Source organism: Rhizobium sp. YTU87027, assembly GCF_050644135.1.
GTDB lineage: Bacteria > Pseudomonadota > Alphaproteobacteria > Rhizobiales > Rhizobiaceae > Rhizobium.
Genome location: NZ_CP098443.1, coordinates 57,672 through 173,014 on the forward strand (window position 1 = coordinate 57,672; position 115,343 = coordinate 173,014).

Here is a 115,343-nt window from a genome sequence, read left to right on the forward strand (position 1 = left end):
GCTGAAGGTTCTTGTTTGACCTCCAGAAGGCGAAGGTCTCACGTTCGCGCGCCTGCAGGGCGACGCGAACATTCTCGTACGCGCTGAGATGCGGGAACACGGACGAAATCTGGAATGATCGGACGAGACCAAGCCGGGCGATGTCTGCGGGCGCCATCTGCGTTACGTCGCGATCCTTGAAGATGATGCTTCCGCCGCTCGGGGTCAGAAACTTGGTCAAGAGATTGAACAGCGTGCTTTTGCCTGCCCCGTTGGGGCCGATCAACGCATGAATGGTCCCGGAACGAACCTTAAGGTTGACGTTCTTGACAGCGACAAAGCCGCCGAACACGCGCGTCAATTCGCGCGCCTCGATGATGGGTGCGGTGTCCGGCACGAGTCCTCCCTACCGGCTTAATTTTGTTCCTCCCACGGACGCCCAAGAGGCGAGCCGCGTCCTTCGTCTCTTTCGCGAAGGTAAAATCATAAAAACACACTAAGTCTAATAATGCAAGCTTGCATATCGGTAAAGTTTCTGCTTACGATAAACACCCTACGCTGATGCAGCGCATATCATAGCAGTGATGCACTGCATCTAGGTATGATAACGCAAGTGAAAGTATGGCGCCCGGGAGGAGCCTGGGCGCCGGCAATCGGGAGGATTGATGATGAAATCGATAAGGATGTTACTGTCTTGCGTTGCCGCGTTCGCCGCTGTCGCGGCATCAGCTGCAGCCGAGGATGCTGGGCCTGTTCGAGTAGGGGTGCTCACGGACATCAGCGGCCAGTTCTCACATGAGGCGGGAGAGGGGGCGATCGCGGCCGTGAAGATGGCTGTCGAGGACTTCGGCGGCAAGGTTCTTGACCGCCCGGTCGAAGTCATTGTTGCGGATCACCAGAACAAGCCGGAAGTTGCCGTTTCGACAGCCCGAGAATGGTATGAATCGCAGGGCGTCACGATGATCAACAACCTGATCAATTCCGGCATCGCACTCGCTGTAACGCAGGTCGCAAAAGACGAGAACAAGATTGCGATTGTCAACGGCTCGGGAACGTCGCGCCTCACGAACGATAGTTGCACACCGAACAGCATTCATTACGCGTACGACACCTATGCGCTGGCAAACGGCACTGCCAACGAACTGATACGGCAAGGGTTGAAGAACTGGTTCTTCCTGACGGCGGACTATGCCTTCGGTCACGCACTGGAGGCCGACGCGACGCAGATCGTCAAGGCCAATGGGGGAGAGGTTTCCGGCGCCGTGCGCTATCCCATCGAAACCTCTGACCACAGTGCTTTCATGCTTCAGGCGCAAGCGTCGCCGGCACAAGTAGTGGCGATGGCGGGATCGGGTACAACTTTCATCAACGCGGTCAAGTCAGCTGCGGAATTCGGTCTCACTTCGTCTGGCAAGACGGTTGCCGGCCTTTTGGTCTGGGACACCGATGTGCACTCGCTCGGTCTTGAAACCGCACAGGGCATGATCCTCACCAACGCCTTCTATTGGGATCGTGACGATGAGACGCGAGCATTTGCAAAGAGGTTCGAGGCACGCGTCGGCCGTCCGCCGCATATGGGCGACGCCGGCGATTATTCCTCCACCATGCACTATCTGAAGGCCGTCCAGGCGGCAGGAACGACGGACACCACACAGGTCATGGCGAAGATGAGGGAAACGCCGATCAACGACTTCTTCGCCAAGAACGGCAAGATCCGCGAAGACGGCCGCATGGTCCACGACATGTACGTCTATCAGGTCAAGGCACCGGGCGAATCCAAGGGTGAATGGGACCTGTTGAAGCTGGTCACCACCATCCCCGGCGACAAGGCTTTCCGGCCGTTGTCCGAAAGCAAGTGCCCGCTCGTCAAGAACTAAGACCTCGGGGCGCCCGCCGGGCGCCCATCCGCGAAAGACCGGAAAGCTCGCAACCGCAGGTTTTTGGAGCGCAAGTGTGAGTAGGCCATGAGTGAAATTCTCGTTCAGAACGTCGATGGCGTCGCGACCGTTACGTTGAACCGCCCACAGCAACGCAATGCCGTCACCTATGACATGTGGCGGCGATTGGCGGACATCTTCACGGAGTTTGATCGCGATCCCCAGGTCCGTTCCATCATCCTGACAGGGGCGGGCGACGATTTCTCCGCCGGTGCGGATATCAGTGAATTCGACAAGGTCCGCGAAGGGGCAGGTGAGAGCAAACGATACGAAGTTGCAGTCGATGGGGCAGGCGACGCGATCTATGCAGTCTCCAAGCCAACGATTGCCGCCTTGCAGGGCTACTGCCTCGGAGGCGCGGCGCATCTTGCCATGTCCTGTGATTTCCGGATCGCCGCGCGCAGCGCTGTATTCGGCATTCCCGCGGCGCGCCTTTCGATCGTTTACGGAGTCTCCGCGACACGCAAACTCTTTTCGCTGGTCGGCGTGACCGCTGCCAAGCGGATCCTCTACACCGGCAGGCGTTTCAAAGCCGACGAAGCAATTGATATCGGCTTCATAGATGGCGTTGCGGATGAATCCTTGGCCGCCGCTTACGATCTTGCGGCCGAGATGGCGGAAAACGCGCCGCTCACGATCAAGGGGGCAAAGTTTATCTTGAACGGATGCGCTCGCGGCCAGCTCGACCCGGAGGCTGCCGAGCAGCTGATCGATGAGGCCAGCGCGAGCCTCGACTACATCGAGGGCCGGAAAGCTTTCAAGGAGAAGCGCCCGCCACGTTTCCTCGGAAAATAACGATGGCGATCTGGCGTGCCGGAACGCGTCCAAATTCGCTGCCACGGCAGCCTGTCAATATATCAAGGAGAATTGCAATGAAGACTAATTTGAACGGAAAGATCGCGCTGGTGACCGGCGGTGGCCGCGATGTGGGCGGTGACATCGCTCGCACTCTTGCAGCCGAGGGCGCCATTGTTGCGGTCAACTATAGCCGTTCGGAGGGCGAGGCCGAAGCCGTCGTCGCGTCGATCAAGGCCGCTGGCGGAAAGGCGAAGGCTTATCAGGCCGATATCAGCGACAATGGCCAGGTGAAGGCGATGGTCGCGGCCGTCAAGAGCGATTTCGGGACGATCGACATTCTCGTGAACAATGCCGGCTACGTCAAATATCAGCGGTTTATTGAATCGACTCCTGAGGACTGGAAAAAGCAGATTGACGTTTGCCTCTACGGGGCGATCAATTGCTGCCATGCAGTGGCGCCATTGATGATCGGGCAAAACGCGGGTCGCATCATCAACCTCGTCGGCGACAGCTCTCGCATCGGCGAAGCCAACCTCGCCCTCGCAGCGGCTGCGCGCGGTGGTACGATCGCGCTCGGCAAATCGCTTGCTCGCGAGTTCGGCCGTAACAACATTACGGTCAATACGGTTTCGCTCGGTCTGATCGAGACGTCCCATTCGGATCCCGTGTTTCTCGAGAAGAACCGCGAGAAGATCGTAAAGGCATATCCGTTGCGTCGCATCGGCAAGCCGGATGACGTCGCACCCATGGTGACTTTCCTCGCCTCGGACGCTTCTTCGTGGGTTACCGGCCAAGTGATCAGCGTCAACGGCGGCTTCTGCATGGTCTAACGGAAAGGCGGGAGGACAAGTCATGATACGTTTCGAGCTTATTGCACCCGTCGGAGAGATTCTCCGACGGAACGCTCGCCTGCACCCGGACAAACTGGCGTTCGAGGACAAAAGGCGTGCAGTTTCTTATCGGGATCTCGATGTTGAGACGCAGGGCCTGGCAACTAGACTCGCCACGTTGGGCCTCAAGACGGGGCAGGCGGTGGTGATCTTCCTGCCCAATTCGGTCAACTGGGTCGTAGCCTGCCTCGCGGTCGTAAGGGCGGGAGGCATCGCTGTCGCGGTCAGCATCGAGTCGACCGAGGCCGAACTCAGCTACCGTCTCACCGACGCGGAATGCGCGGTGCTGATAACGACGCCGGAAAAACGGCCGATGGCGGAAGCTTTGCTGCAGCGCCTCGAACAACCGACCGTACTGATCACCACCGATGACGAGACTGGTCTCGGGCGCCCGCAACAGACAGCGGGATTCACATTCGAGGACGACCAGGACATCGATCGGCCAGCATACATCGTCTACACCTCAGGAACCACAGGCCAGCCAAAGGGCGTACTCCTCTCGACGCGCTCCATGCTGTGGGTCACGGCCGCATGCTGGGCGCCGATCGCCGGACTGAACGAAGATGACGTCGTTCTCAACACCCTGCCTCTTTATCATTCCTACGCCCTGAACATCGCGGTTCTTTCCATCATCGCCACCGGCGCCAGCGAATATATCATGGAGAAGTTTTCGACTTCCCAGGCGACTGAACTGCTTCGGACCAAGCGCTTCACGTTCATGCCGGGGGTGCCTACCGTCTTTCACTATTTCCTGTCGGCCTGCCAGACGAGCGGCGAGAAGCTGCTTTCATCGGTTCGGCTCTGCGTCTCCGCCGGGGCCATTATGCCCGGTACGCTGAACAGCGACTTCGAAGCATTCTTCGCCGTTCCCTTGCTGGATGGTTACGGGATCACCGAAACATCGACGATGGTCACCATGAACTGGCCCGGCAAGTGGCGCGTTCCTGGCTCATGCGGATTACCGGTTCCCGGTTTGACCGTCCGGCTGGTCGATCCGAAAACCGGGCTGGATGTACCGATGGGTATCGAGGGAGAATTGATTTGCAGGGGGCCGAACCTGATGCAGGGCTATCACAACAAACCTCACGAGACCCAAAAAGCCATCGTTGACGGATGGTATCACACCGGAGATCTCGCAAGATCCGACCAGAACGGGTTCCTCACCATCACAGGTCGCCTCAAGGAGTTGATCATCCGTGGCGGGCAGAACATCGCACCGGCGGAAGTGGAAGAAACGATCCTATTGCTCCATGAAACGGTCATGGATTGTGCAGTGATCGGCATGCCGCACACCATGCTGGGGGAAGTCCCTGTTGCTTGCGTCGTGCTCAGGGACGCTCAGGGCTTTGATGAGGAGGTTTTGATCGGTCACTGCCGGGATCGCCTGTCTGCCTACAAGGTCCCGGACCGTGTCTATGTCGTAGAGGAAATCCCACGCACCGGATCCGGGAAAATCCTCCGTGTCAAACTTCGCGAGAGCCTTCCCGCCGCCTGACGCAGAAATATTCATTGGAGACCTTCATGTATCCTTTTGTCTTTAGCACGACCAGCCAGATCGTTTTCAGACCAGGCGCTTCTGCGGAGATTGGCGGCCTCGTAAAAAGGACGCTTGGAGACCGCGTTCTTTTTGTCAGCGATCCCGGTTTGCGTAAGCTCGGCCTTTGCGGGCCCGCTCTGAAGTCCCTGGCGGACGCGGGAATTCGCACCACCATCTTTGACGGAGTCGAGGCCGACCCGTCGCTGGCGACTGTCCTGGCAGCAACCGAGGCGGCAAAGGCCGACGGCGTGACCGGAGTAGTCGGATTTGGTGGCGGATCCTCGCTGGACGTCGCGAAAGTGGTGGCGCTCTTGTGTGGTTCCGGTGAGGACATCGACGGGGCATGGGGCGTCGGGAATGCAAAAGGACCGCGTCTCCCGTTAGTTCTTGTGCCGACGACGGCTGGAACCGGCTCCGAAGTGACGCCCGTGTCCATCATCACGGTCGGCGGAGATGAAAAACGGGGGGTTTCGTCGCCAATCATCCTGCCCGACATCGCCATCCTCGATGCGGATCTGACACTCGGCCTGCCCGCGGCGATCACGGCTGCCACCGGCGTCGATGCGATGGTCCATGCCATCGAGGCCTATGCATCCAGGAACGCCAACAACAATCCCCTGTCCAAAATGCTTGCGCGGCAGGCGCTTCAGCTATTGGGGGCAAATATCGAAAAGGCGGTCTTCGACGGAAAGGATCGTGCTGCACGCGGCGCGATGCTTCTCGGTTCGATGCTGGCCGGGCAGGCCTTCGCCAATTCACCGGTCGCAGCCGTGCATGCACTCGCCTATCCGATCGGGGGCACGTTTCATGTCCCCCATGGGCTTTCGAACGCCCTCGTACTGCCGCACGTCTTGCGCTTCAACGCGCCAGACGCGGCCTCCATCTATGCTGAAATCGCCGCCGATGCCTTCCCGGATCTGTCCTCCGAACAGGGGGATCACGGGCGTTGTGCCGCCTTCATCGAGCGACTTGCCAAACTTTCGGCGAAGCTTGGACTGCAGCCCCGGCTGCGGGATGTCGGGATCGGTGAGGAATACCTGGCCGACATGGCGCGCGACGCCATGAAGCAGACCAGGCTGCTCGTGAACAATCCGCGCAACGTGAGCGAGGCGGATGCGCTCGCGATCTACAAGGCGGCCTGGTGATGATAGAGCGCACAGGGCCGGGCACGAGATCCGATTATAGGGTGTTCCGGACTGTTGGAACACGTTGGTCGGACAACGATATTTACGGACATATGAACAACGTCGTCCACTACAGCCTGTTCGATACGGCGGTAAACGGCTTCCTGATCGAAAACGCCGTGCTGGACATGAAGGGCGGAGCAGAGATCTTCGTCGTCGTGGAGACGGGTTGCCGTTACCACGCGGAGATGGCCTTTCCCGACGTCGTGACCGCCGGGATCCGTGTCGCGAAACTCGGCAATTCATCCGTTCGCTACGAAATCGGGCTCTTTCGCAATGGGGAGGAGACCGCATCGGCGGAAGGCTTTTTCGTGCATGTGAATGTCGACCGACTGGCCCGGCGTCCCGTTCCCTTTGGCAATTCTGCGAGACGCGTGCTTGAGCCGCTGCTCGCTCTGGCATGATTTTTTTCGATTGAAGGATATCTCAATGGCAGCTCTCAAACTCAACGATCCATTGCTCTTGCGCACGCAATGCTTCATTGGCGGCGAATGGGATGACGCGGAAAGCGGCAATCAGATCGCTGTGACCAATCCGGCTGATGGCTCCGTTGTTGCTTCGGTGCCGAAGATGGGCCGGACTGAGACAAAGCGCGCCATCGAGGCAGCTGAATTCGCACTCGCAGGCTGGAGAGCTCTTTCCAGCAAGCAGCGCGCTGCGATCTTGCGGAAATGGTTTGAGTTGCTGATGCAGAACCAGGATGACCTCGCCGCGATCATGACGGCCGAACAAGGCAAGCCCCTGGCAGAGGCGAAGGGGGAAATTGCCTACGCCGCATCCTACATCGAATGGTTCGGAGAAGAGGCGAAGCGGGTTTATGGCGACACCATCCCCGCCCCGACGGCAGATAAGCGCATCGTCGTCATAAAACAACCGATCGGCGTTTGTGCCGCGATCACTCCATGGAACTTTCCCGCCGCCATGATTACCAGAAAGGCAGGGCCGGCACTTGCGGCAGGCTGCACGATGGTGATCAAACCGGCCAGTCAGACGCCGCTTTCAGCACTGGCGTTGTGCGTTCTGGCCGAGCGCGCCGGCATGCCGAAAGGCGTCCTCTCGTGCGTCACCGGGTCGGCTAGCGAAATCGGCGAGGAACTGACCTCAAATCCGATCGTGCGCAAATTGAGCTTCACCGGTTCGACCGAAATCGGCAAGGTCCTGATGGCGCAGTGTGCCCGCACGGTAAAGCGGACTTCGATGGAGCTTGGCGGCAATGCGCCGTTCATCGTGTTCGACGATGCCGACGTCGAAGCTGCGGTCAAGGGTGCAATCGCATCCAAATATCGCAATGCAGGCCAGACCTGTGTCTGTGCCAATCGCTTCCTTGTCCAGTCCGGCATTCATGACGCGTTTGTGAAACGGTTGTCCGAGGTCGTATCGGAATTGAGCGTGGGCAACGGCTTCGGCGACGGTGTCCAGATCGGGCCGCTGATCGATGACAAGGCCGTCATAAAGGTGGAGGAACTCGTTTCCGACGCGGTCAATCGGGGTGGGCGCGTTGTGACCGGCGGAGCCCGGCATCCGCTTGGATACAGTTTTTATCAACCAACGGTTATCGCCGATGCATCACCGAAGTCGCAGATCTTCACCGAGGAGATTTTCGGACCTGTCGCACCGGTCTTCCGCTTTACGACGGAGGAAGACGCCATCCGCCTAGCAAACGACACCCAGTTTGGTCTCGCGGCCTACTTCTATGGGCGCGATATCTCACGAGTTTGGCGTGTCGCCGAGGCTCTGGACTATGGGATTGTCGGGATCAATGAAGGTCTCATCTCAACCGAAGTCGCGCCCTTCGGCGGCATGAAGGAGAGTGGCAACGGCCGTGAGGGTTCCAAGTACGGCATGGATGACTATCTCGAGATCAAATACATGTGCATGGGGATCTGATCATGGTGAACCTCGTTCTGTTTGGGGCCTCCAGGCGCGGGGAAGGGAGCCCAGGCTGATCTCACGTACCCACAACAATACGGCGGAGCGCGCCATCCCAAATGGTCCTGCGTTCTACTCTGCACATCTCTGGATTTTCGGGGTCTACGAGAACGCCAATTTCGTTCCCGCTGCGAAAGGCCCCTTGTGAACAACTATAGGTATTCACATTCGACCTTTTCCATTTTCTCCCACGCACCTCGTAAACAACGTCGATGAATACGACGCAGATATCGCAGATCATAGTCGACCTTGCGGCGACAATGGTCGCAGAGATTGCCGTCCATCCGGCCAATTTTCTCAGTTCGAGAGCTCTCGAAAGGATTGAAATTGCAACAAGAAGCAAGGCAATGGTAAAGGCCATCATTAGGTATGACATGCATGCATTCTCCTGCTTCGATAGCGATTATCCCAATGGTGGCGCTGGTGGTGATGCGCTACCTATAGTTGCATGTGAGATAATCTATATTATGGAACTGATGAGCCTGTCCTGACTCCCGGTCCGTCTCGAGCACCACTGATCCGTTTTGTTTTCCATCTGGGCGAACACTTTAGAGCCTGGCGTCTTCTACATGGCACCAGATGGCTAGCAGTGGTTCGGACGTGCATCGCATCGCGAACTGCCGTCCCGCCTCGTTGAAAAAGATGGTTCCGGCGTTGGCCCGGAACCAATTACTGAGATCGAAGCAGATCTCGCCGTCGGAGAGCAACAGAAAGACCCGCGAGTGAAACTGAACATGGTCAGGAAAGCGGCTGTATGGGGCCATTAACGTGACACCGACACGCACATCGCTTCGCTCCTCTAGACCTCCCGGTCCAGCCAGAATTGCATGCGCATGCGACTGCTCGAATTTCAGACTGGCGAATGGACCGCTTCGGCTCGAGCGCCAGAGCAGAGTTTCCTTTAGCTCGGCTAGGCTTTCTGCGGCATCGGAGAGATGCGGTAAGGAGGTGCGGATGTTATCTATTGCGCGGGTGAAGTGATCACCCACGTCGAAGCCAGCTTGAAACCCGTCGTTTATTGGTCCGGGCTGCTGGAGCCGCTGGTAGACCTTGCCAGCAACAAAGCTCGCCATGACCGGCGCGTGGGCTGACAGGAGCATGTCGCCAACTGCGTTTAGAACGATCTCCAACGGGCGGGGGCGCGCGCTTCGGTTAAGAGCGGATACCCGCCGTTTTGCAGGTTCGCTTTCGTCATTGAGAAGGAGGTCTTCATATCGTTGGACGGTTGTCGGCACCCGTGGCATAGCTGGCCTTCCTGATTTGTTCATTAGGTGGCGCAGACATGCCCGCGGCCATCCTGCGCAATTGGAGTACGCAACGACACAAGATCTCTTGGCTGCTAGAGCACCTTCTGCAATTCCGGCAGGACGTCGAAGAGATCGGCGACGAGACCGTAGTCGGCGACCTGGAAGATCGGCGCCTCCTCGTCCTTGTTGATGGCGACGATGACCTTCGAGTCCTTCATGCCGGCGAGATGCTGGATCGCACCGGAGATGCCGCAGGCGATGTAGAGCTCAGGCGCGACGACCTTGCCGGTCTGGCCGACCTGCCAGTCGTTCGGGGCGTAACCGGCATCGACGGCGGCGCGGCTTGCGCCGACGGCGGCCCCGAGCTTGTCGGCCACCGGCAGGATGACTTGCCTGAACTTCTCCGCCGAACCAAGCGCGCGGCCGCCGGAGATGATGATCTTCGCCGAGGTCAGTTCCGGACGGTCCGAAGTGGAAAGGGCGTCGGATACGTAGCGCGACAGCCCGGAAGAAAGAGCTGCCGTTGAGATCTCCTCAACGGCAGCAGACGGGCCTTGGGAGGCCGGGGGAAAGGAAGCGGTGCGCACGGTGATGACGCGTCTGGCGTCGGTCGTCTGCACCGTCTGGATGGCGTTGCCGGCATAGATCGGCCGCTTGAAAGTGTCGGCCGAGACCACCTCTGTTATTTCCGAGACCTGGGCAACGTCGAGGAGGGCAGCGACGCGCGGCATGACGTTCTTGCCGGTCGAGGTGGCGGCGGCGATGATCGTGTCGTAGCTGCCTGCCAGCGAAACGATCAGCGCGGCCAGCGGCTCGGCGAGATTGTGGGCGAGGCTTGCATCCTCGGCAAGGAGCACCCTGGACACGCCCGACAGCCTGGCGGCCTGATCGGCCGCAGCCCTGGCACCGGCGCCGGTGACGAGGATGGTGACGTCGCCGCCGATCTTGGCGGCCGCCGTCAGCGTCTTGGCGGTCTGGTCGGAAAGGTGGCTGCCGTCGTGGTCAGCCAGAAGAAGAATGGCCATGGATATATCTCCCTGTCTCGCCTTAGAGGACGCCGGCTTCGACTTTAAGCTTCTCAACCAGCTCGGCGACCGACTTGACCTTGACGCCGGCCTTGCGGCCCGATGGTTCCTCGGTCTTCAAGACCTTCAGGCGCGGCGCGGTGGAGACGGAAAAATCGGCAGGAGCTTGTCTGTCGAGCGGCTTCTTCTTCGCCTTCATGATGTTCGGCAGCGAGGCATAGCGCGGCTCGTTCAGGCGCAGGTCCGAGGTGACGACGGCGGGCAGCTTGATCTCGATCGTCTGCAGGCCGCCATCGACTTCGCGCGTCACCTGCGCCTTGCCCCCAGGACCAGGGACTTCGATCTCGATCTTCGAGGCGAAGGTCGCCTGGGCGTAACCCAAGAGGGCGGCCAGCATCTGGCCGGTCTGGTTCGAGTCGTCGTCGATCGCCTGCTTGCCGACGATGATCAAGCCCGGCTGTTCGGCGTCGACGACGCCCTTCAGGATCTTGGCCACAGTGAGCGGCTCGACTTGATCGTCGGTCTCCACCAGGATCGCCCGGTCGGCGCCCATGGCGAGCGCGGTGCGCAGCGTCTCCTCGGCCTTGGCCGGACCGATCGACACGACGATCACCTCCTCGGCCTTGCCGGCTTCCTTCAGCCTGAGCGCCTCCTCGACGGAAATCTCGTCGAACGGGTTCATCGACATCTTCACATTCGCAAGCTCGACGCCCGTGCCATCCGGCTTCACCCGGATCTTCACGTTGTAGTCAACCACCCGCTTCACGGGGACGAGAATTTTCATGGGTGCTTTCCTGCTTATCGTGTCGGAATTGGCGTCCCGCATCGACAGTCATTCGGGTTTTCGTTTAGCGGGTGAGCCCGCTGATCGATCATTGGGATCAGAACGCGGTTCACGTTTAGGGCCGGAACTCTCCAGCCATTGTTCCCATATTCAAAAGCGGCGTCCATTTTGTTGGCGGGCTCGACGCTGGAGCACTTCTGATCGCACTGGCGAAGGCCGGCGGCCCAGCCCAGCGCAAACACGTAACGGTGCCGATTCCGCTCTTGCGCATCCCGAAGATGCATGTGGCCATCGACAGCGCGTGAACTACGCCGGGTTTCATTGTGCTCTCCATCCGCTCCCAAGTGACTTCATTCAACACATGATCCAATATAATGTCAATTGGATCATGTGATCCAAGTTATGGTTTTGTTTGTTTCGCCTGCCCCAGGCGCACTGCCTGATATCGCAATGTCCGAGCTCTATTCCACCTCGTTGAGAGTGACAGCGCGCGCGTCTCGGGGGTGACACTGACCCAGCCAACTATCGCGTCCTATTGAGAGTTTTGCTGGAAATCCTGACCTGATGCTGGCTGCCATTGTGGCAGGTCGCGACGGTCCAGGCGTAGTTGGCAGCTTTACATCTCACCCGACAACTAACCTTTCGGGGCGAGGCTGGTTCGAACGACGTGCAAAGCAATATCTTGCAATGCGTCGAGTTAGGCTGCGGATGTTCGCAATGATGATACAGGCTTCTGGGGAGGCGATCGCTTCTCGCACTCCCTGGCTAATCTTCGACACCTGCCAAGCCAATGTGAAGGCACATTCACTACCTGGCGAATCAGTACCGTGTGGCCTGCCCAACGTCTTGGCCCACGCAAGCAAGGCGAGATCAAAGCCCCACGCGGTCGCGCAGTCATCCCTTAGGTTGCAAACAATCCCCGAAATATGGCAATCAATCATTGCTTCGCCCGGACATTTGCCGGAAAGTGATCCGCCTTGAAAACGCGACCGCCGGTCGATGTTCCAGAGAGACCCATGACCGAACCAGATGTGATCGAGCGAGTTAAAAAGATCTGCGTTGAGCTTTCCGGACAGACGGTGGATGCGGCTCATTACCTCATCAACAATCCGGACGAAATTCCGTTCTATACGATGCGCGAAGTTGCGAGACGCGCCAACATCCAGCCCGTCAGTCTTGTCAGGCTGGCACAAAAGTTGGGACATGCCGGTTATGGTGAGCTGCGTCAGCAGTTCATCGATATGGCTCAGGAGCGCCAGCAAAGAGATCGACAATCCCTAAATCGCAATGAGCTGAGCGCTGGAAGACTGATCGCCGAACTGAGCAAAAATTCCGGGCTACAGCCTTTCATCGATTCGTTCTTCTCGACAGAGCTAGCCGTCGTTGAGCAGGCAAAGGCGCATCTGTCGGAAGACAAACTCGATAGGGCTGTGCAACTGCTGGTCCAGGCGCCAAAAATCTACGTCATAGGTCGGCGAACGGCATTCACGCCTGCTTTCACCCTCGCCTATACACTGCGGAAAGCTCGGCCAAACATAATTCTGCTGGATAATCCCGGAGGCGCACCGGAAGGAGCGCTGGACGATATCCAGCCGGGTGACGTTTTCGTTGCGGTGACCTTTGCGCCGTTCAACCGACTGGTTCAGACGTTGACCGAGAAGGCATCGCTTTCGGGGGCGCACGTCATCGCGATTACTGACAGCTTTGCCGCGCCCATCAGCAAGTTTGCGGGACCATTGCATTTCGTGGCGCAGTCGTCTGGCCGGGCATTCCCCGAATCCGCGCTGGGAGCAATAACGATTGCGAACCTGCTTGCGGCCTTGACTATCAGCAGGCTCGGCGAGGTGGCACAGCGTCGAATTCGCGAGAATGAGCGCTTTCTCGTGAACTCTGGCGAGTATCTCCTGTCCGGCGCTCCCAAGAAACGTCGACGCCCCTCAAAAAAATAGTTGAACACTGTCGCGAGAAGCAAAAGCAAGGCAAAGTTCGCTCGCCACTACCGACGGCCGAAGTCGCGCACACGCTAGTCCATGATCGAGATGGCAACGCGCTATCACGTGCTCACACTGATCCCAGCCTCATGGATCAATAAGAGTCGAATGCTGACTTGCCGAATTTACCCGCAAGCAACTACGGCCTGGCGTGCATAGTTCGACCCGACACCAGAAGCGAAGCGAGTTCGTCTTTAGTCAAACCCCCGCCAGCCTTCCGCAGCCAGCGCGCGAGGTGCCGATGCTGACCAGGCAATGTTTCCAACCTCATAATGTCGGCTTTCCGCGCATCGCTGCGTTGGGAGGCGTCCATCGACTCGCATCCATTCCCTATTCTGTTCTGTAGTTGACAGTCAGTTCCCTCGATTCTAATAATTCGTCAACCTACCGAACAATTGGTGCCGCGGGCGACGAATTGTCAACTTCCCAACCCTTTCTGCATGGAGCGCCTTACCGCGCGACGAGCCAGCCCGTGATTAGCGTTGACCCGGGCAGAACAAAGATTCTTGCCGATACCGCAAACGTCGAAGGCCGGGCGGCACCGCCAGTCGACATTCTCGCACAGCGGATTCCCTGCCCTGTTGCGGTGAAAACTGACGGCATCGCGCTGCTGAACAACGTCGAAATTCCAAACCGGCGCCACACCGTGTTCGGAGCCAGCTTAAGCCAGGGCCATGTTTTCACCAGCAGCGTGTTTACCGGCCAATCAGTCACTCCCGGTATTGCGGTCGGCGAGCTACCTTTCGCTGCTTGGGACCGAAGAAGACGCATCAGGCCGCAGGCACTTGTCCTCTGTGCCGTCGCGCTCGCGTTTACGACCTTGCCTCTCGAAAAATCGAATCATGAGACAGTCCAATGAAAGAACGATCCATGGCATCCCCCATCCTTGTACCTCTGGCAGACGGTCAGGTATCCTCGCAAACGCCAGTTTATTTGCCGTTCATGGCGCCACGGCTCCAGGGTGATCTTTTTCCCGATGGAAAGCTGGAGCTCTCACTCTGGGGCGCCGGAAAGCTGGCGAACTTGTTCTTCACCGGCTGGTCTGGGCCATTCACCTACGCGCCAAATCGTCTGTTGGTGCCCGGCGGTGGGCTCTTTGTTGCGCAATCTGCTCCTGTGCTTTTCCTCCAGGGAGCCAAGCTTCGGTCGCTTGTAGCGTCCAGGCGTTGTGCATGGTGGGGGGCGCTCAGCGAACGAACTCCGATCGAAAGGCAGAAGGACCGCCGGATCGCTCGCACTGGCTGGGGTGTTGCCATCGCGGAAGCAAGGCCAGATGGGATTCTCGTCTCCGTCGGCGCTACGCTAGATGAGGCAAATGAAGGGCTTAAGCTCGGCAAAGAGATGATTATCTCAGAGGCCAATGCCTACGTCCGGAAGTGTGATGCAATGCAAGATGCACCACCGCTTCTACGCACCATGGTCTCACAGGGGCTGCATGCGGCGCTTTCGAGCATTCGCAAGGATCAGCATGGCGCTTTTGCGGGTTTGGCTGCCGGACAGGGCTACAGTGCTCCAGCGCGCACCTACTACCGTGACGGCTACTGGACACAGCAGGCACTGCTTCATCGAGAACCCGGCGCAGTGCGAGCGCAAATCGAGCTTCTTGCGCGAGGCGTGCAGCCGAATGGGGAAGCACCAAGCGGGGTCATCCTGACAGGCCCGGGCCAGGCTGAAGAGTGGGAGCGGGCGCGTCAGTCCCATCCTCGTATCAAGATAGAACATCTGCGGCCCGGCGATTGGTGGAGCGACCACTTTGATAGTCCACTGTTCTTTGTTCTGACGATTGGCGATTATATCCGGGTCACTGGCGACACGTCGCCCCTTGTTGATCACTGGGGCAAGATCGTCGCGATTTTCAATCGCTATCGCCAATTCGACAAATATGGAAATGGCCTGCCCGTCAAACCCAGGCATGACCGTGATTGGGCCGACAACGTCTACCGTTACGGCTATGTGGCCTACGATCTCGGACTGTGGATTGGAGCACTTGACGTCCTCGCCCAATATGGCGGCATTGCCAACAGGGAAATCGCCACTGAGGCAACGGCGCTTGCTGCCAAGGCACGCGCATCGCTCGATGGGGTCCTGCTGCAATCGAGCGGGGCCTACGCTGACTACGGGATCAAGGGAGAATTCGTCGAGGATCACCTCACCCTCGACAGTTTGACCCTGCTCAGGTTCAAAGCGGTAAGCCCCGAAAGGGCACGGCACGTGCTTGAGCAGGTTCAAAAGTCGCTGGAGAGCCGAAACAATAGGGAACAGCCCTATGGTGATTGGGGCGTCATGTGTGCGTTTCCGCGATTCAAGCGGCCAAAAGATACGCGCGAAAAGTCCGCCTTTGCCTATCGCTATCATAACGGATCCGACTGGCCCTATCTCACTGGACTCTATGCTGAACAGCGTCTGGCCTACGGGCTCGATGATGCCGAATACCCCTTGCTGCGTTGGTGGCAAACGTGCCTGGAAAATGGGTGGATGGGACCCGTCGAGTATTTTTCGCCACCGTGGGGGCGTGGATCGCCGCTTCAGGGCTGGAGCAGTATGCCGGCCGCGGCAGCGCTTGCCCATCGCGAAAAGCTCCAAGGGAGCCCTGCTAACGATAGCAGTACGTGCTGGCGTAAGTAAGCTCCCGCCAGCACGGTCCCGCCTCGTCAGATCAACCTTCGCCAGCTAATCGTCCAAGGCCCGTCTATTCATCCGCGCCAAAACTCGGTGAAGAAACGAACTCTTGTCGCGGACGTCCGAAGACACTTTAACGCAGATCCAGTGATGCAGATCGTGGTTTTTTGTTACATGTTCGGATAGACCGGCCCCTCGCCGCCCTGCGGGGGGACCCAGTTGATGTTCTGGTTCGGGTCCTTGATATCGCAGGTCTTGCAGTGGACGCAGTTCTGGGCGTTGATGACGAAGGTCTCCTGACCGTCCTTCTCTACCCATTCATAGACGCCTGCCGGACAGTAGCGCGTCGACGGACCGGCATAGATATCGTGCTCCGACCGCTTCTGCAGGCCCATGTCCTTGACCTTGAGATGTACCGGCTGGTCTTCCTCATGGTTGGTGTTCGACAGGAACACCGAGGACAGCCGGTCGAAGGTCAAGACGCCGTCCGGTTTCGGATAGGCAATCGGCTTGTGCTTGGCGGCCGGTTCCAGCGAGGCGGCATCGGTCTTGCCGTGCTTCAGCGTGCCGAAGATCGACAGACCGAACAGCTGGTTCGTCCACATGTCGAGACCGCCGAGTGCAACGCCAACAGCCGTGCCGAACTTCGACCACAACGGCTTGACGTTGCGCACCCTCTTCAGGTCCTTGCCGATGTCGCTTGAACGCCAGTCGGTCTCGATCTCAACCACCTCGTCATTGGCGCGACCGGCGGCAATCGCAGCGGCGATGCGGTTCGCCGCCATCATCCCCGACAGCACAGCATTGTGGCTGCCCTTGATGCGCGGCACATTGACGAAGCCGGCCGAACAGCCGATCAGCGCGCCGCCCGGGAAGGAGAGCTTCGGCACCGACTGCCAGCCGCCCTCGGTGATCGCGCGTGCGCCATAGGAAAGCCGCTTAGCCCCCTCGAAGGTTCCGCGGATCGAAGGATGCGTCTTGAAGCGCTGGAATTCCTCGAAGGGATGGAGGTAGGGATTCTTGTAGTTCAGGTGGACGACGAAGCCGACGGCAACGAGATTGTCTTCGAGGTGGTAAAGGAAGGAACCGCCACCGGTCTTCATGCCGAGTGGCCAGCCGAAGGAATGCTGCACCAGACCTTGGCGGTGATGCTCGGGCTTGACCTGCCAGAGTTCCTTGATGCCGATGCCGAATTTCTGCGGCTCGCGATCCCTGGACAGATCGAACTTGGCGATCAGCTGCTTGGCGAGCGAGCCGCGCACACCTTCGCCGATCAGCACATATTTGCCTGTTAGCGCCATGCCGCGCGTGTAGTTCGGGCCGGGCTCGCCGTTCTTCTCGATGCCCATGTCGCCGGTGGCGACACCAATGACCGCCCCTTCGTCGTTGTAGAGCACTTCGGTCGCGGCAAAGCCCGGATAGATCTCGACGCCGAGTTCCTCCGCCTTGGTGGCGAGCCAGCGACAGACGTTACCAAGCGAGACGATATAGTTGCCGTGGTTGCTCATCAGCGGCGGCATCAGCATGTTCGGCAGACGCACCGAGCCGGCCGGGCCGAGCACCAGGAAATGGTCGTCGGTCACCTCGGTCTTGAACGGATGATCGGCCTCTTCGCGCCAGCCGGGCAGTAGGCGATCGATACCGATCGGATCGACAACGGCTCCCGACAGGATATGCGCGCCGACTTCGGCACCCTTCTCCAGCACGACGACCGACAGCTCCGGATTGACCTGCTTCAGACGGATCGCAGCCGACAGCCCCGCAGGCCCGCCGCCGACGATTACAACGTCGAATTCCATGCTTTCGCGTTCGGGCAGTTCAGTCGTATCGGTCATGCATCCATCTCCGCTCGGCCGACATTGCGGCCATATTCCCCGTGATCGGGTTATCTCTTGTCAAAACAGAGGGCTATTGGATCATATGCTCCAACAGCAAGTTTGCGATTTTTATCAAGCCTCTTTCGAAGGTGGTGGCCTTAGCAGTTGTCATGCGCGCGAACGTGCATCCCATAAATCCAGGTCCGACCGGCGCCTCATTGCCTGGTCCACGCGTGAGCCGCGATCCACTGCCAGAAGCTCAGCTACCCTTTACGCGGCGGAGATTTCTTCGTGCTACCCGAGAGGAGATATTCGCCGGAATTCACCAGGAAGTGCTCATTGTCACGAATTCTGCGTTGTGCTGCCTCGCCAAGCCTGCTGATGGTCAAGGCCGCGAGTATGTTGGCGATCGCTATTGCCCCGAGAGTGGATTCGGGGAATGCCCTTCCTGACGATTGCGCCACGAAATGCAGCGGTCCCGCAAACTTGCTGATCGGCGCGGCGAAGCTGTCTGTAATCGCGATGATGTTCGCCCCCGACTGGGACGCTTTTTCGGTCAATCGATGCACCAGGCGGTTGAACGGCGCGAAGGTGACCGCGACGAAGGCATCGCCTGGCCGGATATCATCCAGAGCGCCTTCAGGGGCTCCGCCAGGCGTATCCAGCAGGACTATGTTCGGACGCGCCTTCTGCAGGGTATAGCCGAGGGTATAGGCCGGTGTGAACGCCGTTCGCCGACCGATGACATAGACTTTCGCGGCGCGGGTCAGCAGTTCCACAGCGCTTTCAAGTCTTTCCTCCGACAAATGCGCTCTTGCCTGCGCGACGACTGCCTGCTCTGTCGCAAAGAAGGAATCGACGAAAGCCTTTAATCCCGAGCTTTTGCCCATTTCGGCAATGAGCGTGCGCGCGCTCGACTCATTGCGGTGTAGGGACTGGCGATCCCGTTGATGACGTTCCGGAGTTGTATCGATGAAATGCTGCCGCAGATCGCCATACCCGGTCAGCCCCAACTTTTGAGCCAGCCTGACAAGGCTTACGGGCTGAACGTTCGCGCGCCGCGCGATCTCCCGCATCGAGTAAAATGGAACCTCGTCCGCATTGTTGATGATATAGTGCGCCGCATCCACCGTCTGTCCCGACAGCTCGACGCATATCACCTTAATTTGCTCGATCAGATCTAGCTTGTTCATTGCTGTCTTTGGAACGTCGACGTCTGGTTGCGGACTTGAGTGCTGTCAAGCCGCCGGGAATAGCCCGGCGACCTGGCGAACGATTGCCGTATTTCGCGCGAAATCGCGAGAAAGGCCTGACCAGGCTGTATCCTATGACCGCGACGGTTTGAGATGGTTTGGCGCCATGGAGCCACAGGCAAATGTTCGTCATCGAACGACGTTGCGCAGGATGCCCACATTCTCCAGCTCCACCTCTACGATATCACCCGGCTTCAACCATATCGGCGGCTGCCGCTTGGCACCAATGCCCTGGGGAGTTCCTGTTGTAATGATGTCGCCCGGTGAAAGAGCCAGGAAAGAGGAAATATAGCTTACCAAATGGCGAACCGGGAAAATCATGAGATGCGTATTGGATGATTGGACCTGGGTGCCGTTGATACGCGTCTGGATATCGAGGTCCTGAATGTCCCCGACTTCGTCCAGCGTAACAAGGGTCGGACCAACTGGCGTCGAACCATCGACAGCCTTGCCTGCCAGCCACTGCGTTCCGCGATACTGAAGATCACGCGCCGTGATGTCGTTCAAAACGGTGACGCCAGCCACGAAATTAAGCGCGTCGTCAGCAGAGACGGAGCGGCATTCCTTGCCGATGACGATTGCGAGTTCGCCTTCGAAATCCAGGTTTGGCGTAATGTTGGAGCAGCATATCTCATCGAAAGGACCGATGAGCGTGCTTGCGAATTTCGCGAAAATGTCGGGATGTGTCGGGAGCGCGCGCCCGGTCTCGGCAACATGGTCGTTGTAGTTGAGACCGATGCAGAGGATTTTCGAAGGATCAGTAACCGGCGGACCAAGGCGAACCTTGCCAAACGGCCCTACCTCGGCTTTCGGGTTCTTCCGGGCTGCAGCAGTGAGCCGCCCTGAGAGCTCTGACAGTGCTCCTCCGTGCTCCCGTAGCAATTCACGTACCGACGAGACAGATTTCGCGTTCTCGCCGCCTTCGCTTTTGAGCAGCGTATCCACGTCGAAAATCGAGGAATCCACCACCACACCTGCTCGCCAAGAGCCAGCCGAGTCATACGTCACCAGTTTCATAGGTCCTCCCGCACCATCCAGGTGCTTTCGCAAGAGTGAGAAAAAAACAGTCAACCATCGGACCGCAGACAGGAGCCTCTCCGTTCGCGCCTGAAAACCGTCGTCGTTAGAATCGATTGCCTTTCATAAAGTCGGCAGCGCGTTCACCGATCATGATCGCCGGAGCATTCAGGTTGCTCGACGACACGAACGGCATGACGGAGGTATCGGCCACCCGAAGCCCGTCGATGCCATGCACTCGCAACTGCGGATCGACCACGGCCATCTCGTCCGTTCCGATTTTGCAGGCACCGCTCAGATGATATGCTCCTTGCGTATATTTCCTGACGAAGGCCTCGAACTCTGCGCGGGTTTTCAACGGCTTGGCGGGCAAATGCGATTCGCTGACGAACTTCTTCATCGATGGCTGTTCCATGATCTCCTGTCCAAGCCGGATTCCATCGACAAGCCGATCAACGTCATACTGATGACTGAGATAGTTAGGGTCCACTATTGGCGGAACACGCGGGTCCGCTGAGCGAAGAGCAATTCGGCCGCGCGATTTTGGCCGGCAGGCATACACGTTCAAAGTGCATCCATTGCCACTCGCCGTCGTTTCCACACCCTCCTCGATACCGGCGCCGGCCAGGAAGTGATATTGGAGATCCGGGGTAGGATCCGATTTATCGCCCCACCAGAAAGCTCCACCCTCGCAGATATTCGATGTAATCGGCCCTGAACCGAAAAGCGCGTATTGAGCCGCCGCGGCTAGCTGCCACCGCAGCTTCTTGTATTTGTCGTAGCTCGTGTTCGACTTCAGGTTATAGATCAGGAAGCAATCGGTATGGTCCTGCAGGTTTTGCCCGACGCCTGGCAGGTCATGAACCACCTGAACGCCTGAGCGCTGAAGCTCGGCGGCGGGCCCGATGCCTGAAAGCAAGAGAAGACGAGGAGACCCAACCGCTCCCGAGGATATGACAACTTCGCGTTCCGCCCGCATCGTTTCAACGCGGCCATTCTCGACGTACTGGACGCCAACGGCCCGGCCACCTTCAACCAGGATCTTCGTGACCTGCTTGTCGGTGACTATGCTGAGATTCCGGCGCTTTCGGGCCGGACGAAGATAAGCGTCGGCCGAACTGCAACGACGGCCATTCTTCGTAGTCAGCTGGTAGAGCCCTGCTCCCTGCAACTCGCCGGAATTGAAGTCCGGATTATAAGGTATTCCGGCCTCCTGGCAGGCCTTTACCCAGGCTTTGGTCAGCGGCAAGGTATACTGCTGGTTCGAAACGCTCAATGGTCCGTCCTGACCATGGACGTCGTTCGAATAGACCTCGTTGTTTTCTGCCTTGCGGAAGTACGGGAGCACATCCTTGTAGCCCCACCCTTCTGCTCCATGCTCGACCCAACGCTCGTAATCCGATGGCGCACCCCGCATATAAACCATGGCGTTCAGCGAACTGCCACCGCCCAAAACGCGCGCTTGTCCGACTTGTGGCTCGGTATCATTTTGATGCTTGAGCTTCTCGACCTTATACCAGTGAAGCAAAGAGCTTTTGAACGATTTGTAAAAAGTTACTGGAAAGCGGATCCAGAGATTGCTGTCCCTAGGGCCGGCCTCGAACAGCGTCACCGATACATCCGGATCCTCGCTCAGCCGACCCGCAATAGCGCATCCTGCAGATCCTCCACCTACCACGATAAAATCGGGCATCACACAATCCTAATCTAAGTAAAGTATCGCAAACGGCCCGCGCACGAATGCGCGCAGGCGCTGTTTCAGCGTTTTCGGCGGCTATCGGATATCCGAGAAGAAGGCATCAACTTCCGCCTGGCGCATGTCGCAGAACCAGCATTCCACGATCTCCTCGTTTTCGAAACGATATGCTGCGAGGCGATCGGTCCGGACCTGCTTGTCGCCACGAGTCCAGATCTCATGAACCATGATCAGAATCGCGTCATCCGATTCAGCGATAAGCTCATCATGCCCGGCCTCGCCGCCGACGATCCACTTGTCGGTATAGGCAGCGACCTTGTTCACCCAGCCCTCGAGGAAGCCTTTGGACCCGTGGAAATCGCCAGAAAGAACGGGATGCGAGCCCCCCATATGCACGACAAGATTGTCTGCATAGTAGCTGCACCCCTTTTCAACGTCGCCGCTCGACCATGCTTCGTGGTATTCACGAAGAATATCCTTCGCGCGTTTCTTACTCATGTTGACTCCCCTTGATCGTTATGTGGGCGTTTCATCGTATTGAACCGATAGAGAGAAACTACGCGGTCTTTCGCCTTGCCTCGGTCGACAGAATGGACTTTCCATCGGCTGAGATCGCGACACCATAGGTATCGAGTGCTGCCTGTCGGGACACGACGCCGTCGCGGACATCGCGCAGGACGGAGGCGGGGTCGCGCTGATGTGGATGTCCCCAGCCGCCGCCAGCCGTAGCCTCGATCACCAGATGGAACGGCTTGACCTCTTCAACGCCATAGGGCGGGCAGTATAGTTCTTCACCTGTCGCCAGATCGAAAGCCCTGATCGATCCCTTCTCGCCCCAGTGCCCGCCGTTGACGCCGGCGGCTGTCTTCTTGCGCGCGCCTTCGCCTCGGAGCAGATGTTCCCCACCCGCCAGGACATCAACCACGTAGTCGACGCCGGTTCCACCGCGATATTGGCCTGCGCCGCCCGTGTCGCAACGCATCTCGTAGCGATGCACGCGGATCGGATAAGACTGCTCATAGGTTTCGACATTTGGGATGAACATCCCGCCGAGCGTCATCTGATGGCTGGAGGTTGGAAAACCGTCCCGCCCCTTGACCGCACCGCCACCGGAACTGCCGTGCCAGTGGTAGAGAACAAAGACGTTTCCGTCAGGCTTGGTGCCCGACGAGATGCCGAACACCGATTTACCCCATCCCGCGCAGGCGCGCTCGGGATCGGCCTGTGCCAATGCTCCCCAGCACGCGTTCATGATGTCGATCGCCGGGAATACCGTGTTCATGGTCATTGGCGCCGGCGGCAGGGCGTTCACCACGCTTCCTTCGGGCGCGATGATCTTGACGCATCGGTAGGTACCCTCGTTGTGTGGAATTGCGGGGTCCAGAAAGGCGGAAAGTGCGCAATAGACGGCCGAATGCGTGTTGGCGATCCCGCTATTCTTGAAACCCTTGATTTGCGGCGACGTGCCCGTGAAATCAAAGGTGATCGTGTCCTCTTCGATGGTCATCTTGATACGCGTTTCGATATCGACAAGCTCGAAGCAGTCGGTATCGCTGAAGTCCGATGCATGCCATACGCCATTCGGAAGCTCGGAGATGGCCTGGCGCATCCGTCGTTCGCCATAGTCAAGAAGAGCATCGAGATAGGCGCGGCCCTTTTTGACACCAAGTTGGGAGATGACGTCAGCCAGCCGCTGTCCGCCAATCCGTGTCGAGCCAATCATCGCGCCAAGATCGCCTTCCAGCAGGTCCGGGCAGCGCGAGTTCAGAAGCAGCATGCGCCACAGGTCGTCGCGCAACTGGCCCTTTTCGATCAACTTGAGGACGGGCAGGCGAATTCCTTCGTGGAAAATCTCTGTCGCCTTGGCATTGTAGGTACCGGCCGCGCCGCCGCCAATATCGGACTGGTGGGCACGATTGCTGCAGAAGCCGACCAGTTCGCCTTCCACGAAAACAGGGCGAATAAGGGTCCAGTCTGGCAGGTGATTGCCGCCAGCCGCATAGGGATCGCTGAGAATAAAGACGTCTTCCGGCTCGATACGCCCGGAAAAATCCCGCAGAACCGCGCGCACGGCAAATCCACCACTGCCGGAATGGATCGGCAAACCATCGGCTTGCGCGATCGTCTCGCCATCCGCATTGCTCAGGAAGCACGAAAAGTCATGGCTTTGGCTGAAGATCGGACTGCGCGCGGTCCGAGTCATGATGGTGCCCATTTGCAGGCTGATATGGTCCAGCTGTCGCTGCAGAATTGCAATGAGAACCGGATCGTATTCTGGAGACAAAACAGTACTCATAATTTGACCTCATCAATTCTTGCAATAAGCCATCCGCGTTGCTGGGCATTTGACTGCAGTCGCACCAGAGAGGCGGCAGTTTTCAAAAAACGCCCGAGAATGCTTCGCTTGTTCATGCTGCCTCGCTCTGCAGAATGTCGACGTGATAGTTGCCTGCCTCGGTCATCGTCAGCTTGTCGCCGGCCCCGAGAATGAGCGTGGTCGTTGCTTCTTCGATAATGGCAGGTCCAGTCAGTTGCTGGCGCGGGGTCAGAGCAGTACCATCGTAAACAGGTGTTTCAACGAAGCCCAACTCCTTGTTGACCCATACCGGGCGGCGCGAAATGGCCACCGGATCGGATACCGCGGCGGGAGCAGAAGCAACTTCCAACGCATCAAGCCTGCCGATCGCTGCCAATCGCAGATTGACGATCTCAATTGCGCCTGCAGGCTGCACATAACCGAAAAGTCGCTGATAAACCTGCTCAAACGCTGCCCGTATAGTCCCCGCATCCGTCGAGGCGCATTCGACGGGTATAGTCCACTGCTGGCCAAAATAACGAAGGTCGTAGGCACGCTTCAGAAGCGCCTTGTCTCCTGTGAAGCCTTCGCGCGCAAGAACATCACTCGCTTCCGCTTGCATGTCGACAAAAGCAGCTTCCAGCAGATCCGAGCCTGAACTTTCCCGATTGTCCAGCTCCTTGAGCCAGCTTCGCACGTAGTCATGGCGAAGGTCGGAATTACACATCCCAAATGCGCAAAACACACCAGCAAGGCGCGGGATATAAAGACTTGAGCATCCGAGCAGCCTTGCAGTCGATGGACCGTGAAGGGGACCTGCTCCACCGCAGGCCACGAGCGTAAATGCCCGTGGATTGTAACCCTTTTCGAGCGAGGCCTGCTCCACCGCGTGGAGGATATTTTGCTCGACGAGCTGTATGATACCGGCCGCCGCGTCGTTGACGCTGAGGCCAAGAGGCTTTGCGACATGCGTCTCGATCGCCTCGATCGCCTTTTCGAGGTTCAAGGTGATCACTCCGCCAGCATATGGACCCGGCTTCAGTCGGCCGAGCACCAACTGCGCATCGGTCACGGTCGGCCGTGTGCCGCCGCGACCATAGCATGCCGGTCCGGGGGTGGAGCCCGCGCCTTCCGGTCCGGCCTTCAGGAGGCCGGCGCCATCCACGGACGCAATCGTACCCCCGCCTGCGCCCACCGTGTGGATATCGACGGACGGAATGTTCAAATGGTAACCGTCGACCACGATCTGGTCGGTCATTGAGACCATACCGTGTTCCATCAGCGTAACGTCGCAACTCGTTCCACCGATCTCGATCGACATCAAGTGCTCGGACCCGGTGTCCTGACCGAAAAACTTCAACGACCCGACACCGGCGGCGGGGCCCGACAGAACCAGACTGGCAGGCGCCTGACCGATCTCATCGATGGAAATCGCTCCGCCGTTCGACTGGATCATCAACAGCTTGCGCTTCAGCCCAAGCGATGAGAGCCGCTGCGAAAGGCTTTCAAGATAAGGAACAACACGGCGCGCAACATAAGCGTTGACGACGGTCGTCGACGTGCGTTCATACTCGCCGATCGTCGGAGCGATTTCGGACGAAGCGGTGACCCAGACGTTAGGAAGAAGCTTCTTCAGCTCTGCCTTGGCGGCTCTTTCGTGGACCGGATTTGCGTAGGAATGCAGGAAGCAGATGGCAACAGTTTCGACACCCTCCTCCTCGAAGACGCGCGCAGCGGCCGCAACGGAATCCGGATCGAACGGTATCCTGACCGTACCATCCTGCTCTAGTCGTTCGACGACCGGGAGGCGCAGATAGCGGGGAACCAGTACTTCCGGGAACGGCTTCCGATGGTCCCAAACATACTCACGCATGGATCTTCGGATCTCCAGTGAGTCGCGGAAGCCGTCCGTGACCAGAAGCCCGACCTTCGCGCCCTTCTTTTCAAGCAGCGTGTTCGTCGCAATGGTCGAGCCATGAACAAACAATTCAGTGTTGGAAAGGAAGGTTTCGACGTCGATTGCCAAGGCGCTGGCCGCCAGTCGAATCGCCGACAGTACGCCTTCCGTCGGGTCGGATGGAACCGATGGAGCCTTGAATGCACGCACGGCTCCTCTGGAGTCGACCATGACAAGGTCGGTAAAGGTGCCGCCGATATCTACTCCGACGCGGTAGGGTGCAATTAACATCGGCTGTCCACTCATCGTTGCTTCACCATATCTTTCCATGTTGTGTCAGAGACTCGACTGAACGCTCTGGCCTCAAACTGCCGAGCCCTGATGGGCGCCAAGCTCCCTTTCGACCACGCGCACCAGTTTGTCGGCCATCGAAAAAACCTCGACCTCCGTCATTGGGCTGGAAAGCGAGCCGGAGCAGTTGGGCGTGAGTAGGACGTTTTCGTCCACCATGGCCAATTGAATCCGACGGATGAGTTTCGCGGCCTCGGCGTTCGGAAATGCACTCCGATAGCCGGTGACCCTGCCAGATCCAATGTGGAGCCGAAACAGCGATCCCATCCCGGTGACCGTTGCGGCCACACCAGCCTCGGCAAGCCCCTTGCTGATTTTCTCGCGCAGGACGTCGCCCAGTTTGTTCAGTCGCTCCACCACCGGCCGCGAATAGTGCTCCAGAGAAGCCAGGCCCGCGGCCATGCTGAGGGGGTTGGCACTGAATGTGCCCCCCATCGACACTTTCGGCTTGCCGGCAGAATGATCGAAGACCGACATGCAATCAGCCCTTCCCGATACGGCACCGATCGGCAAACCCCCGCCAATGATCTTGGCCGTCGTGATCAGATCCGGCTCGAGACCGAAAAGAGGGGAAGCCCCTTCATAGGACAGACGGAAGCTGATCACTTCGTCGGCAATCAGAATGATACCATCGCGACGGCAAGCCTCTTGTATGACAGCAGCCGTTTCCTTGGACATCGGCACGGTGCCAGCCCGCGAGGCATGCGGATCAACGATGACTGCCGCAAGTGTAGCCCCTTCACGGCGAAGGATGTCGGCGCACCGCTGGGGATCGTCGTAAGGGAGCACCACCACCTCTTGCAAAACCGAGTCCGGCGTGCCCGCATTGCAACGGACAGATGCGGGGTTGCCGTTCTCGTCGTCCCAATTGGAAGGCGAGGGATCAAGGCTCACCTCCACCCAATCGTACGCTCCGTGATAGCAGCCTTCGAACTTGGCAATCCTGTGCCGGCCGGTCAGGCCCCGCGCGCCCTTGATTGCCGCGAGCACCGCCTCGGTTCCCGAGTTGCAAAAACGGGTCTGCTCCATCCGCGGGTTTCTGGCAGCCAGCGCCTCAGCCAGAAGGATTTCGCTCTCGGTCGGCATTCCGAACGCTGTCCCCCTGGTCATCGCGTCGCGCACGGCGTCCAGAACCGGGCCAAATGCATGGCCATGAATAAGAGAGAAGAAATTGTTCGCGCAATCAAGAAGCCGCCGCTCATCGATGTCGATCACCCAGCAACCTTCGCCACGTGCTGCATAGGGCGGATGCGGCTGGAACCACGATGCAGCGCGCATCGAGCCTCCCGGAACCACTTTCCGCTCTCGCAGGAATGCGGCTTCGGAGCGCTTACCGATGGCGGAGGCTGCTTCTCCGCTGTTATGTCCTAAGCTGAGTTTCATTTTGTGCTCCATCCACTCTTGAGTGAGCGCAATAAACACCATGATCCAACAACGTGTCAACAGGATCATGTGATCCAAACCTATTGCCATGCTTAGCGCGAGAGCTATTCATCCCAGTTGCTGGAATGACCGAAGCGGTGCAGGCCTCCCGCGCATCCGGTTGCGCATATCCGAGGCGAATTATGCAAGAGGACGCAAAGCCACCCTCGATCGACTAGACTTGGCGCGATTGACGCTTGGCGCGTTGCTCTTACGCCCCCTGCCCGATCTGACGTTAGGCTGCTTATCCGCCGCTGCCTGCGGCGGCTCCCCGTGAACCAATCACGCTCTAAGGTCTGTCGCGGAAAGATGGGAAATTTCAAATTGGATCACTTGATCCGCTTGACATCAATCTGGATCATGATGTTGACTGCGACTGACCAAGTTCGAACAGTGGATATGATGCGGGCAACTTACAGTCCACCGCAAAACAATTGCCCATTGAGTGCGCAAGAGGAGGACCGACTATGAGACTGCGATACAAGGAGGCTTCTTCGCTGCCGACGGGCAATACCGCTCCGAGGTACGAGGAGGCGGAAAAGTTGCCGTGATCGTGGGTTTCAGTTCTCCGCTAAACAACAGGATTTGCAGCGCATCTGCTGCCAGGGCGTAAAAAGGTCGCGAAAGGCAATTCCGTCGACTTGTTGACGCCGCCGCGCTGCGACCTGCCGATTTGCATCACGTTCAAATCGGCGTCTCGACGGCAAGTGCGAAGAGATGACACGCGGCGCCGCCCCAGAGACATTGCGTGAAATTTGAGGAGCGAGTTAGATGACCAATGAAAGCCGAACAACTGTTTATGACGTTGTGATTGTCGGCGCGGGACCGTCCGGGGCGGTGGCCGCAAAACGCCTGGCAGAGGAAGGAATGTCCGTCATCTGTCTTGAGCAAGGCGGGTACCCTGACTACACGAAGCTTCGACACTCCGGCCTCGAGTTCGAACTGACGAAGCAACAGCATTTTGCTACGAACCCAAACCGTCGCAAGGCGCCAGCAGACTATCCGATTGATGTCAGTGATACGGATATCGAGCCATTGATGTGGAACGGCGTCGGTGGGAGTTCGGTGCTGTATGCGGCTGCCTGGCATCGGCTCAAGCCAAGCGATTTCCGCGTGCGGACGGTTGACGGGATCGCCGACGACTGGCCTCTTAGCTACGCGGAACTCGAACCCTTCTATGCCCGGGTCGAGAATGATTTCGCGGTTTCCGGTGTCGGCGGAGATCCAGCCTATCCGCCAGGCTTCGACATCCCGCTGCCACCGTTTCCCATGGGCGCGATGGAACGGAAATTCTCCGCGGCACATGATCGTCTCGGTTGGCACTGGTGGCCAGGCAGTAATTCGATTGCGACCGTAAAGCACAACGGGTTGCTGCCTTGCGTGCGGCGTGGTGCATGTACGTGGGGTTGCTTCGATGGCGCCAAGGCCTCCGTCGACCGCACCCATTGGCCAACCTGCATCAAGCTTGGTGTAAAACTTGTCCAGAACGCCCGCGTATTGCGCGTGGAAACCGGGTCCGACGGTCTCGCCACCGGCGTTACCTATGTGAATCGGGAAACCGGGACCACGCATTTTCAGCCGGGTCGCACGGTCATCGTTTCGGCCAACGGCATAGGCACGCCCAGGCTACTCCTGAATTCCGCTTCAAACGACCATCCGAACGGATTGGCAAATTCCTCTGGCCTTGTGGGCAAGCGCTTGATGATGCACCCCTATGGGACCGTAAGCGGCCTGTTCGACGATTTCTTCGAAAATTGGCAAGGACCCTATGGCCAGCGCGCCTATTCTCTGGAATTCGCGGAGACTCGCAAGGATACGAATTTCTATCGAGGAGCAAAATGGCAACTCATGGGAATGGGTGGCCCGCTTGCATCGGTGGGCACCTGGCCGTGGGGCAGCAACGGTGACGTCTGGGGCGAAAACTTCCACGCAACAGTGCAAAAGCGATTTGGCCGTTCAGCCTATTGGGGGATAATGGCCGAGGATCTGCCGAGTGAGGAGAACATGGTTGCCCTCGACCCTGATGCGACCGATGCCCAGGGTATGCCCGCTGTGAAGGTGACATACAAGGCATCACAAAACACCATGGATCTCTTGGAATTCAATCTGTCGCGCGCTGCAGAGTCCATGAAGGAAGCAGGCGCATATGAAATCTCGGGTACGCCGCTGATGCGTGAAACCGGTTGGCACATACTTGGAACAGTCCGTATGGGCAATGACCCCCGCACTTCGGTTGTCGACTCTTATGGCAGATCGCACGACGTGCCCAACCTCTTCGTCATGGACGGAAGCGTCATGCCGACTTCGGGTGCGGTCAATCCTACTGGCACCGTCACCGCGCTGGCGCTGCGAAATTCCGAATCCATCATTGAAAACAGGCGCTCTCAGCCAGTCAGCCGATCTGCTGAAGCGCGAAAGGCTGGACTCTAAGTCATGACCCACACCATCGATGACTTTCAAACCAGGATCGCATGGGTCGCCGATGCCCTGATCCCGTCAGACGCAAGATTTGAGATGCCCTCTGCCATGGACGCCGGCATGCTGGAACGTCTGTTGCCCCGTGCATTGAAGGAACGCGACGATATGGCGCCGTCGTTCTTCAAGGCGTTGTCCCGGCTCCCTGAGGCCCGTCCAGATGATCCTTTGGACGCAATCCGTGCTCTTGGTGCCGACGACTTCTATGTAATTTCCTTCCTGATAGCCGGCGCCTATTTTCTGGACGAGGCGGTCACCAAAAGATTGCGCTATCCGGGGCAGGAAGCTCTCTACGAGACACCGGATTATGATGAGATCATGGAGGCAATCGAGCGGGTGCAGTCGAGAGGACAGGTCTACCTGGACGTTCCAGATGGGTTGGAGTCGCTCTAGGTTTAGGCGACAGAAAACGTGAGCCCCCGCTAGCCACGGCGGGGCAAACCTTCTGAAATACGTCTGCGCGCTTTCAGTGTTTGTCATTTCAGGGAGCTTCGCGTTTACGAGGAAGCGACACCCTGAGGGGCAAGCTCGGTCGCGGATCGCAGCTCGTCGGCTAAGACGTTCGACAAACCCTGCGCCAGTGATATCGCTACCGTTCTTTTAGGGGCGAATGGAGACAATGGGAGTCAATCGCTCATGTCGCGCGTCAAGTTCCTCCCCGCTCATGACTTTTAGCAAGGAATTACCTTGCCGGGGTTGAGCAATCCTTCCGGGTCAATTGCTGCCTTTATCCGGTTCATTAGGTCGACTTTCCCTTCGGCGCCATAGCGACGAAGCAAGTCAAGCTTGACGCGCCCTATCCCATATTCAGCGCTGAACGTCCCTCCCATTTCGAAGGCCAGCTGGTAGATTTCGGGAGAAATGTCCTTTTCCACACGACGTTTGAAAGTTGCCGTGTCGGTCCCGTCAGGGGCGACAATGTTGAAGTGGACGTTGCCATCGCCGACATGACCGTAGACCGAAAGAATGGCATCACTCCGATGCCTACGAACAAGCTGGCACGCCGCTGCGATAAAGCTGGAAAGGCGGGAAGTTCGCACCGCAACATCATGCTTGATCGATCCGCCATGGTGCACCTCGGCCTCCGGAATGCTTTCGCGCAAATGCCACAGGTCCGCCCGTTGCTGCTCGCTTGCGGCTATTGTGCCATCGCTGATCAATTCGGACTCGTAGAGTTCGGCAAGAAGCGCGCTCATACATTCCTGGAGGTTCAAAACCGGAGAGGCAGTTGCGGCCTCCATAATAACATAGTGTTCGCTTTCCTGCTCCAGCGGATGCCGAAGGTGGCCCTTTGCACTGAGGAGCAGATCCAAGGACGCGCGCGAAATATATTCGAATGATGTAATCGCCTCGCCACTTTGTATCTGGGCGACATCCAGGATCGTGGCAAGCGAAATTATGTCGCGTACGGCTAGAAAGGCTGTAATCGTCTGGCGCGGTTGTCTTGCCAACTTGAGGGATACTCCGGTGATAACCCCCAGTGTTCCTTCCGCCCCAATGAAAAGCTGTTTCACGTCATAGCCGGAATTGTTTTTCCGCAGCGGGTTCAATTCGCTAAATAGCGAGCCATCCGGCAATACGGCTTCAAGCCCCAGCACCAAATCGCGCGTCATGCCGTAGCGGACGACATTGATGCCGCCGGCATTGGTCGAGAGGTTTCCGCCAATGCGACAGGAATGTTGTGAGCCGAGAGCAAGCGGCAACATCAGACCCGCATCGGCGGCAACCGTTTGCAAATCGCTGAGTATCATGCCCGCGTCTGCGGTGAGGGAGAGATTTTCAGCGTCAAGGTCGCGGAGCCTGTTCATTCTCTCCAGGCTGATGAGCAATTCCTGCCCGTCGGCGCTTGGCGTGGCCGCCGCGCAATAACTCGTATTGCCGCCCTGGGGAACGAGACCAACATTGTATTTTGCGCACGCACGGACAATCGTCTGAACTTCAGCCGTATTGCGTGGACGCAACAGGGCGGTCGTCGCTCCGACGTACTGACGACGAAAATCTGTGACGTAGGAAGATATGATATCCTGATCTCTCGTCACCACCTCCGCCGGCAGATCCAAAAGCACGCTGTCGATCGATTGCATCGCCCAATGTTCCGTATGTCGAAGGCAGGCCTTTCGCCTTGTTTACCAGCCGCATGCCTGAGAAGAGCGAAAGCCGTGACATGCGCAATATGGCCGCCACCTGTGGCGGCCGTAGCTTTTGTCTACTGCCCCGATCCTTGGCGCTTGATCCAAGATCCCTTCTCAGGATTGGCGAGCACTTTACCGGGTCACGAGATCCGGAAGGGGTTCTCCCTGCAGCGCGCGCCGCGCCCTTTCGACGGCTTGTTCCTGCAATGCATCCAATGAAGTGTTGGAGCGCCAGGCAACGTGAGGCGTGAACACCGTATTTGGCGCGTCGCGCAGGGGGTGCCCAGCGGGCAACGGCTCCTGGGCAAACGTGTCGAGCCCTGCCCCTGCAATGCTTCCCGCGCGAAGGGCAGCAGCGAGCGCTTCCTCATCGATCAGCCCACCACGCGAGACGTTAATGATCACCGCGTTGCGGCGCATTCGCTCCAGTACCTCTGCCGAAATGAGGTGACGGGTTTCCTCAGTGAGAGGCAAGTGAAGAGAGACGACATCCGACGTCTCCAACACCTGCTTCAGGGTTGCTGCGGGGACCTCTGAAAAAGTTGACATCGGGTCAAAGGCATGGACTCTCGCGCCGATAGCGGCCCACCATTTCGCGACCAGCCGTCCGATGCGGCCCATTCCGACCACGCCCACCTGCAGGTTGGACAGTTTAGGCGTATCGAGACCAACCACGCCCGCCCACTCGCCCGCGCGGATGGCTGCCTGCCCCTGGGGAATGCGCCGTGCCAGATTCAACCCCATCGCCAAGGCATGCGAGGCCACTTCTTCGGATGCCGTATCGGGAACAATGGTCACCGGTACGCCCACTTCGTTGGCAGCCGCGACATCAATGTTGTCGTAACCGACGCCATAGCGCACGACCGCCTTGCAGCGGCGCAACATCCCAAATTCTTCCGCCGTCATCTTGGCGTAGGGCGTCACCATCACGACCTCCGCTTCAGCCATGCGGCTGCGGAATGACGCCTGATCTTCGGCCACCACGATCTCTCTGCCGAAGCGTTCGGCCAACGCACGTTCCCTGTTCACGTTCGGGAAGCGGTGGGGAGCGACCAGGATAATCCCCGTCTCGGTTGCCATAGTCATCTTTTCGGTTCTCCGCATTTGACATAAATTCGATGGCTGCGATCGGCTACGTTTCGCGATCGATGTCGGGCGCTCGCATCACGATCGCCGGGAACTCGCAGTTCTTGCACGAACCTCAGCTCATTGTGTCGAAGTCAATCAGTTCGATCTTGTAGCCGTCGGGATCCTCGACAAAGGCAATCACGGTCGTACCGTGCTTCATCGGCCCTGCGGGTCGTGGAATCCGAGCTCCGTTCGCCGCCAGCTCATCGCAGATGTCGTAGATATTCCTGACGCCGAGTGCGATGTGTCCATAGCCGGTGCCAAGATCATAGGCGGCTTCTTGATCCCAGTTGTGGGTCAGCTCGATGACAGCGTGGGATTCTTCCGGACCATAGCCCACGAAAGCGAGCGTGAACTTGCCTTCGGGGTAGTCCAACTTGCGCAGCAAATTCATTCCGAGGAGACGCGTATAAAAATCGATCGACCTGTCGAGGTCCTTCACGCGCACCATTGTGTGCATTACCCGAAACTTGGGCTCACTCATCCGTCTTTCCCTCTCGATTGTCTGTCTCGTAGCCGAGCGCCGGATGGGCTACTTCGGCTTGCCGGCAAAAAGGCCCGCGTCCAACGCCCGCCTGGGTGGCACGTTGCACCGCAGCGTGGGCGCGCTGGTCGTTTCTATCTAAATGGCACCTGGCCCGATGACATCAGTGATCCACCATTCTTCGCATGTGGCAGGTCTGCCCGGAACAAGGTGGCCGAGCATCGAGCGAGTTGCCTAGCGCCTTCGACACTGCACCTGCTCCGAAACCCAACTTCCGTGCATGCAAACCAATCCTTGGTCTCAATGAACACTATGATCCAAATGCATGTCAATAGGATCATGTGATCCAGATTCGTTTTTCTTTCGTTGCCCACTCGATGCACGTGGAATGAGGCGCGCCTCGTTGCAAAGTCCCGCGCCTTGTAGGGCAGCGTCATGAAAGGCGAAACATCCGGACATTATTGCCGTCGGAAATGGTGATGGGCATCCGATTCTTTGGCGGCTTGCTCCTAATGGCGTCCACGTAACGCATGATGGGGGTACACCCAGAGGAGCCATTCCACAGGGCGATCAACGCGCATAGCAGCAGCGGGAACGTAGGCGCTTTTCTCCCAGCTGTGGAACGGCTTCGTCGCCCCGAGGAGGCGGCCACACGCACATGGATACAAAAAAATAAGCAAATTGGATCACATGATCCACTTGACATAAATCTGGATCATAGTGTTCACTACCCTCAATAATAAAGGGGATCGAGGGCGAGAGCAGCTGGGTCTTGCGCCTTGAAGCGATTTTGCTGGGTCCATATCCGCAAGCGCTCTGGAGGCAAATTTGCCTGTTGGCTCAATCGGTTTCATCAGCAAGACGACCCTCTGAAGGAGAGCTTATGACTTCCGTCACTTTCGCAAATGTCTGGAAGCAATTTGGTACCCACACGGCTATCGAAGACCTCAATCTTGAAATCAAAGATGGTGAGTTCATGGTGTTCGTCGGCCCTTCCGGATGCGGGAAGACGACCACTCTTCGGATGCTTGCGGGCCTGGAAACCCCGACATATGGAAAAATTCTGCTTGGGGACGAAGATGTCACGCTGACGCAGCCGGGGCGCCGGAACATCTCGATGGTTTTCCAAAGCTATGCGCTCTACCCGCACATGACGGTCCGTCAGAATCTGGCATTTGGGCCGGAAATCCGACACGAAGATAAATCCGACATTGCCGCCGGTATCAACCGGGTCGCCAACCTTGTAGGGCTTCAGGAGCTGTTGAACCGCTTTCCAAGCGAGCTTTCGGGTGGGCAGCGCCAGCGAGTGGCTCTCGCGCGTTCGATGATCCGTCGCCCGCGCATTTTCCTTCTCGATGAGCCTTTATCTAACCTGGACGCGAGCCTGCGAACCCATATGCGCACCGAGATCGCCGAATTGCAGCGCCAACTGGGTGTCACCGCCGTCTACGTCACACATGACCAAGTCGAAGCAATGACGATGGGGCACAGGATTGCGGTGTTTGATCACGGCCGCATTCTGCAGGTTGCAACGCCTGCGGAACTTTATCGAGCGCCGGCCAACAAGACTGTCGGCATGTTCATCGGCTCCCCCCGAATGAATATCCTACCTGCGAAGGTCAGCCTTGACGCCGATGCAGTGACAGTTCGCTGCTTTGGCACGACCTTCTCTGTGGAGGGACGTCACTTCGCCAGAGATCGTCTTTCGGACAAGATCGAACTGGGCATCAGGCCAGATGAGATTCAATGGGTGAAGGATGCTCCTTCAAGATGCACCGAAAAAATCACGGGCACGGTGACGTCACTTGAGACGACGGGATCTGACACCTTCGTCTTGGTTGATGTCGAGGGAACGGACGTGAATTGCAAATTTCCGAGCTTTGCTCCTGTGAAGCGCGGAGACACGGTCGATTTGGTCTTTGATCCTGCAGATCTGCATTTCTTTGATGCAGAGACTGGAGCGAGCCTGAAGGCCACGTTGGCTAACTATAACTGACTGGAACGCATGCAAAACTGGGAGAAAAGCCAATGTCGACATATGGAATGGGATACGCATACTCTAAGAAGCAGGATCGAGAATTTGATGTCCGTCTGACGGGAAATAGCGACCGCAGTTCACCACGAGTGCGTCAGGATGACGTGACACTCGTTAGAACCGCTAATCGGGCTTTCCGCAATTATGCCTTGGCAGGATTGCTGGCAGCAACCGCTCTTTCAATCGCATCTGTGAACTCCGCCCAAGCCGCAAATGTGAAGGTTGCCTTCAGTCTCAACTGGACGTTTGCCGATCCCAAACTTGCGCAAAAATGGTTCGCCGGCGTCAAAACTCAGTTCGAGGCCAAGCATCCTGGGGATACTATGGAATTGATACCGATCCCCGGTACGTATGATGACTTCATCACCAAACTCAGCCTCCTTTACAATTCGCCCGATACCAAGCCGGATATCGTCCAGTATTTCGACATCAACGTCGGTCAATTTGCAGGCAGCGATCACCTCGCGCCGCTCGACGAGAAGGTCGCCGACGCATCATGGTGGAAGGATACTCCGGATGCTGTGAAGGACTCGGGAAAATACGAGGGCCAAGTTTACTCGGTTGCGCAGGGGATCAATACCTACGGTATTCTTTTTGACCGTACCCTTACCGAAAAGGCTGGACTGCCGAAGGATTGGAACCCGAAAAACTGGAACGAAATTCTCGACGCGGCGCGGGCGATCAAGAAAACCTCACCCGATGCTTCGCCGCTTTATGTCATAACAGGCACGGCGCAAGGCACCTTCGGCGTGGTGGCAGGGCCTGGCCTCTTGCTGTCTGCATCCAGCACGCCGACCATTTATGACACAGCAACGAAGAAATGGGTGGTCGATAGCAAGGGTATCAGGGAGGTTCTCAACTTCTACAAGACCGCAGCGGCCGAAGATCTCCTCGCGCCCACTTCGCAGATCATGGACCCCAACGGCGCGACCCATCCTGCCGAGGCTCTGCATAGTCATAAATTCGGCATCACGTTCACGGGAAATTGGATCCCGGTCTTCTGGGGCAAGGACATCTGCGCTCCCTGTTGGGATGATAAGGAGGAAACGATCGGCTTTGCGCAAGTGCCGACTTCTCAAGGCCAGGCTCCCGGAACGGGGGCGAGCTTTAACGGGGTTGTGCTATCGATGTCGAAGGACCCGTCCAATGCCGATCTGGCTTGGTCGGCAATTGATATCATGCAGGGACGGCAAAATCTGCTGGACATTGCTGCGTGGGTAGCGGTCGCCCCGCCCACTGCTTCATTGAAGACAGACCCAAGCTATATTTCTCTTAGCCGAGCGCCTTTCCAAGAGGTCTTCGCCAACCTGGGGGCAACGTCGAGAAGCATGCCGTCACAGGCCGAGTTTCCGATCTGGGGCAACGCATTCCAGCAAGCTACTCAAGCCATGGTGCTGAAGCCCGACACGACGATCGATGATGGTGTCAAGATTCTGCAATCCTACATGGCGACGCAGGTCGGCGAAGAGAATCTGGAGACCTTGCCGTGAATTCCAAGCGCTTGATGATGGCCACCCAGGGGGCGGTTGCTACCGCCCCCCAGGACCGAGGCGATCGGAGCGTCCAGGCGCACACACGTGTGCGCCTGGACCGGCCTCGCGTGCACCCGATCAGCTTTGTTTTGCTCGCGCCCGCTGCGCTACTGCTTTGTACTCTTTTCTTGGGGCCGGTGGTGTACGCAATCTACCTTGGGTTCACCAACCTGCAACTCATAGGCATCCACGCAGTCAACTACCGTTTTACCGGGCTTAGCAATGTCGCGTTTCTTCTGAGCGATGCGGTCTTTTATAGATCTCTGTGGCTCACGGTCATCTTCGTTGTCGGCTCCGGCGCAATCGCAACGACCTTACTTGGGCTTATCTTGGCTCTGGCGCTGCAGAACTGCATGGCACCGATCAGATGGATCACGAGCGCCGCGGCCATCCTCGCCTGGACGCTGCCTCCGACAACAATTGCCTTTCTCTGGATGGCGACCAGCACGCAGTCGGGCCTCATTGCGATGCTGGCCGGCAATATGCGCCTGGACCTGCTATACAAGTACTCGATGTTGGTGGTTTCCACTGCCAACGCCTGGTCATTGGCCGGCCTCGCGATGACCATGTTTTCTGCTGCACTTCGCAACATACCCGGCGACCTGATGGAAGCCGCCCAACTGGAGGGTGCCTCGCCAGTCCAGTCTTTGATGCGGATAACTTTGCCGATGCTGAAGCCGACCATCGTTACCTGTGCTCTGCTGATGATGTTGATGACGTTTGGCAATTTCACCTTGATATATCTGATGACAGGCGGAGGACCGGGCAACGACACCAACATACTACCCGTGTATACCTACCTGCAGGGTTTCAAATTCCACAATCTCGGCTACGCCGCTCTCCTGGGCAATGTCATGGTACTCCTGTCGGCGTTCCTCGGCGGTCTGTTCGTTTGGGCAACCAAGACTCGTCGCCAGGTACTCCAATAAATGCCTGTCGATTCTCCAGGGAAAAAGGGAACTGTAATGCAGACAACCTTAGTCGAGCGCACTTCAAACCCACCACCAGGGCAGAAGGCTAACAGACCGAACAAGATTACGGCAGATCGCGTTGTCAGCAATTCCACCGCACTGGTGCTGGCGGTGTTCTTCGTGTTGCCCATGCTGTGGATGGTGCTCGCTTCAGTCGATCATGGTGCGACGAACCAGCTAAGGGCCCCGGACTTGACGGCGGAGCACTACTGGGTTGCTATCCAAGCCGACAATCTTGCTGCGCTCGGAAATAGCCTACTCATATCGACAGTCGCCACCGTGGTTGGTACGGCAGCCGCGTTCATCGCCGCTTATGTATTTTCGAAGCACACCATTCCGTTCAAAAATCCACTCCTGCTGACCGTACTGTTCCTCTCCGGCGTACCGATCTCGATTTTGATCGTGCCCGTCTACAAAATGTTCTCAACGTTAGGATGGCTGTCCATTATCCCAACGGGGATCTTGCTCGGAGTAACCGCTATTCCGTTCCAAATTTACCAGTTGAAGAACTTTGTGGACGCGGTGCCGCCAGAGCTTGAGGAGGCAGCCGCGCTTGAGCAAGCCAGCACACTTCAGATACTGTTTCGTGTAATACTGCCCCTGACCAAACCAGGTCTCGCTTCTTCTGCGATTTTCGGTTTCGTTAACGCATGGGGAAACTTTCTGATGCCAGTGGTTCTCATCAACAAACTGGCTGATCAACCAGCACCAGTGCACCTCTTCGGATTCATGGGCTCAAACTCGATCGACTATGGTGCCATAGCCGCCTATTCCATTGTCTACTCTTTCCCGATCATCATCCTGTTTCTGGCAATGTCTCGCCAATTCAAAGCAGGCTTCTCTCTAGGAGGCGCAGTAAAATAGCCGCGCTTCACGACTCTCAACTCACGAGACAGAAATTGCCCGAGCCTATGTCGTTGCGGCTGGAGTCCACAGGACCCCGGCGGGCCAAGTTCAGCACGAACGAATTCCGTGCAGATCAGGGCTGATCTTGATGAAACTCGGCATTTACCTGCACGGCGATTTCGCGGGCGAAATCCGCATGGTTGCTTGCCACACAGCTGTGCCAGTCCGCTTCCCGACGGATGAGAGTTGACGACAGAGCTGCGCGCACTGAGTTTCAGGAGAAAACTGGATCGAGCGCACCGGACGCATAGCGCTTTGCCATCTCCGAAACAGGAAGGGGCGTAATGCGCTCAGCCATGCCGGCGGTGCCGAACTGCTCGAACCGCTCCCTGCAAAGCTTGGTGAGCGCCGCCATTGCCGGCTTCAGATATTTACGCGGATCAAATTCGCTCGGATCTTCCTGCAAGATCCGGCGAATTTGCCCCGTCATCGCCATCCGGCCATCAGTGTCGATGTTGACCTTGCGCACGCCATTCTTGATGCCGCGCTGGATCTCTTCGACCGGCACACCCCAGGTGGGCTTCATCCGGCCGCCATATTTATTGATGATCTCCTGCAGTTCGAACGGAACCGACGACGACCCGTGCATCACGAGATGCGTATTCGGCAGCTTGCTGTGAATCTCCTCGATCACGTTCATCGCCAGCACCGAACCATCGGGCTTGCGCGTGAACTTATAGGCGCCGTGCGAAGTTCCCATGGCAATCGCCAGTGCATCGACGCGTGTTTCGCGCACGAATTTCACAGCCTCGTCCGGATTGGTCAACAACTGGTCGTGCGACAGCTTGCCTTGCGCGCCATGTCCGTCCTCAGCCTCTCCCATGCCAGTCTCGAGAGAACCAAGTACACCAAGTTCGCCTTCGACGGAAATGCCGCCGAGATGCGCCATCTCAGTCACTCTCCGGGTCACGCCGACATTGTAGTCCCAATCGGCCGGTGTCTTCGCATCCGCTTTGAGCGAGCCGTCCATCATGACCGAAGTGAAGCCCGCCTGGATCGCCGTCATGCAGCTCGCCGGGTCGTTGCCGTGGTCGAGATGCACGCAAACCGGGATGTGAGGATAGATTTCGACGACCGCATCCATCATGTGCTTGAGCATGATGTCATTGGCATAAGCACGCGCGCCGCGTGATGCCTGGATGATGACAGGAGCATCAGCCGCATCCGCGGCCTCCATGATGGCCAGTGCCTGCTCCATGTTGTTGATGTTGAAGGCGGGGACGCCGTAACCTTGCTCCGCAGCATGGTCGAGCAACTGCCTCAGCGTGATGCGTGCCATCCGAAACTCCGTTTTGTTTGTTGTCAAAATAACGCACCAAGACCGTCGAACGCGTCGCAAAGCTCACTTTTGCCGGTGAATTAAGCGTTCAGCACCCGACCGTAGGCATCGAGCACGGCTTCCTTCATGGTTTCGGAAACGGTCGGATGCGGGAAGATGGTGTGCATCAGCTCCTCTTCCGTGGTCTCGAGGTTCATGGCGACGACGAAGCCCTGGATGAGTTCGGTGACTTCGGCACCGACCATGTGGGCGCCGAGCAATTCGCCGGTCTTCTTGTCGAAGATCACCTTGCAGAGACCCTGATCTTCGCCGAGCGCGATCGCCTTACCGTTGGCGGCAAAGGAGAAGCGGCCGACGCGGACGTCGCGGCCGGCTTCTTTGGCCTTGGCTTCCGTCAGACCGACGGAGGCGACCTGCGGGTTGCAGTAGGTGCAGCCCGGGACCTTGCCCTTGTCGGTCGGATGGACGTTCGGCAGGCCGGCGATCTTCTCGACGCAGACGACGCCCTCGTGCTCGGCCTTGTGAGCGAGCATCGGCGGGCCGGCGACGTCGCCAATGGCATAGATGCCAGCGACATTGGTCTTGCCGTAGCCGTCGATGACGACACAGCCGCGATCCGTCTTGACGCCGACAGCCTCGAGGCCGAGGTTTTCGATGTTGCCCTGGACGCCTACAGCCGAGATCATCCGGTCGGCCGTGATCTGCTGGACCTTTCCATCAGACGTCTCGACATGCGCGGTGATGCTGTTGGCAGATTTCTCGACCTTGGCAACCTTAGCGCTCGTGAAGATCTTCAAGCCACGCTTTTCCAACTGCTTGCGAGCGATCGCGGTGACTTCGGCATCCTCGACTGGCATGATAGTGGGCATGACTTCGACGACGGTGACGTCGACGCCCATGGAGCGGTAGAAGCTTGCGAACTCGATGCCAATCGCGCCCGAGCCCATGACGATCAGGGACTTCGGCAGCACATCGGGCTTCAGGGCCTCGAAATAGGTCCAGATCAGCTTACCATCCGGCTCGATGCCCGGCAGGGCGCGGGGACGCGCACCTGTGGCAACAATGATATGCTTGGCGGTGTAGGTGCCCTCGCCTTTGACGCCCTTCGGCACAGGATGCTGCGGCTCGACCACCGGCTTTGACGACTTGCCGACGACGATTTCGCCCGGCTTGGTAATCTTGGCTTCACCCCAGATCACGTCGACCTTGTTCTTCTTCATCAGAAAGCCAACACCGCCGTTGAGGCGTGCCGACACACCGCGCGAGCGGGCAACCACGGCCTTCACGTCGGCGCTCATCTTGCCCTCGAGCACGAGGCCGTAGTCCTTGGCGTGATTGGCGTGGTCGAGAATTTCGGCCGAGCGAAGCAGAGCCTTGGTGGGGATGCAGCCCCAGTTCAGGCAGATGCCACCCAGATGCTCGCGTTCCACAATCGCGGTCTTGAGGCCCAGCTGGCTGGCACGCACGGCGGCGACATAGCCTCCGGGGCCGGAGCCAATGATGATGACGTCGTAGGACATCTGCTTTCCTTGAAAAATTTGGGGGATCCGGCATGACACCCGTCATGACCGAGACCCCCCGAGGCCTGGGAGGAAACTAGATCAGCATGCTCATCGGGTTTTCGATGAGCGCTCGAAACTTTCCAAGGAGCTCTGCGCCAAGCGCACCATCTACCGCACGATGGTCGGTTGACATCGTAACGGTCATCACTGTTGCAGTCGACAAGTCGCCCTGTGCGTTGACGACTGGCCTTTTCTCCCCGGAGCCGACGGCCAGGATGGTTGAATGAGGAGGATTGATGATTGCTGCGAATTCCTTCACTCCGAACATGCCGAGGTTGGATATCGCACCGGTACCGCCCTGATATTCGCCAGGTCTCAATTTGCCTGACTTTGCGCGCGCAGCAAGATCCTTCATCTCGTTGGAGATGATCGAAAGCGTTTTAGATTCCGCATGTCGAATGATCGGTGTAACTAGACCGCCAGGCACGGATACGGCAACGCCCACGTCCACAGAACGATGCCGTACCAGATTTTCTTCCGTCCACGAAACATTCGCGTCGGGCGTTGATCCAAGCGCCAGTGCGTAAGCCTTGATGACCATGTCATTGACCGACAGCTTGTAGCGAGGCGTGCCGTCCGCCACTGGTGCAGACGCGTTCAGCTCAGTTCGCAGCTTGAGTAGAGCATCGATATGGCAATCAACCGAAAGGTAGAAATGCGGGATCGTTGTCTTTGCTTCAAGCAGTCGTCGTGCGATCGTTCTCCTCATTGGACTATGAGGTTGCAGGTCGAACGTGCCCTCGGTGAACTGCTTCAGAGCACTGGCTGACGAAGGTTCCAAACCAGGAGTTTCGGTTGTCGTGGGCGCTGCCGGCGCTGCAGGGAGCTCTGCAACACGAGTCTTTGAAACATCGGCACTGACGATCCTACCGTGCGGGCCGCTTCCGGTAAGTGATGAAAGATCGACGCCGCATTCTCGGGCAAGACGCCTTGCTAACGGGGTCGCGCGAATTGCGCTGCAGTGATCCACCGACGCCTCATGGCTTCTCGCCTCGACCAGATCGACGATAAAGGCCGCCGAAGGTGCGGCCTTTCCGGTCGTGGGCGGAGTAGATGGCTCAGGCGCGGCAAGATATTCCTCGCCGTCCTCGTAAACCCAAGCCACTGCCGATCCTACTGCGATATCCACGCCTTCTTCGCCTGTGACATTTCGAAGGATGCCTGCAGCAGGAGAATCTATTTCCATTGCCGCCTTGTCTGTTTCGATCTCAAAAAGGACGGCGCCCTTCGCAACCTGATCGCCTTCCTTGAAGAACCACTTCGAAATCTTGCCGGTCGCCATATCCATGTCGACCTTGGGGAGAATGATTTCTGTTGCCATTCTATCTCGCCCCCCTCACAAGATCCCGCGCTGCATTCAAAATGTCTGGGATTTGTGGAACGGCAGCCTTCTCAAGCTCCGGGTTGTACGGAATAGGCGTTTCGGACCCGCCGAGGCGGACGATCGGTGCATCCAGGTAATCGAAGGCGTCGCTTTCGGCGATCATTGCACTTATTTCCGCGCCGACGCCGAGCGTTTTGACGCCCTCATAGACACAAAGAAGCCTGGTCGTCTTCTTGACGCTTGCAATCACTGTTTCCCTGTCGATCGGCCGCACCGAACGAAGGTCGATTACTTCGATGTCGATGTCTTCCGCAGCCAGCTGTTCGGCGGCGTCGAGCGCCTTATGGACCATGATCGACGTCGCGACGATCGTGAGATCTTTACCCTGTCGACGGATCTCTGCCTTATCGAGAGGAACCGTGTAGTGACCTTCCGGAACCGGTCCCTTCATTTTGTAGAGAAGCTTGTGCTCGAAGATCATGACCGGATCGGGATCGGCGACAGCAGCAAGCAGCATCCCTTTGACATCGTGTGGCGTCGCGGGCTGGATGACCTTCAAGCCCGGCACATGTCCCAACCAGGCTTCGAGGCTCTGGCTATGCTGAGCAGCCGCTCCGGTCCCCGAACCGGCCGGAAACCGCATAACAACCGGCACCGACACTTCGCCGCCGAGCATATAGCGCATCTTGGCAGCCTGATTGACGATTTGCTCCATCGCGAGTGCTGCGAAATCAGAGAATTGAAACTCGAAAATTGGTCTCAATCCTGTCATCGCGGCACCAACGGCGACGCCGGCACCACCAAGCTCAGAGATCGGAGTGTCCATCACGCGGTCCGGGCCGAATCTATCCACAAGATCGCCTGTCACCTGAAAAGCGCCACCGTAAACGCCGATGTCTTCGCCCATCAGAATGACGCGCTCATCCGCTTCCATCGCGATCGCCATGGCTTCCTGGATAGCCTGGGAGTAGCTGAGTTCTCGAACACCGGTGTCCATTTATGCGTGCTCCGTATAAACATTCTCAGCCAAGTCTGCGACGCCAGGCGCCGGACTTGTCTTGGCGAATTCGATGCCTGCCGCGATCTCATCGCGAACCGACTGCCGGATTGCCTCGAGCTCTGCGTTATTTGCGAAACCGAATTCCTGGAGTTGCGCTTCGAACCGGACGATAGGATCTCGGTTGCTCATCCAGTCGTCGATTTCGTCTTTCGTGCGATAGCGGTTTCGGTCGCTTTTGGAGTGGCCGCGATAACGATAGGTCTTGCACTCGATGAGCGATGGCCCCTCGCCGCGCTTCGCACGTTCGACGGCATTGTGAGTGGCTTCGGCCACGTCGGAGAGCACATTGCCGTCGACGATTACGCCCGGCATGCTGTAGGCACTGGCGCGGTCGGCGATATTGGCAACCGCTGTCGAGCGCGCGGTCGAGGTCGACATGCCGTAGCCGTTATTTTCACAGACGAAGATGACGGGAAGCTTCCAGACGGCAGCCATGTTCAATGCTTCATGGAATGCGCCTTCGTTGTTTGCGCCGTCACCGAAGAAGCAGACGACAACCTTTCCGGTGTTTAGGCGCTTGGACGTGAGGGCCGCACCGACGGCAATGGGTAATCCGCCCCCGACGATTCCGTTTGCGCCGAGGTTGCCCGTCGTTACGTCAGCAATGTGCATCGAGCCGCCGCGGCCAGCGCAGTAGCCAGTCGTCTTGCCGAAGAACTCCGCGAACATGCGTTTGACATCCGCGCCCTTGGCGATGCAGTGCCCGTGGCCTCGATGGGTCGAGGTGATCTGATCCTGTTGCGTCAGCGGGAGACAAACACCCATGGCGCTTGCTTCCTGCCCAATCGACAGATGCATCGTCCCATGGATGAGACCACGCGTGTAGCTTTCCTCAGCGCCTTCTTCGAACTGACGGATGAGGTGCATCTTCCGAAGAGCGTCCAGCAACTGCTCGCGGGTATATTGTCTATAGATGAAGGGCAAATTGCTGGTCTCGGCACTCTTTACTGCTCTTGCTGAGTTCGCCATTTAAGCCTCCCTGCCGTAAACAAGGGCGTCTTGCCGGGCGCGCAAAGCGGCAAGGCGAGAGCCTTCTGCGACCGATGCGTTGTTGTAGGTAATCAACTCGCCCTTCTTGATAGGCGCGGTGACCTTGCCGCCCTGCAGCATGCCGCAGGGAATTGCGGAGGCGCTTCGAGCTTCAGGAGCGGTCATGATCCACGCGCGGTAGCAGTACTCGCCAATTGCATCGAGCTTATCGCCGGGCTGAAGATCTTTCTTGGCCACCGCACATACCTCTGCCACGGGGGTGGAAAGAGGAACCATGTCTGGTTTTCCATAGAGGACGACGCGGGCGCACGTGAGGGGGACCTCCAGCGAGGTCAGATGGTATGGCCGGTGGAAGGTGAAATACGGCCCCTTCCCCATCTTCAGATCTTCCATCCGCTCCGAGATCCGGGGATGGGACATGTCAGCAACAACGAAGACGCCAGGGGCCACACCCTTGCCGATGGAATAATCGACAACACCAACTTTCGTGAGGACGCCGCCATCCTTTTCAGGCACCAGCACCGACGATAGCTGGTCAAGCGTGGCCGCCGGCCCGTGCATGCCAGGTTTATCCGGTACAAGACCCGTTGCATTTGCAATCGCGGCCATTTCCACCATCGTCTTTGAGCCGTCCACGAATTCGACAAGCATGCGAACGTTCATGTTTCGGCGCGCCGCTTCTTCGGCGTATTGATGCGGGACCGCGTCAATGTTCAGAGGGTTGTTTTTGCCTTTGCCTGCCGCGACGATCGGATGGCCCATCGCTGAAACAAACTCGATCAATTCAATGCAGGACGATGGTTCGTCTCCAGCGCCGAGGGAGTAGGTCACTCCGAGCCGCTCGGCCTCGCTTTTAAGATAGGCGCCAATCGTAACGTCCGCTTCGACATTCATCATCACGAGGTGTTTGCCATGCTCCATGGCCGCCAGGCCGATTTCGGCGCCAACTGCCGGGACGCCGGTGGCATCGATAACGACATCGATCAGTCCGCTGTTCAGGATATTGGCGGAATCGGCCGTGATGGCGATCTTCCCAGCTTCAATCACGGAATTGAGTTGGTCAGCGCTCGCGGCATCGCGATGATGGCCATCGGCCCGGTAAGCGATATCAACGGCTTCGCGAGCACGGGCAACGTTGAGATCGCAGATCGCTCCGATCTCGATCCCGGGCATGTGAGCGACGCGGGTCACGATGTCGGTGCCCATCTCCCCACTGCCGATTAGGCCGATACGAATAGGCCTTCCCTCGGTTTCCCGACGCACGAGATCGCGTGCGAGCCCGGTTGGCGCAACATTAATGGGCATTCCATTCCTCCCAAATTCATTCGGGATGATTGGTAATGTACATTTGTTATTTCGTCAACACGTCTGTTCTTGTTTGATATCGAGCGAGGCTGAAAACAGCCGATTTTCATGGATGCAAAGAACTTTTATCTCAAAAACGAACATAATTTTGTGCTGGAGTGGGCGCGCGGACACGAGCCGGCACCAACGAGCTTGGCGCAGCCCCACGCAATTTTGCGCAGCTCTATTTCGACCAGGACAGAGCTGCCGAGGAACCTTTAAGGAGACGAAAAAATGTGGGGTCTAGCTAAGCTTGGCGTGCCCGCGCTCGGCGCCTGGTGCCATCAGGCTCAGCAGCGCACCGGCAGTCTGTTCGTCGGTCACAAAAATAGTCGGCCTGATTGTAACAAGCGAGGCACGAAGGGCCTCCAGTTTTTCTGGGCCTCCGGAAATCAGGATACGCTCGGGTGTGCGCCGCAGACGATCGAGGTTCACCGATATAACCCGAGAGTTGACTTCATGGTCGATGACGTTCCCATCCTTATCGATGAAGTTATAAAGAACGTCTCCAACAGCGCCAGCATCTATCAAGGAGCGGCGGTCTGCCTCGCTGAGATACCCGGTTCGATAGCTCGTCGTCAGCGCGGAGATGCCCCCGACCGACAGAAGTGCGACGTCCAGCTTATCGGCCATCTCAAAGACAGCGGCAAGACCGCATCTTTCCAGCAAAGCATGCTTCGTCTCCGGACTGTCGACGACTGCCGGTGCAGTTACCAGGAACCCTTCACCCTTGAAAAGCTCTGCGAACTGCCAGGCAAACTCTGCGGGATTAAAACGGCGGGCAGCAGAAATACCGCCGAGCAACGAGACGACGCGGAAGTCGTCGAGAGCGGTCCCAGCAATGAATGGCAACGTGTTGTAAAGGGTGCGCCCCCAACCTACGCCGACGATCATGCCCGAACGCATTAATCCTGTTATCAGCGTTCCCGCTGCCGCCGCGATTACCTTTGTCGGGTCACCGTCAGGATCAGCGAAGGGCGCAACGATTACTTGCTTTACCCCAAACGTCGTCTCCAGCTCCCTTTCCAGGGCGATCATATCGGAAAGCGGCGAGGATATTGTAACACGCACTTCGTTGCGGCGACGGGCTTCCGCAAGAAGTCGAACGACCATTACGCGATTGATGCCTAATTGAGCCGCAATGTCGTTCTGAGTGTAATTTTCTATATGGTAGAGCCACGCCACTCGCGCCCGCAGCCTTTCAGACTCGGTCTGAATCATGACGACTGGAGGCGTGGTCTGCATCTTTGCTTCCCTTCTAGCTGGCGCCAATAACAAACCGGGTTCAATCCCCGCGCAGTTACACTGGCGCCGTGTTCGTAATTTCGTGTCGTGTACAAGATTTATTGCTCAGTGGATAGATCGCGGTTGGTTACGAAGTGCCGGGATTGCAAACCGTTACAGCGCTGATGCCGTGCACAAATATTTGTCGTCTATGCTCGATGTTCGATCATTCGCCCAGAAAGCAGCACAAAAATCAGTTGACAGCCAAAGGATATGAACACATTGTAGTTTGCAATAGCAATTGTTCATTCCAACTGAGCGCTTGCTAGGATCGGGGCGGAGTGGAGGCCGCACCAAAACAGTCTTGCCTCCATTGGCATTCAACTGATTTATTCGGATTGGGAGGACTAACAACATGACGATCTTAAGTTCGGGCGTATCCCGCCGCGGATTCCTGAGGCATACCGCAGCTTTCGGGCTGGCAGCAGGCGCAGCCTCGGCCCTGAAGCTGCCCGCGTTTGCGCAATCGGGTCTGCCAGATGTCCAATCCGTTTTGGACAAGATTTCCGTAAAGGACTACGTCCGCGAGGACTACCGAAAGCTCTACAAAATGTCGGATGATCCACTGTGGGATCCGGCAAAGGACTGGATCCGTACGGTAGATTGGGAAAAGGTTCGCTCGGAGCAGAGCGGAAAAACCGTCAGATTTGCCGTAGGCGCCGCTGACCAGGAGTCTGCAGCCGAGGGGCTCAAGCCCTTTGAACAGTTGTCAGGCATCAAGGTAGAACTTGTTCCGATCCCCGACGACAGCTTCTACGACAAGGCGATTTCAGAATTCATTTCCGGGAACGCGTCCTTCGATGCTTTGCAGTTCTTCTCGCCTTGGCTTGGAGACTTTGCAGGTCCAGGCTTCCTCGCCGATCTCAGTGAGTATGCAGACAAATGGAAGCTGCCGTTAGATGACTTCTATGACACCTATCGTCTGAACTACGGCTACGTCGGCGGCAAGCTCGTCGGTATCCCGTTCGACTGCGACGTCCAGATGGTGCACCTGCGCAAATCGATCATGGAGAAAATTCTCGGCGGACCCATCGATCGTGCTCAATCTGTGCCGACCTACGACGAACTCATTCGCATTACTGCTGAAGCAAACAAGCTCGGGGGTGGCGTAGCCGGCGTGGGCCTGATGGCGGCACGCGGTTTCTGGGCAACTTACACCTGGGAGCATATCGCGGCACAAGCAGGTCTTTCGCTGTTTGACAATCAGTGGAACCCGCAGCTCACCAGTGATGCCGGTATGAAGGCTATGGACATCATCATGGCTCTTCAGAAAAACGCCATCGAAGGTGTTTCCGGTGCCGGCTGGGGTGAAAACCGTGCAGCCTGGCTTGGTGGCCAGGTCGCGGCAAACATAAGCTGGCAGGATAGCGGCACACAGGCCATGCGGCCGGATCAGTCGAAGATTGTCGATGATTTCGTTACGATCTACGAGCCCCGGATTTCAGGAGGCGTTTTCGCTCCACCGAATATTGCTGGGTCGACCTCTTGCGTTGCAGCCACGTCAAAGAACCCCGAGGGCGCGTTCCTAATGCTCGCGTTTCTCACGACTTCGTCGATCATGGCGATGAACGAAGCGAACGCGAATGGCGTTGCTCCGGGGTACCGATCTGTTCTCGCAAACGAGCGTCTTCGGGCGGTTAGCCAGCCCATGAAGGTCTGGGCGGACAGTCTGGAGCATGCATGGTGCGCTCCTCGCATTCCTGGGATGTTCGAAATGGAGCAGGCGCTCGGGAATGAAATCAACCGAGCGGTTACCGGTCAGATTTCAGCCAAGGAAGCCCTCGAGAACGGGCAAAAAGCTTGGAAGAGTATCCTGGAGAAGAACGGCTTCTCAAGTGGAAGCGCTCCGATCGCTTACTCGGACGTGGAGCCAGGCCTCTACGTGGGCAAGGGCAAGGCACTGCCTTTCTAAGATCATGACACATTCGGCTCAAAGACTTGAAACGGGGGCGGCGTTTGCCGCCTCCACCGCAAAGGTACCTGCTAGACCTCGGCCCCGTTCGGCTACGGCAAGGAAGGTCTTCCCGTATCTATTGGTTGGACCTGCCGTGGCCTACTTACTCGCGATTACCCTATATCCGGGTCTATTTGCGATGTACCAAAGCCTGTTCCTCGTCAAGTTCGTCAACTGGTCCTGGATCGGGCTCGGCAACTACACGCGGATCATCCAGGATCGCGAATTCTGGGCCGCTCTGGGAAACACCGCTATTATTGGCGGCATCTCCCTGGCCCTCCAATCCGTGATCGCGATGGCTGTGGCCTTTTTCTGTTACCGTGACCCTTTTGTGCGCGGCTGGCGCATCATTTTCCTGATGCCGATGTTGTTCATGCCCTCAGCGGTGGCATTCATCTGGAAGCTCGCATTCAATGATGGCCGGGTAATCTCCGATATCCTCATGTCGATTGGAGTGGTCTCCAACAATGTCGACTGGCTTTCATCGGTTTGGCTGGCCAGACTTACACTGATCGTAGCGGACGTGTGGCAGTGGACGCCCTTTCTTTTCATCATCTTCGTTGGCGCACTTCAGGGTCAGGACGAGGAAATCGAGGAAGCGGCCCGATTGGACGGGGCAAGCTGGAGCAGCATTTTCTGGAACATTTCACTGCCGATGATGAGGCCTATCATCGTGGTGGCCGTAACGCTGCGCGGCATCGACATCACAACAATGTTCACAAACGTCTACATCATGACCCAAGGCACACCAGGCGGTGCGACGGAGACGATGAGCTACTTCATCTATCGCCAAGGCTTCAGGATGTTCAATTTCGGATACGCGTCCGCGGCATCTGTGCTGATGCTGATCTTCACGATCGTAATCGCTCAAACTGTCGTTAAGCGCGCATTCAAATCTGGGAAATCATGAGATGGCTAGCATTCGAAAAAGCGGCGGTGAAAGCCTCCTTCTTCGCTACATCATACTTGTCGCATGGGCGCTCTTTTGTCTTGTTCCGATCCTGTGGTTCCTGACAATCGGCTTCAGACCAAGAACGGAAATCATCGTCCCAAGGCCGATCTACTGGCCGACGTGGAGCTTGGACGCCTGGCGCCTGCTCGTCAGCGACTGGCCAATCGCTTCCTATCTGCGAAACTCGCTCGTTGCGGTCGCGGGCTCTGTCGTCATCGATCTGCTGTTGGCTATTCCCGCAGCCTTCGCGCTGGCTCGATATGAGTTCCGCGGCAGAGAGGACATCGGTTTTTATATCCTGTCGACGCGTATGATGGCGCCTGCCATTGTTGCAGTGCCGATCTTCTTCCTGTTCAAGAACATGGGTTTGTTGGATTCCGTCTGGGCACTGATGCTCATTTACGCGGCTATCAACCTCAGCCTCGTCACCTGGATCATCCGAAGCTACATGCTTGATATTCCAAAGGAACTGGAAGACGCTGCCCGTACTGACGGCGCGGGAGACTTGACCATTCTTTGGGAAATAATGATCCCAGCGTGTCTGCCCGGCATCATAACGGCTGCTGTAATCGCCGCCATCTTCGCAATCAACGAATTTCTCTTCACCCTCCTCATCGCATCAACCTCGAAGGCTTACACGATGTCTGTTGCGCTCGCCAACTTCACCGGCGGCTCCGACGGGGTGATCTACAACGCAATCGCACTCGTCTCGTTCCTCGCATTCGCTCCGATCCTGATCCTCGTTGTCCTGATCCAGAAGCATCTCTCGCGTGGCCTGACGATGGGCGCTGTGAAAGGATAATTCCATGGCATCTATTGAACTAAAGAGCATCGTGAAGAGCTTCGGCTCATTCTTTGGCGTTCAGGACGTAACTCTCGATATCGCTGACGAGGAATTTCTGGTCCTTTTAGGCCCCTCGGGGTGCGGCAAGACCACGACGATGCGCATGATTGCTGGTCTGGAGCATCCAACGGGGGGCGAGATCCGCATCGGCGGCAACCTCATGAACGAAGTCGATGCCCGCGATCGGGACGTTGCCATGGTCTTCCAGGGCTATGCCCTCTACCCGAACATGTCGATCTACGAGAACATTCGGTTTCCTCTTAGAATGAGGCGCGTTCCAAAGGACAAGCATGATAGCCTCGTTCGTCGAGCCGCGGATATGGTTGAGCTTGGGCCGTTCCTCGAACGCAAACCTGGCGCGCTTTCAGGAGGCCAGAGGCAGCGTGCTGCGCTCGCACGTGCCATTGTTCGCCAGCCGCAAGTCTTCCTCATGGACGAGCCGCTTTCAAACCTCGATGCAAAGCTGCGTGCGAGCATGCGGGTCCAGATCAAACACATGCAGCGCGACCTGAAGGTGACTACAGTTTACGTGACGCACGACCAGATCGAGGCAATGACGCTTGCCGACCGAATCGTTATCATGAATAAAGGCATAATCCAGCAGATCGGGACCCCCGATGAGATCTATTCGAATCCCGCGAATACCTTTGTGGCGGGGTTCATCGGATCGCCGCCGATGAATTTGGTGTCGGGCCATGCACAAGATGGAACTTTCTCGGCCCCTGGCGTTAAAGTCGCCTGCCCTGCCAAGCTCTCCGGTCAGGTTACCCTCGGCTTTCGGCCGGAGGATTGCCGGATTGGTGGCGAGAATCTCCAAGGCACTGTCTACGGCGTCGAGCCCACCGGCGACATCACCTATCTGTCTGTCCGCTCTCCAGAAAAGACCTTTGAAATCAAAGCTGGCCGGGACTTCCGTGCAAAAATTGATTCAGCTGTGACGATCGGGTTTGATCCCAACCGGCTCTACTACTTCGACAGTGACGGCAACAGGGTCGGAGTTCAGTGATGGCGGCGACCTTTGATTTCAGCTCCGTCGGCTTTTACACCTTCGATGCTCTTTGCCGACCGGTCACGGAGATCCCGCGAGGGGGGCAAACCCTTTTCGTGGAAGACTTCACGCTGGCCGTATCCGGCGCGGCAGGTTCGGCTGCCATCGTGGCAGCCAAGTACGGCCTCCGGGTTCAAGCCGTCGGCGGAGTGGGCTATGATGACATGGGCGACTGGGTCCGCATGAAGCTCCAGTCTTTCGATGTAGATACTACAATGATGCGCCGCTACGAGGGTTACACAACATCCTCCTCGATCGTGACGACGCGGCCGAACGGTCAGCGACCAGCACTCCATAAGCGCGGCGCGACCGATGCTTTCTTCGTATCAGACTCGGAAATGGATCGAGTTCTTGACACAAAAATCCTGCATGTCGGTGGGGTCGGTCTGATGAATCGGATGGACGACTGTGGTCGTACCGCGGAAATCATGGCAGAAGCGCGCCGCCGCGGTGTGGTAACGACGCTTGACGTCTTCGCGTCAACGTCCGACGATCTCCCGAAGGTCGAAGCTCTCTTGCCTTACACCGACTATTTTCTTCCCTCTGAAGAGGAAGCGCAGGCGCTATCTGGATTAACCCACAACAAGGATCTGGCGGATTTCCTTCTCAGCAGAGGGGCGAAGTGCGTCATTCTGACTTTGGGAGCAGAGGGTGCGTACTACCATGACCAATCCGGCTTGGAGTTCCACTCTCCGGCATTCAAGGTCGACGTGAAGTGCACTTGCGGGTGCGGCGATTGCTTCAATGGCGGTTTCGCCAGCGGTTTGGTAAAAGGACTGTCTGCTCGGGATGCGGTCGAGCTCGGCCAAGCGTCTTCCGCGTTAAACGCCACCGGCCTTGGAAGTCAGGCGGGAGTGGTCGATTATGATGCGACTCGCGCATTTATTGAGAGGACACCTAGGCGCGGATTGGGCTATGATATTGCTGCTCTGACAGGGGTGCAATGAGGCAAGAGGGTAGGTCGGGATGTCGCCAGAATTTGCTCCACAGACGACGCAGCTCAAAGACGCGTTGAGGGTGTTGCGCTATACCCTGCGAAAAGGTCGCGATACGGTAAAGGAGACTGCGCCGCGTCGACTCCCGGCGCCCGCATCGGGCATAGCCCTTTCCGCTCTTAACGAGATTGAGATCCTGGCTCGCAACGTTGATCATTTTGTCTGCAATGTTGCTCACTCCGTCCTCGGCGACTCGACCACGAATTTGGCAAGTCTACGCGAAATCAGTGTTTCTTCGCGGCCGGAACACGAGTTTTCGGTCGCTTATTACGAAACGATGAAACTCGTATTGAGCCATATTGGCGCAAGAAGAGCGCTCGTCAATCAAAGTGCCGGCCGACGAGCCTTCGCGCGCCTTGCGGGCTCTCAGGACGTTTTCGAGCTGGCGGCTCAGCTGACACTGGAGCTTGCCGATGACGGATCGATAGCAATAGATAAGTTGGACGAACGTTCGGCAGTCACGCGTACCGGAACGAACGTGGTTGCCGTTTTTGCAGGGCTGCTCTCAATGCTGGCGCAATCAGAGGATGTCAGCAGAGAGGCGATGATTTCTGCCGCAACCGAGCTTGCTATCGCTCTTCAAGAAAAGGTCTTGGATCTATATCATAAGAGAGATATTTCGGCTCTGGCCTCGCTTTTTGAACGGAGCGCGATCCATGTTTGATCTATCGCGATCAATCGATAATCTTCCTCGAACCAACAAGCCGCTCAGAGTTTCGGTCAGGCAGCTTCATTGGTTCAAGGCTGCGTTTCACTCACACGCCACGTTTTGTGGCGAGGCGATGGGTTGCGAATTTGTCGTTGACGACATCAAGCTCGCTGGAGCATTTGTTCGCTGGCTGGAAAGCATTGATCGTCAGAAACCAAAGGAGAAGGAACAGCGACGCGACTTTTTTCAGTTTGCTCCGTCTCTTGTATTGCGCGAACTCGTCGGAGACCTGCCGATCAAGGCCACATGTCCTCCCGCAAGCGTTGATCCCAAATCGGCAGCGGCGTTTTGGCCGGAAGGATATGTGGCTGCGACATTTTGCTTGACGGTTTATGCTGCGACGATGGATCAGGAATTTCATCTAGACGTCCATGTGAGCCAGATGGTTGATGATCTTCGAAGCTGGTGGTCCTTTCGGGAGAATGCCAACGAGGACTCGAACTATGCAGCAGGCTTTTTCCAGTTGTTGCTGGGCAACGAACCCAATTGGTGGATGCCAAGCAATTTCAGCGCTCGCACCCGCTCCGCTGGCGACGAAGATAGCGCTGCGGTTCTCTCGCCCGAGGTGTGATGACAGCTGGTGAGTTGTGCCATGGACCTTTTTTGTCAGCTGAATCTGTTGGCGATAATTGGTTCGAGCGTTCGCCTGACACGGTTCTGAACCCGCACCCCCGCCGCGTTGCAAACGCCATTTAAGTCCTTCGAGCTCTGCGAGTCTTCAACTTGAAGGCAAGACCAATCAGCTCGTCGGGTTTTGCGACGCGGCATGTTGCGCAGGACCAATCGAGGTCAGTCGCGCAATTGCTGGCTCAATCGGAAAACGTCGGCCACTTCCCCAATGCTCAACAAACTTGCCGTCACGAAACTTTATGAGTGCGTGGAATTAGAGGTGATGTGTTTCCCGGTGGGCGCAATTCCGAGATATTCTCCTCAATGGGTTCCGGTGTAGATGAGACACCAGCTTGGCGCGGTGTCCGTATGCGCCGCCTACATCCCATTGATTCCGTGTGTTTCTGAGCATTGAGGTTTCTGCCACAAGGTTTTCGGCAAGGCTGGAGATTTGGCATGGCGGATGGTGAAGGATTTGTCGGGCGATGCGAAGTTGTGGAGCCTCGTCGTGGAAACCGACGATGGCCCGATGCTGTGAAGGCGCGGATTGTTGCGGAGAGCCTTCAGCCTGGAGTTAGGGTCGCTGACGTTGCGCGTCGTCATGATCTCGTTGCGCATCAACTTTCTTGCTGGCGACGACAAGCACGTCAGGGTCTTCTGGCGCTGCCTGCCGAACTGATGCCAGCCATTGAGGACGGGCCTATCGAACCCGCCTTTGTGCCACTTGCGATTACGACGGAGCCGAAGACGGCTACCGATGCTTTGCCGATCCCGGATCCGGTCGCGGCCGCTTCGCAGATCGTGACAGTAGAAATAGGCGCAGACCTCGTGGTGAGGGTTCCCGGCGATGTGCCGGTTGATCGGGTTGCAGCCTTGGTGCGTGCGATGCGAGGGACGGCGTGATCGTCGCGGGCCAACGATTACCGATCCTGATCGCGACGCGGCCGGTGGACTTCCGCTGTGGCCATCAGGCGCTGGCATTGATGGTTGAGACCGAATTGAAGCTTGATCCGCATTCCGGGGTGACGGTGATCTTCCGGTCGAAGCGCGGGGATCGCCTAAAAATCCTGGTATGGGATGGCACCGGAATGGTGCTGATCTACAAGGTTTTGGAGCAAGGAAACTTTGCTTGGCCCAAGGTGCAGGATGGAACGATGCGTCTTTCTCGGGCTCAATACGAAGCCTTGTTCGAAGGGCTTGATTGGCGACGGGTTATGGCGCAACGGGTAACAGCGCCGACTGCGGCAGGATGACTCAGCCACCCTATTTTGGCATTGTTTTATTGGGTTTTTCTGCTTCGATTTGCTATGAAGACGCATGTCTTCGGCCATTGATCTCAGCCAGTTCCCGGACCTTCCTCCCGAGGTATTGAAAGCCTTTGCGGCGGTGCAGTTCGAGCTGTCGGTCGAGCGTGCGGCACGTCAGCATGAGCAGGCGGTGGTGGCCGAGAAGGACGCCTTCATCACCGAGCTGAAGCAGCTGATCGAGAAGCTTGAGGGCCAGGTTCAGGACTATCGGCGTACGAAGTTCGGACCGAAATCGGAAAAACTCGATCCGACGCAGATGGAACTGGCGCTGGAAGATCTTGAGACGGCAATTGCCGAAACACAGGCCCAGATCGCCTTCGTCGAGGAAAAGATCGCGGCCAGCGCAGTTGATCCCGCAAAGGCTGTTCCTCGCAAGGAGCGCAAAACACGCGCGCTGCCGCAGGGCCTGCCGCGGGTCGAGCGGGTGATCGAGCCCGACAGCATTGCTTGCCCCTGTGGTTGCGGCAACATGGTTCGGATCGGCGAAGATCGGACGGAACGGCTCGATCAAATTCCGGCGTGCTACCAGGTGATCGTCACGATCCGCCCGAAATACGCCTGCCCCAAGGGTCGCACGGGCGTGGTTCAGGCCAGGGCGCCGGCACATCTGCTGGAAGGCAGCTGGCCGACGGAAGCCCTGTTGGCGCAGATTGCCGTGTCGAAGCATTCCGAACACATGCCGCTGAACCGTCAGGCGGCAGTCATGGCCCGACACGGAGTGCCGATCGACCGCACGGTCCTGGCAGATTGGATGGGTCGGACGGGTGCTGCGGTCGCGCCGGTGGTAGACCACATGGCCAAACGGCTGATGTCGGAAAGCGCGCGGCTCTATGTCGACGAGACCACGGCCCCGGTGTTGGATCCGGGACGCGGCAAGACGAAAACCGGTTATCTCTGGGCTATTCTGCGCGACGACCGCGGTTGGAACGGATCTGCGCCGCCGGGCGTAGTGTTCCATTATCGGCCTGGGCGCAAAGGCGAATATGCCGCAGAAATCCTCGATGGCTTCAACGGCACGATCCAGGTCGATGCCTACGGTGGCTATTCGCACCTTGCTACGCCAGACCGCACGGGCGGCGATCCGTTGAAGCTGGCCTTCTGCTGGGCGCATGGCCGCAGAAAACTGATCAAGGCCAAGCCCAAGAAGGGGTCGCCCATCGTCGACGAGGCGCTGTTGCGCATCGCCGCCCTCTACAAGATCGAGGACAGCATCCGCGGTTGTGATCCCGATCATCGCCGGGCTGTCCGCCAGAACCTGTCCCGCCCACTGGTGGACGAGTTCTTCACCTGGTTGGCTCAGGCCGCGCGCGTCTCACGCAAGTCCGACGTCGGCGAAGCCATGGCTTACATGCTCAAACGTCAGGATGGCTTCCGGCTGTTCCTGGACGACGGCCGCGTCGACATTGACTCCAACCTGGTCGAAAACGCGATCAGAAGCCCGGCCATGAACCGCCGCAATGCGCTCTTTGCCGGTCATGATGAGGGCGGCCGCAATTGGGCCCGGTTTGCCAGTCTGATCGGCACATGCAAGATGAATGGCGTTGAACCATACGCCTACCTGCGCGATCTCTTCATCAGCCTCGCCAATGGCCACCTCGCCAAAGACATCGACGCCCTCATGCCATGGGCCTATGCGCAACCGACCAGCGCCTCATAGTGAGCTCGTCAGGGACTCTTCGATGAGCTCACGGGACATCCGCAAGCGATAGACCTGACCGTTGCAACCGCAAAATCAATGGGGTGGAGACGCCGCATACCGGTGTCCGGATGGTCGTCCGGCCCCATTGCTCTTTAAAGAGCAACTGCGAAGGTCACAGCATTTTTAAAGCTATTTTTACTAAATTTGCAGATGATCAAAACGTTCGGCAAACAATTTTGGAGGAAAAATGCGACACGCTATATTTTCCGCATTGCTTATGTTAACGTTTACATCAAGTGCATCCGCTGAGACACTTGGCGTTTCAGTAGCTGATCTCGACGAATTCAACACGACGCTTTTGAATGGGTTGCTGTCTCACGCGAAGGACAGTGCCGGACTGAAGGTCGTCACAAAGAACGCCAAAGGCGACAATGAGCTACAAAGGAAGCAGATTGAAGAACTCGCAGCCGACAAGGTCGATGCCCTTATCGTCCTCCTCTCCGATGGAGATCTAGGTGCACAACTAACTCCGGTGGCAGCAGCAGCCGGCATTCCGCTTGTCTACGTTAACAACGTGCCCGCAAATGTCGCGGATCTGCCGGACAATCAAACAGTCGTCGCCTCGGACGAAAAAGAATCAGGCTCGTTGCAAACGAAGGAAGTCTGCAAACTCCTCAACGGCAAGGGGCGGCTCGCCGTTCTGATGGGGGAGCCCTTTCATGCAGCTGCTCGTGCTCGCACGAAAGACATCGACGAGGTTATCGCTAGTCCGGAATGCGAAGGCCTGAAGGTGGTCGAACGTCAGGCGGCCTATTGGTCACCAGACTTCGCCGACGCCCAGGTGCAGGAGTGGATATCTGCAGGAGTCAAGTTCGATGCCGTCATCGCAAACAATGACGATATGGCGCTCGGAGCGATCCGTGCCCTGAAGCGTAACAACGTCGCGATGAAGGACGTGGTGGTGGCCGGTGTCGACGCGATCCAGCCCGCTCTGGCAGCAATGACTGAAGGCGACCTCGCAGTCACGGTTTTTCAAAATGCCGCCGGCCAGGGAGCCGGCGCTGTCGATGCTGCCGTCAAACTCATGAAGGGTGAAAAGATCCCGCGCGAAAACTACATTCCGTTCGAGCTCGTCACCCCACAAAATGTTGCCAACTACCTGCCAAGAAGCCAGTGATTTTGCGAGGATCTATGATGCATCTCTGGAACAAGCTCAGCATCCGTGCACAAATTACCGCCGGCTTCCTGCCCCTTATCCTTTTCATGAGTTTGCTATCCGCCAACGTAATGTCCGGCATGAGCGACCTCACTGCAATTTTCTCATCTTATCGGCAGACGGTCGGCGAAAGTCTGGGCATTTCCGATTACAGTGATCAGTTGCACGACATTCAAATGTCGGTCGAAGCCTTCCGCTCCAATCCCAATCAAGCCGCGATCGACCGTTTCAAGGCTGGCGTCCGCGCCTTTGAGGCAAACGATCCCCGTTTTGCCGACAATCAGGATCTGCAAGCCGCCCTGGTGCCAATTCGCCAGGAGATCGGAGCTTACAGCAATGCCTTCGACAAGATCGTCTCGCTTCAAGCTCGGCGTGATCTGTTGATATCAAAAGTGACGGAGTTCGGCCCCTGGACAAGCATTGCCCTGAACGACGTCATACGCAGCGCATGGCGTCAAAATGACCTGCAGCTGATGCATGCGACAGCCGCTACGCTCGAGGCGCTGAACCGCAGTCTCTATGCGTCGGAGCGGTTCGTACACGCCGATGACCTCGCTGCGTATGATATTGCTCAGGCCGCACTTAACGAGGCGGTGGCGCGAAACGACAGTGCCCTCAAGTTGGCAAAGAACGCCTTGCAGCAGAAAAGACTGCAAGGTGCAGGGCAGCTTATGCAGAACTACACCTCGCGTCTTGGTGAAATGCGGGATGTTTTGCAGGAAGCAAAGCGCGTGCGCGAGACAGAGCTCAATGAACTGGCACCTAAGATCTCGACGGGCTTCAAGTCCTTGCAGGCCTCCGTGGCCGCTACGCAGGCAAGCTTGGACGCGTCGGTTGGGAAAACGGTTTCAGCAGCATCAAGGGTAACACTCCTTGTCAGCGGCGCTCTGGTTGTCATCGGCCTGGTGCTTTCCTATTTCCTCGGCCGCTTGATTTCCATCGCCGTTCGAAAGATGGCAAAGTCGATGGAGCGTCTCGCGCACGGCGAGGAATTGACTGAATTCGAAGCAACCACGAACCAGCACGAACTTGGCGCGATGGCCCGGTCGTTGATGGTGTTTCAAGAAACGAAACGCGCAAAGACGGTCGCTGAACTCAACGCCGAGAATGCCCGTGCTGTGTCTGAAGAACAGCGTCTGCGTCAGGAAGCTGAACGTTCGGCCGATGCTGAAGCCATGGAGCAGGCCTTCAACGAAATCTCCAAGGGATTGGACGCACTTTCATCGGGTGATCTGACCGCGAGAGTTGGACAAGTCGACGCACGCTACCTTGCAATTCGCGATCGTTTCAACCACTCGATCGCAGCCCTCGAAAACGCTTTTGGTGCCGTTGTTCAATCCGTTGGCACGATACGGTCCGGCCTTGGCGAAATTTCCACGGCAACAAATGATCTCGCGCGGCGCACCGAACAGCAGGCAGCCTCTCTGGAGGAAACAGTCGCAGCGCTCGGCGAGGTCACTAGGGGCGTCAATGGCATGGCTGAAGGAGCGGGACGTGCGAACGATGCGGTTACCACCGCACGCACCAACGCCGAGACCGGCGGCGAGATCGTCAACCGGGCTATCGCTGCCATGACCGAAATCCAAAATTCGTCCTCGCGAATTGGCAATATTATCGGAGTTATTGACGAAATCGCATTCCAGACCAATCTCCTTGCCCTCAATGCCGGTGTCGAGGCGGCAAGGGCAGGAGAAGCCGGGAAGGGCTTTGCAGTCGTTGCCCAGGAAGTGCGAGAACTGGCACAGCGTTCCGCAAACGCCGCCAAGGAGATCAAGCAGTTGATCTCGACATCCACGGCGCAGGTCGACACGGGAGTAAAACTCGTCGGCGAATCTGGCGCATCCCTGGAGCAGATCGTCAAACAGGTGGGAGCGATGAGCGCGACGGTTACCGACATCGCCGTTTCCGCTCGCGAACAGGCGTTAAGCTTGCGGGAGGTGTCCGCCGCCGGCGATCAAATGGACAAGGTTACCCAACAGAACGCTGCCATGGTGGAGCAAACGACCGCGGCGGCAGAAAGCCTAACGCAGGAAACCGAGCGGCTCGCCACCCTGGTTCAGCAATTCAAGACGCGCAGTGTCGCCAAGACAACCACTCAAAGGTACGCACTGGCGTCATAGTCGCCAAGGACGGCTCGGCAGGCTATCGTCTGCCGAGCTGGCTCCCGCCCTTCCTGGAAAACCGCCCAAGCTGCCAACGCTTGCCGGCTTTCGTCCTCACAGTTGGAACGGATGCACCAACCTTCAGCACGACCGAGGGGTAGTTCCGGCACTCAGCCCGTGATCGCTGATGGAGATGATGGCCTTTTCGATGTCCTTGCCAACAGACCGCTTGTCGTTGAGGTGGCATAGGCGTGACAGCAGACAGCTAAGTGCTGGGTCAAATCGGACGACATTCACGCGGGTCAAGCGGTTCCACGCGAGGCCATGCCCGTGGCAACGATTTCGGGACAAGCAACTTTTCCCGAGAACGATCATGTCAGCAATGTTCTAAATTTCTGACGTTGCTCGTGCCCTCGACCTCCCTACCCGAGAACGATGTCACCTGAAGAGTTCTGAATAAGCTTAGACTCTCTCAGCGCTGTTCGCCCGAAATAGCGTCGAAACTCACGACTAAATTGCCAAGGACCGCTGTAGCCGACAACGGCGCTTATTTCTCCAATGCTTAGTTTCGCCGATCGTAACATGTCATGTGCGGCATGGAGGCGAGCAGCCTTAAGGTATTGGAGCGGGCTACACCCGAAAAGCGCATGGAAGTGACTGTGGTACGAAGAAAGGCTCAGCTGGGCCGACGCAGCAAGGGTAGAAACAGATATGCTTGCGCTGGCATTTTGCAAAATGGATTGTGCGGTCTTCAACACCTTGCCGCGTGTACCTTGGCAACGCAATCCGGCAACGATCGCGTCCCCGTCCTCTCGCTCTAGTATTCTCAGGTGAAGTTCCCGCATCAACAGGGGAATTAAAATCGCAGAATCGAGCGGGCTGTGAAGGGCCTGCAAAATCCGGTGAAGTAGCTCGCGGAGTGTTTCATCCACTTGTCCCATGGCATGGCAACTTGCCTGCCTTCGGGGAGCGCCTGGGCCGCGGAAATTGTCTATTTCTTCCGCGATCTCGATTGCCATCGGCTGCTCAAGTGTCACGTGCATTGCAAGGAGTGGCCTTGCCGCGCTCGCTTCGGCATCGATGCGAAATGCCATGGGTGCAGATGTCACCAAGTATCGGCTTCTATGGACGATGTAAACGTTAACATCCCATGTGAGGTGTTCCGCTCCCTGCAATAGAAAGAGGATGCCCGCGGGCTGAAGCCTTGGCAGATTCGAGATACTCGCATCGGCGCGAAATAATGAAATGCCAGGTGCTCGTGTCGAATTATATCCTCGCGCGGGCGCAAGCGCGGCGGCCAAGTCGGTTATGCGTTGAGGAACATCGATCATCGGACAACAGGTTAGCTTTTTCGCAGCGAGGTTCAACTCCCCAACCCCGCAAAATCGAGCGGTAGGTCTCAGCTATCCTCTTCCGTGCAGCCATGAAAATCCGGATGCCACGGATAGATTTCCGGTTGGCGGGGCGATTGTGACGGTTTGCTGGCAGGAATGCAAAAAGCGGCGGCTACCGCCTTGAGAGCAATCGGCCGATAGTGGTTCACCAAATCATGGCGATGCGTGTCCTTTGGCTCTTGCTTGGTACTCATTGAAGATCCGTCCAACTTGTTCCCCCTGTTTCTTCACAGACCGGCCGTGCTACCGGCGACAGAAAGCTTCCTCACCAGGAATGTTCATTCCGGCGACCGCTGCGATGTTCACCAGCCCCTGCCAGGTCACTGCTGGGCTGACGATATGAGCTCGATTGGCAGTTCCGAGAAGCAATGGGCCCAGCTCGGGTGCCGACAGGGCACAATGCAGGACGTCGCGGGCCGTCGTTGCTGCCTCTGCCGCGGAAAAAAGCAATATGTTTGGCGCACGGCCACCGCGTTTGCGTCCCAAAGCTTGCTCACCGAGCGCTGCCGTCAAAGCCTCCGCGACCGTGCTCGGACCGCGCACTTCCAATTGCGGCGCGTCGGAAAAGATCAAATGCCGTGCCGTCGCCATGATGGCCCTGTCCGGAGCCGCGTTCTCAAGGCTCTCGGGACCGTGGCACAGCGTGATCTTCGGCTCGAGCCCAAATGCGCAAACGTGACCTGCGGCAGCCACCGCGATCTCAGCAATCTGCTTGGACGAGGGTCGGCTATCGACAAAGAGATACGCGAGAAAGAGCGGTCGGTCGTCGACGACCAGAAGCGATAGAGCCGCAGCTGAGCGAACCCGCAATGTTGCGAGAATGGAGCTCAATTGGGCAAAGTGCCATTGAAATTGCCCGGATGTTCCGCAAACCATGCTGTCAGCCTTGCCGGATTCCACAAGACGGGCAGCAATTGCAGTATTGCGACAATCCCTGATGAAACCAGGGAGGTTCTTGATCTTCCAGCCAGATTCTATCGCTGCTTTGCGAGCGCACCATTGGTCCAGAAACTCGTGGTCGTTTTGCGCTTCGACCACCGCAAAATCGTCACCCACCCGAAGATCGATACCAGCGGCAACAAGCTTCCTTGCAATCTCGACCGTGGAACCAACTACCATCGGTACTGCGCACTTCGCCTCAAGCATAGCCTGAACGGCGCGCAAAACCCTCTCGTCGTGGCCCTCTGCAAAAATAACACGGCGCGTTGATCCGCGGGCCCTGTCGAACACCGCGGTCAAAAGCTTGCTTTGCGCAGGCAACGACATGCTATCCCCTTAGCCGGCGCGTCTGGATATATAGCGAGCCATATCCAGCATCCGCGCGGCAAATGCCCATTCGTTGTCATACCAGCCAAAGATCCTAAGAAGCCCGTTGGCCGACAGGGAGATTTCTGCCTCGCTGATGACCAGCGATTCAGGACGCCCGCGCATGTCGACGGAGACAAGTGGCTGATCGATCCAACCAAGAACAGGCGACGATGCCGCCGCGGCGCGTATGTCCTCAACCATGTCTTTCAGGCTTTTGCCATGACGCACGCCCACTGTCAGATCGATCGCCGACACGCTTGCTGTCGGAACCCGGATCGCTCGGGCTTCAATCAATCCGGCCAGATGCGGTAACACTTCGCTGAGCAGGCGATGGGCGCTCGTGGTAGTTGGCACCATGGAAAGGGCCGCCGCCCGGCTGCGGGCAAAATCGGCCCTTGGCTGATCGATCGTCGGCTGACTGCCGGTATAGCAATGGACCGTCGTCATCTGACCGCCCGTCACTCCGAAGAGCTCGTCCAATATCCGCAAGAGGGGGGCTAGCGCATTGGTCGTGCAGGATCCATTCGAGACGATCCGCTCGCCGTTGAAGCGCTCCTCGTTGGCGCCAAGAATCAGCGTGGCTTCTGCCTTGGACGCGGGTCCGGATATCAGGACTTGAGACGCTCCTGCTTCCAGGCAGCGGGCGGCGCGAAGGTCTGCGTCGACTGCTCCCGTGCAATCCAGGACAACATCGACACCATCGAGGTCGAATTCCTCGATATTTCGGCTATTCACATATCGGATCGAACGACCGCTAAGGCGAATCGCATCCTGGTCAACGATGACAGACCCGTTCCAGGGACCAAAGATACTGTCGTATTGAAACAGGTAGCCGCTGAGCTCAATTGCCGCTAGGTCGTTTATCAGGACGACCTCGATGCCCGATGCATCCAGAGCCTGGCGCAAAATCGTCCGGCCAATTCGACCAAAACCATTAATCGCAATGCGGGTTACGCGAGCCATCGCCCTGCCGTTCCTAGACGTCGACGTTAATTGCTACGCCTTTCGAAAGCGCCAGATCGACCGCGGCAGAGGCAACCGCCAGATCTTGAAGCCCAACGCCGGTGCCGTCGAAGAGCGTAATCTCGTCGGGCGACGAACGCCCAATTGCGGTGCCCGATATAACCGAGCCAATCTCGATAATATCGTCTTCGGCGATCAGCCCCTTCGCGATCGCGTGCTGGCACTCTCCGATTGAGACCGCTTGCGCGACCTCATCGGTGAAGAGCGTCGCTGCCGCCACCAGTTTTTCGTCAACCTCCTGCTTTCCTCTGGTATCGGTACCCATGCAGGCAAGATGAGTTCCTGGACGAATTTCGGATGCCTGGATGATCGGATTGAATGAAGAGGTAATGGTGATGATGACGTCGGCCTCGGAGGTCAGTCGATCGAGTTCCACTGCTTCAAACGGAATCCCGATTTCAGCGGCGACGGCTGCAAGCCGCGGCAGCATCTCAGGATGGAAGTTCCAGGCCACTATTCGCTCAAATTGCCGTTGACTGACGGCAGCCCGAAGCTGGAATGCAGCCTGATGACCAGCCCCGACCATCCCCAATACCTTGGCGTCGGCGCGGGCGAGGTGTTTGATCGAAATCGCGGACGCTGCTGCCGTACGAAACGCAGTCAGCAGGTTCGCGCCGACCACTGCACGGCATTTGCCGGTATCGGCATCGAAAAGGAACACGATCGACTGATGGTTGGTCAGGCCCCGCTCAACATTGTGGGGCCAGAAACCGCCAGCTTTCAGACCGAGAGCAAGTGTCTCCCGGTCGAACCCCGATTTGAAGCCGTAGAGTGCATCCTGGTGACCGATCGCCTCACGGATGACTGGAAAGTTGTATGCCGATTTCTTCGCCATCGAAGCAAAGACCTTCTCGACGGCATCAAAGCAGTCTGAGAGCGAGACCAGCTCGGATATCGCGTTCTCTGGAACAATTATCATCGCATCAACTTTCCGATTGTCAGTCCGTCCGTCAGTAGGCCTTGCCTCTCGCCGACACCGGCCAGAGGGTTTCGACCTTGCCGTTGCGTACCCCCACATACCAGTCGTGGATATTGCAGGTCGGGTCGCAGTGACCGGGAACGAGGCGAAGTTTCTCGTTGATCTTCAAGACGCCGTTTAGGTCTTCGATGACGCCGTGCTCATCCGTCGCCTTGACGTATTTGACGTCATCTCGGCCATAGACGAAAGGAAGACCGGAATCGACGGATTGAACCTTCAGGCCCGCGTCGCAAATGGCTTTGTCGGCTTTTGCGTGGCTCATCACGCTTGTAAGGATAAAAAGGGAATTTTCCCACTCGCCCTTGTCGATGCGTTTGCCATCCTTGTCGAGAATGCGACCGTAGTCGGCGTCCATGAAGGCGTAGCTTCCGCATTGCAGCTCATTGTAGACCCCGGAATTGCTTTCGAAGTAATAGCTGCCGGTGCCACCGCCGCTAACCAGCTCCGGTTTCAGGCCTGCAACGACCAAAGCGTCGACCGCGTCCTTGACCTGGGCAATGGCAGCATCGAGCTTTGCCTTGCGATCCTCATATTTGTCGATGTGTTGCATCGCGCCTTGGTAGGCCTGAATTCCCGCAAACCGAAGGCCGTTTGCTGCATCGATCGATCTTGCGAGCTCGACCACGGCTGCACTTGTCGAAACACCGCACCGTCCTGCACCAACATCGATCTCGACGAAGCAGTCGATGACGGTCGCGTGCTTCTCGGCGGCCTTGGACAGTTCCGTCACGTTGCCCAGATCGTCAACACAGACGATAATTCTCGACCCGTACTTCGGCAGACGTGCAAGACGGTCGATCTTGCCGGGATCCCGGACCTGATTGGACACCAGCACGTCTTTGATGCCACCACGAACAAATACTTCAGCCTCGGACACCTTCTGGCAGCAGACGCCGATAGCGCCGCCCAATTCTTCCTGAAGTCGCATGACGTCGACCGACTTGTGCATCTTGCCATGGGCGCGATGACGCATGTTGTGCGCCTTGGCGTAATCGCCCATCTTTCGGATGTTGCGTTCGAGAGCGTCCAGATCCAGGATCAGGCAGGGCGTCTGGATCTCATCGACGGACATGCCGGGCAGCGCGGGCACGTCATATCCAACTTCCAATTCGCTGATTTTCGTTTCCATGTTCATGCCAGTCCCCTTATTGCCATGGCAGCTTGTCGAGATCGACGTTGCCGCCGGTGATGACGACGCCGATGCGTTGACCGGCGAACAAGTCCCTGTTTTTCAAGATCGTTGCCAAGGGAACCGCGCTGGACGGTTCCATGACGATTTTCATGCGTTTCCAGATCAACTTCATGGCATCGACGATCTCGACTTCCGAGGCCGTCAAGATGTCGGCGACGTTGCTTTTCACAAAGTGCCATGTGAGATCCTTGAGAGGCACCTTAAGCCCGTCTGCCACGGTGTCGGGCGCATCATCGGCAATGATATGACCAGCCTTCAGGCTTCGATATGCGTCATCGGCCTGCTCCGGCTCGGCGGCATAGACCTTGACCCGCGGCGCAAGATTGGACACCGTCAGACAGGTGCCCGATACCATCCCGCCTCCGCCGATGGGCGCAATGATCGCGTCGAGATCATCGACCTGCTCTAGGAGCTCACGCGAGCATGTCGCCTGACCGGCGATCACCCGGGCATCGTTGTAGGGGTGCACGAATTCGGCGCCTGATTGAGCTACAACCTCGGCAAAAACGGCCTCTCTCGAGGTCGTCGAAGGCTCGCATTCCACGACGGTCCCGCCGTAGCCGCGCACTGCATCCTTCTTTGCCTGTGGCGCTGTCCGCGGCATGACGACCGTGCATGGGATTCCTCGCCGTCCCGCCGCGTAGGACAGACACGTTCCATGATTGCCCGAAGAGTGGGTTGCCACGCCCTTTCTGGCCTGTTCGTCACTCAATCCGAAGACAGCGTTTGACGCTCCGCGGGCCTTGAAGGCGCCGGCCTTTTGGAAGTTCTCGCATTTGAAATACAGCTGCGCGCCCACCAAGGAGTTGATGTATGCAGAAGTCAGCACTGGTGTCCGATGAATATGCGGCTCGATGCGCTGATGAGCCTCGAACATGTCGGAGATGGTGGGAATAAACATGTCGGAGATGGTAGGAATGTTCATCGGTGATACTCTCAGGCTGCAGTTCGAGTGGACGAGACGTCGCCGAGACGGAATACCTCTTGAGCGGCAGCGACACCGCAGCCCAAGCGGATTTTCAATCCAAGATCGGCCATGACCATCTCTGCTGTCGCTATGCCGGCAAGTGCCATCACGTCGGTCATGCTACCGAGGTGGCCGATACGGAAAACACGTCCCGCCACGTCTCCCAACCCGGCGCCGAATGCCACCTGATATTTCTGTGCGGCGTGAGTAACGATCGAGGCGGCGTCAAATCCGTCCGGCGTTTGCACCGCCGTGACGGTGTCGGAGTAGAGTTCCTCATTTTGCGCGCAAAGCTTGAGCCCCCAGGCTGCCACGGCAGCGCGGACACCCGAGGCGATACGCCGGTGGCGCTCAAAGACGTTGTCCAGCCCTTCCCCGAGGAGCATCTCCGTCGAGAGCTTGAGGCCATTGAGGAGGCCAACCGGAGGCGTGTAGGGGTAGCCGCTGGTTGGATAGCTCTTTGCCATGTCGCGGATATCGAAGAAGGTTCTCGGCAGGGTGGCTGTTTCGGCCGCCTTCATTGCTTTTGGTGAAAAAGCCAGAATCGCCAGGCCCGGCGGCAGCATGAAGCCCTTCTGAGAGCCGGTAACCGCAACGTCGACTTTCCATTCGTCCATGCGGAAATCCATCGAGGCAATGGAACTCACTCCATCGACGAGGAGAAGAGCCGGATGTTTTGCGGCGTCAAGGATGCGACGAACCGCGCTTACGTCAGACCTAACGCCCGTCGCGGTTTCGTTATGGGTGACGAGAACCGCTTTGATATCATGAGCTGTGTCAGCTCTTAATTTCTCTTCGTACTCGCCAAGTGGCACGCCACCATGCCAGGACGAGCGGATCGCATCGACACTCAGTCCGTGCCGCTGACACATGTCGATCCAACGGTGGCTGAACATCCCATAGCGGCCGGCGAGCACCCTGTCGCCAGGGTTGAGCAGGTTCGCGATCGCGGTTTCCCATCCGCCGGTGCCAGTGGATGGAAAAATGAAGATTTCAGCGCTTTTGGACTTCAGCACCTTTTTCACACCGGCCAATGCCGGCTGAAGAATCTCGCCGAACAGCGCTGAGCGGTGATCGATTGTCGGGATGTCACAGGCCCGGCGCAGCACTTCCGGCATATTGGTCGGGCCGGGAATAAACACTGGATTTGGCGTGTACATTTGGACCTCCTCAATGTGATTTCGTCTTTACTACCATGATGCTTTCATCCCGTATATTTTTTTGAAACCGTTTTTCAAAATGAATATGAAATGAAAATAAGCCTTTATATTCATAATGATATATTTTTTCATTGTGCAGAATTATTTTTCATTGCACTTTCTCAGAAAGGGTTTTTTGATTTGGCGGAGGTCAAACATGAAGGTTGCTGTGCGTCGACGGGGCCGCCCGAAGGGATTTAACGAGCCGCAGTCGCAGACCGTCATTCAGTCTTTGGATCGAGCGTTCGACGTCTTGGAGGCGCTTGCTTCGCCCGAAGGGCTGACGCTGTCAGAATTGGCTACCCACTTAAGCCAGTCGACAGCCACGATGCATCGTGTCCTTACGACGCTGGAGCGCCGCGACTATGTCGAGATAAGCCCGGATGGCCAAATCTGGCATATCGGACCGCAGGCCTACCGCCTCGGTGCGGCCTTCCTTCGGCGTACCAATGTGGTCGAACGGAGCCGGCCAGTCATGCGTGAATTGATGCTGGAGACTGGCGAGACCTCAAACCTCGGGATCGAGAAGAATGGAAACGTCCTCTTTGTCAGCCAGGTCGAAACACACGAGTCCATTCGTGCCTTTTTCCCGCCCGGCACGCTTTCGCCCTTGCATGCCTCTGGCATTGGCAAGGCTTTGCTTTCCTCCTACGACGAAGATCGGCTCACCGCCACCTTGAAAGGCCCAAGCCTCGAGCGCTTCACGGCCAACACCATACGGACGATCGGGCAACTGAAGGAGGAGTTGATCCTGACGCGAGAACGTGGCTATGCGTTGGATGACGAGGAACGTACAACCGGCATGCGTTGCGTCGCCGCGCCGGTGCTCAACGTGCATGGCGAAGCAGTTGCCGGTATTTCAGTGTCCGGTCCGACCCATCGGATGCCGGACAGAAAAATCGATTGGATCGGTCGGAGAGTTGCTGAAGCGGCCGACACGGTGTCAAAAAGGTTGGGCGCTTCGTAAATCGCCTAATGGCGATGAAAGTGTCGTGCCCCTATCCCCGCGCCCTGTCAAGCGCCCGAGGCTTTGGCCCGCCGGTTGCCCAATCGAGTAACTCGGCGGTATGAACAACTGGCAGGTTCGTTCCGGACCCAATCTGCATCATGCAGCCGATATTGCCGGCGCTGATGACGTCAGGGCGCACGACCTCGATCGAGGTTACCTTTTTAGATTTCAGTTGCTTCGATATTTCCGGCTGCATCAAATTATAGGTGCCGGCCGAGCCGCAGCAGATGTGCGCGTCTTTAGGCTCAAGCACCTCAAAGCCCGCACTTTTGAGCAGTTCTTTCGGCTGCGAGCGTATCTGCTGACCATGCTGCAGCGAGCACGCGGCATGGTAGGCAACGCGCAAGGGCTCTGCAAAGACGGCCTCTTGCAACCCACCAATCTCTGTCATGACTTCGGTGATGTCCTTGGCAAGGGCGGCAACGCGCGCGGCATCATCCGCCATCGGCGTGTTCAAAAACATGTGACCGTAGTCTTTCACGGTGGTGCCGCATCCGGAGGTATTGATGACGACGGCATCAATTCCAGCACCTTCGATCTCTCGAGTCAAAGCGACGATATTGGCGGCCGCCATCGCGTGGCTGTCATCGGTTCTGCCCATATGGTGAGTAAGCGCCCCACAGCAGCCGACGCCCTTTGGGATGACCACGTCACAGCCGTGGCGTGACAAAAGCCTGATGGTTGCATCATTTATATCGGTGTTGAGCGCGCGTTGGGCGCACCCGGCAAGCAGCGCGACCCTTTTGCGGCGCGGGCCCATGGCTGGAATGGTCTGGGGCCTGTCATTGGGGCTTGGTCGCGGAATGAAATCCGGCGCCATCTCCAACATGGCGCCAAGGCGGATATCCGGAACCATGCGGCGGAATGGACGCAAGAGCTTGGCACCGCGCAAGGCCCAACGAAACCGTGACGGATATGGAAGGAGTTGGGCCAGCAGCCAGCGCAACACCCGTTCATCCCACGGCCGTCGGTAATTCTCTTCGACATAGGCACGGGCGTGATCAATCAGATGCATATAATGTACGCCAGATGGGCAGGTCGTCATGCAGCTCAGACAACTCAGGCAGCGATCGATATGCTTTACCGTCTTTTCATCGGGCGTCTTGTTGTTCTCCAGCATATCCTTGATGAGATAAATTCTCCCGCGAGGGCTGTCCAGTTCGTCGCCCAGGACCTTATAGGTCGGGCACGTTGCCGTGCAAAAGCCACAATGGACGCAGGAACGGAGAATGTCGTTAGACCGGCGCATCGAAGGGTCGGCGAGTTGCGTGTCTGAGAAGTTCGTCTGCATTGCTAACTATCCATCAGCCCGGGATTGAGGATACCTGCCGGATCAAAGGTCTTGCGCAACGCGCAAGAGAGGCGGGAAACCGATTCAGATTCTCTCGGGAAAACCTTGATGCCCGATGCAGCACCTTTTCGTACCAGCCAGGCTTGTCCAGGGTGGGACACTCGTCGGATATCCTCAGACGATGCCTCGCCAGCATACCAGATCAGCCCCCCTCCCCAATCGAGCGATGCCGAACCGCCAAGCGCCTCCAAAGCAGAGGCAACCGTCGGTGCGTCCGTCGGCTTTACCAGGATGCGCCACACAGGAAGATCAGAATGAGCAAAGTGGCGAAGATCGCGCAGGTCGCGCCACAGACGCCTGCTTGCGGTCACGTCTTCGACATCGATTTCACTCTGGCGAAAAACACTCAACAAACGCTCGCGTCTATAGGCAACCTGTCGCGAAAAACCTTCGATCCGCAACCAGGCGGTACCTGATACGAAGGCCGCGCCTGACACCTCGAAAGGCGTCGAAAGAGCCGTAGCGAAGATACGACTTGCTTCGTCCAAGGAGACGTTCTTGAAGGCCAGGGTTTCCTCAGTCTCGGCAACCGGCAGAGTTTTCAGAGCGACCTCGGTCAGAACGCCGAGCGTTCCGTATGATCCGCAAAGAAGCTTGCTGACGTCCAGACCGGTCACGTTCTTCATGACCCTTCCACCATTCTTAACGATGCGGCCGCGCCCGTCGACAAAACGGACGCCCAGGAGGTGGTCGCGGCAGGCGCCGACCAAGGTTCGCCGCGGCCCCGAGATATTGCAGGCAACGACACCGCCAATCGTCGGTGAGCCAGAGGTCCCCATAAGCGTCCGATGATCCATCGGCTCGAACGCCAGCGCCTGCCCCTCGGTAGCAAGCAGCTTTTCGATTTCTTCGATTGCGGTTCCGGTGCGAACGACTAAGGTCAATGCGCCAGGCTCGTATGTGACGACGCCATTCAGGCCCCGGGTCGAGAGCCTTTGGGCGCCGCTTCCAGAATACGACGTCATCAGACGGGTGCCGCCCCCTATCACTTGCAGTGGAGTCGATGCTTCGTGACGGTCGGCGATATATTCCGCCATTTCGGTCTCACTTGACGGTGAGGCAACATCTGGCGTGAGATCAGCGGCATTGCTCATCGCTTCTTTGCCTTTTCGCGGTGGGGCTGACTTGTCTCCAGTGGGAATACCTTTGCAGGATTGAGCAACCAGGCGGGATCAAAGACGTCTTTAATCTCCATCTGAATGGCCATATCGGTCGGCGAATACTGCTTCGTCATCAGGTCGCGCTTCTCGATGCCGACGCCGTGCTCGCCGCTCAGGCAACCGCCCACGTCGACACAAAGGCGAAGGATATCGGCGCCAAATTGCTCCGCTCGCTCCAGGTCGCCGGGGGCATTCGCATTAAACAAGATCAGCGGATGCATATTGCCATCCCCGGCGTGGAAGACATTGGCAACTTCCAGGCCATACTCTTTGGAAAGTTCACCGATACGCTTAAGAGTGTAGGGAAGCTGAGACACCGGAACGGTCCCGTCCAGGCAAAGGTAGTCGCCAAGTCGGCCCATTGCGCCAAATGCGGCCTTTCGACCCTTCCATATCGCCAATGCTTCATCGGCGTTTCGACTGCTACGAAACTCAACCGGATCCAGCTCGACAGCGATCGATCGGATCGCTTCAATCTGGCTCGAGATTTCGTCTTCCGAACCCTCCACCTCGACGATCAGAAGAGCTGCGCACTGGGGGTAACCGGCCTTGGCAAACGCCTCGACCGCTCGCAGGCACACATCATCCATATACTCGATCGCGACAGGTAGCAGGCCAGAGCGAATGATGCGTGCCACGCATTCACCGGCTACTTCCGCGCTGTCGAATCCGATCAACATCGGCCGTGCGCCTTCGGGCCTGGGAACGATCTTGAGCGTCGCCTCTGTGACGATGGCAAGCTGGCCTTCCGAGCCGCACAGGAGACCAAGGAGATCGAGGCCCGACGCACCAAGCAAAGGGCCGCCGACGTCCACGATCTCGCCGCTCGTCAGGACCATTCGCAAGCCCATGAGATTGTTGGTGGTGACGCCATACTTGAGGCAATGAGCGCCGCCCGAGTTCATCGCGATGTTGCCCGCAATGGTACAGGCGAGTTGAGACGACGGGTCGGGGGCGTAAAAGAATCCGTCAGCCTCCAGTTCAGCACTCACGGCTAGGTTGGTAACGCCGGTTTGGACCCGGATGAAGCGATTTGTCGTGTCCACTTCAAGCACCTCACGCAACCGGATCGTGCTGATCACGATACAGTCGGCGGTCGGTAGAGCTCCACCTGCGAGCGAGGTCCCTGCTCCACGAGGCACGACGGGAACACGCTCGTGATGACAGATGCGCATCGCCGTGGCGACCTCTTCGGTGGTTCTTGGCAGCACAACTGCAAGCGGAGGACAGCTATAGGCCGTCAGTGCGTCGCATTCGTATGCTCGGGTTTCTTCCGGATCCCAAATTACAGTGCCCTGCGGAAGAGCCGTCTCCAGACTGGCAATGATCTGAGACGAGCGGGCCAATATCCGAGCATCGGGAATGGGCATTGTAATCGTTGACATCTGGTTTGCTTCTCCGGTCCTTGCCGGACCTCGTTGCATGGCTCGATCGGTGGCTCGCGTGTCAGCGGTCTTTTGCAAGACCTTCGGATCGCTGAAGCAGGTTTCTTGAACGCGCCAGTTTCAGCTTGGCGAAGTCGTCGCCGGCATGGTGCGACGAACGGGTCAGCGGGCTCGAAGCCACCATCAGGAAGCCTTTGGTGTAGGCTACCGTTTCGTAGGACTTGAACTCGTCCGGGGTGACGAAGCTCATCACCGCGTGGTGCTTGCGGGTCGGCTGCAGGTACTGGCCGATCGTCAGGAAGTCGACGTCGGCGGTTCGCAGGTCGTCCATCAGCTGCAACACTTCGTTTCGTTCTTCGCCGAGGCCGACCATGATGCCCGATTTGGTGAACATGGTAGGGTCCATTTCCTTCACCCGCTGCAGCAGGCGGATGGAGTGGAAATAGCGAGCGCCGGGGCGAACCGTCAGGTAGTTGCCTGCGACTGTCTCCATATTGTGATTGAAGACGTCGGGCTTGGCGGCAACGACGCGCTCCAGGGCACCCGGCTTCTTTAGGAAGTCAGGCGTCAGGATCTCGATGGTGGTCGTCGGCGATGCTGCGCGGATCGCCCAGATCACCTTCTCGAAATGTTCGGCACCACCGTCTTCCAGATCGTCACGGTCGACTGATGTAATGACTACGTGGCTGAGGCCCATCTGCTTGACGGCCTTGGCGACGTTCTCGGGCTCCGCCATATCGAGCGCGTTCGGCTTGCCGGTCGCAACATTGCAGAAGGCGCAGGCGCGGGTACAGATCTCGCCCATGATCATGAAGGTCGCGTGCTTCTTGTCCCAGCACTCGCCGATGTTGGGGCAGCCCGCTTCCTCGCAGACGGTGACGAGCTTGTGCTCCTTCACGATCGAGCGCGTCTCCGCGTATCCCTTGGAGGTCGGCGCCTTGACGCGGATCCAATCCGGCTTGCGCATGACTTCCGTGTCCGGGCGATGCGCCTTTTCCGGATGCCGCACACGCTTGGCGTCAGAGCCGGCAATGTCGAAAACAGTAACCATTGAGACCCGCTTTCCCGGCAAGGCTAGTCGATTGAGGCAAGCTCGGCCCCGAGGCCAACAACTGTCCCCTTGGAAGCCTTGATGCTAATGCGGCCCGCCTTCGGGGCAGCAATGCGCGTTTCCATTTTCATTGCTTCGATGATTGCGACAGCATCACCCTCGCCCACTTGCGCGCCATCATCGACCAGCCACTTCTGAAGGGTTCCGGGCACCGGCGCGACGATTGCCCCCTCTCCTGCCGCCGACATCGGAGCCGTCGGCGTCTCGGGTGAGATCGCGAGGCCGGAAAACAGCGCAGCCGGTATTACCAGGGAGTGTCGCTTCCCGTCGATCTCGACGAAGCTGCGAATGACACCCGTTTCGACAAAGTCGACGCGCTGAGAAGGCTCAATCCCACGGAACTGTGTCTCGATCCAATTGGTGAAGACCTTGAATCCGTCCTCGGCGGTAAAGTCGCGTTCTTCCAGGACCGCGCGATGAAAGGGCAGAACTGAGGCGACGCCCTCGATGCGAAACTCCAAAAGCGCACGCCTGGCGCGCCTTAGCGCCTCTTCCCGGCTGTTGCCGGTGACGATTAGTTTTGCCATCATCGAGTCGTAGAGACCTGGGATTTCCGAGCCCGTTTCGACGCCAGTATCGAGGCGAATGCCAGGACCAGTAGGTGCCCTGAAACGTGTAATCAGCCCGGGTGTCGGCAGAAAGCCGCGGCCAGGATCCTCGGCATTGATGCGGAATTCGAATGCGTGGCCACGTGGCTCCGGCGTGTCCCTGATCGACAGTGGCAGGCCATCGGCGATGCGAAGTTGTTCAACAACAATGTCGACACCAGTCGTTTCTTCCGTGACTGGGTGCTCGACCTGCAGCCGGGTATTGACCTCAAGGAACGAGATGACACCGTCCTGGGACAACAGGAACTCGACGGTCCCCGCGCCAGTATAGCCGGCTTCAACGCATATTGCGCGGGCGGCGTCGTGTATTCGCCTTCGTTGGTCATCGGTGATGAACGGTGCCGGCGCCTCCTCGACAAGCTTTTGATTGCGTCGTTGCAAGGAGCAGTCACGTGTGCCCAGCACCACGGTGTTGCCATGGGCATCGGCGATGATCTGCGCCTCGATATGACGCGGCTTGTCCAGAAACTGTTCTGCATAGCACTCGCCTCGTCCGAATGCTTCCGTTGCCTCGCGAACAGCCGAATCGAAGAATTCGCCGACCTCTTCTAAGTGCCTCGCGACCTTCATGCCGCGCCCGCCCCCGCCAAATGCGGCCTTGATGGCGATTGGCATTCCGACCTGCTTTGCGAATGCTACAGCATCCGCGGCCGATGCCAGCGGGCCGTCTGACCCCCTGACAAGAGGCGCGCCAACTTTCGCTGCGATGCGGCGCGCCTCAACCTTGTCTCCAAGGGCCGTGATGACGTCGGGCTTCGGCCCAATCCAGATAAGACCGGCATCGATAACAGCTTGAGCGAACTCCGCGCGCTCGGACAAAAAGCCGTATCCGGGATGAATGGCATCTGCCTTGGCTCTCAAGGCGATGTCCAGGATCTTCTGGATATTGAGATAGGTTTCGCCTGGTCGACCCGCGCCGAGCCCGAAGGCTTCATCGGCGGCCTCGACATGAAGTGAATTGGCGTCGGCATCGGAATAGATTGCCACCGACTTGACGCCATAGTCGCGCGCTGCTCGAGCAACACGGATGGCAATCTCGCCGCGATTTGCGATAAGAATCTTTTTCATTGGTCGATGTTCCTGACAACCGGATCGAATAGCTTGAATCTGATGCGCGCGCCGATCGGAACTTGGCCAGCAAGATCGAGATGATGGCGAGCAACCACTGCGATAACCGGGTAGCCTCCAGTCAGCGGATGGTCGGCTAGGAAGAGGACGGGCTGGCCGCTATGCGGCACCTGGATTGCGCCGAGCGATGTACCCTCCGACTGTAGTTCGGCCCCGTCCCGCCTCTCGATCGCGTCCGGCCCGGAAAGACGAACGCCGACGCGGCTGGATTCTGGCGTTACCAGCCACTCTTGCGACAGCAGCGTGTCGAGACCTTGGCGCGTGAACCAATCGGTACGTGGGCCGAGCACCACATCGAGGGTCACGACATCCGCACCAGCCGGCAGACGCCCCGCTGCGGCCCCCGTGGCCGGGACAGCCGCTGCTTGCCGGTTGGCCGAAACGAGTATGTCCCCCTCAACGATTGGAGGAGGACCGACCTTGGCAAGCGTGTCGGTGGACACGGAGCCAAGCACCGGTTCGACCGCAAACCCGCCACGGATCGCCAAATAGCTGCGCGTTCCTTCTTTTGGAAAACCGAGTTCCAGTTCGTCGCCTTCATCGAGGGCGAAAGCCGTGCCGAATGGCGCCTGTATTTGCTTTCCGTTGGGCGACCGGATCGTAAGCGGGCAGGTTGCGCCGGTAACGGCGACGGTTACACGATGATCGGTCCTAAGAGTGAAACACCCGAATGCGACTTCTATCGCTCCTTCGTTCCAAGCATTTCCAACTGCAAGATTGGCATCCTGCAAGCTCCTGCGATCCATGGCTCCAGACGCTGAGACGCCCTGGTCCGCAGCGCCGCCTCTACCGAGGTCCTGAAAAAGGGCCGGACGATCGGTTCGCACGACTTGGAGACCGTGTGCTGCTGCCCGTTTCGAAGATTTCGCCGCTGGTGGCCTTCCGCTCGCGATCGCCACCGGCGACTTTGCCATGTCGACGAAGCGCACCCGGTCACCTGGCGCCAGCAGAGCCGCGCGGGGACGCGTCGTGTCCCAGACTGCCAAAGGCGTGCGACCCAATAGTTGCCACCCGCCTGGGCTATCTGAAGGGTAGATGCCGCCGAACTTGCCTGCGAGGGCAACGGAACCCGCTGGGATCCTCACTCTCGGTGTCGTGCGGCGAGGGACGTCAAAGCCGACATCGTCGCATGTCATATAGGCAAAGCCCGGCGCAAACCCGGTGAAGGCGACGGTGAAGGTTGCTTGCGAATGTCGCCTGATCACCTCGTCGATGGTCCATCCGAGTATTTCGGCGACATCTTTCAGATCCTCGCCGTCGTAGGTCATCGGGATATCGAAGGTTTGGCCCTTGCGCACCGTGTCGGTAGACAGATCAATACGCGCAATCGCCGCCGCCAAACGCTGAGGGTTCGTCGTCAGCGGATCGAACTGGACCATCAACGTGCGGGCAGCCGGTATGAGTTCTCGAACCCCGTCCGGCCGATCGGCCAAAAGCGCGTCAAGCAAGGTCAGCGTCTTTTCGAGGCTCTCCAGCTCAACGAGAAAGGCGTCGTCGCCCGACGGCAGAAAGCGCAAGGTCTCACTCATCTCGGCTTATCCCATGGGTGAAGGACCGCAGCTCAACGTGGCTTGCAGACAGTGCGGCCCGGACCGAGCGCGCCAGCGCGACGGCATCCGGGCTGTCTCCATGTATGCAGATCGACTGTGCCTCGATAGCGATGTCGGTTCCATCGACGGCGGTAATGCGTCCCTCGTGAACCAAACGCAGCATGCGCTCGCACACCGCATCGCTGTCGTGAATGACTGCACCGGGCAGCCTGCGGCTGACGAGACTTCCGTCTCGATTGTAGGCGCGATCGGCAAATGCCTCGCAAACCACAGTCAGTCCGGCCGCGCGGGCCTGCTCGACCAGCGGCGTGCCCGCAAGCGCCACCAGGATCAGTGAAGGATCGATCGCAAGTATCGCCGAAATGACATCGGATGCCTGGCGGCTGTCATGGGCGATCGTATTGTACAAGGCGCCATGCGGCTTGACATGGCGAACCGCAGTACCAGCGGCCTTCGCGAGACCCTGCAAGGCGCCAATCTGGTAGATCGTATCGCCAATGAGCTCGGCGCTTGAAGGGTCCATGTTGCGGCGGCCGAACCCGACGAGGTCTCTGTATCCGACGTGTGCCCCAACCGCGACGTTGCGCTCGGCTGCCTTGCGCAAGACACTGAGGATACCAGCCGGATCACCCGCATGAAAGCCGCAGGCGATATTGGCGCTGGTGACGATCTCTAAAATCGAGGCGTCGTCGCCCATGGCCCAAGGGCCAAAGCTTTCTCCGAGATCACTGTTGAGGTCGATGCTTGCCATTCTGTCGCCTGCCAGTTCACGTTCATGGGACGGACTGCTGAGTGTAATTCATCCCTCAGCATTCTTGCTTGGAAAATCTCAACCCCGCGCCTGTCTTGATCGTCTGTATTGATCGATGACGACGGCGAGGACGATGATGGCTCCCTTTATGATCTCCTGGTAATAGGAGCCGATCTTCAGGAAGGTGAATCCGGATGTGATGACGCCGAGGATGATGGTGCCGATCAGGGTGCCGGTTATGCGGCCGGAGCCGCCGGCCAGGGAGGTTCCACCGATGACCGCGGCGGCGATGGCGTCGAGCTCATAGGCGGTGCCCATGGTGGGCTGCGCGGAGGCGGCGCGTGCTGCGGTGACGACACCGGCGAGGCCGGAAAGGACACCTGCGACGACATAGACCTTGATGAGATGCGAGCCGATGTCGATGCCGGAGACGCGGGCGGCCTGGGGGTTTGATCCGATCGCATAGGTATACTTGCCATAACGGGTGTAGCCCAAGGCGATATGGGACAGGATCGCGACGGCAAGAAAGATCAGCACCGGCAAGGGCACCGGAAAGCCAAGGATGAGGTAGCTCTTGCCAAGCCAGGTGAATTGCGGCGTCAGCAGCCCGATCGGCTGGCCAAGCGTATACCACTTGGCAGCACCTCGGGCACAGACCATCATGCCGAGCGTTGCGATGAACGGCGGAATGCCGGTCTTGGCAATCAAGACACCGCTGATCCAGCCGGTGACCAGGCCGACGAGAAGCCCTGCCATGATCGGCCAGAGCGGGAAAAGGTCGGTCAGCGCCGGATAGAGCGCCCGCACATCCGTCGAACTTTGAGCCAGGGAGGCGGCGACCATCGCCGACAGGCCGACCACCGAGCCGGATGCCAGATCGATACCGCCGGTGATGATGACATGCGTCACACCGACGGCCAGGATGCCCGTCACCGACACCTGAAGGATGATGATCGACAGGCGCTGCTCGTTGCCGAGGAACGACGTGCCAACAAAAACCCATCCAAGGACTTCGAAGATCAGAGCGATGCCGACAAGCACAACGGCCATCGACATCTCGCTCTTGAACCTGCGCTTCAAAACTCGCTTTTCCGCCACAACCGCGGCTCCAGAGGACGACGTCATTGTGCCGCGAGCTCCATGATCTTGACCTGATCGGCCTCCGCCCGGTCGAGGATACCGGCCAGTCGCCCCTGGCGCACCGTTACGATCCGATCGCTCATTCCGAGGATCTCGGGAAGCTCGGAAGAGATCATGATGACGGCAACACCTTCGGCCGCAAGCGTGGAAATCATGCGATGGATTTCCGCCTTGGCGCCGACGTCAATTCCGCGCGTCGGCTCATCGAGAATGAGCACGCGCGGTTTCGTCAGCAGCCAACGCCCGATCAGCACCTTCTGCTGGTTGCCGCCAGAAAGATTGAGGATCTTTTCGTTCATACTGGGGGTCTTGACGCGCAAGGACTTTGTCATCTCCTCGCATTCTTCGGAAAGGCGCTTCTGCTGCACGAAGCCGTTCTTCACGTAACCGCCGTGAAGGGCTGCCAACTGCATGTTTTGCTGGATGTCGAGGAGCAGGAAACAGCCTGACTCCTTACGGTCCTCCGTCAGGAACGCCATTCCGTTTTCCATGGCGATACTTGGCGAACTGACCTTGATCTCCTTTCCGTCGATCGCAATCGTTCCCGAGGTGGCCGGGGTGACGCCGAAGATCGTCTCGGCAATGTTGGAACGACCCGCCCCTACGAGGCCCGCGATCCCCAATATTTCCCCGGAACGCAGATCAAACGAGACGTCTTCAAACACACCCTTCAAGCCGAGATTCCGGACGCTGAGCACGACGTCGCCAATCTTTGACTCGACCTTCGGAAACATCTGGGAGATTTCTCGCCCAACCATCATTCGGATAACCTCATCACGGGTCAGTTCCTTCGACGGTTTGGTAGCGATGTGCTTGCCATCGCGGAAAATGGACACTTCGTCCGCGATTTCAAAGAGCTCGTTCATTTTGTGCGTGATGTAGATGATCCCTTTCCCTTGCTCTCTCAGCGTCCTGATGATCCGGAAAAGGTGTTCGACCTCACGTTCGGTCAGAGCGGACGTCGGTTCGTCCATGATGAGCACGTCCGACTGGTATGAGACAGCCTTCGCAATCTCGACCATCTGGCGGCTGGCGACAGTAAGCTGCCCGACCATCTCGTCGGGATCGAGATCGATACCGAGTTCCTTGAAGAGCTTATAGGTCCGGGTGCGCAGTTCCTGGTGGTCGACCAGGCCGAGCCGGTTCTTCGGCTCGCGACGAATCCAGATATTTTCCGCGATCGTCATGTGATTCATCAAGTTGAGTTCCTGATGGATCATTGCAATGCCATTGTCGAGCGCATCCAGAGGGCTGCGAAGTTTGATCGGAAGCGTGTTTAGATAAAATTCGCCCCCGTCGGGTGTGTAGATCCCCGCGATGATTTTCATCAGTGTGGACTTGCCGGCGCCATTTTCGCCCATCAAGGCGTGTACGGTCCCGCGCCGCAATCGAAACGACACGTTGTCGAGCGCTACGTTCCCGGCGAACTCCTTACGGACATTTTCCACCTCCAGGAGGTATTCGACTTTCGGAATTGCCCCACTCTCTCGTACGGCCTTGATAGTTGAGGGAGAGATTGTTTCCATTTGGCAAGCCTTTCCATGACCGATCTTCTACGCCCGACAGGGGAGCACTTGCGGCGCCCCTGTCGGTTGGTCTGCGACTAGTTCTTCGCGAGGTACTTTTCGACGTTGGCCGGGTTGACCAGTTCGTAGGGGATCCACAGCGGCGACTCGACCTTCTCGCCCTTGGCAAGCTTCATGGCGACCGTGACGGAGCCGGCTCCCTGGCCGATGGCATCCTGGAAGACAGTGACCTGGAGGTCGCCATTTTGCATGTAGTGCATGGCTTCCTTGGTCGCATCGACGCCGGCGATGACGACATCCTTGGCATCAATGCCTGCTGCCTTCACGGAGTTGATCGCGCCAATCGCCATCTCGTCGTTGTTGGAGATGATCGCAGCGGGCTTGTAACCAGCTGTAATCCAGTTCGTTACCAGATCCTGAGCCTTGACCGGATCCCAGTTTGCGGATTGTTCGTCGATGATTTTCATGAAATTGCACTCGGACGTCGCGGCCACCTCGTGGACCGCCTGGCTGCGCAAGACCGCCGTTTCATTCGCCAGAACGCCCTGGATGATCAAGATCCCGGCATCATCGGTCTTTCCGCGTTCCTTGAGGACACGGCAGACCTCCTGCGCCTCCAGCGTGCCCGCCACCTTTTCGTCCGAACCGACAAATGCTGCCTTGGGACCGAGTTCGTGCACATCGCTCGGCGTGTTGTTGACGTATACCAGCGGAATGCCTGCGTCCGCGGCCATCTTCGTCATCGTCGGCGTCGCCGACGTTTCCACCGTGTTGACGATGATTGCGTCAACCTTTGCGGCGATGAAATTCTGGACCTGGGACAGTTGCTTGTTGACGTCGCCCTCAGCGAATTCGATCTGGAGTGGCTGTTTCACCTTGGCAGCTTCGTCCTTCATACCTTGAACAAGTACCGCGAGGTTGGAGTCGCTATGCGAGATGGATACACCGATGTCGCCGGCAAAGGCGGTGGAAGCCAGAAGTGTGATTGCCGCAGTCCAAACAGTCATTCGCTTCATTTTCATTCCCCTTGCTTTAGTCGGGTGTCCGGTAGCACCCACCAATGATCCGGAACGTCCTCGTCCGCTTGAGGACGCCTCTGGTTCAAGCCGATTGCCGAACCTTGAGCTCAAATGGCAAAATGATGCTGCGATCGTGCTGTTGGTCCGCCCTTGGGGTTTCGAGCAATTCGGCGATCGCGGGTCCAAAGTCGAGTGCTGGAACCTTCACCGTTGTCAGCCACGGCGCCAGCCATTCATTGAGGCGGTTGTCATCAAAACCGAAAATGACCAGATCATCGGGGACGCGAAGGTTACGCTCGATGGCTGCACGGTAAAAACCGTATGCGATCATGTCGTTGGCGCAGAACACGCTATACTTTTGTCGCGCACCGTCGAGTAAACGACAGGCGTGCTCGTATCCCGCCTGCATCGTGTAAGCGCTTTCGAATTGCATGACGGATGTCGTGTCGCCGATTCCGGAAAGAAATCCATCCAGTCTCGCGGTGCTCCCGGAGTAGTGGCGTGGTCCGTGGATGGCGACGCAATTCCTGTACCCGCGCTCGACGAAATAGCGCCCGACCGCCAGCCCTGCCTGAAAGTTGTCGATCCCGACATAGGGTGCATTCATCCCCTTGGCCGGACGTCGATTGACAAAGATCAAGTTGCCCTGCTGGGCGACCAATTCCCTCAGTTTCGGCGTGTCGATTGCACCTTGGAGGACAATCGCCCTTGCACGAAGGCCTTGCGCATCAGCCAGCAGTCGGTCTTGTTGGGCCGCGTTTTCACCTGTGTTGGCAAGCACCATGGAAAGGCCGACCCCTTTGAGGGCGCTCTCCACAGACACCGCAATGTCAGCCGTAAAATGGTTTGTCGCATCGGGTACCAGCATGACGACAACACGGCTTTGGGCCAGCCGAAGCGATCGGCCGATCTCGGATGGTGTGTAGCCGAGCACCTTGGCGGCATGACGCACGCTTTCCAGCGTACGAGGCGAAATGGCGTCGGCCTTCCCGGAAAAATAACGTGATACGGTCGCTGTCGAGACACCCGACAGTCTTGCCACGTCACGGATCGTAGGAGGTTTGGTCATTTCGCCTCATTCTTGAAAATGCGTGCGGTGTTAACGATTACATAGCGTTGTTTGTGTCGCTATAGTTTAGCGGCGTTGGCCTTTGCATTGGCTGCATCGACGAGCGGCTTGAGGTATTCCAGGGAGACGCGGGCGACCCAGTCGGGCTCGATGCCACGCTTGTGGAAGCCGCATTCCATCGACAGGTAGCCATCGAAGCCGGTCTGCGCCAGCGCCTCGATGAGCGCCGGGAAGTCACCCCTGCCCATGCCGGGTGGCAAGCGATCATTGTCGGAGGCATGGATATGGACGAGGTCCTTGCCCATGGCATAGACGTAGTCGCTCATCACCTCTTTTTCGGTGATGACGTGATGGCTGTCGAACATCAGCCGAACGTTGGGCTCGCCGACGTCCTTCATCATGTCGATGGTGTTGTCGCAGGTATTGACGATATTGCTGTCTTCCGGGGTCGGCTCGATCACGATCTCGACGCCGAAGTCCTGAGCAAAGCGCGCAATCTCGCCGATGGCCTGCTTGGCCCAATCCCATGCCTGGCGGTAGGTTGTGCCGAAGATATACCAGCCAGGCAGGCAGATCAGCCGCTTGCCGCCCCAGTCGGCGGTCAGCTTCACCATGTCCTTGTAGTGGTCGATCGCCCAGCGACGCTCTTCCGGGATCGGCGAGGCAACGTTGTTGCCAGGCCCGCCGCCGTGGGCTGGCAGCATTGCCGCCAGCTCCAGGCCATAATCCTTGAGCATCTTGCCGATGTCCTGGCGGCGCTGCGCACTCAGCGTCGGCGGGAAGACATGCGGACTGGCCGCACCGATCTCGATCGCGTCATAACCGATCTTCTTGACGCGCTTGATGGTTTCTTCGAGCGTGTAGGCCGGCAACCACGTCGGGTTGCTTGCATACGGCCAGGTGTGCATTGCAAGCTTGATTGTCATCGAACGTCTCCTCAGCCAGCCGTCTGCTTGATGGTTTCCCAGGCACCGGTCTCACCCGAGACGAGAATGGCTTCGGCAATGCGTTCGATCTGCACCCCGTCCTTGAAGTCCGGCGAAGCCGGCTTGTTTTCGGCAATGGCCTTGAGGAAGTTGTACCATTCGATCGACTTGATATCGATGTAGCCCTGCCCCATGCCGGCCACTGGCCACAGCTTGTCGCCAAAGGGCTGGTTCGGCCCGGAATAGATCGTACGGAAGCCGAACGCGTCGGCCGGATCGTTGGCAAACGCGACGCGCAGCTCGTTGAGACGCTGGTAGTCGAAAGCGATGGAGCCGCGGGTGCCGTGGATCTCAAAGCCCAGCTGATTGTGATGGCCCCAGGAGTTGCGGGTCACCTCGATGGTGCCGTGAGCGCCGTTCGAGAACTTGATCATCGTCAGCGCGGTATCGTCGACGTCGACCTTGCCCTTCTCCGTGGACGCAGCCCCGCTCGGACCAAAGAAGCGGCCCGCCGGCAGCGGCCGCTCCGGGATGAAGGTCTTGACGATTGCGTTGACCTGCTCGAACTCACCGACCAGAAGGCGCGCGGCATCGATCACGTGCGTTCCGATATCACCAAGCGTACCCGAACCCGCCAGAGCCTTGTTGAAGCGCCAGGAGAGCGGCTTTTCCGGGTCAGCGCCCCAATCCTGCAGATAGTAGCCACGGAACGTCAGGATGTCGCCAATGCGTCCCTCTTCGATCAGCTTCTTGGCCATCTGCAGGGCCGGCGTATGGCGGTAGTTGTACGATACCATCGTCACCACGCCGGTTTCGTTGGCCGCCGCCAGCATTTCTTCAGCCTCGGCAACCGTCATCGACATCGGCTTTTCACACATGATGTGCTTGCCGGCCTTGGCCGCCGCGATGGCGATCTGCGCATGCGTGCTGTTGGGCGTGCAGATGTCGACGATGTCGATGTCGGGACGCGAAACGACCTCGCGCCAGTCGGTTGCGTATTCCGTAAATCCATACTGTTTGGCAGCGTTCTGTGCCAACTCCTCGTCGATATCGACGACCACCTTGCGTTCAATCTCGACGGGCGAGCCGAACAGGATCGGCACAACCGCCGTCGCGATCGAATGGGCCTTGCCCATAAAGCCTGTTCCAATCAGCGCAACGTTCAACTTCTTCACCGCAAAAGCCTCCATTTGGCCGGAAATCCAATCCCGCACCTGCTACACCGGACCAAACCTGCGCATGGCCCGTCAAAAAACTGTAATGTTAACGTATACAACACGAGGATTTTCCCAATGTCAACGATTACATTGGAATTGTGCACCGGCTAGTGGCTGTGTCGCCGAAACGGTTTGCATCATAGCGAAAGTCGGCGCCAGCGCCGCCAGTCCCGGCACTCATGCCAAGGACAAAAACCCTGCTCTAAGGCCGCAGGTCCTAGGCAGACTGACGCAGCTTCAGCTGAAAGGGCAAGATGATGTCCGTGCGTTGATCCGGCGCCTTTGGCGGCTCGCAAATCAATTTCGCGATGGCGGGCCCAAAGTCGAATGCCGGCACCTTCACGGTCGACAGCCAGGGAGCAAGCCATTCATTCAGGCGGTTGTCATCGAAGCCGAAGAGTAGGACGTCGTCGGGTAGCCGCATCCCGGTCTCGACAGCGGCGCGATGAACGCCGTAGGCGATCATGTCGTTGCCGCAGAAAATCGCAAACCGGCGACTGCGGTCGACAAGTAGAGCCCGACCGACCTCGTAGCCTCCCTCCATTGTAAAGGGACTTTCGAAATGGAGCACCGGCGTCTCTCGACCCAGGCCGTCAAGAAAACCTTCGGTGCGCTCGCTGCTGCCAGAATATTGACGCGGACCGGAGATAACGACGCAATTGTCGTAACGTCGATCGGCGAAGTAGCGACCGACGGCCAAACCGGCCGCATAATTGTCAATTCCGACATAGGGTGCGTCAACCCCATCGGCCGGCCGGCGGTTTACGAAGATAAGATTATGTTGCCGTGCCACCATCTCGCGAATCTGAGGTGTGTCTATCGCACCTTGAACGACAATAGCTCTCGCCCGAAGACCTTGTGCATCGGTCAACAGGCGGTCCTGCTGTGCAGCGTCTTCCGAAGCGTTCGCCAGGACCATCGAAAGACCTTGATCCTTGAGGGCCATCTCAACGGATGCAGCGACATCGGCGGTAAAGTGGTTGGTCGCATCTGGTACCAGCATGACCACGACGCGGCTTCGAGCGAGACGAAGTGACCGGCCAATTTCGGAGGGCGTATAGCCCAGAGCCTCGGCGGCATTTCGCACGCTCTCCAGGGTGTCGGGCGCGATCGCGTCAGCCTTGCCGCCAAAATAACGCGAGACGGTCGCCGTGGATACGCCCGAAAGGCGAGCGACGTCGCGTACAGTGGGGGGCTTGGTCATGTCACAGTGCTCTTTAAAAATGTCAGACGCTGTTCAGTTCGTCCATTGCGTGTTGTCCAACATTTGATCAGGCGAAGGGCAGATCGTCAACGACCCCTCTTGAGACAGCCCATATAATCCACTTACGAGAGCAGAAGCCTCTTATTGGTGGTCGGGATCTTTCGTATCATCTCGCTCACCGGATGGCGCTTGCGCGGCGAGGAGCGAACTTTCTGCGGCCTTCCAGTTTGAAGCGAGCGTTCGATGGCCAGTAGCACGGTTAGGTCTGCCAAGCCTTCCTCGCCATCGGGTTCGGGACGCGTCCCGTTGATGATGCAGTCGGAAAAATAATGGATCTGCCCTGCGAACTGATCATACCTTTCAAACGAGACGTGCTCGACGTTGGATCTCGTATCAAGAACAACCCGTGTCCCGGATTCAAATCGGAAGCCATTTTCCACCCTCAGTTCACCGTGGGTCCCCACGATCCGGTAGGCATCGACGTCGTAGGCGCCAAAGCTGCAAAAGAACTCAGCCAGCCTTCCCTCCGGAAACCTCATGGTGACCGCTACGCTCGCATCGACCTCTTCAAACCGTGGATCGTCGGTCGGTCGGGCGGACATGGCGAAAACCTCGACTGGCTCCGCCTCAAAAACATGTCGCGCCGCGTTGATGCAGTAAATCCCGATGTCCTGCAACGGCCCTCCCCAATGCTCGCCCTTTAAACGGTGATTTCCGATCTGCGATTGAAACCCGAACAAGGCTGAGAAAAAGAGCGGCGTCCCGATTTTCCCAGACCGAAGACTTGTCAACGCATTCACGGTCGCAGCATCATTGTGAAGCCGGTAGCTCGTCATCAGCATTACGCCGTGACCGCGGGCCGCTTTTATCATCGTCCTTGCTTGCTCGATGGAGGTTGCAATCGGCTTTTCAACCATCACATGTTTTCCTGCCCGAGCGGCGCGAACCGCAAAGTCGGCATGCATCGGGTTTGGAACCGCTATATAGACGGCGTCGACACTATCGCTCCTCAACAGATCATCGAAGCCCCGGTAGTCGATCACCTGTTCGATCTGATGGAATTCCGCTAGCCGACGCGCGCCCTTTAAGTTACCGGAAACAATTGCGGTCACGCGTGAGTTCCCAGTCTGCGGCACTGCTGGCAAGAACGCTTCTTGAGTAATCCAGCCGGCACCAACGACAGCGTATCTGATCATGCAAGGGCCTCGATATTCCAGTTCGGATGATTGCCCGCCGACTACCGGTCATAAAAGGATGGACGCTTTTCGGAGGTGAAGCGGGCGTAACCGTCATCTTCCAGGGCAGCAACGATCTGTTCTGCAATCAAGGTCGTGACATACCCATCCCATGCGCTCGCTCCCTGGCATGGTGCCCCGTCGCGAACGGCTTTGACCCACTGGTTCAGTTGGATCGTGTAAGCGTTTCGAAAGCGCGGGATCCAGTTATTCGGGTAGCCCCTTCGATTGGATCCCGACAGGTTTTGGGCCGTTGTCTCAGGGGTGATCGTTTCTATCGTACCCTGGCGACCAACGAGCTGAGCGTGAACATGGTATCCGTACTGGCAGTTCATGAATACCTCGGTCGAAATAATCTCATTTCGATCTGTTTCCATCGTGATGAGGAGCGGGTCTCCTCCTGGCATCGAATGTACACGCGCAGATACAAGTTCCGAACCGAGGAGCCAGCGGCTGACATCAATTTCATGGACGAACGCGTTCGTCACTGACATCGGGCCGTTGAACCACTCCGGCACGACGGGGTTACGGTGAACGTTGTGCAGGATGGTGGTTGCTCCAATCGTGCCCGTTTCCTTCAGGCGCTTGAGCTCCATATAGGCCGGGTCGAAGCGGCGCATGTAGCCGACCTGTACAAGACGTTTGCCGTTGGCGATTTCAGCTTCGACGACCCCGCGTGCCTCTGCTGCGGTCATCGCGAGGGGCTTTTCGCAAAGCACATGTTTTCCCGCTTCGATGCAGGCAAGAACAAGGCCTGCATGGGTCGCGTCCGGCGACGCCACGAGTACGGCGTCGATGCGATCGGATCTGATCATTTCCAAAGGGTCGGTTGCGACCCAATTTCCGCGCGCGGCCGCAAGCGCCCTTGTTTGGTCTGCGTCACACACGGCTGCGAGATGAGCCCCGACCGTGTCCTCCGCCAGAATGCGGGCGTGTTCCGACCCCATTACTCCAGCGCCAATGACTCCGACTGCAAGGCTCATTTCGCATTCCTCTCGGTTGACGTTTCTGCGTCCGGCGCTGTCTGCGGCCCTCTTCGGACACAATACCTTTGACGCCCAGGATGTTAACGTTTACATTACTGTATGCCCGACCACGAGGTGATCTTCCTTTAGCGATTAAGAAGCGTAATCCGGGCGAATGTCAACGATAACATCGTAGACAAGCACAATGGGAACGATCGATGTTTAGTCTGCGAAGCTTGGAAGTCTTTTACTGGGTGGGACACCTGCATAGCTTTTCTCGTGCCGCTGAAAAGCTGAATACGACGCAGCCCGGTATCTCGCAGCGCATTGGCGCGATGGAGGAGTTGATCGGCGAACCCCTCATCAACAGAACGACCAAGCCGATAACGTTGACGGCAGTTGGACGAGCTGTCTTTGGTCACGCGGAACTCATTTTGCGGCAAATTTCCGCCATGCAGGCCGATCTTCAACTCAATAGAAAAACGCAGCGAAGAGTGCGCCTTGGCGTGTCGGAGACCATCGTTCAAACCTGGCTTTCGCGCTTTCTAGAGCAATCCTCCCGCCAATTTCCGAGCATCGATTTCGATATCACCGTCGATGTTACGCCGTCGATGCTAAGGAGCTTGCAGGAAGGCGAAATCGACATGGCGCTAGCACTTGGACCATCCGTTGTAGAAGGTTTCACGTATCTGAAATTGAACGATTTTCCTCTCCACTTCCATGCAATGCCTGGCCTCGTCGCCGGACGGCATCTGACCTATAGCAATGCGGCCACCTTTCCTATCCTGACCTATCCCCGTAACACGTATCCCTACGAGCATTTGCGTGATTTGCTGTTGCGCAATACCGATCGTCCGCCGCGGATATTTACCAATTCATCGATTTCGACGATCGAGAAAATGGCGTTAGACGGGATCGGGATCGCCCTGGTCGCCGAGGGGTCGTTGCGATCAGCGGCACATGACGGCCAATTGCAGGTCCTGTCGACGGATATCGCTCTTCCGCCCTTGAGCTTCTACGCTTTCTATCCCCGCGGAGTGGGCGGCGAAATCCTCGGCGATCTCGCAAGGATCGCGCAGCGGACGTCGGCGACCCATGCCGGCGGCGCCACCCTCAAAAACGAAGTATTCGATTTCGTTATGCCAAATGATGCAATAATATAATTTCACATATCGCATCAGGCGAGCTTCAATCTTGCAAATGAAGCAGGAGCTTGATGTGACCATCCGCGCGGCCGTAACCCATTTCGAACCGACTGAAGCACAAATTGATGCGGCTCAAAGACGGATCGCACCATACGCGATCCGCACGCCAATTCTCACCAGCGAGACGCTGGATCGCATGGTCAAAGGGCGTGTTTTTCTCAAGCCCGAAAACTTGCAGCGGTCTGGTTCCTTCAAGCTTCGCGGCGCATTGAATCGAGCGCTTCAGCTTAATGAAGAGCAGCGCGAGGGCGGCATTGTTGCGTGGTCGTCGGGCAATCATGGTCTGGCAATATCCTACGTCGCGCGAAAGCTCGGTATCAAAGCAACAGTTCTGATGCCGCAGGAGGCGCCAAAAACGAAGATCGACGGCGTCAGAAAGAATGGCGCTGCGGTTCGTCTTTATGACAAGACGAAGGAAGTGAGAGAGGAGATCGGCGCACAGATTGCGGCCGCGACCGGCGCCACTATCGTTCCTCCCTACGATGATCCGTTTGTCATCACCGGGCAGGCAACGCTCGGTGCCGAAATGGCCGAGCAGGTCCGGGACATGGGCCAAGTTCTTGATGCGGCGTTGTTTCCCTGCTCGGGAGGCGGATTGGTGTCGGGCGCCGCATGCGGCTTGCATACCCTGATGCCTCAAGCGTCAGTTTATAGCGTCGAGCCGCTGAACTTCGACGGGATGGCGATTTCGCTTGCCGCCGGCCAAGCGATGAAGGCCTCCGCGCAAGGCACTTCGATCTGCGATGCCCTTCTCGTCCCCGCTCCCGGGCAACTGACGCTGCCAATCTGCCGCGCCCATCTGAAAGAGGGCCTGTCCGTGACCGACGAGGAAGTCAAAGAGGCTATTCGCTTCGCATTCCAGGAACTGAAGCTCGTGGTGGAGCCTGGCGGCGCCACGGCTCTCGCCGCCGTTCTCGCAGGTAAAGTTGACGCGGCAGGCAAGTGCCTGGGCGTCTTGATCAGCGGCGGCAATGTCGACCCCGACAAATTTGCCGCCTTCGTCAATGAACAAGGTTGAATAAGGATACAAAATGCTCGATTTGCAAAGCGCAAAGGGTAAGAATATCGCTCAAACGATCGAGCAATTCATGACACTCGATCTCACCGGCGTCGGTCTCATTGCAAGGATCTACCAGGCACTCCAAAGCCGTCAGCCTGGCCCTGCCTGCATGCGGGGAGCAGAAATCATTTGTGAGCGCGTACGCAGTCACCGTGGCCCGATCGTCATTGCGACTGGCTTCCCGGAGGGAGCTGGAGTGCCCGAAACGGACGGCCCGGTCGGGGCCGCTCTGCTCGCGCGCGCCTTCTTCCTGGGGCTTGGCGTCGAGACCATCATCCTGACCGACAACGATTGGCTGGAAATGACCGTCGGAACATGCCGGGGGGCGGGACTTGCGCCACTTGCTTTCCCGCATGATGGTATCATCAAGCCGATAGACTTCGTTCGACCCGTCTATATCCGCGGTGTTCCAAAGGACGAAACTGGCTGCCGAGCGATTACTGACGAATTGCTCGACATTACCAAACCGTCCTTGGTCATAGCCATTGAGCGCCCGGGAAGAAACGATCGTGGACTGTACCACGGTCTTGGTGGTCGGCCACTCGATGGCATGGTTGCGGATCTTGACCAGTTCTTCCTGCGCGCCAAGGCGCAAAACATTCCCTTCCTGGCCATAGGTGACGGAGGCAATGAACTCGGAATGGGCGTTATCGCCGAAGAGCTGAAGACCTTCTCGCCGAAAGCCAAGGATAGCGGCCATCCTGGGCGCGGAGGCGTTGCGGCATCCACGGCGGCCGACCATTTGATCGTCTCGAACGTGTCGAACTGGGGCGCGACGGGCTTGATTGCAGCACTTTCGGCGCTGCTCGAAAAGCCGTCGATCTTTCACGACGGCGAGCTGGAGCGCAGATGCATTGAACAATGCGTGGCGTTCGGCGGCGTGGATGGCATGTTCATGGGACCCGAGCCGGCGGTGGACGGTATTGCGGCTGCGGAATGGGCCGGCCTTGTCACCACCTTGCACAATACGCTTGATCGACTGGCCGGTCGTGTAACCGGTTGGAAAGGTGACAGCGGCGACTGGCGACAGCTGAAATAGGGGCGCATTAGATGAACTCTGTTGATCGCCGGCTCCTCGAACTCGGCCTGGAGCTTCCAATGGTCAATCCGGCTCAGGGAAATTATCTGCCCTACGTAAAGGCGGGCTCGCTGGTATTTGTTGCCGGCCAGGGCCCGCGATTGGCCGGACGGTTGACGTGCAGGGGCGTGGTTGGACGCGATGTCACCGTAAAACAGGCTGAAGACGCAGCTCGCCTCTGTGCACTCAACATTGTCGGCCATGTTCGAAACGCCTGTGACGGTGATTTCGACCTCGTCAAGCGTTTCGTCAGGATTGCCGGTCTTGTGCGGTGCACTGAGGATTTCGAGGATCAAGCCAAGGTTTTGAATGCCGCTTCTGATTTGCTTTGCGATGTCTTCGCTTCAAGAGGCAGCCATGCGCGCATGGCATCAGGCACACACGCACTTCCCTCCGGTATGGCCGTGGAAATCGAGGCGGTTGTAGAACTTTCAAATTGAGCGGTCGTGCGCAGCGCCTGCGCCCCATCATTATCTGTTGGTGGCGTTTCGCCTTGGCGAGGCGCCAGCGACGCTGTCCCCGACCGGCAGAGCCGACAGGATCGCGCGCGACAAACCGATAGCCTCGCTGCAGACGGCGTCCAGGCTCGCGGGATCGCCCGACCAATTGCTCCATGTTGTTGATGCATCGAGCATGGACATGACAGCGCGAATTTTTCGGCGGCTCACCTCAAATCCCAACGCCTCGGCACCCGCCTGAAAGAGATCGCAGCAAAGGTCGAGCCAGTGATCGATCTCGTGGCGAAATTCCGGTTCCAGGAACCCACCCGCTCGATCCATTCTGACGAGAAGATCCCACAAGTCGCTTGCAGGGATCGAAACCTGCTGCTTTGCTACTGATCCAACCAACGCGTCCCAGAATTCTTCGGCACTCGTGGATCGATCGATCGCTTCCAGTATCGCATAACCCCAACTGGTGTAATGCCACCGCAGCGATTGTGCGACGATCTCGCTTCGCCCACCCGGGAAATGGAAATAGATTGTCGCTGCCTTGACGTTTGCCTGCTTTGCAAGGGCTCTCATTGTGACGGCCGAGTACCCCTCGATGGTCGCCAATCTCAGAAAGACGTCAAGGATCCGGCTGCGCCCGGGGGTCAGTGCAGACCAATCACACAGATCGAGGTGTTGCTTGAACAAAGCACGGGCAGCAACCACTCGAGGCGAAAGCGTCATCGTCATTCCTTTGTTTTATGCGCTAATGGCTATCAAACAATCTTGTCAACGCGAAGTGGTGCGCCGCGCGACGGCCAATACAAACCAGAGGTCTACGGCCACCCGTCGCGCGCTTGGGCTCGATCTGACTCAGAAGGGATCTCTGGCAGCAGTCAGCCACCCACCATCCATCACGTAGGCGCTGCCATGCACATAGTCCGCGTCGTCGCTGCCGAGGAAGGAAGCGAGCTTGGCGATTTCTTCCGGTTGGCACCAGCGCCGCGCAGGGACCTTGCTGATGGCGAGATCCATATCCGGCGAAGCCGAATTATGTTCCGGCAACGCCAGCGGGGTCGCTGTCGCTCCCGGACAGATTGCGTTGACGCGTATACCCCGGGCCCCATATTCAAAGGTCAGCTGGCGCGTCAGGCCAATCACCCCGTGTTTTGACGCCGTATAGGCCGAGCCACCACCAGCGGCACTAAAGCCCGATGTCGACGAGGTGTTGATGATTGCGCCTTTTCCTTGGGAAAGCATCTGTGGGATGACGGCGCGCGCCATCAAGAACGGCCCTGTAAGGTTCACGGCCAGGACCTTGTTCCACTCTTCCAGGCTGACCTCATGTGCACAGGCGTGACCATCGAGTATGCCTGCATTGTTGCAAAGCAGATCGACGCGTCCCCATCGTTCGATGACCGCGTCGACGCCGGCCTTGACACTGTTTTGGTCGCTGACATCCACTTGAAGCGGGTGAGCCATGGAGGGCTCGGCTATATTCGCAACCGTCTGGACAGCGCGCTCCTTGTTGATATCCATGGCCGCGACAAATGCACCGCGGGAGACGAACTCTGCGACCATCGCCCTGCCCATTCCCGATCCAGCGCCGGTGACGATCACGACTTTTCCAGCATAATTCTTCATGACATTCCTCATCGACATTGCATTTTGACCTGCCGGCGAAACCTTCGACCGGCTCAGTGCCTTTGGTTGATATTGCTGTTGATTGCGTCATTGACGGCGGCTGCTGCCTCCATCTGCGGCATGTGGCCGACGCCCTGGATCTTGCGGATTTCGACGTTGGCGGGGATTTCATTGTCTTGCGGCACGGGGACGATCTGGTCCTGCTCGCCCCAGATGAGGGTGATCGGGCAGGAGAGTTCGGCCAGGGTTTTGCCGATCGACTGCAGTTGACCGTTTTCGTCGGCGATCGTCTCTGCGATGGCGCCAAGTGCTTCGGGGACGCCTTCGAGGCGTTTGAAGCGCAGTGTTCCTTCGACCATGTCGTTGGTGATCTTCGATGGATCGGCAAACAGCCGTTCCAGGACGCCAAGAAGCGGGCGTCGGCGCTCGGCGGCAACGAAGTCGACCAGGAAGTCGCGGTTCATCTGCTTGCTGAGGCCGATAGGGGCAATCAGCGTCAGCGATCCGACGCGCGATGGCTGACGGGCCGCCATGGCCGCGGCCACAGCTCCGCCGAAGGAATGTGCCACGAGATGGATCTTGCCGGGAGCAAGGGGGCCGATCGCCTCCTCGACGGACGAAACGATCTTCGCCAGGATGTCGCCGCCTGCAACGGGAGAGGACGCGCCGTGCCCCGGCAGGTCCACCGCGATGGTGCGCATCTTTTCTGCAAGCGCCGGCTGATTGAACAGCCAGGTCGTCAGATCGCCACCAAACCCGTGGAGGAACAGCACAACATCCTCGCCCGCCTCCCCGGCTTCGAGCAGATTGACCGAACCGCCTTCCACGGCAACGCTGCGCGCGGCGGGCGAGCCTGCCTCGCCGTCCTCACCTGAACCCAGACGATCGGCGTAACTCTGGATGAAGGCGTCGATTTCCTCCTGCGTGGCGCTCTCGTCGGCAATCACCCCGGCCAGGGCCCCGACCGGCGCGGTCGTCCCTTCATTCAGAACGATGCGGCGAAGGGTACCGCTGGAGGCTGCCTCCAGAACATTGGTAACCTTCGTCGTTTCGATCTCGAGGATTTCCTGGCCGCGAGCGACCGCACCTCCTTCGCCGATCATCCATTGGGTGATCTTGCCCTCGGTCATCGTCATTCCCCACTTGGGGATCGTGACTGCTTCGATAAGCGACATGGGTTTTACCTCTTTACGATTGATTTGACCGCCTTCATCACCGCCGCGGGGGTCGGAATGTAGGCATCTTCAAGATTGGGCGCGTAGGGAACCGGCGTATGCGGCGCCGTCACCAGCTTGATCGGCGCCTTCAGCGCGTCAAAGCATTGATCGGCAAGCAGCGCGGAGATATCGGTTGCGACACTGCAGCGCGGATTGGCCTCGTCGACGATGACGACACGCCCGATCTTTTCGGTCACTTCAAGCAGCGTGTCCTCGTCGAGCGGCGAGGTGGTGCGTGGGTCAACGACACAGGCGGAGATCCCCTCCGAGGCGAGGCTGCGGGCAGCCTCCTCGGCGACACCGACCATCCGGCCGATCGCGATGATGGCGACATCCTTGCCGTCGCGCACGACACGGGCTTCACCGAAGGGAATGGTATAGGAAGCGTCCGGTACCTCGCCTACGGTATCGTAGAGCATCTTGTGTTCAAGGAAGATCACCGGATCGTCGTCACGGATAGCCTGCAACAACAAGCCCTTGGCGTCGTAGGGATTGGACGGAATAACCACCTTCAGCCCCGGGATATGGGTGAAGATCGAGTGCAGCGCCTGGGTATGCTGTGATCCGGAACGGCTGCCTGCGCCATAGGTGGCGCGAATGACCAGCGGCGTCTTGGCACGTCCCCCGAACATATAGCGGAACTTGGCTGCCTGGTTCATGATCTGATCGAGGCAGACACCGGCGAAGTCGACGAACATGATCTCGGCGATCGGGCGCAGGCCGGTCAACGCCGCCCCGGCCGCCGCGCCGATGAAGGCCGCTTCGCTGATTGGCGTATCGCGCACCCGCTCGGGACCAAAAGCGCCAAGCAGGCCGCGGGTGACGCCAAACGGCCCGCCCCAGGCATCTTTCACGCCGTTCGCCCCAGCGCCACCCGTCAGATCCTCACCCATCATGATCACCCGCGGATCCCGGGCCATTTCGGCGTGAAGCGCGTCGTTGAGTGCTTGGCGGAAGGATTTTTTTGCCATGTCAGTCGTCCTTACAGATATTTGACGTAAACGTCGGTGGTCAGGGCCGACAACGGCGGGAATGGAGCGGCGCGCGCTGCGGCCACGGCACGATTGATCTCGGCCTCGACGGCCTCATCGACCGCATCGAGCTCGGCTGTGTCCAACAGCGAGACTTCCTTGACGTGCTTGCGGAAGATACTGAGGCAGTCACGATCCTGACGCATCGCCGCCTTCTCTTCCGGTGTGCGGTAATTATCAGGGTCGCCGCTGTAGTGTCCGTAGTAGCGTGGCACATGAACGTGCAGCATCGTCGGACCGCCGCCGTTTCTGGCGCGCTCGACAGCCTCGCCCGTGGCGGAATAGACCTGGAAGACATCCGTGCCGTCCACCTCGATGGACGGAATGTCATAGCTTTCAGCCCGGCGGGTGAAGCTGCCGGCCGACACATGTTCGTTTGCCGTGGCCTCGCCGAAGCCGTTGTCTTCGATCACGAAGACGATCGGCAGCATCCAGATCTTGCCAAGGTTGAAGCTCTCGGACATGACGCCCTCGTTCATCGCACCATCACCGGCAAACGCGATCGCAACCTGGCCGGTGCCGAGCAGCTTGGCGCTCAGCGCCGCCCCGCAGGTGATCGGAGCACCGGCCGCAACGATGCCGTTTGCCCCCAGCATGCCCTTGCGAAGATCCGCAATATGCATCGATCCGCCCTTGCCGCCGCAGGTACCCGTGGCCCGTCCGAAGAGCTCGGCCATCATGCTGTCGATATCGACACCCTTGGCGATCGAATGGCCATGGCCGCGATGCGTCGAGGAGATGTAATCGTCCGCCCTCAGATGCAGACAAACACCGACCGCGCTGGCCTCCTGGCCGGCATAGAGATGGGTGTTGCCGGGAATGTCTCCCGACGCCATCTCGTCCATCACCCGTTCTTCGAAACGGCGGATCATCCGCATGCTTCGATAGACCTCGATGAGCTTGTCATGTGACAGTTGTAAGCCCGACATCCTTCTGTCCTTCCCCTTCACCCTCGTTGAATTCTTTCAATTCGCTCCCTTGCGCCTGACTGCGGTTGACTGCTCCAAAACCAACCGCAGCCAGACGCTTATCCACCCGTCTTGGGAAGGTGGACGTGGCGCGCATTCAGACGCTAGCCAAAGAAGCGCATCAATTCGCTGGCAAGCGCTTGGGGTTGCTCCTCCGCCAGATAGTGACCACACTGTTCGATGGCTGTACCCTTTACATTGGTTGCGATCCGCTGAAGCTCTGCGACCAGGTCAGGCATAGAACCCTGATCAGCACGGACTGCCAACACAGGCATCTCCAGCTTTCCTCGGCTGCTAAGCTCTCTATTCTGGCTCGCCGACTGGGACACGGCACGATAATAGGCCAAACCGCCTTTAAGCCCGTTGCTTCGAAATGCGCGCAAGTACTCGGCGAAGTCCGCGTCGGAGAAGATCTGCGGGTTGGCGGCCTTTCGTTGAAGGAACCACCGAAGGTAGACGTCCTCGCGACCGTCGATAAGAGCTTCCGGTAAGTCAGGAACGTTATGGAAAGCAACGTGCCAGGTGCGCCACGCGACATTCGACGACCAGGGAAGTGAATCGGGCAAGCTAATGCCTGGGATCCCCGTATCAAGGATCGCAAGCCCCATGACGCTGTTCCCGTACGAGGCAGCGTAAGGATATGCGACCCAGGCGCCGACGTCGTGTGCGGCAAGGAAGTGCCGCTCAATGCCGATCCTGTCGAGGAGGCCGCGCACCAGCGTCGCAATCGTCAGAGTGTCACAACCCTGCAATGGCCGGTCAGAGTCTCCTTGCCCCGGGAGGTCGAGCGCAATCAGTCGATAACGTTCCCCAAGGCTCGGCAGGACCTTGCGCCATGCATACCAGCTCTGCGGAAAACCTGCGAACAGGACGAGGACGTCACCGTCTGGGCGCCCGCCGCTGACGTAGTGCATGCGCACGCCGTCGATTGTCGCATAGTTACGGCTGAACCCTTCGATGCCGCATGATGGCCAATCTTGCTGCTGTATCATATTTGTCTCCAGTTCGGTATCGTCTCAGGTGAGGGCCTTCGCCGGCTTGACGGCATTTCTCCAGGCGGCCAGACCCACGACAAGCAAGCACGTAAACAGAAGCAACGAGAAGATCGCGTTGACTGACGGTGTGAAGCCAAAGCGCATCTGGTTGAACACCCAGATCGGCAGCGTTGGTGCACCTCCCGAAAGAAACAGCGTCACCATCACGTCGTCTGCCGAAAGCGTAAGCCCCAAAAACGCGCCGGCAACGATCGTTCCCCTGATCATCGGGAAAAGGACGTGGACGAAACTTTGCCACCGGTTGGCACCGAGATCCAACGAGGCTTCCATAAGGCTTGGATCGAGGCGCCGAAGGCGAACGAGCAGCAAGAGCAACGTTACCGGCATGACGAAACTCATCTGACCGATGACGATGCGCATGACACCGGAGGGAATGCCGAAAATCTCCGTTCCAAGGACCATCTCGATGCCGAGGACAACGCCTGGCGTGGCGATTGGCAATGCAAACGCCATCTCATAGAAACGAGAACCCTTGAGTTTGGAATAATAGACGATCAGCGCAAAGACCGTGCCGAGCGTGACGGACAATGTCACCACGCACGCAGCGACCACAACCGACCGCTGAGCAGCTTCGAGAAGCGATTGATCCTTCAGCAGCTCCTGGTACCAGTGCAATGTCAGCCCCTGCAGCGGAAAGATCTGCAGGTTCGCGGAATTGAACGAGAAGAGGACGATGATCGCCAGCGGTGCATAGAGGTAGAGGATCGCTGCAAGGACACCCGCCGAACCGAACCGCTGTCCGACGTGCTGCTTATCGGCGGAGGGAGGTGGACTATCCTCGGCCTCCTCCCCAAGCATCACACCTTTGGCTGGCGTCAGCGCAATGATCGTGCCGAGAAGAATCCCGACGCTCAACATCAGGGCGACCGCAACCGCAGCACCATAGGGCCAGTTGTTGGCAAACCCGAACTGGGTCGAGACCACGACTCCGAGGGTGGTGCCGTCGATGCCGCCAATCATCGCCGGCGTCACGAAGTCACCCACTGTCACGAGAAAGGCAAGCGAGAAGCCGATGGCGAGATTCCGCCGCGTCAGCGGCCAGATAAGATGCATGAATGTCTGGCGCGCACTCGCACCGGAATCTTGTGAGGCTTCGACAAGATCGCGAGGAATCTTTTCGAAAGCTCCCATCGTCGAGATGAAAATGAAGGGCACTGAGATATAGGCAAACACGATCACGACCGCAGTCGGACTGTACAGGAAGGCTCCAGAGGGCGCATCCAGGATGCCGGTCGACACCAGTGCGGCGTTCAATACACCGGACTGCCCCAGAATGATGCGCCAAGCAAAAATGCGCATCAAGAGGCTGATCCACAGCGGCAATACGACAAGGACGGTGAGCAGCGTCTTGTGCCGTCGTGCGACCCTGCCGACATAGAACGCCAGCGGATAGGCAATGCAAGTCGCCAGCAGACAGCCAAGAAAGCTGAATGAAAGAGTGCGCCAAAGCAACACCCAAAAGCCCATCGACTTCCAGATGCGCGCATAGTTGGTAAGCGAAGGTTCCAGGAGGATTACGCCATTCGACGTCTTCAGAAAACTGGTGGCGACAAGCAGCAGGTTTGGCAAAAGCACGATAAGCAAAAGCCAGACGACGACTGGTACGCCCGCGAGATTGATCCTCGCCGAAAGATGTTGCAGCGAGATCGTTCGTGGCTGGATGACCCCAGAAGCAAGGTTGTCAGTCATAAAACACCTGTGTGTTTTGAACGTCGAAGCTGACCTGAACGGGTTGTCCGACGAGAAATGTGGATTCGCGCACGGCGGGTACCGTGCCAATCAGGTTCAAGGCGCCGCATCGAACGTTCACCTCGCAGTTGGTACCCATGAACAACACGTCTTCGACAACTCCTCGAAGCGTTCCTGGATGCTGTGACCCATCGAGCGTGCTGATCTGGACGGCTTCATACCTGATCGCCATGCGTGCTGGCCCGGCGCGCGGAGCCAAAAGACCGGGAACACCAGTTCCTTCAATTTTCCCGATGGCGCCGCCTTCAGCGGTTTCAAACTTGACCGGAACGAGATTGGATCGTCCCACAAAGCGGGAAACAAACTCGTTGCTGGGCGCAAAGTAGATCTCGCGTGGGGTCGACAGTTGGGCGATTTTCCCTTCATCGAGAACGACGACGCGGTCCGACATCGACAGTGCCTCGCCCTGGTCATGCGTCACATACATGAAAGCGATTCCGAGCTCCCTTTGCAGAGCAACGAGCGTGTGCTGCATCTGCTGGCGCAAACGAAGATCGAGGGCCGCCAGTGGCTCGTCGAGAAGAAGAAGTGTCGGCCTTGAGACGATCGAGCGCGCAAGCGCTGCGCGCTGGCGCTGTCCGCCGGAAAGCTGATGAGGCAGTCGCTCACAGAATGTCGACATTTCGACCAGCTCAAGTGCTTCCAATGCCTTGCCGCTGCGGATCGCTTTTGCTTCTCCGCGCATTCTCAGCGGATATTCGACATTTTCCCGCACCGTCAGGTGCGGGAAAAGCGCGTAGCTCTGGAAGACGGTGCGAACGTCCCTTTTGAAGGGGGGAACCCCGTTCACGGTCTTGCCGCCCATCACGATCTTGCCTTCGTCAGGGTGTTCAAAGCCCGCGACGGTTCGCAAAATGGTTGTCTTGCCGGAACCGCTCGGGCCAAGGATCGAAAAGAATTCACCTGCTCTGACGGCAAAGGAAACATTGTCGAGCGCGGGTTTTTGAGCGCCGTCATATGTCTTTGAGACGCCTTCGAGCGAGAGCACGTGACTGGTTTGAGGGGTTCCCATATCTCTTCTCCTAGCTGGCCTGCGGCCGTATCAAAGCGTGCCGGCCAAAAAGTCGTTCCAGATCTGGATGCGCCGCTCCACGTCTTCCGGCTCTCGGAAGAACACCAGGTTGCTCTTGAAGGCGGGATCTTCGGAATCGAGGATGTTGGTGGTTTTCAATTCCGCTTCCGTGAAACCAGCCTTGCGGGCAGCCTCCGGGGTGAGAACACCGTTGCTGCCCGAGAACTTCATGAAGCGCGTCTGCCAGTCGACTGACATCGTGTCGTTGAGGAACTTATAGACAATGTCGCGCTGTCCCTTGGGGGTGACATATGTGCCCTCAATCCAAGACGGAGTGCCTTCCTTGGGGAGCGTATATTTGAAATTCAGGCCCTTTTTCTTCAGTGTATTCACAACAGTGACGTTGTGGCAGTAACCGAGCAGCGCTTCGCCGGAAGCATAGACGTTTGCCGCATCGTCGAAACCGCGCGTGACGACCCGCACCTGACGGCGCAGTTCCCGCAGCGCGTTCGTGACCGAGGTAAATTCCTCTTCCGTCAGCTTGAACGGATCCTTTGCGCCGACATAAAGCGCGATCATCGGGATCGTCACGGTGGCGTCATCGAATATGGTGACCTTGCCTTCGTAAGTTTTGTCCCAAAGGGCCGCCCAGCTCATCGGCGGCTCCTTGATCACGTCGGCGTTATACTGAAGCGGCTGTGTGCCCCAGTGAAGCGGAATGCCCATCAGCTCACCGTCGACGGTCAGAGGATCCTTCCAGTTCAATCCGGGCAGAATGTTTGCGACGTTCGGAACCTTCGAAACATCGAATGGGGTAATCTGCCCCGCCTTCTTTAGTCGACCCGCGGTCGACGCCTCGGAATAGACGACGTCCGGCTTGACGGCGCCAGACTGGAGCTGCGCAAAAACCTCGTCGAGCGAGGAGATGATCACGGGCTTGATCTTTGCCCCGTTTGCCTTCTCCCATTCTGCGATCCAGTCCGGCTCATCATAGCTTTCCCACGTCAGGAGAGTAATCGGCTCTTCCTCGGCCCAGGCGCTGCGCAGAAGTGAAGGCGCAAAGAGCGCTGTTGCTGCGATGGCGCCTCCAGCTTTGAGTGCTTTGCGACGGCTGGGTGACTGCAATTGATCATGTCCGGTCATTTTACGAGTTCCCTTGTTCTGATTGGCAGGCTCTGGTTATCAGGGTGCGGCTGGAAGCCGCCGCGCCAATCTAACGAACGACAGTTCGGTTCGATTGGCGGCATGTATTGCTCGCCGTATTCGGCAAGCGACATTGTAAACGTGCAAGCGGATTGAAAATGCCTCGAGCCGATCGACTTGATGGAAGATCCATCTCAGCCAGACTTTTGGACGGCTAGGCTCGGGCTATAACACGGGACCTCCCACGCACCGTGCATGGCGATCATAGTCACGCCGCGCCCTATGAGGGTCAAATCGTCATTCTCGATGGTAGCTGATAGATGCGGATTATCAGGCGCTCCATCCTTCCGGAGATGAACGCACTGGTACAGCGTGATCTGGACGAGCAGGCCGTAAACAGTCCACTCGGCCGGTTAAGCCAGGTGATCAGCGCCATTTATCTCTACTTATACGATATCGCAATTTGACGACTGCGCCGGATGGCGCAACTGTCCGAAGCTACTCTGTAGAAAATTGAAAGGCATAGCGAATGGCAGACCATGCGACACAGGTCGCTGAACGCGGCCCCATGCATGTGCGGGCCGATGCAAGAGCGAAGATTATCACGGGCCAGACGTCTGGGATGGCAGGCGGCTTTGCTCAAGGGAACCTCGTCATCCTGCCGAGCGATTGGGCTTCGGATTTCTTGCGCTTTTGTCTTGCCAACCCGAAGCCATGCCCGTTGCTTGCCGTCGGCAATCCTGGTGATCCGTCCCTGGCGGGCGCAGGCACCGGTATCGACATTCGCAGTGATCTGCCCAGCTATCGTGTATTTGAGAATGGCGAGCTGGTTGACGAGATTGAGGACATTTCACACATCTGGCGCGATGATTTCGTCACCTTCCTGATTGGCTGCTCGTTTTCCTTCGAATGGGCTTTATTGAACGCTGGTCTCGGTGTGCGCCACATCGAGCTTGGCACGAATGTGCCAATGTTCAAGACGAACATCGAATGTGTGCCCGCCGGTCGGTTCTCAGGGCAATTCGTCGTCTCGATGCGACCGATGAAGCCACGTGACGCTATCCGAGCAATCGAGATTACCGGCCGGATGCCGCAGGTTCATGGCGCGCCGGTCCATTTTGGTGACCCGTCCGCCATTGGTATCTCCGACGTGATGCGCCCGGACTACGGCGATGCCGTGCCGATCAGGGAGGGAGAGGTCCCGGTCTTCTGGGCGTGCGGCGTGACACCTCAGGTCGCGCTGGCGAAGGCAAAGCCACCGATCGCGATTACGCATAGTCCCGGATGCATGCTGATCACCGACATTGCGGATGAAGATCTGCTGAACGGCAAATTCCACTTTCATCCACCGGAACTTTAAGGGCGAAAGCTTGATCACGCGCTGACAAATTGTTCAACTTGCGCGCCGATGCGCGCCGTCGATGCGCAAGACCATCTGGCGGCGTTGCGCGGTTTGTCGTCATGTCATCGCGCGCTGTGTCCGACCTCCTTGACGCAAAAGGATGATCAATCCTAACTGGGAGCGTGAGTTTGCTCGCCCGACCAGCGTAGAAAGGTGCGGAATGGTTGATCTGCGAACCTTGGAGACCTTTTATCTCGTCGCCCAAACTGGTGGCTTCCATCGAGCCGCCGAAAAGCTCCATACGACGCAGCCCGCGGTATCGGCACGTATTGCGCAGCTTGAACAGGAACTCAGAGTACGCCTGTTCGAGCGCGACAAGCGGGGAAGTCATCTGACAAGCAAAGGACGAGAGCTACTTCGCTATGTCGAACGAATGATTGCCCTAAGAACAGAGTTGGTGCTGGCCGTGGCCGGGCAACCCAGTCTCAGCGGTACGGTGCACCTCGGGGTGTCGGACACCATCGTGCATACTTGGCTGCCAGCCCTGCTTAAACGCATCAGTCAGGAATATCCGGCAATTACTCTGGAGATTGACGTCGACGCGTCCTCTCATCTTACCGTTGCCCTGCTTGACAACACCATAGATGTCGCCTTGCTGATGGGGCCGGTCAACGCCGGCAACGTCATCAATAGTCCTTTGTGCAGCTATCCGATCGACTGGATCGTGCCTTCGAATTTTCAGGCGGGACACGAGCCGATTGCTCTGGCAGATCTGGCAAGGTTCCCGATCATAACCTTCGCGCGGCAGACCCGTCCCTATTTTGAACTGAAGGAGCTTTTTCACGCCGGCGGCTTTGACGAAGTGCGGTTATTCGCCAATTCCTCCCTGTCATCGATTGTACGAATGACGCTCGATGGTCTGGGGGTCGCGGCAATTCCGAAGGAGGTTGTCGCCGAGCACCTGGCGAAGGGGGAATTACGGGTGCTGAGGAGCGAGGAACCGATGCCGGTCATGTCCTTCACCGCGAGCTACATTCAGCGCCCCGACATGCCGCTAAATGCGGTGGTGGCAGATCTGGCGCAGGAGGTGGCAGCTGACTACCAGAGGCAGGGGACCTAATCGTATCCGCCCACTCGCAGCCTCGCGTGCGGGGCGTCACAGCGGGCGAACGCGCCCGCTGTGACTGGGCGAGCCTCGGAGGAGATCAAGAGACTCGCCGATATTTTTCGAGCTTCACCGACTTGAAGAACTGGCCGTACTTCTCGCCAAACGCTTTCATGGATGGGGTGTTGTTATGCACGTCCAGGGATCTTTCATCATCCCAGATCTCGTAGAACAGGAACTCGCCCGGTCGTTCGTTTGACTGGTGCAAGTCATACTGCACGAAACCCGGTTCGCCTTGCGCGATTGGCACGAGCGTAAGCAGCGCGTCGCGAACCTGGTCTTCCTTCCCCTCATGCGCAACTATGGTTGCAACAACAACAAGCTTGTCCTTCATCTTTTCCTCCTTCGACTTCGTTTAATCTAACTCGATTGCGACGTGGCACTTGATGGAATTCGCAATAAAGCACCCCTTGTGAGCGCGATGGTGCAGGCGATTCAGTGCCTCCCGATCAGGCTGCTTCTCTCCGCTGAAGACTGCCTTTGGATGAAGGATGATATCGGAAACCCACATTGCACCCTCGGGGCTTTTGGATACTTTTCCGATGGCCTTGTCCTCATATGCGCTGACCGCGTAGCCACTGCCCTCGCAAATGGCGAGGAAATAAAGCATATGGCAACTGGCAAGTGCATTGACGAGCAACTGCTCGGGATCGGCAAAATTTGGATTGCCGAGGTATTCGGGTGCCGCCGAGACCGGTATCGTGACCTCGGAACTGATGATCCCTTTATGATCGCGACTATAGGTGCCGGGCTGCTTGGGATGGTCCTTGGCCTTCCATTCCAGGCGGACGATATGTTCTGACATGGCTGCGGTTCCTGAAGTTTGTTGTCTTTGGCGTGGCGGGCGCTGCAAGGCTCGGCGATGTCTCCGATCATGCAGCGGCGCCGAGGCCTCAAGACTATCGGTTGAGAACGTCTGCAATTGCATGCGCTATCGCCTCGTCGGCCTCGATTGGACCGCCCGACACGCCAACGCCGCCAATGACCACGTCGCCATCATATACCGGCAGCCCTCCGCCAAAGACGACAAGGGGGCGACTGGCGGCACGCTCCATGCCAAATAGCGAAGCGCCGGGTTGGACAGTTTCCATCCAGTGTCCTGACGGCGCGCGAAGTGCAGCGGCGGTGAAGGCCTTGTTGTGGGCGATTTCGATCGTTCCGAACGCGGCATCGTCGACGCGAACAAAAGCGACCAGGTGTCCGCCACCATCGACAATCGACAAAGACGAGCGTTGCTTGAGTTCTTTGGCCTTGGCAACACCGGCGTTGATTGCCTCAAGGGCTAGGTCATGAGGGATGTGCTTCGTCATTTTCGAAAATTCCTCCCTAGTTATAGATGCCGCCGTCGACGGTGATCGCCTGGGCAGTAACGTACGAAGATTCGTCTGATGCGAGGTAGACGAACAGCGGGGCCACCTCTTGCGGCGTGCCTTGACGACCAAGCGGAATAACCGTCGGTACCAAGGATTCCTGCTTCTCTTTGCCGCCGATGAAATCGATGACCGGCTGATTGAATGGGGTATCGATCCAGCCGGGGCAGACAGCGTTGACGCGCACGCCGTCGCGCGCCAGTTCCAGGGCGACCGATGTCGTAAAGCCGATGACTGCGGCCTTCGACGCCGAGTAGCACGTCAGTCCTGCTCCTCCTCGCTTGCCGGCGAGTGAAGACATCATGACGATCGATGCGTTGCCGGTCTCGCGAAGATACTTCAACGCTTCGCGCACGAAGATGAAGTTGCTCCTCACGTTGATCGAAAATACCTTGTCCCAATTGCTGGTGCTGAAGTCGTCGACCTTGCCGGACAATTGCACGCCTGCATTCAGGCAAAGCGTGCTGATGCCTTTCATCCAGGCCGCCGCCTCGCCAATCGCGGCCTTGATGTCTTCTTCCCGCGAAATATCGGCTTTGATGAACTTCACCCTTCCGCCGAAACGCTTCTCGACGTCGGCGCCCTTTGCAGCATCGATGTCGACGACGGATACGACCGCGCCTTCAGCTACAAACGCTTCCAATATTGCAAGGCCGATGTTGGCTACGCCACCTGTCAAAAGAACGCGTTTTCCTGACAAACGTCCAGACATGGTTTCAACTCCCAGAGTTAGGTTATGCCGGCATGCTCACGCAAACCGGCGCTGCGGCACATCAGTGCCTTTGGTTGATATTGCTGTTGATTGCGTCATTGACGGCGGCTGCTGCCTCCATCTGCGGCATGTGGCCGACGCCCTGGATCTTGCGGATTTCGACGTTGGCGGGGATTTCATTGTCTTGCGGCACGGGGACGATCTGGTCCTGCTCGCCCCAGATGAGGGTGATCGGGCAGGAGAGTTCGGCCAGGGTTTTGCCGATCGACTGCAGTTGACCGTTTTCGTCGGCGATCGTCTCTGCGATGGCGCCAAGTGCTTCGGGGACGCCTTCGAGGCGTTTGAAGCGCAGTGTTCCTTCGACCATGTCGTTGGTGATCTTCGATGGATCGGCAAACAGCCGTTCCAGGACGCCAAGAAGCGGGCGTCGGCGCTCGGCGGCAACGAAGTCGACCAGGAAGTCGCGGTTCATCTGCTTGCTGAGGCCGATAGGGGCAATCAGCGTCAGCGATCCGACGCGCGATGGCTGACGGGCCGCCATGGCCGCGGCCACAGCTCCGCCGAAGGAATGTGCCACGAGATGGATCTTGCCGGGAGCAAGGGGGCCGATCGCCTCCTCGACGGACGAAACGATCTTCGCCAGGATGTCGCCGCCTGCAACGGGAGAGGACGCGCCGTGCCCCGGCAGGTCCACCGCGATGGTGCGCATCTTTTCTGCAAGCGCCGGCTGATTGAACAGCCAGGTCGTCAGATCGCCACCAAACCCGTGGAGGAACAGCACAACATCCTCGCCCGCCTCCCCGGCTTCGAGCAGATTGACCGAACCGCCTTCCACGGCAACGCTGCGCGCGGCGGGCGAGCCTGCCTCGCCGTCCTCACCTGAACCCAGACGATCGGCGTAACTCTGGATGAAGGCGTCGATTTCCTCCTGCGTGGCGCTCTCGTCGGCAATCACCCCGGCCAGGGCCCCGACCGGCGCGGTCGTCCCTTCATTCAGAACGATGCGGCGAAGGGTACCGCTGGAGGCTGCCTCCAGAACATTGGTAACCTTCGTCGTTTCGATCTCGAGGATTTCCTGGCCGCGAGCGACCGCACCTCCTTCGCCGATCATCCATTGGGTGATCTTGCCCTCGGTCATCGTCATTCCCCACTTGGGGATCGTGACTGCTTCGATAAGCGACATGGGTTTTACCTCTTTACGATTGATTTGACCGCCTTCATCACCGCCGCGGGGGTCGGAATGTAGGCATCTTCAAGATTGGGCGCGTAGGGAACCGGCGTATGCGGCGCCGTCACCAGCTTGATCGGCGCCTTCAGCGCGTCAAAGCATTGATCGGCAAGCAGCGCGGAGATATCGGTTGCGACACTGCAGCGCGGATTGGCCTCGTCGACGATGACGACACGCCCGATCTTTTCGGTCACTTCAAGCAGCGTGTCCTCGTCGAGCGGCGAGGTGGTGCGTGGGTCAACGACACAGGCGGAGATCCCCTCCGAGGCGAGGCTGCGGGCAGCCTCCTCGGCGACACCGACCATCCGGCCGATCGCGATGATGGCGACATCCTTGCCGTCGCGCACGACACGGGCTTCACCGAAGGGAATGGTATAGGAAGCGTCCGGTACCTCGCCTACGGTATCGTAGAGCATCTTGTGTTCAAGGAAGATCACCGGATCGTCGTCACGGATAGCCTGCAACAACAAGCCCTTGGCGTCGTAGGGATTGGACGGAATAACCACCTTCAGCCCCGGGATATGGGTGAAGATCGAGTGCAGCGCCTGGGTATGCTGTGATCCGGAACGGCTGCCTGCGCCATAGGTGGCGCGAATGACCAGCGGCGTCTTGGCACGTCCCCCGAACATATAGCGGAACTTGGCTGCCTGGTTCATGATCTGATCGAGGCAGACACCGGCGAAGTCGACGAACATGATCTCGGCGATCGGGCGCAGGCCGGTCAACGCCGCCCCGGCCGCCGCGCCGATGAAGGCCGCTTCGCTGATTGGCGTATCGCGCACCCGCTCGGGACCAAAAGCGCCAAGCAGGCCGCGGGTGACGCCAAACGGCCCGCCCCAGGCATCTTTCACGCCGTTCGCCCCAGCGCCACCCGTCAGATCCTCACCCATCATGATCACCCGCGGATCCCGGGCCATTTCGGCGTGAAGCGCGTCGTTGAGTGCTTGGCGGAAGGATTTTTTTGCCATGTCAGTCGTCCTTACAGATATTTGACGTAAACGTCGGTGGTCAGGGCCGACAACGGCGGGAATGGAGCGGCGCGCGCTGCGGCCACGGCACGATTGATCTCGGCCTCGACGGCCTCATCGACCGCATCGAGCTCGGCTGTGTCCAACAGCGAGACTTCCTTGACGTGCTTGCGGAAGATACTGAGGCAGTCACGATCCTGACGCATCGCCGCCTTCTCTTCCGGTGTGCGGTAATTATCAGGGTCGCCGCTGTAGTGTCCGTAGTAGCGTGGCACATGAACGTGCAGCATCGTCGGACCGCCGCCGTTTCTGGCGCGCTCGACAGCCTCGCCCGTGGCGGAATAGACCTGGAAGACATCCGTGCCGTCCACCTCGATGGACGGAATGTCATAGCTTTCAGCCCGGCGGGTGAAGCTGCCGGCCGACACATGTTCGTTTGCCGTGGCCTCGCCGAAGCCGTTGTCTTCGATCACGAAGACGATCGGCAGCATCCAGATCTTGGCAAGGTTGAAGCTCTCGGACATGACGCCCTCGTTCATCGCACCATCACCGGCAAACGCGATCGCAACCTGGCCGGTGCCGAGCAGCTTGGCGCTCAGCGCCGCCCCGCAGGTGATCGGAGCACCGGCCGCAACGATGCCGTTTGCCCCCAGCATGCCCTTGCGAAGATCCGCAATATGCTGCGATCCACCCTTGCCGCCGCAGGTACCCGTGGCCCGTCCGAAGAGCTCGGCCATCATGCTGTCGATATCGACACCCTTGGCGATCGAATGGCCATGGCCGCGATGCGTTGAGGAGATGTAATCGTCCGCCCTCAGATGCAGACAAACACCGACCGCGCTGGCCTCCTGGCCGGCATAGAGATGGGTGTTGCCGGGAATGTCTCCCGTTGCCATCTCGTCCATCACCCGTTCTTCGAAACGGCGGATCATCCGCATGCTTCGATAGACCTCGATGAGCTTGTCATGTGACAGTTGTAAGCCCGACATTGCAGTCCTCTTGAAGTTTTCGCTGCAGACCCGCCAGGTCGCAGTCAATTGTTACGAACCCCGCGCCTGTCTTGATCGTCTGTATTGATCGATGACGACGGCGAGGACGATGATGGCTCCCTTTATGATCTCCTGGTAATAGGAGCCGATCTTCAGGAAGGTGAATCCGGATGTGATGACGCCGAGGATGATGGTGCCGATCAGGGTGCCGGTTATGCGGCCGGAGCCGCCGGCCAGGGAGGTTCCACCGATGACCGCGGCGGCGATGGCGTCGAGCTCATAGGCGGTGCCCATGGTGGGCTGCGCGGAGGCGGCGCGTGCTGCGGTGACGACACCGGCGAGGCCGGAAAGGACACCTGCGACGACATAGACCTTGATGAGATGCGAGCCGATGTCGATGCCGGAGACGCGGGCGGCCTGGGGGTTTGATCCGATCGCATAGGTATACTTGCCATAACGGGTGTAGCCCAAGGCGATATGGGACAGGATCGCGACGGCAAGAAAGATCAGCACCGGCAAGGGCACCGGAAAGCCAAGGATGAGGTAGCTCTTGCCAAGCCAGGTGAATTGCGGCGTCAGCAGCCCGATCGGCTGGCCAAGCGTATACCACTTGGCAGCACCTCGGGCACAGACCATCATGCCGAGCGTTGCGATGAACGGCGGAATGCCGGTCTTGGCAATCAAGACACCGCTGATCCAGCCGGTGACCAGGCCGACGAGAAGCCCTGCCATGATCGGCCAGAGCGGGAAAAGGTCGGTCAGCGCCGGATAGAGCGCCCGCACATCCGTCGAACTTTGAGCCAGGGAGGCGGCGACCATCGCCGACAGGCCGACCACCGAGCCGGATGCCAGATCGATACCGCCGGTGATGATGACATGCGTCACACCGACGGCCAGGATGCCCGTCACCGACACCTGAAGGATGATGATCGACAGGCGCTGCTCGTTGCCGAGGAACGACGTGCCAACAAAAACCCATCCAAGGACTTCGAAGATCAGAGCGATGCCGACAAGCACAACGGCCATCGACATCTCGCTCTTGAACCTGCGCTTCAAAACTCGCTTTTCCGCCACAACCGCGGCTCCAGAGGACGTCGTCATTGTGTCCTCCCAAACATCAGATCAGTCATTTTTCTTCCCCTTTTTTCGGGTATCGACGGCAGCCGCCGGGATGCCATCGAGATTGTCCATGTTAACGATTACATAGCGTTGTTTGTGTCGCTATAGTTTAGCGGCGTTGGCCTTTGCATTGGCTGCATCGACGAGCGGCTTGAGGTATTCCAGGGAGACGCGGGCGACCCAGTCGGGCTCGATGCCACGCTTGTGGAAGCCGCATTCCATCGACAGGTAGCCATCGAAGCCGGTCTGCGCCAGCGCCTCGATGAGCGCCGGGAAGTCACCCCTGCCCATGCCGGGTGGCAAGCGATCATTGTCGGAGGCATGGATATGGACGAGGTCCTTGCCCATGGCATAGACGTAGTCGCTCATCACCTCTTTTTCGGTGATGACGTGATGGCTGTCGAACATCAGCCGAACGTTGGGCTCGCCGACGTCCTTCATCATGTCGATGGTGTTGTCGCAGGTATTGACGATATTGCTGTCTTCCGGGGTCGGCTCGATCACGATCTCGACGCCGAAGTCCTGAGCAAAGCGCGCAATCTCGCCGATGGCCTGCTTGGCCCAATCCCATGCCTGGCGGTAGGTTGTGCCGAAGATATACCAGCCAGGCAGGCAGATCAGCCGCTTGCCGCCCCAGTCGGCGGTCAGCTTCACCATGTCCTTGTAGTGGTCGATCGCCCAGCGACGCTCTTCCGGGATCGGCGAGGCAACGTTGTTGCCAGGCCCGCCGCCGTGGGCTGGCAGCATTGCCGCCAGCTCCAGGCCATAATCCTTGAGCATCTTGCCGATGTCCTGGCGGCGCTGCGCACTCAGCGTCGGCGGGAAGACATGCGGACTGGCCGCACCGATCTCGATCGCGTCATAACCGATCTTCTTGACGCGCTTGATGGTTTCTTCGAGCGTGTAGGCCGGCAACCACGTCGGGTTGCTTGCATACGGCCAGGTGTGCATTGCAAGCTTGATTGTCATCGAACGTCTCCTCAGCCAGCCGTCTGCTTGATGGTTTCCCAGGCACCGGTCTCACCCGAGACGAGAATGGCTTCGGCAATGCGTTCGATCTGCACCCCGTCCTTGAAGTCCGGCGAAGCCGGCTTGTTTTCGGCAATGGCCTTGAGGAAGTTGTACCATTCGATCGACTTGATATCGATGTAGCCCTGCCCCATGCCGGCCACTGGCCACAGCTTGTCGCCAAAGGGCTGGTTCGGCCCGGAATAGATCGTACGGAAGCCGAACGCGTCGGCCGGATCGTTGGCAAACGCGACGCGCAGCTCGTTGAGACGCTGGTAGTCGAAAGCGATGGAGCCGCGGGTGCCGTGGATCTCAAAGCCCAGCTGATTGTGATGGCCCCAGGAGTTGCGGGTCACCTCGATGGTGCCGTGAGCGCCGTTCGAGAACTTGATCATCGTCAGCGCGGTATCGTCGACGTCGACCTTGCCCTTCTCCGTGGACGCAGCCCCGCTCGGACCAAAGAAGCGGCCCGCCGGCAGCGGCCGCTCCGGGATGAAGGTCTTGACGATTGCGTTGACCTGCTCGAACTCACCGACCAGAAGGCGCGCGGCATCGATCACGTGCGTTCCGATATCACCAAGCGTACCCGAACCCGCCAGAGCCTTGTTGAAGCGCCAGGAGAGCGGCTTTTCCGGGTCAGCGCCCCAATCCTGCAGATAGTAGCCACGGAACGTCAGGATGTCGCCAATGCGTCCCTCTTCGATCAGCTTCTTGGCCATCTGCAGGGCCGGCGTATGGCGGTAGTTGTACGATACCATCGTCACCACGCCGGTTTCGTTGGCCGCCGCCAGCATTTCTTCAGCCTCGGCAACCGTCATCGACATCGGCTTTTCACACATGATGTGCTTGCCGGCCTTGGCCGCCGCGATGGCGATCTGCGCATGCGTGCTGTTGGGCGTGCAGATGTCGACGATGTCGATGTCGGGACGCGAAACGACCTCGCGCCAGTCGGTTGCGTATTCCGTAAATCCATACTGTTTGGCAGCGTTCTGTGCCAACTCCTCGTCGATATCGACGACCACCTTGCGTTCAATCTCGACGGGCGAGCCGAACAGGATCGGCACAACCGCCGTCGCGATCGAATGGGCCTTGCCCATAAAGCCTGTTCCAATCAGCGCAACGTTCAACTTCTTCACCGCAAAAGCCTCCATTTGGCCGGAAATCCAATCCCGCACCTGCTACACCGGACCAAACCTGCGCATGGCCCGTCAAAAAACTGTAATGTTAACGTATACAACACGAGGATTTTCCCAATGTCAACGATTACATTGGAATTGTGCAGTCGTTTTGACTACCACAGTTGGGCTCCCCAGATTCCAGCTGAAACGAGTGAAAATGACCGTCCGAACCCCGCCACCAGAAAAACCCTGAAAGCAAGTTCGAACCCTATCCCCACCAGGAAATCCGCCTGCCCGTCCAGCTCCTGCCATAGCCGAGGCGTTTGCCTCGCTGCCAGGGACAGCGTTCAGGAGATCGCCATTCGGTTTTGCCGCAGCGTGAAGGTTGGCGTTATTGGAGAACATAGCGCGGCGATCGCCAAGATGACGTTGTGACGATCTCGTGTTCCGCCATCCAACGCGGAATGTTCGTCCAAGGCGCGATCTGCATCGCGCGGTGGATCCAAACCAGGAGCCAGGCGATATGTTTGGGTTGAAGGGAAAGATTGCGGCTGTCGTCGCTCGGGGAAGCCGACTTTCGTATGTCTTTCGGTCCAATTCGGTAAGGGATAACGCCGTCGGTACCTTACCGCAGGTGATTGCTACTTGCCATTGGCGAGGCCGCCACCGGGGGCAGGAGAAATCCGAGGAACCGGCTCCGCCCGCCCCCGTTACGATCAACCGAGCTGAGGCAAGAGCTGGTCGATACTCTTTTTCGCATCCCCATAG

At 58.1% G+C, this 115,343-nt stretch carries 101 protein-coding genes (2 of these 101 cut by a window edge); 36 read left to right on the forward strand and 65 right to left on the reverse strand.

The window, feature by feature from the left end; genetic code table 11:
- Positions 1-376 carry the 5' portion of an ABC transporter ATP-binding protein gene (locus NBG89_RS30880; RefSeq protein WP_431324716.1) on the reverse strand. The gene continues 383 nt to the left of window position 1, outside the view, so the window shows 376 of its 759 coding nt (coding positions 1-376); its start codon is at positions 374-376; its stop codon lies off the left edge, out of view.
- A gap of 271 nt (positions 377-647) precedes the next feature.
- On the opposite strand from NBG89_RS30880, the gene NBG89_RS30885 reads away from it, so the two are divergent.
- From NBG89_RS30885 to NBG89_RS30920, 8 genes are all read left to right on the forward strand, one after another.
- Positions 648-1,856 (forward strand): ABC transporter substrate-binding protein, encoded by a 1,209-nt coding sequence (locus NBG89_RS30885; RefSeq protein ID WP_431324960.1) that lies wholly within the window; start codon positions 648-650, stop codon positions 1,854-1,856.
- 87 nt (positions 1,857-1,943) lie between these two features.
- The gene (locus NBG89_RS30890; protein ID WP_431324717.1) at positions 1,944-2,711 is read left to right on the forward strand and encodes an enoyl-CoA hydratase-related protein; all 768 of its coding nucleotides are present in this window, start codon (positions 1,944-1,946) and stop codon (positions 2,709-2,711) included.
- Positions 2,712-2,788: 77 nt separating this feature from the next.
- Positions 2,789-3,544 (forward strand): SDR family NAD(P)-dependent oxidoreductase, encoded by a 756-nt coding sequence (locus NBG89_RS30895; RefSeq protein ID WP_431324718.1) that lies wholly within the window; start codon positions 2,789-2,791, stop codon positions 3,542-3,544.
- A 22-nt stretch (positions 3,545-3,566) separates the two neighbouring features.
- The gene (locus NBG89_RS30900; RefSeq protein ID WP_431324719.1) at positions 3,567-5,099 is read left to right on the forward strand and encodes a class I adenylate-forming enzyme family protein; all 1,533 of its coding nucleotides are present in this window, start codon (positions 3,567-3,569) and stop codon (positions 5,097-5,099) included.
- A 26-nt stretch (positions 5,100-5,125) separates the two neighbouring features.
- Positions 5,126-6,286 carry an iron-containing alcohol dehydrogenase gene (locus NBG89_RS30905; protein ID WP_431324720.1) on the forward strand — a complete coding sequence of 387 codons (1,161 nt, stop codon included), beginning with the start codon at positions 5,126-5,128 and terminating at the stop codon, positions 6,284-6,286.
- A complete protein-coding gene (locus NBG89_RS30910) occupies positions 6,286-6,729 on the forward strand; it encodes an acyl-CoA thioesterase (RefSeq protein ID WP_431324721.1) in 444 nt (147 codons plus the stop codon). The genes NBG89_RS30905 and NBG89_RS30910 overlap by 1 nt, the downstream gene beginning before the upstream one ends.
- Before the next feature lie 25 nt (positions 6,730-6,754).
- Positions 6,755-8,212 (forward strand): NADP-dependent succinate-semialdehyde dehydrogenase, encoded by a 1,458-nt coding sequence (gene gabD / locus NBG89_RS30915; RefSeq protein WP_431324722.1) that lies wholly within the window; start codon positions 6,755-6,757, stop codon positions 8,210-8,212.
- A gap of 254 nt (positions 8,213-8,466) precedes the next feature.
- Complete coding sequence (locus NBG89_RS30920) at positions 8,467-8,745, forward strand: hypothetical protein (RefSeq protein WP_431324723.1); 279 nt, start codon at positions 8,467-8,469, stop codon at positions 8,743-8,745.
- A gap of 57 nt (positions 8,746-8,802) precedes the next feature.
- Here NBG89_RS30920 and NBG89_RS30925 read toward each other — a convergent pair whose 3' ends face one another.
- The 3 genes from NBG89_RS30925 to NBG89_RS30935 form a co-directional block, all read right to left on the reverse strand.
- The gene (locus NBG89_RS30925) at positions 8,803-9,327 is read right to left on the reverse strand and encodes a dimethylsulfonioproprionate lyase family protein (protein ID WP_431324724.1); all 525 of its coding nucleotides are present in this window, start codon (positions 9,325-9,327) and stop codon (positions 8,803-8,805) included.
- Between the two features lie 266 nt (positions 9,328-9,593).
- Positions 9,594-10,526, reverse strand: coding sequence for an electron transfer flavoprotein subunit alpha/FixB family protein (locus NBG89_RS30930; protein ID WP_431324725.1), 933 nt, complete (start codon positions 10,524-10,526; stop codon positions 9,594-9,596).
- Positions 10,527-10,548: 22 nt separating this feature from the next.
- Positions 10,549-11,310: an electron transfer flavoprotein subunit beta/FixA family protein gene (locus NBG89_RS30935; RefSeq protein WP_431324726.1), complete on the reverse strand. Its 762-nt coding sequence runs from the start codon at positions 11,308-11,310 to the stop codon at positions 10,549-10,551.
- Between the two features lie 1,016 nt (positions 11,311-12,326).
- Between NBG89_RS30935 and NBG89_RS30940 the strand changes: the two genes are divergently transcribed.
- The 3 genes from NBG89_RS30940 (at position 12,327) to NBG89_RS30950 (ending at position 15,926) form a co-directional block, all read left to right on the forward strand.
- A complete protein-coding gene (locus NBG89_RS30940) occupies positions 12,327-13,259 on the forward strand; it encodes a MurR/RpiR family transcriptional regulator (RefSeq protein ID WP_431324727.1) in 933 nt (310 codons plus the stop codon).
- A 514-nt stretch (positions 13,260-13,773) separates the two neighbouring features.
- Positions 13,774-14,160, forward strand: a complete 387-nt coding sequence (locus tag NBG89_RS30945; protein WP_431324728.1) for a hypothetical protein — start codon at positions 13,774-13,776, stop codon at positions 14,158-14,160.
- A gap of 11 nt (positions 14,161-14,171) precedes the next feature.
- Positions 14,172-15,926 (forward strand): GH116 family glycosyl hydrolase, encoded by a 1,755-nt coding sequence (locus tag NBG89_RS30950; protein ID WP_431324729.1) that lies wholly within the window; start codon positions 14,172-14,174, stop codon positions 15,924-15,926.
- Positions 15,927-16,090: 164 nt separating this feature from the next.
- Here the strand turns inward: NBG89_RS30950 and NBG89_RS30955 are convergent, their stop codons facing one another.
- The 8 genes from NBG89_RS30955 to NBG89_RS30990 form a co-directional block, all read right to left on the reverse strand.
- Positions 16,091-17,755, reverse strand: a complete 1,665-nt coding sequence (locus NBG89_RS30955; RefSeq protein ID WP_431324730.1) for an electron transfer flavoprotein-ubiquinone oxidoreductase — start codon at positions 17,753-17,755, stop codon at positions 16,091-16,093.
- Positions 17,756-18,000: 245 nt separating this feature from the next.
- Positions 18,001-18,930, reverse strand: coding sequence for a MurR/RpiR family transcriptional regulator (locus NBG89_RS30960; RefSeq protein ID WP_431324731.1), 930 nt, complete (start codon positions 18,928-18,930; stop codon positions 18,001-18,003).
- Positions 18,931-19,119: 189 nt separating this feature from the next.
- Positions 19,120-20,007, reverse strand: a complete 888-nt coding sequence (locus tag NBG89_RS30965; RefSeq protein ID WP_431324732.1) for a fumarylacetoacetate hydrolase family protein — start codon at positions 20,005-20,007, stop codon at positions 19,120-19,122.
- Positions 20,008-20,113: 106 nt separating this feature from the next.
- Positions 20,114-21,700, reverse strand: a complete 1,587-nt coding sequence (locus tag NBG89_RS30970; RefSeq protein WP_431324733.1) for a GMC family oxidoreductase — start codon at positions 21,698-21,700, stop codon at positions 20,114-20,116.
- An 81-nt stretch (positions 21,701-21,781) separates the two neighbouring features.
- Entirely contained in the window at positions 21,782-22,201 is a 420-nt protein-coding gene (locus tag NBG89_RS30975; RefSeq protein ID WP_431324734.1) for a nuclear transport factor 2 family protein, read from the reverse strand.
- Positions 22,202-22,259: 58 nt separating this feature from the next.
- The gene (locus NBG89_RS30980; RefSeq protein ID WP_431324735.1) at positions 22,260-23,999 is read right to left on the reverse strand and encodes a hydantoinase B/oxoprolinase family protein; all 1,740 of its coding nucleotides are present in this window, start codon (positions 23,997-23,999) and stop codon (positions 22,260-22,262) included.
- Between the two features lie 112 nt (positions 24,000-24,111).
- Entirely contained in the window at positions 24,112-26,187 is a 2,076-nt protein-coding gene (locus NBG89_RS30985; protein WP_431324736.1) for a hydantoinase/oxoprolinase family protein, read from the reverse strand.
- Between the two features lie 72 nt (positions 26,188-26,259).
- Positions 26,260-27,630, reverse strand: a complete 1,371-nt coding sequence (locus NBG89_RS30990; RefSeq protein ID WP_431324737.1) for an aspartate aminotransferase family protein — start codon at positions 27,628-27,630, stop codon at positions 26,260-26,262.
- 810 nt (positions 27,631-28,440) lie between these two features.
- On the opposite strand from NBG89_RS30990, the gene NBG89_RS30995 reads away from it, so the two are divergent.
- Both NBG89_RS30995 and NBG89_RS31000 read left to right on the forward strand, forming a co-directional pair.
- Positions 28,441-30,099 carry a GMC family oxidoreductase gene (locus tag NBG89_RS30995; RefSeq protein WP_431324738.1) on the forward strand — a complete coding sequence of 553 codons (1,659 nt, stop codon included), beginning with the start codon at positions 28,441-28,443 and terminating at the stop codon, positions 30,097-30,099.
- Between the two features lie 3 nt (positions 30,100-30,102).
- Complete coding sequence (locus tag NBG89_RS31000; RefSeq protein ID WP_431324739.1) at positions 30,103-30,537, forward strand: hypothetical protein; 435 nt, start codon at positions 30,103-30,105, stop codon at positions 30,535-30,537.
- Positions 30,538-30,815: 278 nt separating this feature from the next.
- Here the strand turns inward: NBG89_RS31000 and NBG89_RS31005 are convergent, their stop codons facing one another.
- From NBG89_RS31005 to gloA, 3 genes are all read right to left on the reverse strand, one after another.
- Complete coding sequence (locus tag NBG89_RS31005) at positions 30,816-32,228, reverse strand: FAD-binding oxidoreductase (protein ID WP_431324740.1); 1,413 nt, start codon at positions 32,226-32,228, stop codon at positions 30,816-30,818.
- A 180-nt stretch (positions 32,229-32,408) separates the two neighbouring features.
- The gene (locus NBG89_RS31010; RefSeq protein ID WP_431324741.1) at positions 32,409-33,362 is read right to left on the reverse strand and encodes a C-terminal binding protein; all 954 of its coding nucleotides are present in this window, start codon (positions 33,360-33,362) and stop codon (positions 32,409-32,411) included.
- A 115-nt stretch (positions 33,363-33,477) separates the two neighbouring features.
- A complete protein-coding gene (gloA, locus tag NBG89_RS31015) occupies positions 33,478-33,888 on the reverse strand; it encodes a lactoylglutathione lyase (protein ID WP_431324742.1) in 411 nt (136 codons plus the stop codon).
- 772 nt (positions 33,889-34,660) lie between these two features.
- Between gloA and NBG89_RS31020 the strand changes: the two genes are divergently transcribed.
- From NBG89_RS31020 to NBG89_RS31035, 4 genes are all read left to right on the forward strand, one after another.
- Complete coding sequence (locus tag NBG89_RS31020; protein ID WP_431324743.1) at positions 34,661-35,884, forward strand: ABC transporter ATP-binding protein; 1,224 nt, start codon at positions 34,661-34,663, stop codon at positions 35,882-35,884.
- A 143-nt stretch (positions 35,885-36,027) separates the two neighbouring features.
- Complete coding sequence (locus tag NBG89_RS31025; RefSeq protein WP_431324744.1) at positions 36,028-37,413, forward strand: extracellular solute-binding protein; 1,386 nt, start codon at positions 36,028-36,030, stop codon at positions 37,411-37,413.
- Entirely contained in the window at positions 37,410-38,384 is a 975-nt protein-coding gene (locus NBG89_RS31030; protein ID WP_431324745.1) for a carbohydrate ABC transporter permease, read from the forward strand. The genes NBG89_RS31025 and NBG89_RS31030 overlap by 4 nt, the downstream gene beginning before the upstream one ends.
- Positions 38,385-38,420: 36 nt before the next feature.
- The gene (locus tag NBG89_RS31035) at positions 38,421-39,290 is read left to right on the forward strand and encodes a carbohydrate ABC transporter permease (protein ID WP_431324746.1); all 870 of its coding nucleotides are present in this window, start codon (positions 38,421-38,423) and stop codon (positions 39,288-39,290) included.
- A 256-nt stretch (positions 39,291-39,546) separates the two neighbouring features.
- On the opposite strand, the gene fba is transcribed toward NBG89_RS31035, so the two are convergent.
- From fba to NBG89_RS31070, 7 genes are all read right to left on the reverse strand, one after another.
- Positions 39,547-40,611 carry a class II fructose-bisphosphate aldolase gene (gene fba, locus NBG89_RS31040; protein WP_431324747.1) on the reverse strand — a complete coding sequence of 355 codons (1,065 nt, stop codon included), beginning with the start codon at positions 40,609-40,611 and terminating at the stop codon, positions 39,547-39,549.
- An 80-nt stretch (positions 40,612-40,691) separates the two neighbouring features.
- A complete protein-coding gene (gene lpdA / locus NBG89_RS31045; protein ID WP_431324748.1) occupies positions 40,692-42,131 on the reverse strand; it encodes a dihydrolipoyl dehydrogenase in 1,440 nt (479 codons plus the stop codon).
- A 76-nt stretch (positions 42,132-42,207) separates the two neighbouring features.
- Complete coding sequence (locus NBG89_RS31050) at positions 42,208-43,494, reverse strand: dihydrolipoamide acetyltransferase family protein (RefSeq protein ID WP_431324749.1); 1,287 nt, start codon at positions 43,492-43,494, stop codon at positions 42,208-42,210.
- A gap of 1 nt (position 43,495) precedes the next feature.
- Positions 43,496-44,494, reverse strand: a complete 999-nt coding sequence (locus NBG89_RS31055; RefSeq protein ID WP_431324750.1) for an alpha-ketoacid dehydrogenase subunit beta — start codon at positions 44,492-44,494, stop codon at positions 43,496-43,498.
- Entirely contained in the window at positions 44,495-45,526 is a 1,032-nt protein-coding gene (locus tag NBG89_RS31060; protein WP_431324751.1) for a thiamine pyrophosphate-dependent dehydrogenase E1 component subunit alpha, read from the reverse strand.
- Positions 45,527-46,852 carry an NAD(P)H-dependent oxidoreductase gene (locus tag NBG89_RS31065; protein ID WP_431324752.1) on the reverse strand — a complete coding sequence of 442 codons (1,326 nt, stop codon included), beginning with the start codon at positions 46,850-46,852 and terminating at the stop codon, positions 45,527-45,529.
- 282 nt (positions 46,853-47,134) lie between these two features.
- Entirely contained in the window at positions 47,135-48,136 is a 1,002-nt protein-coding gene (locus tag NBG89_RS31070) for a sugar-binding transcriptional regulator (RefSeq protein WP_431324753.1), read from the reverse strand.
- Positions 48,137-48,530: 394 nt separating this feature from the next.
- On the opposite strand from NBG89_RS31070, the gene NBG89_RS31075 reads away from it, so the two are divergent.
- From NBG89_RS31075 to NBG89_RS31130, 12 genes are all read left to right on the forward strand, one after another.
- Positions 48,531-50,087 (forward strand): ABC transporter substrate-binding protein, encoded by a 1,557-nt coding sequence (locus NBG89_RS31075; RefSeq protein ID WP_431324754.1) that lies wholly within the window; start codon positions 48,531-48,533, stop codon positions 50,085-50,087.
- 4 nt (positions 50,088-50,091) lie between these two features.
- The gene (locus NBG89_RS31080) at positions 50,092-51,039 is read left to right on the forward strand and encodes a carbohydrate ABC transporter permease (RefSeq protein ID WP_431324755.1); all 948 of its coding nucleotides are present in this window, start codon (positions 50,092-50,094) and stop codon (positions 51,037-51,039) included.
- Position 51,040: 1 nt separating this feature from the next.
- On the forward strand, positions 51,041-51,883 hold the full coding sequence (locus NBG89_RS31085; protein ID WP_431324756.1) for a carbohydrate ABC transporter permease: 843 nt from the start codon (positions 51,041-51,043) through the stop codon (positions 51,881-51,883).
- A gap of 4 nt (positions 51,884-51,887) precedes the next feature.
- Positions 51,888-52,931 carry an ABC transporter ATP-binding protein gene (locus NBG89_RS31090; protein ID WP_431324757.1) on the forward strand — a complete coding sequence of 348 codons (1,044 nt, stop codon included), beginning with the start codon at positions 51,888-51,890 and terminating at the stop codon, positions 52,929-52,931.
- Positions 52,931-53,920 carry a carbohydrate kinase family protein gene (locus NBG89_RS31095; RefSeq protein ID WP_431324758.1) on the forward strand — a complete coding sequence of 330 codons (990 nt, stop codon included), beginning with the start codon at positions 52,931-52,933 and terminating at the stop codon, positions 53,918-53,920. The genes NBG89_RS31090 and NBG89_RS31095 overlap by 1 nt, the downstream gene beginning before the upstream one ends.
- 19 nt (positions 53,921-53,939) lie before the next feature.
- Positions 53,940-54,632, forward strand: a complete 693-nt coding sequence (locus NBG89_RS31100; protein WP_431324759.1) for a hypothetical protein — start codon at positions 53,940-53,942, stop codon at positions 54,630-54,632.
- Positions 54,625-55,248 carry a hypothetical protein gene (locus NBG89_RS31105; RefSeq protein WP_431324760.1) on the forward strand — a complete coding sequence of 208 codons (624 nt, stop codon included), beginning with the start codon at positions 54,625-54,627 and terminating at the stop codon, positions 55,246-55,248. The genes NBG89_RS31100 and NBG89_RS31105 overlap by 8 nt, the downstream gene beginning before the upstream one ends.
- A gap of 494 nt (positions 55,249-55,742) precedes the next feature.
- Positions 55,743-56,189 (forward strand): IS66-like element accessory protein TnpA, encoded by a 447-nt coding sequence (gene tnpA / locus NBG89_RS31110; protein WP_113133470.1) that lies wholly within the window; start codon positions 55,743-55,745, stop codon positions 56,187-56,189.
- On the forward strand, positions 56,186-56,539 hold the full coding sequence (gene tnpB / locus NBG89_RS31115) for an IS66 family insertion sequence element accessory protein TnpB (protein ID WP_431324761.1): 354 nt from the start codon (positions 56,186-56,188) through the stop codon (positions 56,537-56,539). Before tnpA ends, tnpB begins: the two co-directional genes overlap by 4 nt.
- Positions 56,540-56,603: 64 nt before the next feature.
- Complete coding sequence (gene tnpC, locus NBG89_RS31120; protein WP_431324762.1) at positions 56,604-58,250, forward strand: IS66 family transposase; 1,647 nt, start codon at positions 56,604-56,606, stop codon at positions 58,248-58,250.
- Positions 58,251-58,479: 229 nt separating this feature from the next.
- Positions 58,480-59,409, forward strand: a complete 930-nt coding sequence (locus tag NBG89_RS31125; protein ID WP_431324763.1) for a substrate-binding domain-containing protein — start codon at positions 58,480-58,482, stop codon at positions 59,407-59,409.
- Between the two features lie 14 nt (positions 59,410-59,423).
- A complete protein-coding gene (locus NBG89_RS31130) occupies positions 59,424-61,568 on the forward strand; it encodes a methyl-accepting chemotaxis protein (RefSeq protein WP_431324764.1) in 2,145 nt (714 codons plus the stop codon).
- A gap of 404 nt (positions 61,569-61,972) precedes the next feature.
- Here NBG89_RS31130 and NBG89_RS31135 read toward each other — a convergent pair whose 3' ends face one another.
- The 7 genes from NBG89_RS31135 to bhcA form a co-directional block, all read right to left on the reverse strand.
- Entirely contained in the window at positions 61,973-62,881 is a 909-nt protein-coding gene (locus NBG89_RS31135; protein ID WP_431324961.1) for an AraC family transcriptional regulator, read from the reverse strand.
- 306 nt (positions 62,882-63,187) lie between these two features.
- Positions 63,188-64,210 carry a phosphate acyltransferase gene (locus NBG89_RS31140; protein ID WP_431324765.1) on the reverse strand — a complete coding sequence of 341 codons (1,023 nt, stop codon included), beginning with the start codon at positions 64,208-64,210 and terminating at the stop codon, positions 63,188-63,190.
- A 9-nt stretch (positions 64,211-64,219) separates the two neighbouring features.
- Entirely contained in the window at positions 64,220-65,215 is a 996-nt protein-coding gene (locus NBG89_RS31145; RefSeq protein WP_431324766.1) for a type I glyceraldehyde-3-phosphate dehydrogenase, read from the reverse strand.
- A gap of 13 nt (positions 65,216-65,228) precedes the next feature.
- Positions 65,229-66,194 (reverse strand): iminosuccinate reductase BhcD, encoded by a 966-nt coding sequence (gene bhcD, locus NBG89_RS31150; RefSeq protein ID WP_431324767.1) that lies wholly within the window; start codon positions 66,192-66,194, stop codon positions 65,229-65,231.
- 31 nt (positions 66,195-66,225) lie between these two features.
- Positions 66,226-67,389, reverse strand: a complete 1,164-nt coding sequence (bhcC, locus tag NBG89_RS31155; protein ID WP_431324768.1) for a 3-hydroxy-D-aspartate aldolase BhcC — start codon at positions 67,387-67,389, stop codon at positions 66,226-66,228.
- A gap of 10 nt (positions 67,390-67,399) precedes the next feature.
- On the reverse strand, positions 67,400-68,347 hold the full coding sequence (bhcB, locus tag NBG89_RS31160) for a beta-hydroxyaspartate dehydratase BhcB (protein WP_431324962.1): 948 nt from the start codon (positions 68,345-68,347) through the stop codon (positions 67,400-67,402).
- A 35-nt stretch (positions 68,348-68,382) separates the two neighbouring features.
- The gene (bhcA, locus tag NBG89_RS31165) at positions 68,383-69,573 is read right to left on the reverse strand and encodes an L-aspartate--glyoxylate aminotransferase BhcA (protein ID WP_431324769.1); all 1,191 of its coding nucleotides are present in this window, start codon (positions 69,571-69,573) and stop codon (positions 68,383-68,385) included.
- Positions 69,574-69,769: 196 nt separating this feature from the next.
- Between bhcA and bhcR the strand changes: the two genes are divergently transcribed.
- Positions 69,770-70,579, forward strand: a complete 810-nt coding sequence (gene bhcR, locus NBG89_RS31170) for an HTH-type transcriptional regulator BhcR (protein ID WP_431324770.1) — start codon at positions 69,770-69,772, stop codon at positions 70,577-70,579.
- 31 nt (positions 70,580-70,610) lie between these two features.
- Here bhcR and glcF read toward each other — a convergent pair whose 3' ends face one another.
- The 16 genes from glcF to NBG89_RS31250 form a co-directional block, all read right to left on the reverse strand.
- The gene (gene glcF / locus NBG89_RS31175) at positions 70,611-71,912 is read right to left on the reverse strand and encodes a glycolate oxidase subunit GlcF (protein ID WP_431324771.1); all 1,302 of its coding nucleotides are present in this window, start codon (positions 71,910-71,912) and stop codon (positions 70,611-70,613) included.
- A 2-nt stretch (positions 71,913-71,914) separates the two neighbouring features.
- Positions 71,915-73,066 (reverse strand): FAD-binding protein, encoded by a 1,152-nt coding sequence (locus NBG89_RS31180; protein WP_431324772.1) that lies wholly within the window; start codon positions 73,064-73,066, stop codon positions 71,915-71,917.
- Positions 73,063-74,517, reverse strand: coding sequence for an FAD-binding oxidoreductase (locus NBG89_RS31185; protein ID WP_431324773.1), 1,455 nt, complete (start codon positions 74,515-74,517; stop codon positions 73,063-73,065). Before NBG89_RS31185 ends, NBG89_RS31180 begins: the two co-directional genes overlap by 4 nt.
- Positions 74,518-74,578: 61 nt before the next feature.
- Positions 74,579-75,568: a lipoyl synthase gene (gene lipA, locus NBG89_RS31190; protein WP_431324774.1), complete on the reverse strand. Its 990-nt coding sequence runs from the start codon at positions 75,566-75,568 to the stop codon at positions 74,579-74,581.
- Between the two features lie 23 nt (positions 75,569-75,591).
- Positions 75,592-77,304 (reverse strand): acetyl/propionyl/methylcrotonyl-CoA carboxylase subunit alpha, encoded by a 1,713-nt coding sequence (locus NBG89_RS31195; RefSeq protein ID WP_431324775.1) that lies wholly within the window; start codon positions 77,302-77,304, stop codon positions 75,592-75,594.
- Positions 77,301-78,893: a 5-oxoprolinase/urea amidolyase family protein gene (locus NBG89_RS31200; protein ID WP_431324776.1), complete on the reverse strand. Its 1,593-nt coding sequence runs from the start codon at positions 78,891-78,893 to the stop codon at positions 77,301-77,303. Before NBG89_RS31200 ends, NBG89_RS31195 begins: the two co-directional genes overlap by 4 nt.
- Positions 78,886-79,665, reverse strand: a complete 780-nt coding sequence (locus NBG89_RS31205; protein ID WP_431324777.1) for a LamB/YcsF family protein — start codon at positions 79,663-79,665, stop codon at positions 78,886-78,888. The genes NBG89_RS31200 and NBG89_RS31205 overlap by 8 nt, the downstream gene beginning before the upstream one ends.
- Positions 79,666-79,743: 78 nt before the next feature.
- Positions 79,744-80,790: an ABC transporter permease gene (locus NBG89_RS31210; protein WP_431324778.1), complete on the reverse strand. Its 1,047-nt coding sequence runs from the start codon at positions 80,788-80,790 to the stop codon at positions 79,744-79,746.
- Complete coding sequence (locus tag NBG89_RS31215) at positions 80,787-82,331, reverse strand: sugar ABC transporter ATP-binding protein (protein WP_431324779.1); 1,545 nt, start codon at positions 82,329-82,331, stop codon at positions 80,787-80,789. Before NBG89_RS31215 ends, NBG89_RS31210 begins: the two co-directional genes overlap by 4 nt.
- 77 nt (positions 82,332-82,408) lie before the next feature.
- Complete coding sequence (locus NBG89_RS31220) at positions 82,409-83,347, reverse strand: substrate-binding domain-containing protein (RefSeq protein WP_431324780.1); 939 nt, start codon at positions 83,345-83,347, stop codon at positions 82,409-82,411.
- Between the two features lie 85 nt (positions 83,348-83,432).
- Complete coding sequence (locus NBG89_RS31225) at positions 83,433-84,419, reverse strand: LacI family DNA-binding transcriptional regulator (RefSeq protein WP_431324781.1); 987 nt, start codon at positions 84,417-84,419, stop codon at positions 83,433-83,435.
- Positions 84,420-84,478: 59 nt separating this feature from the next.
- Positions 84,479-85,345 (reverse strand): sugar phosphate isomerase/epimerase family protein, encoded by an 867-nt coding sequence (locus tag NBG89_RS31230; RefSeq protein WP_431324782.1) that lies wholly within the window; start codon positions 85,343-85,345, stop codon positions 84,479-84,481.
- 11 nt (positions 85,346-85,356) lie between these two features.
- On the reverse strand, positions 85,357-86,520 hold the full coding sequence (locus NBG89_RS31235; protein WP_431324783.1) for a Gfo/Idh/MocA family protein: 1,164 nt from the start codon (positions 86,518-86,520) through the stop codon (positions 85,357-85,359).
- Positions 86,521-86,779: 259 nt separating this feature from the next.
- A complete protein-coding gene (locus NBG89_RS31240; protein WP_431324784.1) occupies positions 86,780-87,766 on the reverse strand; it encodes a LacI family DNA-binding transcriptional regulator in 987 nt (328 codons plus the stop codon).
- A gap of 122 nt (positions 87,767-87,888) precedes the next feature.
- Positions 87,889-88,962 (reverse strand): Gfo/Idh/MocA family protein, encoded by a 1,074-nt coding sequence (locus NBG89_RS31245; RefSeq protein ID WP_431324785.1) that lies wholly within the window; start codon positions 88,960-88,962, stop codon positions 87,889-87,891.
- Between the two features lie 41 nt (positions 88,963-89,003).
- Entirely contained in the window at positions 89,004-89,984 is a 981-nt protein-coding gene (locus tag NBG89_RS31250) for a Gfo/Idh/MocA family oxidoreductase (RefSeq protein WP_431324786.1), read from the reverse strand.
- 200 nt (positions 89,985-90,184) lie between these two features.
- Between NBG89_RS31250 and NBG89_RS31255 the strand changes: the two genes are divergently transcribed.
- The 4 genes from NBG89_RS31255 to NBG89_RS31270 are packed head-to-tail and all read left to right on the forward strand — an operon-like array spanning position 90,185 to position 93,749.
- Entirely contained in the window at positions 90,185-91,129 is a 945-nt protein-coding gene (locus NBG89_RS31255; RefSeq protein ID WP_431324787.1) for a LysR family transcriptional regulator, read from the forward strand.
- A gap of 55 nt (positions 91,130-91,184) precedes the next feature.
- Positions 91,185-92,189, forward strand: a complete 1,005-nt coding sequence (locus NBG89_RS31260; protein WP_431324788.1) for a threonine ammonia-lyase — start codon at positions 91,185-91,187, stop codon at positions 92,187-92,189.
- Positions 92,190-92,202: 13 nt separating this feature from the next.
- Positions 92,203-93,270: a DUF4392 domain-containing protein gene (locus NBG89_RS31265; protein WP_431324789.1), complete on the forward strand. Its 1,068-nt coding sequence runs from the start codon at positions 92,203-92,205 to the stop codon at positions 93,268-93,270.
- Positions 93,271-93,281: 11 nt separating this feature from the next.
- Positions 93,282-93,749 (forward strand): RidA family protein, encoded by a 468-nt coding sequence (locus tag NBG89_RS31270; protein ID WP_431324790.1) that lies wholly within the window; start codon positions 93,282-93,284, stop codon positions 93,747-93,749.
- A 30-nt stretch (positions 93,750-93,779) separates the two neighbouring features.
- On the opposite strand, the gene NBG89_RS31275 is transcribed toward NBG89_RS31270, so the two are convergent.
- The 9 genes from NBG89_RS31275 to NBG89_RS31315 all read right to left on the reverse strand — a co-directional run bounded on the left by NBG89_RS31275 (position 93,780) and on the right by NBG89_RS31315 (position 103,556).
- The gene (locus tag NBG89_RS31275; protein WP_431324791.1) at positions 93,780-94,481 is read right to left on the reverse strand and encodes a TetR/AcrR family transcriptional regulator; all 702 of its coding nucleotides are present in this window, start codon (positions 94,479-94,481) and stop codon (positions 93,780-93,782) included.
- Positions 94,482-94,610: 129 nt separating this feature from the next.
- Positions 94,611-95,381 carry an SDR family NAD(P)-dependent oxidoreductase gene (locus tag NBG89_RS31280; RefSeq protein WP_431324792.1) on the reverse strand — a complete coding sequence of 257 codons (771 nt, stop codon included), beginning with the start codon at positions 95,379-95,381 and terminating at the stop codon, positions 94,611-94,613.
- Between the two features lie 53 nt (positions 95,382-95,434).
- Positions 95,435-96,556 carry an acetoin dehydrogenase dihydrolipoyllysine-residue acetyltransferase subunit gene (locus NBG89_RS31285; RefSeq protein WP_431324793.1) on the reverse strand — a complete coding sequence of 374 codons (1,122 nt, stop codon included), beginning with the start codon at positions 96,554-96,556 and terminating at the stop codon, positions 95,435-95,437.
- 5 nt (positions 96,557-96,561) lie between these two features.
- Positions 96,562-97,569: an alpha-ketoacid dehydrogenase subunit beta gene (locus NBG89_RS31290; protein WP_431324794.1), complete on the reverse strand. Its 1,008-nt coding sequence runs from the start codon at positions 97,567-97,569 to the stop codon at positions 96,562-96,564.
- Positions 97,570-97,580: 11 nt separating this feature from the next.
- The gene (locus NBG89_RS31295) at positions 97,581-98,558 is read right to left on the reverse strand and encodes a thiamine pyrophosphate-dependent dehydrogenase E1 component subunit alpha (protein ID WP_431324795.1); all 978 of its coding nucleotides are present in this window, start codon (positions 98,556-98,558) and stop codon (positions 97,581-97,583) included.
- Between the two features lie 143 nt (positions 98,559-98,701).
- Complete coding sequence (locus NBG89_RS31300) at positions 98,702-99,589, reverse strand: alpha/beta fold hydrolase (RefSeq protein ID WP_431324796.1); 888 nt, start codon at positions 99,587-99,589, stop codon at positions 98,702-98,704.
- Positions 99,590-99,613: 24 nt separating this feature from the next.
- A complete protein-coding gene (locus tag NBG89_RS31305) occupies positions 99,614-101,341 on the reverse strand; it encodes an ABC transporter permease subunit (RefSeq protein WP_431324797.1) in 1,728 nt (575 codons plus the stop codon).
- Positions 101,334-102,413: an ABC transporter ATP-binding protein gene (locus NBG89_RS31310; RefSeq protein ID WP_431324798.1), complete on the reverse strand. Its 1,080-nt coding sequence runs from the start codon at positions 102,411-102,413 to the stop codon at positions 101,334-101,336. The genes NBG89_RS31305 and NBG89_RS31310 overlap by 8 nt, the downstream gene beginning before the upstream one ends.
- 30 nt (positions 102,414-102,443) lie before the next feature.
- The gene (locus NBG89_RS31315; RefSeq protein ID WP_431324799.1) at positions 102,444-103,556 is read right to left on the reverse strand and encodes an extracellular solute-binding protein; all 1,113 of its coding nucleotides are present in this window, start codon (positions 103,554-103,556) and stop codon (positions 102,444-102,446) included.
- Between the two features lie 529 nt (positions 103,557-104,085).
- On the opposite strand from NBG89_RS31315, the gene NBG89_RS31320 reads away from it, so the two are divergent.
- Together NBG89_RS31320 and NBG89_RS31325 are read left to right on the forward strand one after the other, a co-directional pair.
- The gene (locus NBG89_RS31320; RefSeq protein ID WP_431324800.1) at positions 104,086-104,916 is read left to right on the forward strand and encodes a putative hydro-lyase; all 831 of its coding nucleotides are present in this window, start codon (positions 104,086-104,088) and stop codon (positions 104,914-104,916) included.
- A gap of 202 nt (positions 104,917-105,118) precedes the next feature.
- Positions 105,119-106,018, forward strand: a complete 900-nt coding sequence (locus tag NBG89_RS31325; RefSeq protein ID WP_431324801.1) for a LysR family transcriptional regulator — start codon at positions 105,119-105,121, stop codon at positions 106,016-106,018.
- A gap of 85 nt (positions 106,019-106,103) precedes the next feature.
- Here NBG89_RS31325 and NBG89_RS31330 read toward each other — a convergent pair whose 3' ends face one another.
- From NBG89_RS31330 to NBG89_RS31380, 11 genes are all read right to left on the reverse strand, one after another.
- Complete coding sequence (locus NBG89_RS31330) at positions 106,104-106,397, reverse strand: putative quinol monooxygenase (protein WP_431324802.1); 294 nt, start codon at positions 106,395-106,397, stop codon at positions 106,104-106,106.
- Positions 106,398-106,418: 21 nt separating this feature from the next.
- Complete coding sequence (locus tag NBG89_RS31335; protein WP_431324803.1) at positions 106,419-106,868, reverse strand: OsmC family protein; 450 nt, start codon at positions 106,866-106,868, stop codon at positions 106,419-106,421.
- Positions 106,869-106,962: 94 nt separating this feature from the next.
- Positions 106,963-107,373, reverse strand: coding sequence for a GlcG/HbpS family heme-binding protein (locus NBG89_RS31340; RefSeq protein WP_431324804.1), 411 nt, complete (start codon positions 107,371-107,373; stop codon positions 106,963-106,965).
- A 16-nt stretch (positions 107,374-107,389) separates the two neighbouring features.
- The gene (locus NBG89_RS31345; RefSeq protein WP_431324805.1) at positions 107,390-108,145 is read right to left on the reverse strand and encodes an SDR family NAD(P)-dependent oxidoreductase; all 756 of its coding nucleotides are present in this window, start codon (positions 108,143-108,145) and stop codon (positions 107,390-107,392) included.
- Positions 108,146-108,206: 61 nt separating this feature from the next.
- Positions 108,207-109,328 (reverse strand): acetoin dehydrogenase dihydrolipoyllysine-residue acetyltransferase subunit, encoded by a 1,122-nt coding sequence (locus tag NBG89_RS31350; protein WP_431324793.1) that lies wholly within the window; start codon positions 109,326-109,328, stop codon positions 108,207-108,209.
- A 5-nt stretch (positions 109,329-109,333) separates the two neighbouring features.
- Positions 109,334-110,341, reverse strand: coding sequence for an alpha-ketoacid dehydrogenase subunit beta (locus NBG89_RS31355; RefSeq protein ID WP_431324794.1), 1,008 nt, complete (start codon positions 110,339-110,341; stop codon positions 109,334-109,336).
- Positions 110,342-110,352: 11 nt separating this feature from the next.
- Entirely contained in the window at positions 110,353-111,330 is a 978-nt protein-coding gene (locus NBG89_RS31360) for a thiamine pyrophosphate-dependent dehydrogenase E1 component subunit alpha (RefSeq protein WP_431324806.1), read from the reverse strand.
- A gap of 51 nt (positions 111,331-111,381) precedes the next feature.
- The gene (locus NBG89_RS31365) at positions 111,382-112,431 is read right to left on the reverse strand and encodes an ABC transporter permease (RefSeq protein ID WP_431324807.1); all 1,050 of its coding nucleotides are present in this window, start codon (positions 112,429-112,431) and stop codon (positions 111,382-111,384) included.
- A gap of 120 nt (positions 112,432-112,551) precedes the next feature.
- The gene (locus NBG89_RS31370) at positions 112,552-113,418 is read right to left on the reverse strand and encodes a sugar phosphate isomerase/epimerase family protein (protein ID WP_431324782.1); all 867 of its coding nucleotides are present in this window, start codon (positions 113,416-113,418) and stop codon (positions 112,552-112,554) included.
- An 11-nt stretch (positions 113,419-113,429) separates the two neighbouring features.
- Entirely contained in the window at positions 113,430-114,593 is a 1,164-nt protein-coding gene (locus tag NBG89_RS31375) for a Gfo/Idh/MocA family protein (RefSeq protein ID WP_431324783.1), read from the reverse strand.
- A 698-nt stretch (positions 114,594-115,291) separates the two neighbouring features.
- On the reverse strand, positions 115,292-115,343 hold the 3' portion of the coding sequence (locus NBG89_RS31380) for an NAD(P)(+) transhydrogenase (Re/Si-specific) subunit beta (RefSeq protein WP_431324808.1). It continues 1,382 nt past the right edge of the window; only the last 52 of its 1,434 coding nucleotides appear in the window; the start codon falls outside the window, past its right edge; the stop codon is at positions 115,292-115,294.

Bases quoted from the DNA above. Each gene is read 5' to 3' on its own strand.
- NBG89_RS30885 (WP_431324960.1), top strand. From the start codon at position 648: ATGAAATCGATAAGGATGTTACTGTCTTGCGTTGCCGCGTTCGCCGCT.
- NBG89_RS30890 (WP_431324717.1), top strand. From the start codon at position 1,944: ATGAGTGAAATTCTCGTTCAGAACGTCGATGGCGTCGCGACCGTTACG.
- NBG89_RS30895 (WP_431324718.1), top strand. From the start codon at position 2,789: ATGAAGACTAATTTGAACGGAAAGATCGCGCTGGTGACCGGCGGTGGC.
- NBG89_RS30900 (WP_431324719.1), top strand. From the start codon at position 3,567: ATGATACGTTTCGAGCTTATTGCACCCGTCGGAGAGATTCTCCGACGG.
- NBG89_RS30905 (WP_431324720.1), top strand. From the start codon at position 5,126: ATGTATCCTTTTGTCTTTAGCACGACCAGCCAGATCGTTTTCAGACCA.
- NBG89_RS30910 (WP_431324721.1), top strand. From the start codon at position 6,286: ATGATAGAGCGCACAGGGCCGGGCACGAGATCCGATTATAGGGTGTTC.
- gabD (WP_431324722.1), top strand. From the start codon at position 6,755: ATGGCAGCTCTCAAACTCAACGATCCATTGCTCTTGCGCACGCAATGC.
- NBG89_RS30920 (WP_431324723.1), top strand. From the start codon at position 8,467: ATGAATACGACGCAGATATCGCAGATCATAGTCGACCTTGCGGCGACA.
- NBG89_RS30925 (WP_431324724.1), bottom strand. From the start codon at position 9,327: ATGGCGAGCTTTGTTGCTGGCAAGGTCTACCAGCGGCTCCAGCAGCCC.
- NBG89_RS30930 (WP_431324725.1), bottom strand. From the start codon at position 10,526: ATGGCCATTCTTCTTCTGGCTGACCACGACGGCAGCCACCTTTCCGAC.
- NBG89_RS30935 (WP_431324726.1), bottom strand. From the start codon at position 11,310: ATGAAAATTCTCGTCCCCGTGAAGCGGGTGGTTGACTACAACGTGAAG.
- NBG89_RS30940 (WP_431324727.1), top strand. From the start codon at position 12,327: ATGACCGAACCAGATGTGATCGAGCGAGTTAAAAAGATCTGCGTTGAG.
- NBG89_RS30950 (WP_431324729.1), top strand. From the start codon at position 14,172: ATGGCATCCCCCATCCTTGTACCTCTGGCAGACGGTCAGGTATCCTCG.
- NBG89_RS30955 (WP_431324730.1), bottom strand. From the start codon at position 17,755: ATGACCGATACGACTGAACTGCCCGAACGCGAAAGCATGGAATTCGAC.
- NBG89_RS30960 (WP_431324731.1), bottom strand. From the start codon at position 18,930: ATGAACAAGCTAGATCTGATCGAGCAAATTAAGGTGATATGCGTCGAG.
- NBG89_RS30965 (WP_431324732.1), bottom strand. From the start codon at position 20,007: ATGAAACTGGTGACGTATGACTCGGCTGGCTCTTGGCGAGCAGGTGTG.
- NBG89_RS30970 (WP_431324733.1), bottom strand. From the start codon at position 21,700: ATGCCCGATTTTATCGTGGTAGGTGGAGGATCTGCAGGATGCGCTATT.
- NBG89_RS30975 (WP_431324734.1), bottom strand. From the start codon at position 22,201: ATGAGTAAGAAACGCGCGAAGGATATTCTTCGTGAATACCACGAAGCA.
- NBG89_RS30980 (WP_431324735.1), bottom strand. From the start codon at position 23,999: ATGAGTACTGTTTTGTCTCCAGAATACGATCCGGTTCTCATTGCAATT.
- NBG89_RS30985 (WP_431324736.1), bottom strand. From the start codon at position 26,187: ATGTTAATTGCACCCTACCGCGTCGGAGTAGATATCGGCGGCACCTTT.
- NBG89_RS30990 (WP_431324737.1), bottom strand. From the start codon at position 27,630: ATGAAACTCAGCTTAGGACATAACAGCGGAGAAGCAGCCTCCGCCATC.
- NBG89_RS30995 (WP_431324738.1), top strand. From the start codon at position 28,441: ATGACCAATGAAAGCCGAACAACTGTTTATGACGTTGTGATTGTCGGC.
- NBG89_RS31000 (WP_431324739.1), top strand. From the start codon at position 30,103: ATGACCCACACCATCGATGACTTTCAAACCAGGATCGCATGGGTCGCC.
- NBG89_RS31005 (WP_431324740.1), bottom strand. From the start codon at position 32,228: ATGCAATCGATCGACAGCGTGCTTTTGGATCTGCCGGCGGAGGTGGTG.
- NBG89_RS31010 (WP_431324741.1), bottom strand. From the start codon at position 33,362: ATGACTATGGCAACCGAGACGGGGATTATCCTGGTCGCTCCCCACCGC.
- gloA (WP_431324742.1), bottom strand. From the start codon at position 33,888: ATGAGTGAGCCCAAGTTTCGGGTAATGCACACAATGGTGCGCGTGAAG.
- NBG89_RS31035 (WP_431324746.1), top strand. From the start codon at position 38,421: ATGCAGACAACCTTAGTCGAGCGCACTTCAAACCCACCACCAGGGCAG.
- fba (WP_431324747.1), bottom strand. From the start codon at position 40,611: ATGGCACGCATCACGCTGAGGCAGTTGCTCGACCATGCTGCGGAGCAA.
- lpdA (WP_431324748.1), bottom strand. From the start codon at position 42,131: ATGTCCTACGACGTCATCATCATTGGCTCCGGCCCCGGAGGCTATGTC.
- NBG89_RS31050 (WP_431324749.1), bottom strand. From the start codon at position 43,494: ATGGCAACAGAAATCATTCTCCCCAAGGTCGACATGGATATGGCGACC.
- NBG89_RS31055 (WP_431324750.1), bottom strand. From the start codon at position 44,494: ATGGACACCGGTGTTCGAGAACTCAGCTACTCCCAGGCTATCCAGGAA.
- NBG89_RS31060 (WP_431324751.1), bottom strand. From the start codon at position 45,526: ATGGCGAACTCAGCAAGAGCAGTAAAGAGTGCCGAGACCAGCAATTTG.
- NBG89_RS31065 (WP_431324752.1), bottom strand. From the start codon at position 46,852: ATGCCCATTAATGTTGCGCCAACCGGGCTCGCACGCGATCTCGTGCGT.
- NBG89_RS31070 (WP_431324753.1), bottom strand. From the start codon at position 48,136: ATGCAGACCACGCCTCCAGTCGTCATGATTCAGACCGAGTCTGAAAGG.
- NBG89_RS31075 (WP_431324754.1), top strand. From the start codon at position 48,531: ATGACGATCTTAAGTTCGGGCGTATCCCGCCGCGGATTCCTGAGGCAT.
- NBG89_RS31080 (WP_431324755.1), top strand. From the start codon at position 50,092: ATGACACATTCGGCTCAAAGACTTGAAACGGGGGCGGCGTTTGCCGCC.
- NBG89_RS31085 (WP_431324756.1), top strand. From the start codon at position 51,041: ATGGCTAGCATTCGAAAAAGCGGCGGTGAAAGCCTCCTTCTTCGCTAC.
- NBG89_RS31090 (WP_431324757.1), top strand. From the start codon at position 51,888: ATGGCATCTATTGAACTAAAGAGCATCGTGAAGAGCTTCGGCTCATTC.
- NBG89_RS31095 (WP_431324758.1), top strand. From the start codon at position 52,931: ATGGCGGCGACCTTTGATTTCAGCTCCGTCGGCTTTTACACCTTCGAT.
- NBG89_RS31100 (WP_431324759.1), top strand. From the start codon at position 53,940: ATGTCGCCAGAATTTGCTCCACAGACGACGCAGCTCAAAGACGCGTTG.
- NBG89_RS31105 (WP_431324760.1), top strand. From the start codon at position 54,625: ATGTTTGATCTATCGCGATCAATCGATAATCTTCCTCGAACCAACAAG.
- tnpA (WP_113133470.1), top strand. From the start codon at position 55,743: ATGGCGGATGGTGAAGGATTTGTCGGGCGATGCGAAGTTGTGGAGCCT.
- tnpC (WP_431324762.1), top strand. From the start codon at position 56,604: ATGTCTTCGGCCATTGATCTCAGCCAGTTCCCGGACCTTCCTCCCGAG.
- NBG89_RS31125 (WP_431324763.1), top strand. From the start codon at position 58,480: ATGCGACACGCTATATTTTCCGCATTGCTTATGTTAACGTTTACATCA.
- NBG89_RS31130 (WP_431324764.1), top strand. From the start codon at position 59,424: ATGATGCATCTCTGGAACAAGCTCAGCATCCGTGCACAAATTACCGCC.
- NBG89_RS31135 (WP_431324961.1), bottom strand. From the start codon at position 62,881: ATGATCGATGTTCCTCAACGCATAACCGACTTGGCCGCCGCGCTTGCG.
- NBG89_RS31140 (WP_431324765.1), bottom strand. From the start codon at position 64,210: ATGTCGTTGCCTGCGCAAAGCAAGCTTTTGACCGCGGTGTTCGACAGG.
- NBG89_RS31145 (WP_431324766.1), bottom strand. From the start codon at position 65,215: ATGGCTCGCGTAACCCGCATTGCGATTAATGGTTTTGGTCGAATTGGC.
- bhcD (WP_431324767.1), bottom strand. From the start codon at position 66,194: ATGATAATTGTTCCAGAGAACGCGATATCCGAGCTGGTCTCGCTCTCA.
- bhcC (WP_431324768.1), bottom strand. From the start codon at position 67,389: ATGAACATGGAAACGAAAATCAGCGAATTGGAAGTTGGATATGACGTG.
- bhcB (WP_431324962.1), bottom strand. From the start codon at position 68,347: ATGTTTATTCCCACCATCTCCGACATGTTCGAGGCTCATCAGCGCATC.
- bhcA (WP_431324769.1), bottom strand. From the start codon at position 69,573: ATGTACACGCCAAATCCAGTGTTTATTCCCGGCCCGACCAATATGCCG.
- bhcR (WP_431324770.1), top strand. From the start codon at position 69,770: ATGAAGGTTGCTGTGCGTCGACGGGGCCGCCCGAAGGGATTTAACGAG.
- glcF (WP_431324771.1), bottom strand. From the start codon at position 71,912: ATGCAGACGAACTTCTCAGACACGCAACTCGCCGACCCTTCGATGCGC.
- NBG89_RS31180 (WP_431324772.1), bottom strand. From the start codon at position 73,066: ATGAGCAATGCCGCTGATCTCACGCCAGATGTTGCCTCACCGTCAAGT.
- NBG89_RS31185 (WP_431324773.1), bottom strand. From the start codon at position 74,517: ATGTCAACGATTACAATGCCCATTCCCGATGCTCGGATATTGGCCCGC.
- lipA (WP_431324774.1), bottom strand. From the start codon at position 75,568: ATGGTTACTGTTTTCGACATTGCCGGCTCTGACGCCAAGCGTGTGCGG.
- NBG89_RS31195 (WP_431324775.1), bottom strand. From the start codon at position 77,304: ATGAAAAAGATTCTTATCGCAAATCGCGGCGAGATTGCCATCCGTGTT.
- NBG89_RS31200 (WP_431324776.1), bottom strand. From the start codon at position 78,893: ATGAGTGAGACCTTGCGCTTTCTGCCGTCGGGCGACGACGCCTTTCTC.
- NBG89_RS31205 (WP_431324777.1), bottom strand. From the start codon at position 79,665: ATGGCAAGCATCGACCTCAACAGTGATCTCGGAGAAAGCTTTGGCCCT.
- NBG89_RS31210 (WP_431324778.1), bottom strand. From the start codon at position 80,790: ATGACGTCGTCCTCTGGAGCCGCGGTTGTGGCGGAAAAGCGAGTTTTG.
- NBG89_RS31215 (WP_431324779.1), bottom strand. From the start codon at position 82,331: ATGGAAACAATCTCTCCCTCAACTATCAAGGCCGTACGAGAGAGTGGG.
- NBG89_RS31220 (WP_431324780.1), bottom strand. From the start codon at position 83,347: ATGAAGCGAATGACTGTTTGGACTGCGGCAATCACACTTCTGGCTTCC.
- NBG89_RS31225 (WP_431324781.1), bottom strand. From the start codon at position 84,419: ATGACCAAACCTCCTACGATCCGTGACGTGGCAAGACTGTCGGGTGTC.
- NBG89_RS31230 (WP_431324782.1), bottom strand. From the start codon at position 85,345: ATGACAATCAAGCTTGCAATGCACACCTGGCCGTATGCAAGCAACCCG.
- NBG89_RS31240 (WP_431324784.1), bottom strand. From the start codon at position 87,766: ATGACCAAGCCCCCCACTGTACGCGACGTCGCTCGCCTTTCGGGCGTA.
- NBG89_RS31245 (WP_431324785.1), bottom strand. From the start codon at position 88,962: ATGATCAGATACGCTGTCGTTGGTGCCGGCTGGATTACTCAAGAAGCG.
- NBG89_RS31250 (WP_431324786.1), bottom strand. From the start codon at position 89,984: ATGAGCCTTGCAGTCGGAGTCATTGGCGCTGGAGTAATGGGGTCGGAA.
- NBG89_RS31255 (WP_431324787.1), top strand. From the start codon at position 90,185: ATGTTTAGTCTGCGAAGCTTGGAAGTCTTTTACTGGGTGGGACACCTG.
- NBG89_RS31265 (WP_431324789.1), top strand. From the start codon at position 92,203: ATGCTCGATTTGCAAAGCGCAAAGGGTAAGAATATCGCTCAAACGATC.
- NBG89_RS31270 (WP_431324790.1), top strand. From the start codon at position 93,282: ATGAACTCTGTTGATCGCCGGCTCCTCGAACTCGGCCTGGAGCTTCCA.
- NBG89_RS31275 (WP_431324791.1), bottom strand. From the start codon at position 94,481: ATGACGCTTTCGCCTCGAGTGGTTGCTGCCCGTGCTTTGTTCAAGCAA.
- NBG89_RS31280 (WP_431324792.1), bottom strand. From the start codon at position 95,381: ATGAAGAATTATGCTGGAAAAGTCGTGATCGTCACCGGCGCTGGATCG.
- NBG89_RS31285 (WP_431324793.1), bottom strand. From the start codon at position 96,556: ATGTCGCTTATCGAAGCAGTCACGATCCCCAAGTGGGGAATGACGATG.
- NBG89_RS31290 (WP_431324794.1), bottom strand. From the start codon at position 97,569: ATGGCAAAAAAATCCTTCCGCCAAGCACTCAACGACGCGCTTCACGCC.
- NBG89_RS31295 (WP_431324795.1), bottom strand. From the start codon at position 98,558: ATGTCGGGCTTACAACTGTCACATGACAAGCTCATCGAGGTCTATCGA.
- NBG89_RS31300 (WP_431324796.1), bottom strand. From the start codon at position 99,589: ATGATACAGCAGCAAGATTGGCCATCATGCGGCATCGAAGGGTTCAGC.
- NBG89_RS31305 (WP_431324797.1), bottom strand. From the start codon at position 101,341: ATGACTGACAACCTTGCTTCTGGGGTCATCCAGCCACGAACGATCTCG.
- NBG89_RS31310 (WP_431324798.1), bottom strand. From the start codon at position 102,413: ATGGGAACCCCTCAAACCAGTCACGTGCTCTCGCTCGAAGGCGTCTCA.
- NBG89_RS31315 (WP_431324799.1), bottom strand. From the start codon at position 103,556: ATGACCGGACATGATCAATTGCAGTCACCCAGCCGTCGCAAAGCACTC.
- NBG89_RS31320 (WP_431324800.1), top strand. From the start codon at position 104,086: ATGGCAGACCATGCGACACAGGTCGCTGAACGCGGCCCCATGCATGTG.
- NBG89_RS31325 (WP_431324801.1), top strand. From the start codon at position 105,119: ATGGTTGATCTGCGAACCTTGGAGACCTTTTATCTCGTCGCCCAAACT.
- NBG89_RS31330 (WP_431324802.1), bottom strand. From the start codon at position 106,397: ATGAAGGACAAGCTTGTTGTTGTTGCAACCATAGTTGCGCATGAGGGG.
- NBG89_RS31335 (WP_431324803.1), bottom strand. From the start codon at position 106,868: ATGTCAGAACATATCGTCCGCCTGGAATGGAAGGCCAAGGACCATCCC.
- NBG89_RS31340 (WP_431324804.1), bottom strand. From the start codon at position 107,373: ATGACGAAGCACATCCCTCATGACCTAGCCCTTGAGGCAATCAACGCC.
- NBG89_RS31345 (WP_431324805.1), bottom strand. From the start codon at position 108,145: ATGTCTGGACGTTTGTCAGGAAAACGCGTTCTTTTGACAGGTGGCGTA.
- NBG89_RS31350 (WP_431324793.1), bottom strand. From the start codon at position 109,328: ATGTCGCTTATCGAAGCAGTCACGATCCCCAAGTGGGGAATGACGATG.
- NBG89_RS31355 (WP_431324794.1), bottom strand. From the start codon at position 110,341: ATGGCAAAAAAATCCTTCCGCCAAGCACTCAACGACGCGCTTCACGCC.
- NBG89_RS31360 (WP_431324806.1), bottom strand. From the start codon at position 111,330: ATGTCGGGCTTACAACTGTCACATGACAAGCTCATCGAGGTCTATCGA.
- NBG89_RS31365 (WP_431324807.1), bottom strand. From the start codon at position 112,431: ATGACGACGTCCTCTGGAGCCGCGGTTGTGGCGGAAAAGCGAGTTTTG.
- NBG89_RS31370 (WP_431324782.1), bottom strand. From the start codon at position 113,418: ATGACAATCAAGCTTGCAATGCACACCTGGCCGTATGCAAGCAACCCG.